The sequence below is a fragment of the Thalassospira profundimaris genome, from assembly GCF_003326795.1.
Classification (GTDB): domain Bacteria; phylum Pseudomonadota; class Alphaproteobacteria; order Rhodospirillales; family Thalassospiraceae; genus Thalassospira; species Thalassospira profundimaris_C.
In genome coordinates this window covers 57,672-168,931 of sequence record NZ_JPWI01000011.1, presented here as the reverse complement: position 1 = coordinate 168,931, position 111,260 = coordinate 57,672, and the positions used below count along the sequence as shown (strand labels likewise).

The window sequence follows — 111,260 nt, the reverse complement described above, 5'->3', positions numbered from 1 at the left end:
GTTATAGGCCCCGCTCCCGGAACTGTCAAACCCTTTTTTGGAAAAAACTGCACGAAAAATGCAAAAAGTTCAAAAGCCCCGAATTTGCCCGAAATTGGCGGAAACGGGCCACTCCCGCACTGGTTGATCAGCTCACACTACTGTTAAATCCATCTTGCACTGAACCATCAGAGCTTAAAGCTCCTGCACCCTTTTTGACCCAGCAAAATGGCAGCCTTCACCAGTCACATATATATGTGTACGCCTATACGGAGCCGATGCGGGCAACAGCCCTGCCGGACAAGCAAACATTACCTGTGAGCTTGCAAAGCCGAAAACAGGCAAATTCATTGCCCTAATGGTCTGCCTTGTTGTTGCCATGGTCAGCTGCCATTTCAGCGCCGCCCATCATGATTAATGGCGCGCAATGCCTTCAACGGTTCGTAAAGGAAATCGCGCCATTATAGCCCAATGGGAGCAGATACGACCGGTGCGAATTGGCGTTTCACATCGCTTGAACTTTTATGTATAAGGTTTGAGCCGATGTTGCCGCAAAGAGTAACGGGTTGAGCAAACTGATTATTGGTTATTAGGGGAGTTCTACGGCAATGGCCGGAAGAGACTTGGTATCTATTGCAAGTGTGATGGCAATTCTGGGGGGAACAGCCGGATATCTGTTATCCGATCATTATTCCAACGCTGCAGATACTGCCCTTTCTGCAAGTGCCGCCGAGAGCCACCTGATCGAGAATCCCGTCAGTGGCGTTACAGAAACGGCAAGCATTCCCGACATCGAACCGCGCCGCGAGACAGTCGTCCTTGAAAAAGGATCGAACCTGATGGCGACCCTGACAGAAACCGGCCTTGAACGCACGGTGGCCTATAATGCCATCGAAGCGCTGCGCGATGTTTATAACCCGCGCAAGCTACGCGCCGGTCAGGAGTTTGATCTTGTCTATTCAGCCCCGATGGAAGACAGCATCGAGCTTCTTGACGAACTGAGTTTCCAGCCCGACGCCGAAACCATTGTTTCGGTCTCGCGCACCGATAACGGTTTTGAAGCATCGTCAGACAAGATCGAACTGACCACCAAAAAGAATGTCGCTTCTGGCACCATCGAACAGAGCCTGTTTCTGGCGGCCGAGCGCAATGGCGTTCCGATCCCTGTTCTGATGAATCTGATCGAACTGTATTCCTATGAAGTCGACTTCCAGCGCGACATCCAGCCAGGTGACAGTTTCGAAGTCATGTATCAGGAGCTTGAGAACGACAAGGGCGAACGCGTACGCTATGGTGATGTGCTTTATGCCAGCATGACCCTGAGCGGCAATGAAGTACGTCTTTATTCCTATACCGACAGCAACGGTGAAACCGACTTCTATAATCAGAAGGGTGAATCCTATCGCCGCGCACTGATGCGAACCCCGATCAATGGTGCGCGCCTGTCATCAGGATTCGGCCAGCGCAAGCATCCGATTCTCGGCTATACCAAGATGCATAAGGGCATTGACTTTGCCGCCCCGCGCGGCACCCCGATCTTTGCCGCCGGCAATGGCACGATTGCCAAAATTGGCCGCAATGGCGGTTATGGCAATTACATCCGCATCCGTCACAATGATTCCTATGAAACAGCCTATGCCCATATGAAGGGGTTTGCCAAAGGCCTCAAACAGGGATCCCGCGTCAAACAGGGTGACGTGATCGGCTATGTCGGAAGCACAGGCGCATCAACCGGCCCGCATCTGCATTACGAGATCCTGAAAAACAATGCGCAGGTCAACCCGATCCGCGTCAAGATGCCAAGTGGCAAAAAGCTTAAAGGTGACGAGCTGAAGACCTTCCTTGCGGATGCCGACATCCTGCGCAAGCAATATGCCGAGCTATCCCTTGATAACCGCAAGATTGCCAGCGCCGAATAGCCCAAAGCCGGACCAGATAAAAAAAGCCTGCCCACGTCATGTCGGGCAGGCTTTTTTTTTGAAACCGCTTCAGGTGATCATCATGAGACGGGCGATGCTACCCAGCATAGCCTCAATTGATCGAAACCATTCTTGCGATTAACGCTGAACAAACCTGCGACCCTGATCAGGCCGCATCACGATCAAATTGCAGCTTGGCCAGGCGGCCATAAAGCGGGGATGTTTCAAGTAATTCCTGATGGGTGCCGATCGCAACCAGCTTGCCATCATCAATCACCGCAATCCGGTCGGCATGCAGCACTGTGGCCAGGCGATGGGCAATCACAAGTGTCGTCCGCTCTGCCATGATGGTTTCAAGCGCCTTTTGCACCACCTGTTCGCTTTCCGCATCCAGCGCACTGGTGGCTTCATCAAGCAGCAGGATCGACGGATTGCGCAAGATCGCACGTGCGATTGCAATACGCTGACGCTGACCACCAGACAACCGGACACCTTTTTCACCAAGATAGGTGTTAAAGCCATCGGGCAGACGGTCAAGGAACTCACTGGCATGCGCGGCTTCGGCTGCGGCACGGACATCAGCATCACTGGCACCCGGCCGCCCATAGCGAATATTGTCCCAGGCATTGGCAGCAAAGATCACCGGATCCTGTGCAACCAGACCAATGCGTTCACGCACATCGACCGGATCGGCTTCCCGGATATCGACACCATCCACCCGAATTGCACCTTTGTCAGGATCATAGAAACGCAGCAGCAACTGGAAGACTGTGGTTTTCCCCGCCCCTGATGGCCCGACCAGCGCAACCGTTTCACCCGGCCTGACCGAAAGGGTCAGACCTTCGAGTGCGGATCGATCCGGACGGGCCGGATAATGGAACGTGACATCTTCAAAACTGACATGCCCCTGATGCGGGACCGGCAAAGCCACCGGATTTTCGGGTGCCGCAATCTTTGGTTCGGTTTCCAGCAAGGCAACAAGACGCTCGGCCGCCCCGGCTGCACGTTGCAAATCACCGATTACTTCACTGATAGCACCGACCGATCCGGCGACAACCACCGCATAAAATACAAAGGCAGAAAGCTCGCCCGCTGAAATCACGCCATCAAGGACGTCATGCCCCCCAATCCAGAGGATCGTGCCAACTGCCCCGAACACCATGACAATGACAATAGCAGTCAGAAGGGCACGGGCCGAGATACGGGCGACAGCCGTTTTGAATGCCCCCTCGACATGGCCGTTAAAGCGCGTGCTTTCGATTTCTTCGTGGGTATAGGCCTGAACCGTGCGCAACGCATTCAGCGTTTCCTCGGAAAAGGCACTGACATCCGCAATCCGGTCCTGGGATTCGCGCGACAGGCGGCGCACCCGGCGGCCATAGCCGACAATCGGGATCACAACCAGTGGCACGACCAGAAGAACAAGGGCGGTCAGTTTCGGACTGGTGATGGCAAGCATCGTCAGACCACCGACAAACATCAACGCATTGCGCAAGGCGATCGAAACACTCGATCCGATGACAGATTGTAAAAGTGTGGTGTCCGTCGTCAGACGCGAAAGAACCTCACCGGTCCGGGTCACTTCGAAAAATGCGGAATCAAGACGGATGATATGGCGATACACGGCTGAGCGGATATCGGCGACAACCCGTTCCCCGATCCAGGAGACCAGGAAAAAGCGCATATAGCTTGCCCCCGCCAGAAGCAGGGTCACGGCAAACAGAACGAACAGTGCCCGGTCAAGCAGACCGCCATCACCGTCAGCGAAGCCTTCATCGACCAGCATGCGCAAACCGTTGCCAAGGGCAAGAACGGTTCCCGATGCCGTCACCAGCGCAAGCAAGGCCCCGACCAGCTGCAACCGGTATTTCAGAACAAAGGGAACGATCGCCCTCAGTGACGACAGGTTCCGGCTGGTTTCACGATCAATCAGTTTTGCAGAAGCAGAAGGTGTACGCGCCAAGGCACTTTATCCCGTATGCATTGGGAACGACAAAGCCGCTCAGAGATCAGCCAAGATCAAGTTTGTTTCCGGTTTTCACCGCAATATCCGTCGCAAGCTGATCATGAAGCGTGGTCGAACCACGCGTTGATGTCCAGGTCTCGTTATCTTCGTCAAAGTCATAGTGACTTGCACCACTGACCGGTGAAGAGAGCCAGACCTGACGGTTCGGACCATGCTTGTTGATAATGAATTGCTCACCCGAATCGAGTTCGATTGTCAGGATGCCAGATTGCAAATCGACTTCAAGCTCATCGCCCAGCGCGTCATCAATGACATCAGAGAGGGTCTCGATTGTTTCATCTGCAATCTGATGGAAGCGGGTTTCCTCAAGGGCCACAGTCTTGTTCTCCGTCTGTCGCCGGAAGCGCGTTTGGCCCCGGCAAGGCGATAATCAATTGTTGGCGCACCATACTATATAAAGTGTGCTGTGCAAGTATGCATAAGATGCACCTTGCGAGAAAAGCTTGAAACCTGTGTCTGCGGCTGCTACATGACCGCGAGATCGTTACTGCACTCCCCTCATTTGGCGTTAATTGGATAAAACCGGTTACAGGGGTTGCGCGAGCCGATTTTTTACACTATACACCGCGCTTCAAATTCCGGAGTGATTAGGCGATGAAAAAAGATATCCATCCCGATTACCATGAGATCACCGTTCAGATGACTGACGGCACCACCTTCACCACGCAGTCGACCTGGGGCAATCCGGGCGACGTGATGAAGCTTGACATCGATCCGAAAAGCCATCCGGCTTGGACTGGTGTTCACCGTCTTCTGGACAGCGGCGGGCAGCTTGCTAAGTTCAAAAAGCGCTTCGCTGGTTTCAATATCGGCAACTAAGCAAAGAACACATTTCTGTGTTCTGTGGGATCAGCGCCCGTTGCATCTGATTGATGCTGCGGGCGTTTTTCTTTGTCTGAACCATTGATTGATGGAGCAGACCACACAAAAAACTGCCAATGACGACAAATCTGGTCTGCTATGCAGCATATCTGATGGTTATCCCGGCTTTTTTTTGCCATAATTCCATTTGTCAGGACAGGGTGGCATTTAATTCGCCGCCCTCTTTGGCTTGTCAAAACGACCAGGTTTATAGATGAACCAAGTGGCGGCGCGTAATCAGGTAAGCTATGAGGTCTATGTAAAAGACCGCTCAGGCCGTTGGCAGATCCACGGCCACTTTACTGGTGCGCAAAAAAAACAGGCTGAAGAAGAAGCGAAGAATATTGAACGCGCGAACCATGTTTCGGGCGTCAAAGTGATTCGCGAAGTCTATAATCACGCGACCAACAGTTCGGACGAATATGTCGTCTACGAAACGCGTGGTCAGGGCCGCCTGGAAAACAGTAACGTCCAAAGCAAGCCAAAGGCATCCCGCCCGCAAGCACAGGCCAAGGCACCTGCCTCGCGTCCGGCACCATCCCCGGCCCCCGCCGAGGCAGCTTCTGACAGTACGGAAAGCAGTACTGCAACAGCTGAACCTGTCAAACGACGCCCTGCTCGTGCCGTTGCAGAGGAAGGCCAAAGCATTTTTGGTCTTGCTCTCAAGATGATGATTGCCTTTTGCATCGCGATTGCGATCGGGCTGGCAACGATGCTTGTAGCGGCCAAGGGGCTTGAATATCTGCCAAGTATGGGCATGCATATCAGTCAGGGCTTTTATGACAAAGCCAACTTCATGTCCTTTACGATTGGCTTCCTTGCCAGCGTCGTGCCGATGCTGATGGCTGTGACCAAGAAATTCAAAGGACGCAGCCGAACCAAAGCATCAACAAGCCGGTCGCCCAGACAGGCGCGCGACAAGGTATCCCGCGCAAGTCTGTCCGGCAGCGCCACAGCAGCACAAACTTCTGTGACGCGAAAAACAGCCGCCGAGATGGCAGCAGAACTGGCCCAAGAGGATGACGATGCTGATACGGACGCATCGGTTGAAAGCACGGATGACGCATCGAAGGACGAGGCAAAAGACGCCCCGATTGATGATACGCCTGATCGACCACTGGTCGAGACCAGGGAAATGCGAGCCACCCGCGATCAGATGAAAAACTTCATCTCCGGGTCGATGCAGGCGATCAAACGCACTGTGCCGGTTCTTGATGCCTATCATAAATTTGGCGTCAATCTGTATGTCGCGGGTGCCTGTGATGCCTGCAGCGAAAAGAACGCCCTGGAGCAAAGAGACGGGCGCGCGGTTTTGCGTGACTGTATCTCGGCCCTTGGCGCGAACAAAAGCATGGCCGATACATTCTGCAAAAATGTAGACAGTTACATCCTTGAGCCGAAATACAAGGATATGTACGGCGCTGGTCGCGAATCGATGGATGCCTACCTTAGAGACGAGAAAAGCATCATGACGTCAGTTTCGCGCGCCATCGCGAACTGGAGCGAAAAGCCCGCCGCAGGTCCGCAAGGGGCAGCAGGCAAGAAGCTTCATGCGCTGATGTTTACCGACATTGTCAATTCGACAGCCAAAACCCAGGAACTGGGCGATCATGGCGCCCAGCAAATGGTCCATATTCATAACCAGATCGTTCGCACGGCCCTGATCAATAACTATGGCAAGGAAGTCAAGCATATGGGCGACGGCATTATGGCCGTGTTCCCGTCTTCTGCCAGCTCTGTCGAAGCAGCGATTGAAATTCAGAAGAATATGGCAATCCACAATGCCTCACAGGATATGAAATTCCAGATTCGCATCGGCATTAATGCCGGCGAGGCGATTGCCGAAGAAAATGACCTGTTTGGCACCGTTGTTCAGCTTGCCGCACGCGTATGTGCACAGGCAGGCGGTGACGAAACGCTGGTATCAGCCAACGTCAAAGACACCTATAGTGGTAGCCGCGCTGCTTTTGTCTCGATGGGAACACGTCAGATGAAAGGCTTTGCTGAACCGGTCGAAGTATTCCAGGTTCAATCCCGCGCCTGACATCCCCCGATATTGATCACTTCAATCATCGTCAGAACCCGACTGCCCGGGGCCTTTGCCCAAGCGGGGGTATGTTCTCTGCTTGATTTCGGGATTCTCAGGCAATCAGTTGGCACAACGCGCGGCGACCTGAAGTTCCATTCGGGCCGTTCGCATATAAAGCGCCTGTGCACGATGCATCAGATCGACCAGTCCTGGTGACAGAAACTCGTAAGTCTCGTTGCGCTCTTCAAGACAGACCCGAAGGTCAACCATCAGGTTGTCGACATCAACCGCCTCTTCCCACTGGATTTCCCCCTCTTCGACCGCACGTACAGCAAGCAACCAGGCCATGGCCCGGATCAGACGGGTGGTCATGCGCATTTCTTCGACACACCGTGCAATCGCTTCACCGCTATTTTGCTTTTTGCCGCGCTGGCTTCTGTGAGCAGAAAGGTAATTGCGCGCCTCTACGAGCAGCGTAAAGGCTTCGTCATATGTTCGCGAGAAGTGAATGACCGCGAAGTTGCTCTGATATGACGCCTTCTGCGACGCCGGGGGATGCTCATATGTCATCCATATAATATTGGAAAGGCCCCGGGTGGCTTCAAGACACAGAAGCCCCAAATAGAAAGACCGCCCACTTTCGGGGCGGTCTCACCTCAACCTGCTAAACTTGCCGGACTTTTTTGGTTTTGTTTTTCTTGTGGCCGAACTTTAGCCAGCGGTTCATAAGCGGTCAAGGCTATTCATGGCACAAATGTGACAATACGTATTAACCCGTACCCTTTTACGTATTTTGCGCACACAATCTGCGGCAATCCCGTGCAATCCGGGCCATACAAGTATTTGAAGATACAAGACAAAGAAAAAGAACCGCCCGAAAAGGGCGGCTCAGTTTAACAGGGAGGCATCGAAACATCACGTTCGACAAGGGGGTCAACAGATGACCCTCTATTCCACATATAAGACGATAAGTTTAAATTTCAATTAACCTCAGGTTTAAAATCTTTATCCTCACGTCTAGTGTTTGGAGAGACTTCAAACCGCCTCTCCAACTCTTGTCGATACTTTGCCCTAACTCTTGAACAATGCCTCTGCGCCGGCATGCGCGCCCTTGCGATGCTCAAGTGCGGCATCGACCCGTTTGACTTCCTGTTCAAGAGCGACGCGATACTCCTTCAGGCTATCCACCGACATGCCTTCAAGGCTGCGCGGCAGACCAAAAGCCCCCTTCATGAAATTGCCGAGTTCTTCTTCGTCCACGCTTGTCCTCCATATCCTGCAATCAAACCTTTGCCGAACGGTTCCGTGCACCATTTGGGCAATTGAATTCGGCACCGACCCTAGATAGGTATTAAACTAACTTTTCGCCACGGAGGTCACCATGCCCAATCATCAATTGCCATCGAAAATGCAAGCCGTCGAAATTCGCAAGGATGCCGATGCGCCCTATCTGGCACTGAGCGAGATTGATGTTCCGGTATTTGGCGATGATGATGTTCTGGTTCGGGTTCGTGCCGCGGGTGTGAACCGCCCTGATCTGATGCAGGTCGCGGGCATGTACCCGCCGCCGCCCGGTGCATCGGATATTCCAGGATTGGAACTGGCGGGTGAGATTGTGGCACTTGGCGCCAATGTAACCGGCTGGAATGTTGGTGATCATGTGTGCGCACTGGTAACCGGTGGCGGCTATGCCCAGTATACCACCGTGCCAGCCGCGCAGTGCCTTCCTGTTCCCAGGGGTCTTTCAATGATTGAGGCTGCGGGCCTTCCCGAGACCTTCTTTACTGTCTGGCACAATGTTTTTGACAAGGCCGGACTTGCAAACGGGGAAACATTCCTTGTGCATGGCGGGACTTCGGGCATCGGGACAACCGCCATCCAGCTTGCCAAGGCGTTTGGCGCCAAGGTCATCGCCACCGCGGGCAGCGACGAGAAATGCGAGGCTTGCCTTAATCTTGGCGCGGATATTGCCATCAATTACAAGACCCGGGATTTCGTCGAAGACGTGATGGCAGCGACCGATGGCAAGGGGGCGAATGTCATTCTTGATATGGTGGCGGGGGACTATGTCAGCCGCAATTTCAAGGCCGCAGCCGTCGAGGGGCGGATATTGATCATTGCCTTCTTGCGCGGCCCCAAGGCCGAAACCAATTTCGCCCCGCTGTTGCTTAAACGTCTGACACTGATGGGATCGACTTTGCGTGCGCAACCTGTCGCCAGCAAGGCCGCAATCGCCGATGCCCTGCGCAACCGGGTCTGGCCGATGATCGAAGACGGTAAAATTGGCCCGGTGATCTATAAAACTGTCCCGTTTGCCGATGCACAGGACGCGCATGCCATATTGAAGGGTGGCGCACACATCGGAAAAGTGATACTGGAAGTCGATTGATCGTTGATGGATGCTGGTCTGAACAGTTTATCTGACCGTTCCATCGCAACATGACTATGATTGCGGATCGAAAAGAAATATTCTTTTCACAAGTCCGCAACAGATTGTTGCATTTACCCGCACATTGATCGAAAAGAACGCAATGGCGGCTCCGACGATGCGCGGCAACCCTGGATCACCCCTTGGTTGCCTTTGCAGCATTGCCGGACCACCAAAAGAGATTATATTCTGGGGCAAAGATTCCCGCGCTTTTTGGGCTCATACCCAACGCCGGTCTCCAGAGAGAAAGAAGGAAACAGGAGGAATTATGGCACAGCCCCTCATGCCCAAAGCAACCGCTGTATGGCTTATCGACAATACCGGCTTGTCGTTCCGGCAGATTGCCGCCTTTACCGAGCTTCACGAGCTTGAAATTCAGGCAATCGCTGATGGTGACGTCAGTCAGGGTATCGTCGGACTTGATCCGGTTGCCAATGGTCAGCTGACCAAGGATGAAATTGCGCGCTGTGAAAAAGATCCGCGTGAATTCCTGAAAATGGCAAAAACCGATCTGCCACGCCCGCGTGCGCAGTCCAAAGGTGCCCGTTACACCCCGGTTTCCAAGCGCCAGGATCGCCCGAATGCGATTGCGTGGCTGCTGAAGCATCACCCGGAGCTGTCTGACGCGCAGGTTTGCAAACTGATCGGCACCACCAAGGATACCATTGGCAAGATCCGCGACCGGACCCATTGGAATTCCGCCAACCTGACCCCGCGCAACCCGGTTACCATGGGCCTTTGCACCGAACTTGACCTTGAAAAGCAGGTCGTGATCGCACGTTCGAAGAACCCGGAAAAAATCGCCCGCGATGTCGAGCCGGATCCGTTGCCCGAAGAATTGCAGATCAATCCGGAACCGGATTATCCGGGCAAAAAAGCTGCCGAGAAGAAGGACGAGCCGAAAACTTCCGACTACATGGAAGCGGCTGAAAATCTCTTCCGCTCCTGATCAAAACAAAAGGTCGCCCGACGGGCGGCCTTTTTTCTTTGGGTTATCCGGCTCTTATTGCATAAAGTTTGTTTCACATGATTGCCGCTAAACCGTAACGCAACCGACATATGCGCGACATACCATTCGCCTGCTTTCGAACGAACAACACCGAAGAAACGTTTCCATGCAAAAACGTCCAACTGAACGCCAGGCTGGCATTGTCGAACTTGTACGCGCCGACGGTTTTCGCACCATCGATCAACTTGCCGAACGCTTTGACGTCACACCTCAGACCATCCGCCGCGATGTGAACGCCCTTTGTGATGAAGGGTTGCTGCGTCGTCGCCACGGGGGTGTAGAACCCGCGCTTGAACATGAAAACATTGCCTACCGGGCCCGCAAGGTTCTGAACGTCAATGAAAAACGCAAGATCGCTGCCCTTGTTGCACGCGAAATTCCCAATGGAGCTTCGTTGTTCTTTTCAATCGGCACCACGCCTGAACTGGTGGCGAGTGCGCTTTTGCAGCATCGCGATTTGCGGATTTTCACCAACAATCTGAATGTTGCCTATGTGGCCGCAACCAATGACAGCTTTGATGTAACCCTGATTGGTGGTCGTTTGCGCAACCGTGACCGGGACGTTCTGGGACCAGAGGTCGAGGCATTCTTTAACAGCTACAAGGTTGATTATGGCATCTTCGGTGTCGGTGGTATCGACCCGGATGGCAGTCTTCTTGATTTCGATGAACAGGAAGTTCGTGCGCGATCAGCAATCCTGAAAAATGCGCGCAAATCATATCTGGTTGCCGATCACACCAAGTTTGGCCGAAATGCCGTGGTTCGGGGTGGATCTATCACCGATGTCAGCGCATTTTTCACAGATTGCACGCCGCCTGATCACATCCTGCAAATGATCACCCGTGCGGGTGTAACGATGTTCATGCCCGAACCCAACGCCGAATTTCCGACATTTTACGTGCCCGAAGAAGACTGATCTGCCGATAGCGCTGCACGTCTTTGTGCTTCGCGGGTTTCCGCAGCGGCCATCAGACTTTTGCGGACTTCGCGCAGGGCCGGGGTTAATGTCTTGTCCCGGCGCATGACAATTGCAAGTTCGCGCGACAGGGCTGGCATCAAAGGGCGGGTCTTGATCGGGAATTGTGTCCGGCCCGGACGTGCCCCCATCTCAGGCAGGATCGTTGCACCGATCCCCGCACCGACCAGTTCCTTGATCGCCTCGACAGAGCCAAGCTCCATCACCGAATGCCCGGCGATACCGGCATCGCGTAACCAGTCATCGACAAGTGTGCGGGTAAGGCCACCGCGTTCATAAAGAACCAATGGCTGCGTTTCGAGATCACCGGGATGAATGACGTCTGGCACATCTGCGTCATCGGCAAAGATCGCCACAAAAGGATCGGTCATCACCGGCGTGATCGACAGGCTCCGACCACTGCAGGGCATGGTAATCAGACCAAGATCAAGCTGGTTATCTTCAATCGCGCGAATGATATCGCTTGTGTTGCCGGTCCTCACCATAATTTCAAGTTTCGGAAAGGCCCGTTGCAGCTGTTCAAGAATGGCAGGCAGGAAATAGATGCAGGCCGTCGCCCCGGTTCCGATCCGGACCTGTCCGGCAAGCCCGTCGGCAAAAACCGAAACGGCATCAAGTGCAGAGCGGATTGATGCATCAATACCGCCAATATGAGCAAGCAACGCCTGCCCTGCTGCGGTCGGCTCCGCCCGCTTGCCAACCCGTTCAATCAACTTCACCCCCAGCCTGTCTTCAAGCTGGCGCACCTGCTGGCTCACAGCCGGTTGGCTAAGATTGAGCTTCGCCGCTGCGGCGGAAAAACTGCCAAGGGTCACAACATCGGCAAAGGTATGAAGCTGATCAAGGTTAAGTGCCCGCATATCAAACTTTTCCTTATGACATGCATAATATTTCAAAACTTCCGTTATGATATGGTTCGACTTACTGTCTGGTCAAACAAATCAACACCGGACAACATTATGTGCCTGACGACCCGCGAAACCATCCCTGCAAACAGCCTGACAATCCGCAATGCAACCGATACCGATATGGATCAGGTGACCGCGATTTATCGCCATCATGTCCTGACCGGCACGGCCTCCTTTGAAGAGATCCCGCCGGGCATTGATGAAATCACCAACCGGTTTCAGGCAATCCGCGACAAGGGCATGCCCTATCTGGTTGCCATCCGGGGTGATGTCATTGTTGGCTATTGCTATGCCAGTTCCTATCGACCACGCACCGCCTATCGCCATACTGTTGAAAACTCGATCTATGTTGCACCCGATTGCACCGGTCAGGGTATCGGAAGTCTTTTGATGGAACATCTGATTGCCCGATGTGAAGCAGGCCCCTGGCGCCAGATGATCGCGGCAATTGGCGACAGCGCCAATCACGCCTCGATTGCCCTTCATCGCAAACATGGTTTTGAGCCTACCGGCGTTTTTCATAAAGTCGGCTTCAAGTTTGACCGGTGGCTTGACTCGGTTCTGATGCAGCGCCCCCTTGGGGAGGACAAACCATCCCTGCCCGGTCCGACAGGCCAATGATCCGGCCGCGCACGATTATTGCCCTTGGTCTTGCCCAGCTGATCAGCTGGGGAACGGCCTATTACCTGATCGGGAATTTCGGTACAGCCCTTGCCGCGCGCAATGGCTGGGACAGTGCGGTGATTTATGGTGGCTTTTCATGCGCCCTTCTGGTCATGGGGATATGTTCATCAACCTGTGGCCGACTGATTGACCTATATGGGGGTCGCCCGGTTCTTTTGGCCGGTTCCCTTCTTAATGCCCTTGGGTGTCTGATCCTTGCCTTTGGCGATCAGATCGTCCTTCATTTTATCGGCTGGATCATCTTGGGCATTGGGATGCGCGCGACCCTGTATGATGCAGCCTTTGCCACACTGGCCCGGATCGGTGGCCCGAACGCGGGACGGGCGATGGGGCAAATCACCCTGTTTGGCGGATTGGCTTCGACTGTATTCTGGCCATTGGGGCATCTGATCGAAGGCCAGTTTGGCATCACCACAGCCCTTGCAAGCTATGCGGGCTTTGCCCTTTTGACCGTGCCCCTGCATTTGATGATGCCATCCGTTGACCGTGAAACACATCCTGAAGTGCCTTTCCAGAATGAAAAGCATAGCGGCACAGGTACTTCATCTGTGCTGCAAAGTGTTCCTGCCCCACTGCCCCGACAAGGTTTATGCGGCATCCTGTATGCCGTCATTGTTACGGTTCTGAATGTTGTGAATGCGGCAATGTCGGCACATATGATTGCGGTTCTGATCGGGATCGGGCTTGGCACCATGCTGGCTATTGAAACCGCCAGCCTGCGCGGCATCGGTCAATCCGTTGCCCGTGCAGCAGAAGTCCTGTTTGGCAAACGCCTTGCGCCAACCAAACTGACCGTCATCGCAACCGCCGTGCTCCCGGTTTCCTTCCTGCTTGTTCTGATTGGTGATCCTTACGTCATTGCGGCCATGAGTTTTACATTGCTCTATGGGGCTGCCAACGGCGTTTTGACGATTACGCGCGGTACATTGCCGCTGATGATTTTTGGCAAGCGCGGCTATGGGCAGCAGGTCGGGCGCTTGCTGGTGCCCGGATTTTTCCTGTCTGCGATTGCCCCCAGTCTTTATGACCAGCTGATTTCGCGTTTTGGTCCGCAATCTGCAATCTGGGCATCCAGCGGTTTGTTGCTGATTGCCTTTGTTTGCGCGGTGATCCTTTTTCGAATGCTGCCCCCAGGATTGGCAAAAATGCCCGCAACAGAACCTTTATGAAATCCGCAACAAGGGCCTCAAAAAAGAACGCCTGCCAATCGGGGATGGCAGGCGCAAGGTGTGCTCTGCGATGAAAGAGCTGGGAGTATCCGTGCTTACGGGATCTCGGGTGTTATTTTGCGTATCCGATTTCTTTCAGGGCCTCGGCAATTTCCGGAAGGATCGCCGGGTCATCAATGGTGGCCGGTGTGTTGTAGCTTTCGCCATCGGCAATTGATCGCATGGTCTTGCGCAGGATTTTGCCAGACCGGGTTTTTGGAAGACGATCCACCACAGTTGCCTGCTTGAAAGCCGCGACCGGACCAATCTGATCGCGGACCATCGCAACCACTTCGGCAAGGATCGCTTCATGCGGGCGGGTCACACCGGCCTTCAGAACCACAAAGCCAAGTGGCAATTGCCCCTTAAGGTCGTCATGAACGCCAATCACAGCACATTCGGCAACGTCCTTATGCCCGGAAAGGACTTCTTCCATTGCCCCGGTCGAGAGGCGGTGTCCGGCAACATTGATGATGTCATCCGTACGCGACATGACATAGATATAGCCGTCTTCATCAATGAAGCCCGCATCACCCGTAGCGTAATAGCCCGGGAATTCTTCAAGATAGGATGACTTGAAACGGTCGTCATTCTGCCAAAGGGTCGGCAAAGTTCCCGGTGGCAGCGGAAGTTTGGCGGCCAATGCTCCGATCTGTCCGCGTGGAAGCGGCTTGCCTGCTTCATCCAGAACCTGGACATCCCAGCCACAGGCAGCAACCGTCGGCGATCCGTATTTGATCGGCAGAAGTTCAATCCCGCGCGGGTTCGCACAGATCGACCAGCCGGTTTCGGTTTGCCACCAGTGATCAATGACGGGCACACCAAGGCTGCTTTCCGCCCATTGCAGGGTATCGGGATCGGACCGTTCGCCTGCAAGATAAAGTGCCTCAAGACAGCCCAGATCATAATTGGCCATATGGGCGGCCTTGGGATCATCGCGCTTGATCGCCCGAAATGCCGTCGGCGCGGTAAACAGAACCTTGACCTTATGCTGGGAAATCACCCGCCAGAAGGCACCGGCGTCCGGGGTACCAACGGGCTTTCCTTCATACATAACAGTCGTACAGCCCGCCAGTAACGGCGCGTAAACGATATAGGAATGCCCGACCACCCAGCCAACGTCGGACGCGGCCCAGTAAACATCGCCGGCCTCAACGCCATAGATGTTTTTCATCGACCATTGCAGGGCAACCATGTGCCCGCCATTGTCACGCACAACGCCCTTGGGCTGACCAGTGGTGCCTGATGTGTAAAGAACATAAAGCGGATCAGTCGCGGCGACCGGGACGCAATCAGATGGTGCGGCCTTGGCACATTCGACCGTCCAGTCATAATCGCGCCCATCAATCAGTGGCGCATCACATTGCGGGCGCTGGAACAGGATGACGCCTGATGGCTTGTGCGTTGCCATATCAATGGCCCGATCAAGCAGCGGCTTATATTCAATCACCCGTGATCCCTCGATGCCACAGCTTGCACTCAGGATCAGCTTGGGTTTGGCGTCATTGATACGGGTGGCAAGTTCGTTCGAGGCAAAGCCACCAAACACCACAGAATGAATGGCACCGATACGCGCACAGGCCAACATCGCCATCGCAGCCTGCGGGATCATCGGCATATAGATGATCACACGATCACCCTTGGTCACCCCGCGCGCATGCAAAGCCCCGGCAAGGCGGGAAACCTCGTCGCGCAATTGGTGATAGGTGAATTTTTCAACCGTATTGGTGACCGGGCTGTCATAGATCAGGGCTGTTTGATCGCCACGACCATTTTCGATATGGCGGTCCAGCGCATTGTAGCAGGTATTGACTTCGCCACCGGTGAACCAGCGATAAAACGGCGCGTTGCTGTCATCAAGAACGCGGTCCCATTTGCGGTACCATGAAATGTTTTCGGCTGCTTCTGCCCAGAAACCTTCCTTGTCGGCGATCGAGCGATCATAGGCTTCCTGATAACGACCAGTCATTGGCGAAATTTCCTCCCGCGGTGATGAGTCTTGTGCTCATGCAGAACGCGTATTTGTGACGTGCGAATAAATCGGCATCATAATACCTATTTAATTCACACTTACCCCTTAGACATTGGTAGAGCGTCGGTAAGGCGCAGTTTTCTGCGGATTACAATTACTCAAAACTGACAGGCGCGTGATCGGAATTTCACGATCATGCGTATCTGTTCGGGCATATGAATGTATCTGGGGGTGCCACCAAAGAATTTGAAGCGCAGACATAAAGTTGCCGCCTCACGCGTGGGCGACAATCGGAGGCGGCAAAAGCAAGAGTTAGGAAATCTGTGAGGTCGTCAAACCGTCTTCATGGTTAGTCGCATGTTTTTCATCACGCGTTTGGCCATGACCGGACGGCTAATGGGTTATTCGGCGTATCTCGTCCTTGATTTCAAGCTTGCGACGTTTAATGTCTGCGACAAGGGAATCATCGGGCGCCGGACGGCGCGTCTCGAGGTGGAGTTCCTGCTCAAGTGCAGCATGTTTGGCAGTAAGAGCTTCGATATGGCTTTGAACGCTCATTCGCCTACTCCTTATATCTGACATTGCCCACAAGAAGATGGTATTAATTTCGTAACATGATTTCCAGTGTTTCGATCATCACCGTGAACTCGAACACAGTCCAGCAAGGATCGGCATGACACAAAAAGATCGACTTATCATCGGCATAACCGGTGCATCCGGGGTGATTTATGGCATACGATTTTTACAGTTGCTGAAAAACACGCCGATCGAGACTCATCTGGTTCTTTCGAAGGCAGCCGAGCGCACCATCGCCTATGAGACCGACTTTAAAATTCGCGAAATCAAGGAGATGGCAGACGTCCTCCATGATAATTCCGACATCGGCGCGTCGATTGCGTCAGGATCGTTTCGCACACGCGGTATGGTCATTGCACCTTGCTCGATGAAGTCTCTGGCCGAGGTCGCAAGCGGAGTCGCGGACAATCTGATTGCGCGCGCTGCCGATGTGATGCTCAAGGAACGTCGCCGCCTTGTTCTGATGGTGCGTGAAACACCGCTTCATGCCGGGCATATCCGCAACATGGCACAGGCCACGGAAAACGGCGCAATCATTGCCCCGCCGGTCCCGGCATTCTACGCCCGTCCACAGTCACTTGATGAAATGGTCACGCAAAGCTGTGGCCGGGTTCTCGACCTGTTTGATATCGATTTGCCCGAAACGGCACGTTGGGGCGATGAAGATGCCGCCAATCACATCCCCGTAACCGGCAAACCCAGAAACCGGGATTAAGAATTCCACGTCAGACCATTCTGTCCTATGGCGCGGATAAAAGCCCCATCATTGCGATCAGACGACTAACCGCCTGGTCGCAATCATCCTGTTCAAGGTCAAACCGGTTGGGGGACAAATAGGCCCGCGCGGCAGAAAACGGGTCCTCTGACGGGATCGGTTGTACTGCGTCGCACAGAATATGCTGTTCGATCTGCTCTGCCTGCAATTCATCAGATTTGACCTTTTGGCGCAACTCCTGCGCATCGGGACGCGGATCATCGCGCATGAAGCGGCGCGTCTGGCGAAGCGGGATGATCACATTGTCCCGCCAGTCGCGTACGGCTTCTTCAAGCGAACAAACACTGTGCGGTGCCAGTCCCTTCTGACCAAGAAAGAACATGAACAGCAGCATGTTCACATCAAGTCCGCAGCGTTCCTGCAATTCCAGACACAGTTTTGCCACGCCGTCGCGACCATACATCGCGACTGTAAAGCGCCATACTTCGTCCTGATCAATCACCAAACTGCTCGTATCCTGCGGGTTTCTTTTTGTATCACACGGTCTTTGCCGTACGCGCCACCTTTGGCGGATGACCAAGATAGGCACCAAGCCCCTTGGCCGTCGACACCATGGTCCCGGCCGTATCCACAAGCCGGGGACCAACAATAACATCTTCCATCGCGACATCGACCACTTTGCGTTTTGACCAGGCGACGACACGGTCGAATTTCTGTTCGGCAACCAGATCAACCGCATGCACACCAAAAGCCGATGCAATTACCCGGTCACGCGGTGATGGTATCCCGCCACGCTGCACGTGCCCCAAGACCGTCACACGGGTTTCCCAGCCGGTCCTTGCGCCAAGCTCGTCAGCCAGCCAATGACCAATACCGCCATAACGGACTTTCTGACCATCATCTCCCTGCGTCACTGCGGCCCCGTCATCGCGCTTGACCGCCTCGGCCACAATGACAAGAGCATGATTGCGTCCGCGCTTGCGAATATTCAGGCAATGTTCGGTCAGGGCATCAAGATCATAGTCCATTTCCGGGATCAGAATAGCATCAGCGCCACCTGCAACACCGGCAAACAGGGCGATATGCCCGGCATCGCGCCCCATGACCTCAAGGATCATGATGCGATCATGCGACGCCGCAGTCGGCTGCAACCGGTCAAGGGCCTCGACCGCGACATTCACCGCCGTGGTAAAGCCGACCGAATATTCGGTCTGGGCCAGATCGTTATCGATGGTTTTGGGAATACCCACCAGATTGATGCCCCCCATCCGGGCCAGACGGTGAAGGATGGCCATGCTGCCATCGCCTCCAACCCCGATCAGCGCATCAAGACCAAGCTTGTGATAGCCATCAATCACTTCCCGGGAACGGTCGGCAAAGCTGCCATCGGGCATGGGATAGTGGAACGGATCACCCTTGTTGATCGTACCAAGGATCGTCCCGCCAAGCCGCAGCATACCGTCATTATTGACCTGATCATTAAGGTCAATGGCCTGCGGAGGATCCTGCATCAGGCCATGCGTGCCCTGACGGATACCCACGACATCCCAGCCATATCCAAGTACCGCACGTCGGACGACAGCCAGAATGACCGCATTCAATCCGGCGCAATCGCCCCCACTGGTCAAAATCCCGATCCGCATGCGTTTCCTTCCCATTGTCGTCATCATTGTTTAAAGGGTGATACAAATCATATGGGTTGCCCATCTGATATCTGTTAATATCACTTCCCCTTCGCGTTGATTATTAAGCTGGATCAAAAATGGACGAAATCAATCAGATCGAGATTGAAAAGAGACTTCTTTCGTTGCGCGAGGAACACCGTGATCTTGATATCGCCATCGAACAGATGGTGCAGGCCCCCCATCATGATCAGTTGCGTCTCGGGCGCATGAAAAAGCGTAAACTCGCCCTTAAAGACGAAATTCGTTATGTCGAGTCGCAGCTTGTTCCCGACATTATCGCCTGATCACACCGGTCAGACTCCTGTTTGACGGATCACCCAACCAGAAAACTTGTTCTCTTGCCATAAGCCTCGTGCCTGGTTCGGACATACCAAATCCCCCGTTCTTATTGTTCGGGGGATAATCGTTTGGACATGACAACAAGAAAATCTGAACGCAGGCGCAATGTCGGGCATCTCATTACGAGAACCGGTATCAAATCCCGTACGGGATACGATCAAGCTTGGCCAGAAGCATTTCCTTTTGCGCCCGCAAAGCCGCATCGGCACCACGAAGGATTGAATCGACCGTATCACCGCTGGCGGACTGATAAAAGCCGAACACCGGAACAATCGGGATGAACTTGTCTTTGTGGGGATAGGGATTCTGATGCAGCCAGCGCGTGATCGCATCAACACGCTGCAAAACATCGTCCTGATCAACATTATACATCAGGGCAACAAAGTCATTGCAGCCAAGATAGCCCAGATGATGCGGTGCCATGACAAAATCGGCAATGATCCTGCGGACATAGTTAAACAGACCGTCTTTGCATTCCTGACCGTAGCGCTGCAAAATATCTTCGATATTAAACAGTTCACAAATCAGAACGATCCTGTTGGTGCGATCCGTCCCGATCAGGGAAACTTCGTTTTCAAGAATCTGCATGAAGGTCGGACGACCAAGCGCGCCGGTAAACGGGTCGCGCCCTTCAAGCCGCGCCAGTCGGGCATGGCGTCTCTTGAGATCATTGAGGTTTTCGGTCAGGCCATTGATGCGCACCATCAAACGACCGATTGCCTGTTCAACCGCCGGTGTCACCTGATTATCCGGGATGCCCAGAACATTGGCGATGTCAGATGTGTGAAACGGAACTTCTTCCTCGACCGTATCGGGAAGATTATCCGTATCTATATCGATCTGATGGTCGCGATTGGGCGCACGCCGTTTTCCGGCGTCCCTGCCATAGGCATGAATTCCGTATGGATTTGATGGAAATCTTCCATCCCCTCCCCCCATAGAGGGTGTAATTGAACCGGGCCTTGTGACCTTCATGTCTGACCTTCCCGTGCTACCTGCACAGTTATATGAGTTATTTGTAAATAATAAATCAAAGGTACTGTCAATTTCCACATAAATTCAATCGACAGTAAGGGTAGGAAATCTACACCATCGTATAGCATGGAATTTTTGACCGTAAATAAGAAAAATTTAAAGAAAGATGCAAGTCCGGCAAGGCGCAAGCAGGCTTGCATGATGGCCCGCGCTGCATATAATGCGGCCCTTCACGAAACAGCCCGTATACGGAGCCGCTATCATGAGCGATCAAACGCCGGTCATCGGCATTATCATGGGAAGCCAGTCTGACTGGGAAACCATGAAAAACGCCGCAGATGTCCTCGATGCGCTGAATGTGCCTTATGAGACCAAAATCGTCTCGGCTCACCGCACCCCTGATCGCCTCTATGATTATGCCAAAACGGCAAAATCGCGTGGTCTTAAGGTCATTATCGCCGGTGCTGGCGGTGCGGCCCATCTTCCGGGCATGGCGGCGGCGATGACCCCGCTTCCGGTTCTTGGTGTTCCGGTTCAGAGCCGCACGCTTAAGGGTCTTGATAGCCTTCTTTCCATCGTCCAGATGCCGGGCGGCGTTCCGGTCGGAACCCTTGCCATCGGCTCGGCCGGGGCAAAGAACGCCGGCCTGATGGCAGCTGAAATCATGGCTCTGATGGATGACGGGCTTGCCACGCGCCTTGATGACTGGCGCGCAGCCCAGACCGCATCGGTCGCAGACGAGCCGGTTGATCCGGCACTGTGATTGCAATACAGGCGCGCCCAACCGGGCGCGTTTTTATTTTGCGCAAACCAGATTTGATGATTGTCTGATTGCAGGCAATCTTTTCCCTATGGGGAAGATTTTTGATCGAGGAATACATGACGCAGGATTTCGACACGCGCGTAATCGCACCGGGGAGCACAATCGGTATCATGGGCAACGGCCAGCTGGGCCGCATGGCTGCCTTCTGTGCCGCCGAGCTCGGCTATAAGGTCCATGTTTTCGGCCCGGGTGCTGACAGCCCGACCGAGCAGGTCTGTGCCAAGGCGACAATTGCCGATTACACCGATCTTGATGCACTGCGTGCCTTTGCCGAAGATGTCGATGTTGTCACTTTCGAGTTTGAAAATGTCCCCCATGACAGCGTCAAATTACTGTCCGAACTGGTTCCGGTCCGCCCGGGCTGGAAATGCCTGCATCTCTCCCAGAACCGTCTGCGCGAAAAGACCTTTTGCAATGAACACGGCATCCGCACCGCACCGTTTGAGGCCGTCCGCTCGCTTGCCGATCTTGAAGCCGCCGTTGCCAAACTTGGCCGCCCGTCGGTTCTGAAAACGACCGAGCTTGGCTATGACGGCAAAGGTCAGGTCAAGATCAGTGCCGATACCGATCTGGCACAGGCGTGGGACGAGATGAAAGGTGCCGAGGCCATCCTTGAGGGCTTCATTTCCTTTGAACGCGAGATTTCCGTCATTGTCGCCCGCGGTGTTCAGGGCGATACCGCCTGCTTCTGCCCGGTTGAGAATGTGCATACCAACCACATCCTTGATGTGACCGTCGCCCCGGCTGAAATTGCCGACAGCCTGTCGAAGAAGGCTGAAGACATCGCGATCAAGCTGGTTACGGCGATGGAGTTTGTCGGTCTTCTGGCGGTAGAGATGTTTGTCACCACCGATGGCGACATTCTGGTCAATGAAGTCGCACCGCGCCCGCACAATTCCGGTCACTGGACCATTGATGCCTGCATCACCAGCCAGTTCGAGCAATTCATCCGTGCTGTGTGCGGCCTGCCTCTTGGCGATCCGGCCCATCATTCCAAAGCGCGCATGAAAAACCTTCTGGGCGACGACATTAATGACTGGCAGGCAATTTTGACCGAGCCGAACGCCAAACTGCACCTTTATGGCAAGGCCGAAGCAAAGCCGGGCCGTAAAATGGGTCATGTCACCTGGGTTCTGCCGAAATAACCCGGACGAACACGACCGACCAGTCATCTTTCGGGCCCCGGATACCCTAAGTATCCGGGGCTTTTTCATATGTGTTTCATCACGTTACCCCATCAAATACCGATCTGGCATTTTGTGCCGGGCAGATTGGCATCGGGTTTGCTCCTGATCGGGACAGGAAACTCTTTACGGATGGAACGTGATGAAGAAACTTCTGATCATTCTTTCAATGATCATTGGCCTTGGTGCCATGGAAAGCCGCATCAACGCAGCACTTGCCGCCCCGGGCGCCGCTGGATTCCCGCAGGTCATCGAAGGTGACAAGCTGCGTTTTGGCAATCTGGTTGTCGAACTGTTTGGTATTCGCGCCCCGAAACCGGGCATGATTTGCCGTGCCGGTGCGGTTGAATTTCAGTGCGGGGCAGCCGCCTCACAGGCACTGGGCCGCATCATCGACAATTACGCCATCAAATGTCAGCAGGTATCGGATGTGCAACTGTTCCCGATGCTGACGGAATGCACCATCGGGCGCAATGACCTGAACCGTTTGATCCTGCGCGCGGGCTGGGCCATGGTTGATATGGTCACCTGCGACAGTCATCCGAGCTGTGCGACCTATTTGCGTGATCAGGAATTTGCCAAGGAAAACCGCAAAGGCATCTGGATGGGCACCCCACCATCGGAACTGGTTGCCCTTGCTGCCAAGCCGACGGCCGAAGATATTCAGTCCAGCAACAACAAGGCAAAGCGCAAAGCCACTGGCGATGCCCCGCGTCATCTGTTCGGGTCGCCCTTCACGGTTGATCTTGCCGGTGACATGAAACGCGCCAACGCGCCGGATAAAACTCTTTTGAGCTTCCTTGAAAACACCTTCTAGATCACGCGATCTCTGAGTTTCCCAAACCCGTCAAAACAAAACGCCACCGCATTTGTGCCGGTGGCGTTTTGTTATTTTCGATCCGTAAATACGTTATCCACCAAACTGGCGACGAACCCGTCCGGGTGTCGGCACGCAGTTGGCAAATTTAGCTCCAAGCTTGAAGGGTGCTGCGGCACATTTGCCGATCTTGCCAAGCTTGGCGGTGATTTTCGGGATTTGCAGAACATTGCCGATACGGCGATCAAGAAATGCCCAGCTATCGGCATGACCATCCGAGGTGTCATCAAGCCAGAATGCCAGAGTTGATCCATAAACACCGGCAAGCAACATGCGCTTGGTGTACCAGTTATGATCGGTTGATGTGTCGCCCGCAGCCACCCACATTGCATCGACCGTCCCGTGCGTAAGCTTAAGCCCAAGAGCCGCATTCTGCGGCAAAGCCATAAAGGCAAGGGCTGCGCGAACGGCATCTTTCTGATTTTCGACCAGATCAAGACGGGTTTTGACTGCCGTCGCAATGCGTTCGCGAATTTTCATGTTCTCAAGGCCCTTTTCATCAAGGGCAGCAACCATCTTGCGATCGGTCAGCTCGACATAGGTCACAATCGCCTGGCGAATGCCATTGGGTAGCAAACGATCAACCTCGCCCGGCGCAAGATCAAGATCCATGGCCCCGGCCAGCAGGGACTGTTTGGTCCAGCCATCAAACGGCACATGTTCAAGGGCTGCCTCAACCAGTGCTTCGCGCTGGGCTTGTAGACGGCTCATGCTTTCGGACACGGTCATTTAGGACTCCTTGTCACTTGATCGGGCGTCTTCGGCGTCATCAGCGTTTTCTGATGCGGCAGACTGCCTGAATGTAGTCTCGGGCGGGTATTCGCGCAATTCCTCGTTAAATCCGAGAAGGGTCATGTCTTCCATACGTTCAGGATACATCACGCCGATCAGGTGATCATATTCATGCTGTACCACACGCGCATGGAACCCGCCCGCAATGCGCTCGATCTCCTCGCCCTGTTCATTTAACCCGCGATAACGAATTTTGTTCCAGCGCGGTACGACGCCCTGAAGACCGGGGATCGAAAGACAGCCCTCCCAGCCATCAACGATTTCTTCGCCAACCGGCTCGATTTCCGGATTGATCAGAACCGACAGCGGAATGGCTCCGTCATCGGGATCGTCGCTTTGGCGCATCGCCGGCACGTAATAGACCATGATCGCCTTGGACTCGAACACCTGTGGTGCCGCAAGGCCAACGCCCCCGGCATCTTTCATGGTATCCTTCATATCAGCAATCAGTCGCTGAATTTCGGGATCAAGCGGGTTTTCGACCCGATCAGCAACCTTGCGCAAAACCGGGTGGCCCATCCGGGCAATCTTGAGGATCGACATAGCCTTATATCCAACCAAAATTGCCCGGCTGTAAAGCCCCTAAGCATGCAATTCCGTCTAGTGACCGGTCAGAACCAGCGTCTGGATCGGAAGCAGCAATGCCTGAACACGCAAAAGCAGGGCATGCACAACACCGACGGTCTGAACCATATGCAGGAACAGCCATTCCCCCATGCCAATATCAGGGCTTTCAAGTTTCTCGTGAGTACTGGTATAGGCGTTGCCCGCGCATTTGCTGCCAAGCGGCACATTTGCAATCGTTTCCGGATAAAGCGGCATCATCTTGACAAGGAATGTGCCCGGTTTGGCGCGTTCGGTAATATCAAGCAACTGGTCGCTTGGTCGGAACTGCCCCGCTGCAATCACCGGCTGAACATCCGTAATGACCATCGGAATGATTTCGAATGGCAGGGACGCACAGGATACCTCGGTAATCACACCGCGTTTCACCACCTGTGTCGATATCTGGTTAAAGCCAGCAAGAAACACCGTTTCCGCATCTTTTTCCGGGATCAGAATTCCGGCCGGACGCAAGATCGGGCTGACAAAGTCACCGACCTGAAGGGCGAATTGCTGGATATTGCCCTTAACCCCGGCACGGACCACGGTTTTGGACAGATCGGCCTCGGCAGATCGAAGGGATGCCTGCGCATTGGCAAGCTGGGCTGGCAACAGGCTATCAAGCTTGGTCTTGATGACATTCAGGCTGGCCTCGGCCGCATTCAACCCGCCCTGTCTTGTGGTCAGGGAGACTTCAAGACGTTCGACCTCGCGCCGGGATACCGCATTGGTCCCGCGCGCCAGCAGGTCTGCCTTGACCTTTAATTCATCGCGGACCTGATTATAGGCACCGCGTGCCTGTTCGACATTGCCCTCTGCCACGGCAATATCGGCCCGTGCGACATCCATCTGGGCGCGGATTTCGGCAATCCGCTGTTCGGCCATCGCAACCGCTTCGCGTTCAACACGGTTATCAAGCCGGAATAACGGATCCCCCGCATTCACATTGTCGTCGTTCTTGACATAGACCTCGACCACACGACCGCCCTTTTCCGGCAGAATCGTGACGGTCCGGAAGAACGATGTGACATTGGTCGTTGACGGGTGAAAATAGAAAATCACCGTAATCAGGCTCAGCGTCAGGATCGCACAGGCCGTAATGCCATAGCGCAGCTCATACCAGACAGAAAACAGCGTGATTTCCTTGCCAATACGTTTGCCCTGCACGTAACGGCGGACCAGATAATCAGGCAGGATGGTAAAGATCGAACACAGAAGAAGCTCAAACATCTTTTTGGTTCTCCTGCTTGGTGCTCTCATCCGTTGCGACCGGCGTGCTTGCGGCTACTGGTTCGGAAGAAGCAGGCTGCGGCTGTACCGGTGCAGAAGCTGTGGACTCGGCCTGCCCGGTCCTGGCTTGGGCCATACTTTTTAGTGCGTTTGCCATTGTCTGAACCGGGGAAACGAAGTCCGGGAACTGAATAACCGCCAGAACAAGGGCCGCGACCCAGAAGATATTATTGTGGGTAAACAGGGCCAGAAGGGTCAGAACACCAATCAGTTGTAACTGTGTGTGATTGGCATGATGGGCCAGCCTTTCGGGCAAGGCATGAAGATTGAGATAGAATGCGCCAATCAAAAAGACCGCAATAACGACAAACCAGACAACACCGACAAACAGAATGTCCGTTTCCCCCGGGGCGGTAATAAAAAATGGTGCATGGGCCAATGCCGCATCGCGCAGATTGCTTTCCATAACTATATCCTACCCGTTTCCCAACCGGTTTTGCCCGGTTTGTTCCAGATATCCGGCCCGAGAAAACAACAAGGCCCTGCGATAAATTGAATTTAGTCAATTCATCATAGCAACCTTTGATGTCAATTTGATCACATAATTCCCGCAATTGGTTGGCCCGTAAAACCGGCAGGCCGAAACAACCACATGCCTTGGCGTTTTGCGATGCAGGCATGTATAAACGTCAGAGGCGAATATCCCCTTCCCTCTTTTCTTTTTGGCCTGTTTGCACTATATACAGGTCCACGGTCAGCTTGACCGTAAATCCAACCGGGGGGCATTCCGCACTCCGGGTGTTTTTGTTTTTTTGAAAGGAGCGTGGTTTCCGTGCAGGTAATCGTTCGCGACAACAATGTCGATCAGGCTCTGAAAGCGCTTAAGAAAAAGATGCAGCGCGAGGGCATTTTCCGTGAGATGAAACTCCGTCGCCACTTTGAAAAGCCGTCGGAGAAGAAAGCTCGCGAAGGGGCGGAAGCAATCCGTCGTGCCCGCAAGCTGGAGCGTAAGCGCATCGAGCGCGAAGGCTTCTAGTCTTTTTCACTTTCGGGGTATCTCGAACGTGACTGTACGATCGAATTTGGCTTGCCAAGTTCGGACCCGTGCGCCAAGCCCGCCTCGGAGCAATCCGGGCGGGTTTGGTTTTTCCGAATTTCAGTCAGAGCCCACCTTATCTGAAAGCAGCATTGCGTTGACGCTTGTTGCGCCCGCGATGAGTAACGATACTGTTTGGTACGCCAAACATGCCTCACCACCGACCGGCCCCGCTGAAAGAAGCAACATGAACCGCGCGTTTCCCGACACCAAACAGGTTGCGCCAGATGCCAACCTCGAAGAGGCACAACCGCGCAAGCGCGGATCAGGTGTCCAGCTGGTCTATCGTGAACTGCGTCAGGGCATTCTCGAACTGTCGATCAAGCCGGGCACGATCCTTGATGAATCCCAGCTTTCTGCGCGCTTCAAGATGTCGCGCACCCCGATCCGAGAAGCCTTGGTCAGACTGGCCGCAGAAAACCTGATTACGACACTGCCCAACAGAACCAGCATGGTTCCACCGATCGACTTTTCCAATCTGCCCGCCTATTTCGACGCCCTGACATTGATGTACCGGATTTCGACACGTTCTGCAGCCGAGCTTCACAACGAAAGTGATCTGGTAGAAATCAGACGGCTGGAACAGGAATTTGCCCAAGCTGTTGGCAGACGCGATGCATTGGCGATGATTTCGCGGAATCGTGACTTCCATGTCGCCATCGCGCGGGCCGGAAAGAACACCTATTACGAAGAATTTTTCGCCCGTCTACTTGATGAAGGGCGGCGTATTTTGCGTCTTTATTACGAGTCCTATGATGATGCGCTGCCGCGCCAATATGTTCAGGAACATGAACAACTGGTCGATGCCATTGCAACCCGGAATGTCGATCTTGCCGATGATCTGGCCAAACAACATGCAGCCCAGATTGTTCGCCAAATTCAGAGTTATCTGGCGACCCGCTATCAAAGTGACCTGCCCCTCTGACACCGGGCAAACATGACGTGATAAAAAAGCGGGGAGAAAAATCTCCCCGCTTTGTCATTTAAGTCCAGCTGCGTATCTGGATATCACAGCCTAGAAGCCGACGATTTTTGACGGCAACCAGGTCGCCGTGACCGGAAACGCCACCACCAGCAGCAAGGTCAATATTTGCAGCAGGATGAACGGGATCACGCCGCGGCACATCTGCCCATAGGTCATGTTGGGCGGGGCAATGGATTTCAGATAGAAAATCGACGATGCCATTGGCGGTGTCAGATATCCGGTCTGAATAACGATGATCACCAGCGTCGCAAACCAGACCGGGTCAACACCGGCACTGCGAATGAACGGCGTAAAAAGCGGCACACAAATCAACACATTGGCCGTCCAGTCCAGAACAAAGCCGAGAATGAACACGACGATCAGGAAGAATATGATCATTCCGGTCGTGCCAAGGCCCGATCCTTCAAGGAAGCCACGGATAAGCTGCGCCCCGCCATTGGCGGCAAACACCCCCATAAACATCGTGCCAGCAGCAACAATCAGAAGGATCATCGCCGAAATACGCACCGTGATCGCCAATGACTCGCGCATCACCGACATGCTGAACCGGCCGTAGGCAATACACAGGATAAGCGCACCAACCGCACCAACAGCCGCAGCCTCGGTCGGCGATGCTATCCCCGCCAGCAAAGATCCAAGCACGGCAAAGATCAGGGCAATGACTGGAAGAAGCGTTGAACATGTCAGCCTAAGCTTTTCGCCAAGCGGCATATCGTCTTCTTCTTCAAGTTCCGGCACTTTTTCGGGCGGGCGGATCATCCCGTGGATCAATAGATAACCGATAAACAGCGCAATCATGATCAAGCCGGGGAACATCATTCCGGCAAGGACTTCACCCACCGAAAGCTGTGCCAGTGACGCATACATCACCGCAATCACCGATGGCGGGATCATGGTACCAAGCGAACCACCCGCACAAATCGTCCCGGCAATCAGGCGATTGTCATAGCGGTATTTCTGCATGGCAGGGATGGCCATCATCCCGATCATGACTTCGACCGCACCAACAACCCCCGCTGCTGCGGCAAAAACCGCGCCCATTGCAATGGTCGCCACGGCAAGTCCGCCCGGAAGCCCTTTCAGCCAGATCTGCATGGTTTTGAACAGGCGTTCCGCAATTCCGGACCGCTCAAGGATTGCCCCCATAAGGATGAACATGGGGATGGCCGACAGAATGAAGTTGGTCGCCGCAGTATAGAAACTGCCATAGAGCTGATTGAAAATATGCGGACCAAAGGCGAATGCGCCAGCTGATACCGCGACAATTGCCAATGAAAAGGCAATCGGAATGCCTGCAAGAACCAGGACAAAAAGCCCCGGAAACATCAAAGCGGAAACAAGCATTTCAGGCGTCCCCTTCTTTTACCTGGGTGACACCTTTGGCTGCGCCGAATGCGCGCAAACCTTCGACAAGCAATTGCAGGCTCAAAGCCAGAAGTCCCAGGGCAAGGAGCGTATAGAACGGCCACATGAGCGGTGCCCACGGACTGACCATTTCAACTTCCCCGGAAACATAGGCATGCCATGCCTTGCCAATTGCGACTTTCGACAACATCGCAAAAATCGGGAACAGCAAGAAGACATAGATGAAGCCATTAAACCCGTCCCGGAACTTGGCGGGAAAGCGCGAGGACAAGAAGTCGATCCGCACATGGGCGTCTTCACGAAGTGCCTGTGCAGCGCCCAGGACAAACAAGGTTCCCGTAGCCATATAGGCGATATCAAAGGCCCAAAGTGTTGGCGCGTTAAACAGATAACGCGCCAGCACTTCGTAAATCATCGAGACGACCAGGCCCAATGCAACGATGTTGGCCACTTTTGAAAAAACGATCGACAAGCAGTCAATACCGCGAAACAGATATGAAAACATGGTCGCCTCCACGCAATCAGTCCTGGTTCCGGATCAGATAGCTGCTTTCTGCCGACCAGCGCGCCTTATAGGCATTATAGTCTGCAAGAATGTCTGCCATGGCCGGTTTGCCTGCTTCTTTCTGGGCATCCGCCTTTTTGGAAATCCAGTCGCTACCCGCCGAAGAAAGCTGTTCGATGAAAGCCGGGTCCAGGGTGATGATCTCGTTCTTGCCACCACGGAAGGTTTCCATCGCCTTCATGTCCTTGTCATAGAAGCTGACAACACTTTCGAGCGTGGTGAGTTCGGCTGCGGCCTCAAGCAACGGCTTGAGATCATCATCAAGCGCATCCCAGGTTTCCTGTTTGACGACAACTTCCCAAAGGAAGGTCGGCTGATGCACGCCCGGAACGATGATATAGGGGGCTGCTTCGTGGAAACCTTCCGGCAGGTTGCCCGACGGCGGGCCCCACTCGATGGCATCAACGCCTTTACGCTGCAGAAGGGTGTAAATTTCCCCCGGCGGCACAACGGTCGGAACCGCACCAAAATATTCGCGCATTACTTCGGCCCATGGGCCCGACGTACGATATTTAAGGCCTTTAAGGTCTTCGGCACTGCGGATCGGCTTGTTGGCATGTGCCATGATTTCAGACGAACCGATGCCGACGATCAGGTTCTTGAACCCTTCGGAAGCACGAATTTCAGACAGCTTTTCCTTTCCGCCGCCTTCATAAATCCAGGTCACGAATGCTTCCGGGCCCATACCGCCCGGGAAACCGGCAAAGATCGCGTTGATCGGATCTTTGTTTACCAGATAGCTCGGGGTTGAGTGACCGGCCTCGACAATACCGTCGCGCACGCCGTCATAAACCTGCAGGGCCGGAACCAGAACACCGGCACCGAACGGCTGGATTTCAACACGGTCACCGGTCAGAAGCGCTGCGTTATCGGCAAAGCGCTCAAGAAAATTGACATAGAACGGCGAACCTTCCGGCACAGAGGTCGGAACACGCCAGGTCACATCAGCCGCAAGAGCGGGCAGTGCGACAAGGCCAATGCCCATCGCCAGCGCGCCCTTCTTCACGAAATTGAACATGTTTTGCTTCCCTGAATTTTTACTAGCCAGAACATTTTGTCCTGCTCGATGGGTAGCTAAACATAATTGCATACTTAAAGTCGACAAAAAATTTATACAATATACAAAGGCACGCACTTATCTCCGCCTGACACAGGCAATCCACCTCGCGCATAGCGGGCATACATCTTCCAATAAGCCGTTGACGTTACGGCGCTTTCAGTTAAACCGTCCCTGACCGGGCATTTTGCCCATGCGCCCCACACGGTCGATCACGGTTCCCGTCAAAAGGTATGCCCACAGGGCGGGATGCCGTTTGACCTGTTTGCGCAAGACCAACCAGTCAAACGGGGAGACCTGACTGTGAGTTCGCCTGCCACCAATCCGGCTGTATCCGCCGGTGATTTCAACGGACGTTATCGTCTGACACGTGTTTTGCCCGCAATCGCCCTTGCCGGTGCGATCTATGGCATTGCCGCGCTTGCCGATTACCATATCAACGCGGTTCTTCTGACCATTGCGGTCATGATTGCGCTTTGTCTTCTGCGCGTGCCCGTGCCCATCGCCCTGATTTCCGCAGCCCTTCTGGGCGGCCTGCATGCAGGGATGGATACCGGGACTGCGATTGCCGCCCTTAACGACAATCTTCTGGTCGGCGCACAGGTTGGCATGACCTATGTAATGATCGGTGCCTTTGCCGTGGCGATTGCGCGTTCGGGTCTACTTGATCTGTTTGCGCAAAAGATTGCTGCCCGTGTCGGTACCGACAAACAGGCAACCTCCAAGGGCATGAAATGGATGCTGTTTGCCATTTTTATTGCCTGTTCGCTGATGTCACAGAACCTTGTGCCGGTGCATATCGCCTTTATCCCGGTGATGATCCCGCCGCTTCTGGCGGTCTTTAACCGCCTGCGTGTGGATCGCCGTGCCATTGCCTGTATTCTGGCCTGCTCGATCAGCTTTTCCTATTTGCTGCTGCCGACCGGATTTGGCGCGATTTACCTCAATGAAATCCTGATGGCCAATGTCAACGAAGTCGGCAGTGCCTATGACCTTTCCATGACCGCTGATATGGCGCCCAAGGCCATGTTCCTGCCGGTGATGGGCATTGTTGCCGGGATGCTGGTTGCGGTTTTCATCACCTATCGCAAGCCCCGTGATTACGTCGCCACTGAACTGACCGAGGACGCGGGCAGCAATGCCAAACAGGTCGAAGTCAAACCGCTTCAGCTGATCGCAACCCTTGCTGCCCTTGCCGTCGCCCTGATTTGCCAGTTGCAGTTTGACAGCCTTCTGGTTGGCGCAATGATCGGCTTTGTCATTCTTGCCGCTGCCGGTGTATTCCGCTGGCGCGCACAGGATGATGTCTTTACCGAAGGCATGCGGATGATGGCCCAGATCGCTGTCATCATCACCATTGCATCGGGCTTTGCCGGGGTGCTTGATGCCACGGGCGAAATCGCCCCGCTGGTCGAGGCATCTGCAAACCTGATCGGGGAAAACAGGGCGCTTGGTGCCCTGATCATGTTGCTGGTCGGTCTTTTCATCACCATCGGTTTTGGCGACAGCTTTGCCAGCGTTCCGATCCTTGCCCCGATCTATATCCCGCTGGCCCTTGCCCTTGGCTTCTCGCCCATGGCAACCATCGCCCTTCTGGGCGCATCAGCGGCCCTTGGTGATGCCGGATCGCCTGCATCGACCATTACCCTTGGTGCAACATCGGGCCTTAATGCCGATGGACAGCATGATCATGTGAAGGATTCCGTGATCCCGACCTTCATCCACGCCAATTTCGGCATGGTCCTGTTTGCCTGGGTCGCAGCAATGGTTCTCTAACCGGAACCTGATACCCAACAGCGAAACGACAAGGAGCGGCCCCGCAAAGGCCGCTCCTTTTGTATTTATGTGCTCGCTATTTTCCTAGGCCGCTTTGCAGATCGACGTGCCACCATCAACCGCCATCGCCGTTCCGGTCACAAAGCTTGACGCATCGGATGCCAGGAACAAGGCCGCCTTGGTGATTTCCATCGGATCGGCAATCCGGCCCAGCGCATGGAACCCTTCGACCATGGCACGGGTTTCCGGGTCACTGGTAAAACTTGATGCCATCGGCGTATCGGTTCCACCGGGCACCAGCGCATTGACCCGCACATTGGCCGCGCCGTATTCCACTGCCAGACATTGCGCCATACCAAGCAGCCCCATCTTGCTGGCGGCATAGGCGGTCATGCCGGGCATTCCGATGGTATGACCGACAAAGGTCGATGTGAAAATCACTGATCCGCCGCCGCGTTTGGCAATTTCGGGGAGCTGATACTTCGCCCCGAACATCGACGCCGTCAGATTGGTGCGCAGCGTCTGCTCCCAATCCTCAACCGTGATGTCATCAAGCGATCCAAGTATTCCCAAACGCCCGGCATTGTTAAAACCGACATCAAGCCCGCCATATTCACCAACCGCGGCATTGACCAGCGCCTTGGCAAAGGCTTCCTCGCACACATCACCGGCCATGCCAAATGCCTGCCCGCCTGCCCCGGTGATTTCGCCGACCACGGTATCAAGCCGGTCCGCATTGCGCGCCGCAAGGACAAGCTTTGCCCCTTCGGATGCAAACAGCTTGGCCGATGCAGCCCCGATACCGCTGCTGGCACCGGTGATAATCACTACCTTGTTTTCAAGTAACATGATCTTTCCATTCCATCTGGCACCGGAGCCCTGCAACAAACGGCAAACATCCCGGTGCAATTAACGATGGGGAAAGGGTAAGCGCGGCAAATGATCCCTGCTCGCCAGTTTCGGACCTGCAATTCCGAGCCATGATTTCCGCCCCCAAGAACCGGCAGTGTGCCTATGATTTTCCGGAAATCCAGTTGGCGAACTGATCCATCATGGTTGGCTCATAGCCAATCGGATCAGGCATCGGTTCAGACCGGATAATGATCCCTGACTGGGTGCGATAGACCCGGTAAACCGTATCTTCCCTGATATCGGTAAAGGTCGAGCTGCCATAGTCAGCATCAATCAGGAAGTTCCATTCGGCAAGGTAACTGACGATATCAAGCGCGTCCCCGATCCCCAGATCATAGGCCCGAAAGGGTGCGGTATTTTGCCGCGCCACGTCGCGATAGCGGCCTTCAAACCGCACAAGCTGATAGCGCGCATCCATGCCAATGATATTGGCCCATGGCTTTAACTTGATGAACTCCGCATCAATCCGCCACTGATCGCCAAGTATTTCATAAGACCCGCTCACACCGGGATCATCCGACACCAGATGGGCGGTAAACACATCCTCGGACACCGGTTCGAAATAAAGGGCAGCAATCGGGTCTTCGTCGGTCAGGCGCACATAGGTCAGAACATTCAGCCCCATCGATGCGACCAGCGCAATCGACAGAACAATAACCAGAAACAGCGAGACCCTGACTATCCGAAACATATAACCTTCCAACTAGCGTGGGGAAAATCCTCTGACAGCTTGAAGTTATAAGCAACCTCTCGGACGAAAAAAAGGCGGCCCCATCGGAGCCGCCTTCTTCATTTCAAACCAAATGGTTCGATCAGTTATCAAGATGCATGACGATTTCTTCGCACATCTTTTTGGCATCACCAAACAGCATCATGGTGTTGTCCTTGAAGAACAGTTCGTTCTGGATGCCTGCGTAGCCCGCTGACATGCCACGTTTGACGAACAGGACCGTTTTGGCCTTTTCGACTTCAAGGATCGGCATACCAAAGATCGGGCTGGCCGGATCGGTTTTGGCAGCCGGGTTGGTGATGTCATTGGCCCCGATGACAAAGGCAACGTCGGCGGATCCGAAATCACGGTTGATTTCTTCCATCTCCAGAACGTCGTCATAGGGAACGCTGGCCTCGGCCAGAAGCACGTTCATATGACCTGGCATACGACCTGCCACCGGATGGATGGCGTAGCGGACATTGACACCCTCACTTTTGAGGATATCGGCCATTTCACGCAAAGCATGCTGTGCCTGTGCCACGGCCATGCCATAGCCCGGCACGATGATCACGCTTGAGGCGTTCTTCATGATGAAGGCCGCATCATCGGCCGATCCGGATTTGACCGCGCGGTCGCCATCGCCACCGCCGCCTGCTGCTGCTTCGCCTTCGGCCCCAAAGCCACCAAAGATGACATTGAAGATCGAACGGTTCATGCCCTTGCACATGATGTAGGACAGGATCGCACCCGACGCACCAACCAGCGCACCGGTAATGATCAACGCATTATTCTGAAGCGTAAAGCCGATGCCACATGCTGCCCAACCGGAATAGGAGTTCAGCATGGAAACAACAACCGGCATGTCCGCCCCGCCAATCGGAATGATCAGCGTGATGCCCAGAACAAGGGCAAGCGCAACCAGGATCCAGAAGGCTGTGTGGCTTTCGGTTGCGACAAGGATGATGGCAAAGACAACGATGCCAATCCCGATGCAAAGATTGAGCATATGCTGCCCCGGGAAGCGCACCGGCGTCCCCGAAACAATGCCCTGCAACTTGCCAAATGCGACAAGCGAACCGGTAAAGGTGATGGCACCAATCGCAACACCAAGACCCATTTCAATCAGGCTGGCCGCACCGATATTGCCCGCCGTGCCAAGACCATAGGCACCGGGTGAATAAAGGGCTGCACCGGCAACAAACACAGCCGCCAGACCAACGAGCGAGTGGAAGGCCGCAACAAGCTGTGGCAGTGCGGTCATCTGGATCTTGAGCGCGATGACCGTACCGATGGCACCGCCGATCAGGATCCCGACAATGATAGTGGTGTAAGACAGCACCGACGGGGATGCCAGCGTGGTAAAGATGGCAATTGCCATACCCACCATGCCAAGGATGTTCCCGGTCCGGGCTGATTCAGGTGACGACAGGCCGCGCAACGAAAGAATGAAGCAGACCGAGGCCACCAGATACAGGAAAGCCGAAAGGTTTTCCGACATTGTGTGTTCCCCCTACTTCTTTTTCTTGAACATATGCAGCATGCGCTGGGCAACGATGAAGCCGCCAAAGATGTTGATCGACGCCAACACCACCGCGATGAAGCCCATCATCTTGGAGAAGTTCATCTCCACCGGGCCTGCTGCAAGAAGCGCACCGACAATAATCACCGACGAAATGGCGTTGGTAACCGCCATCAGGGGTGAATGAAGGGCCGGGGTGACTTTCCACACGACGTAATAGCCAACAAAGCAGGCCAGTACGAACACGGTCAGGCCAAGGACAGTCGGGCTGACACCCGATCCCTGGACCGCGACCGCGGCGGTGTTTGCCGCGTCGGTCGCACCGCTTGCCAGACTGTCGGCAAGCTTTGCGGCCTTTTCCGCCAGACCAAGGGCGGCATCGCGCAGTTCATTTGCATTCTGGGCTACGGATTGATCAGCCATTTGCGACCTCCTCCCCGCCGAATTTCGGATGTACGACCTTTCCGTCATGGGTCAGACGGGTTTCGGCAATGATCTGGTCTTCGCCGTTAAACACCAGTGCGCCCTTGTCCTTGTCGACAGAAAGGGTGATGAAGTTCAAAAGGTTCTTGGCATACATCGCGGTTGCATCGGTCGCGACCGAGCTTGTGATGTTTGCAGGGCCGATCAGCTTGACACCATTTTCGGTCATAACCGTTTCGCCAAGCTTCACACCGGCAACGTTACCGCCGCGTTCAGCCGCAAGGTCAATGATCACCGAACCCGGCTTCATGCCTGCAACCATGTCGGCTGTGACAATTTCCGGGGCCGGACGACCGGGAATAAGGGCGGTCGTGATCACGATATCGGTTTTGGCCAGAACTTCCTTAAGCTTGGCTGCCTGTTTCTTTTTGTAGTCGTCCGACATTTCCTTGGCATATCCGCCAGAGGTTTCTGCATCAGATGCACTGTCGTCTTCGACTTCGATAAAGGTCCCGCCAAGGGATTGAACCTGTTCCTTGACCGCCGGGCGCACATCAAATGCCGAAACAACGGCACCAAGACGCTTGGCGGTTGCAATGGCCTGAAGCCCTGCAACACCGGCCCCAACCACGACAACACGTGCCGGTGCCAAAGTACCCGCAGCGGTCATCATCATCGGGTAAATGCGGCCAAATTCATGGGCAGCATCCAGAACGGCGCGATATCCGGCAAGGTTGGATTGCGAGGACAGCACATCCATCGACTGCGCACGCGAAATACGCGGCATCAGTTCCATGGAATATCCATCCACACCCGCCTGCGCCATCGCCTCGATCAGCTCCTTGCGATCATATGGCTCCAGCAGGGCGACAACCGCCGCCCCCTTTTTATAGGCCGTCAATTCATTGGTTTTGCCGTCAATGACAGGTGGGCGCACCTTGAAGATGACATCGGCATCCTTCACGGCGGTTTTCATCGTTTTGGCAATAGTTGCACCGGCATCGACAAAGCGATCATCCGGTATGGCGGCGTCAATTCCGGCACCAGCCTCAATTGCAACGTCGAACCCCAAAGACTTCAGCTTCTTGACTGTCTCTGGTGTGACGGCAACGCGCTTCTCTCCGGGCCATATTTCCTTTGGAACGGCCAGTTTCATCGCGTTAGACCTCCTTCCCTAATGTTTTGGTAAGCACGGTAATTCTTGTTTTTATTGCGAAGTAACCGGTTTCGAAATGTCATCACGCATCTCGTTTGATCCCGGCTACCGGCACCCTTGCCCGGAAAGAAAAAAGGCGGTTCTTCCAGCAAATGCAGAAGAAACCGCCCACTTTCCCACCACGCATTCCGAGGCATAAAGCCTTGGTGACATGTCAGGTCCCACCCGCCATTGGTGCTCAGGACAAACAATCAATGACGCCCCGCCATGTCTGCGTTAAAAGCAAGATGCGATTTCCCACCAACAACCTCAATATCAAAAACCAACAAAAAATCAGTTTAACTACATTTCGATTAAAAAATTCAAAAATGATCTATGTGCGGAAGTTCGCACATTTTATTTCCACCACGGAACAGGTCCTTGTCCTGACCGGCAAGTAATAGATCGTTGATTTACGGCAGTTTCCCCTATTTATACCCCACGCAGTAAGTGAACATTATCTTACAAATAAACGCAGAAGTCTGTATTAATCGCCTGCGCGGCACAGATATGGAAACGTATGGAACAGGAAAAAGTTCGCGAAAAAACTTCGCGACTTTTTGGAAATACGATGGTGTTTTTGCCTGAAACGACCGCTACGCACCCTCGAAACAGGTAAAATCAAACCCGATTCCGGTGTCAAAAAAGTCGAATCGCCAGATCAGAATTCCGGTTATCAGGCGTCCGGGCGGTCCAGACCGATCAATTCAAGCGCCTCATTCTGGCGGGTCTCCAGTTCAGAAACATCAAAATCCCCCACCAGATCATGGAACAGGCGATACCAGTTCACATGGGCATCAAGGCGCAGGAACACCGCACCAAGCCCGACGGCGGCACGATCAACCAGAACAAATTCACGCGGCGGTTTGACCCCGCCAACCCGACGAAGTTCCTGATGGACCTTGGCGGCAACTTCTGCGCCGTAGGCAACCGAATTGGTTTCACCCATCTTGCGTTCGCGGTCATCAAGGATCGGGCCATAAACAAAGCTGGCCCAGATATTAAGCACATCAATCAGTTCGCGTGATGGCGCCTCAAAGCCCCAGCTTTCATAAGCACTCACCGCCTTTTCCTCGTCCTTGTCGCGAAGCGCTTCATAAAGCGTGATCACGGCATTGACGAAACCGGGTTTAAAAATGCGGATACAGCCAAAATCAAGAAGATTGACCGAAAGGTCATCGCGCAATGTGTAATTGCCCAGATGCGGATCGCCATGGATCACGCCGTATCGGTAAAACGGCACATACCAGGCCCGGAACATATTAAGGGCAACCGCATTACGCGCATCCTGATCCGGGTCGCTATCAAGGAATTTCTGGAATTTCTGGCCGGTTTGCCAGGTCATGGTCAAAAGCCGGCTGGTGGTTAGCTCGTCCACGGGCTCAGGCACATGCATGGCATTTTCCCCGGCCAGCATGTGGCCATACAGGCGCATGTGCTTGGCTTCGCGGGCATAATCAAGCTCTTCACGCAGACGCGCTGTCAGTTCGTCCTGAATGTTGCCGGCATCAATCGCACTGTCATAGCGCTTATAGATCGCAAAGGCGGCACGCAGCTGTTTCAGATCGGCCTCAACAGTTGCAGACATATCGGGATATTGCAGTTTGCAGGCAACATCGCGACCATCAGGCAAGACGGCCTTATGGACCTGCCCCAATGAGGCGGCTGCGACCGCATCGCGGCTGAATTCGGTGAAGTTTGATTGCCATCCGGCCCCCAGTTCGCTGCGCATCCGGCGTTTGACAAACAGCCAGCCCATGCTGGGCGCGTCTGCCTGAAGAGATGCCAGCGCCTGGCTATATTCACGCGGCAGGGCATCGGGGATGGTCGAGAGGATCTGGGCGACCTTCATCAGCGGCCCCTTAAGCCCGCCGAGCACCGCGGTCAGTTCGGCAGCGTATTTCGCATGATCGATTTCGCCGCCGAAGACCTTTCCGGTGGCAAGGCGCGCGGCCAGCTTGCTGGCCGACGCCCCCACCCTTGCATAACGACGAACCCGCCCGCCAAACCTGTTTTCTTCGGATGGGACGGTAAAATCATCGTCGTTAGCACTCATATCAGGAAAGCTCCTCCAGCTCGTCGATCATACGCTTGATCATGTTCAGACCACGTTGCCAGAAGGCCGGGTCAGATGCATCAAGTCCGAACGGTGCCAGAAGTTCCTTGTGATGCTTGGTGCCGCCAGCTTTGAGCATATCTAGATACTTCTGCTGGAAGCCGTCTTCGGCGTTCTCGTAAACATCGTAAAGCGAGTTCACGAGGCAATCGCCAAAGGCATAGGCATACACATAGAATGGCGAATGAATGAAATGCGGAATGTATGACCAGTAATATTTGTACTCGTCCTCATACCGGATGGCATCGCCCAGACTTTCATGCTGTACGGCAATCCAGATGTCGCAGATCTCATCGACGGTCAATTCACCTTCGCGACGCTTGTCATGAACACGTTTTTCAAACTCGAAGAACGCGATCTGGCGCACGACGGTATTGAGCATATCCTCAACCTTGCCCGCCAGCATGATGCGTTTCATCTTCGGATCGGCTTCCGAACGCAGCATCGACTGGAAGGTCAGCATTTCACCAAAGACCGATGCGGTTTCGGCAAGGGTAAGCGGCGTATCGGACAGGAAATAGCCATGCTCGCCCGCCAGAACCTGATGCACGCCATGGCCCAGCTCATGGGCAAGGGTCATCACGTCACGCGTTTTGCCGTGATAGTTCAACAGCAAATAGGGATGTGCGGACGGAACGGTCGGATGGGCAAAGGCCCCTGATGACTTGCCAGCACGCGGCGGCACATCGATCCAGGGATTATCAAAGAATTTCTGACCAACCTCTGCCAGTTCCGGCGAAAATTCGCCATAGGCCTTAAGGACGGTCGAACGCGCCGTTTCCCATTCGATCTGACGATCATCATCGTCAGGAAGCGGCGCATTGCGGTCCCAGTAATCAAGCTGATCGACACCGAACCATTTCGCCTTCAGGCGATAGTAACGATGCGACAGATCGGCATGGCTGTTTTTAACGGCAGTATTCAGGGCGCTCACAACTTCGTCCTCAACCTGGTTGGACAGGTTGCGCGAGGAAACCGGTGTTGAAAACTTGCGCAGGCGATCATCAATTTCCTTGTCCTTGGCAAGGGTATTGGTGATGTGCGCCAGAAGCTTGATATTCTTGCCCAGAACGTCACCGATTGCCTTGGCGGCCTTTTTGCGGTCTTCCACCCTGGTCGAGGACAGCATGTTCGACGCGTCCGACATGGTCAGGTCATTGCCATCAATCGGGAAGCGCAGATCAGCCATGGTCTGGTCAAACAGACGCACCCATGCGCTTGCCCCGGCAACGCGACGTTCGTGAAGAACCTGCTCGACCTCGTCTGAAAGCTGGTGCGGACGGAACGCACGGTTTTCATTCAGCCACGGACGGTAACGGCGCAGGTCGGCACTCTGATCATATTTGGCATCAAGAACGGCATCCTCGATCCGGTTCAGTTCAAGCCCGAAGAACAGTGACAGGCTTGAAATAGCCGTCATTTCTTCCTGAACGGACTGATAGAACTGGCCGATGGCCGCATCGGCACTGTCACCTGCATAAAGAAGCTGCGCAAAGGAGCCGATCTTGCCGCAAATTTCGCTGATGGCTTCGTATTCGGCAATTGCCGCTGCCAATTCATCACCGGAAAGATCGTTCAGTTTGCCCTGATAGCTTTGCTGAAACGCTTGCGACCGGCCTTTGGCATCATCAAGATCGCGCCGGATTGCGGGGTCTTTTGGATCGTTATAGAGATCCGTCAGATCCCAGGTCGGCAAATTCTTGTTGATCGCGTTCATTTGTCCTCCAGACAGTCTCTAATCTCTTGCTTTCGCCCCGGTTTGCACAAACATGATCCCTCATGTCGCGCAATCAGCTCCCGATACCGATATATAGCTGCTTGATGCCATATCACCAGTCCTGAATGCAGATAGGCTTGCATGCAATGAGTTTGATCATATCGCCACCGCCATACTGAACAACCGCAAACCACGTTAGAGTTGTCGGGTTATTGTGTTCAGAACGCGTCATTGACGGAACGATTGCGTGAAAATTTCGTTAGAAATTCAATATTCTTTGGCAAAAGCAACGCCGCAGGGACCAGAATTGTCATTTTCCGGCTGCGAAATGATGCAATCCCTGATAACAAAATTGTCTTGGAACGTTCATTTAAATTCAGCACGATTGCATCTGATCGGATGTGAACGATTTGAATAGAACACACCAGATCAGGGCAACACCAAGATTGTCCGACCACGGGAAAAGATAACCAGGCAAGGAAATGTCATGACGAGCTTGCAGGATTATGCCGACTGGCAAAACTTGCCCTCGATGTTTTTCGCTCAGGCCAAAAAATACGGTGACGCACCGTTCCTTTGGACCAAAAGCAGCGAAACCGGTGAATTTGCGCCCACCACCTGGCTTGAGGCCGCCGATCAGGTCCGCGCCCTTGCCCGCGCGCTTTATGATATTGGCGTGCGTGCCGGTGACCGGGTGTTGCTTGTGTCCGAGAACCGCACAGAATGGGGTATTGCCGACCTTGCCATCATGTGCGTCGGTGCGATGACAGTCCCGGCCTATACCACCAATACCGAGCGCGACCATCTGCACGCGATCGAAGACAGTGGTGCGGCCATTGCCATCATCTCGACCAAGAAACTGGCCCAGCCCTTCCTGCATGCTGCCCTTGATAGCGGGCGCTGCCGTCATGCCATCATGATGGAAGAATGGGGGCAAAGCTTTGTCGGTGATATCTCCATTTCGCGCTGGGATGACCTGATTGCCAAGGGCCGTGGCCTTTCCGATGATATTGATGGCTGGGTTTCGGGCATCAAGCGCGATGATCTTGCCTGCCTGATTTATACATCGGGCACCGGTGGATCACCCAAGGGCGTGATGCTCAGCCACGGGGCGATCATTTCAAACTGCATGGGTGCCTTTGACATTATCGAAACCCTTGGCATCGACAACGAAATCTTCCTGTCCTTCCTGCCGCTGTCGCATTCCTATGAGCATACAGCCGGGCTTTATTTCCCGATCAGTATTGGTGCCCAGATCTATTACGCCGAAAGCCTTGACAAGCTTGCAGCCAACCTTGCCGAAGTCCGCCCGACCATCATGACCGCTGTGCCGCGTCTTTACGAGATGCTTTATCAGCGTATGAGCCGCATGGTCGAAAAGGAAGGCGGCTTCAAACAGAAACTGTTTGAACTTACATTGCGCCTTGGCCGCAAGAACTATGAAAAGCAGCGCCTGACCCTTATCGAGAAGTTCCAGAATCTCGCATGTGAGTTGCTGTTGCGCCGCAAATTGCGTCAACGTTTCGGTGGTCGCATCAAGGCGATGGTTTCAGGCGGAGGGCCGCTGAACTATGAGCTGGGCGTTCTGTTTGTATCGTGCGGCATTCGTATTCTTCAGGGCTATGGCCAGACGGAATTTGCGCCGGTGGTTTCGTGTAACCGTGCAGAAAACAACAAGCTGCGTACTGTTGGCCCGCCCATGGTTGGTGCCGAAGTCAAGATTGCCGAAGATGGCGAAATCCTGATGCGCGGCGAAAGCATGATGAAGGGCTACTGGAACCTGCCCGAAGTCACCGCAGCCACCATCATTGACGGATGGCTTCATACAGGCGACATCGGCACGTTTGACGAAGAAGGCAGCCTGATGATCACCGACCGCAAGAAGGACATCATTGTCAATTCCGGCGGCGACAACATCTCGCCGCAGCGGATCGAAGGCCTGATGACTCTGGAAACCGAAATTTCACAGGCCATGGTATATGGCGATGCCTTGCCTTATCTGGTTGCTGTGATCTGGCCAGAAGAAGACTTCATGCGCGAATTTGCCCGCGACAATTCGATTACCAACACCATCGAAGAATTGTCTAAAAATGATGACTTCCGCAAAGTCTTCCGCGAGGCAATTGATCGGGTCAATACGCGCCTGTCGACGATTGAAAAGGTCCGAAGCTTCATGTTTGCCGAGGCCCCGTTTACCATCGATAACGAGATGCTTACGCCATCCATGAAAATCCGTCGGCATAAAATCCGCGAGGCGTATGGCAAGCAACTTGACGGACTCTATCAGCGCAAGCGCCAGGGGCAGTAACCGACCAAATGCCCAAGACTAAAGAACACCAACATAACCAGACTCTGACCCTGATCCGTGGGTTACCCGGATCAGGGAAATCAACATTGGCAAGGAATCTGGCATCGGCAACAGGTGCTGTTCATCTTGAAGCCGATATGTTCATGGTAGATCGGCAGGGTTTCTACGAGTTCGATATCCGTCGACTCACAAAAACCCACGCCAAATGCGAAGCCAAATGCCAGGAAGCCCTTAAGGAAGGCAAGAATGTCGTCGTATCGAACACCTTCACCCGTTTCTGGGAAATGAAGGCCTATATCGATATGGCCGAACATCTTGGCGTTCCTCTTCAAATCGTTGAATGCCATGGCCGGTTTGGCAGCATCCATCAGGTTCCTGACGAAACGTTTGCCGATATGCGTGATCGCTGGGAAGACCTTCCCGCCGCATATCGCTAGTTTGCCGCCGAAAAGACCCTTTTGAGGATATCAGTTGTCCAGCGGGCCGGATCAGAGCGGATATCTGCCTCTTGCAGGGCGATGTAATGGAACAATCCGTCCATCGCCTTTTCCGTCGCATGATCGGTTAGCGACGCTTTCAGATCCGGTACAAACGGCAATGTGTCATATTGCCCGACCATCTGGTCATACAGCGACAGCGCCCCGGTATCAGAAAGTGCATCGGTAATCACCGGACGCAAACGGCCTTCAATATCCGATCCCCCCACACGGCGCAGATAACTGGTCGCCGCATCATCTGGCCCCTCAAGGATACCCTTTGCATCGGCAACCGTCATCTGGCTGATCGCCTTGACCAGAATGTCACCAGCATCGGTCATGGTTTGCTCAGCCGCGCGGTTCATACGCAATTCAATCTCGTCGGCATAGCTGCCAAGACCGGCAGCGCTCAGAAGTTTCTGCGCACTTTTGACACTTTCAGGAAGCGGAATATGGGCGACCGGATCGGCATTAAACCCGTCTGTGGCACCAAGCTGCTCGGTCACCAGTTCCACCCCCATATCAAGCGCCTGCTTAAGCCCCTGCTCGACCGTGTCTGACGAAAGAGCCGATATCGCAGAACTGCTGCTGCCTGAGGAACTCGTAGCTCCGGATGAATTTAGCGCCTCGCCAAGGGTCTGCTTTGCCTTATCAAAAAAGGACTGGGCATTGGCCAAAGAGGCCATACCGACGACCATACAAACGACTGCAGAGACTGCAGGTATCCTGAATTTTTTAGCCAACATTCGTTCGTCCCAACCTGTGTTACCCTCAAGAAACCAGATGGTGACAACAAATAGTGACTTGAACAAGACAACCAATGTCCCTGAAAATCATTTCCCGTCAGAAAAATCGCATCTCTGATGTTTTAGCCGTCAGACAAGGCGGTTCCATGTTCTGCAATTATCCGGTCAATTTCGCGCCTTGCGAATAGCGCTATTTGGGACTGCGCTTCACGTTGCGCATCCGATTGCGGGTCAAATGCACCAATGACGATAATGTTTTCATCATTCAGCTGGTTGGCTGGACCGGTGTAATTAAAGGAACCGGCAATCACGACCTGATCATCAAGCACCATCAGCTTGTGATGCAGCTTGCCGAGTGTACTGCTTTTTTTTACGCCATATAAGTCACCACCTGCGGCGACCAGATCCTTTGTTGGTGCCCAGGCATTCACCCCCTGACTGTAATCAAGCGCACCGCGGATCGGCATCCCCATCTCAATGAGACGCAGCATCGTGTCATCAATACCCGATGATTTCGAAAACGTGAAAATGGCAAAATCGATCCGTGATCGTGCCTTCATCATCTGTTTCATGATTTCCATTTCCGGATTGTGGTCCGGTGCGAAGGCGATCTTTATCGGAATGCCTGAAACAGTTTCATAGGTTGGCTTGGCGTCATGCCCTTCATTCCGCTTGCCAAAATGCCCTTGCTGAATTTCCCGAAATTCCCGGGCATAGGTTGAAGCGATTTTCTTGTCATGCAGGATCACAACATGATTAAGGTTCTTGTGCGTTCCTGTCGGTGTAAAATTCGTACTGCCGGTCAAAACAGATTGGCCATCACGAATGATAAATTTTTGATGAAAAATGCTGGAATTGAAGTCAACCTTTACGTCGATATTTGACCGTAATATTGCATCGTGAATGACACGGTTCGGCTCATTCTTTCCGCCAGGTTCAAATGGCTCGGGCTTGATCGTCGAGCTGCGCAGATAGCTTTGCTCAACAACCAGTTTTACCCGAACCCGATTTTGTCGCGCTCTAATGATCGCCTCGGCAATAGGCCGACTTTCAAGTTCCTGGACGGCGATTTCCAGACGTTTTGTCGCTCCATTGATGAATTCGACAATGACATCTTCCAGATTGTCCGGCGCACCCAGCGTATGAGGGCCATTGTAGAATTCCACATTTCCGACTTTCATCGCCATATCTGTCCCTCTCACTGCACAACCAAAACAAATATACGATAAGATAAATTCAACCCAGAGAATATTACATATCCATGATCCAGTCAGCAATCCAGCGACCAGCGTGAATTTCATCAAAATGTCCGAATTCCGGCAGCCCGGGACAATGCAAAAGAAAACCCCGGTTTTCTCAACCGGGGTTCTCGTTTTGGCTATTGTGATGCTTTCGATTTTTAATCGACAATCTCGACCTTTTTGCCATTCAGCAAAAGATCATTTCCCTCTGTCGAGACCGGAACGGTATCCCCGTCCTTGATCCCGCCTTCAAGGATCTGCATTGCCAGCGGGTTCTGCAGGTAGCGTTGAATAACGCGTTTGAGCGGACGCGCCCCATAGACCGGATCATAACCCTTTTCGGCCAGCCAGTCCTTGGCGGCATCATCAAGCTTGAGCTCGATCTTGCGATCAAACAGAAGCTTCTCAAGACGGCCCAGCTGAATATCCACAATCTTGCCCATCTGCTCACGGGCCAGACGATGGAACAGAATGGTTTCGTCCAGACGGTTCAGGAATTCCGGACGGAATGATGCCCGGACGATTTCCATGACCTGATTGCGGACTTCGCCGCTGTCATGCCCCGGCTGCTGATTGGCAAGAATCTCGCCGCCCAAGTTGGAGGTCAGAATGATCAGGGTATTGCGGAAATCGACAACCCGGCCCTGTCCGTCGGTCAGACGACCTTCATCAAGAACCTGAAGCAGGACGTTGAACACATCCGGGTGTGCCTTTTCGACTTCGTCAAACAGCACAACCTGATATGGACGACGACGAACTGCCTCGGTCAGCGAACCACCTTCTTCATAGCCGACATATCCCGGAGGCGCACCGATCAGACGGGCGACTGCATGTTTCTCCATGAATTCGGACATATCAATCCGCACCATGGCCTGTTCATCATCAAACAGGAACTGTGCAAGCGCCTTTGTAAGCTCGGTCTTGCCAACGCCAGTCGGACCAAGAAACAGGAACGAACCAATCGGTCGGTTTGGATCCTGAAGCCCCGCACGGGCACGACGAACCGCGTTCGAGATCGAACGAACAGCTTCATCCTGTCCGACAACCCGCTTGCGCAGGGTGTCTTCCATTTCCAGAAGCTTTTCGCGTTCACCTTCAAGCATCTTGTCGACCGGGATACCCGTCCAGCGCGACACGATGGATGCGATGTGCTTTTCCGTAACCGCCTCTTCCTTCATGCCGTCAGCCTGATCTTCCTCGGCCTTTTCAAGCAGGCGCTCAAGAGCCGGGATTTCTTCATACTGAAGCTGACCGGCGCGTTCGAGCTTGCCATCACGCATGGCGCGTTCAAGTTCGCTGCGTGCCTGATCAAGCTGTTCCTTGATCTGGGTTGATGCCGCCAGTTCGGTTTTTTGCGCTTCCCATTTCGCGGTCAGAAGGGTCGATTTGCCTTCAAGCTCGGTCAGTTCCTTTTCCAGACGGCCAAGACGATCTTTCGACGCACTGTCGTCTTCTTTCTTCAGTGCTTCGCGTTCAATCTTGAGCTGGATGATCCGGCGATCAAGTTCATCAATTTCTTCGGGTTTGGAATCAAGTTCCATCCGCAGACGCGATGATGCCTCATCCATCAGGTCAATCGCCTTGTCAGGAAGGAAGCGATCCGTGATGTAGCGGTTTGAAAGCGTTGCTGCGGCCACCAGTGCCGCATCGGCAATGCGAACCCCGTGATGAAGTTCGTATTTGTCCTTGATCCCGCGCAGGATCGATACCGTGTCGCTTACCGACGGTTCCGAGACAAAGACCGGCTGGAAACGCCGGGCCAGTGCCGCATCCTTTTCGATATGCTGACGATATTCGTCCAAAGTGGTCGCACCGACGCAATGCAGCTCGCCTCGTGCCAGTGCCGGTTTAAGAAGGTTTGATGCATCCATCGACCCTTCGGCCTTGCCGGCCCCCACAAGCGTATGCAGCTCGTCAATGAACAGAATGACCTGACCTGCTTCGGATTCAATTTCGCTCAGAACGGCTTTAAGACGTTCTTCAAACTCGCCACGGAACTTGGCACCGGCAATCAGCGCACCAAGGTCAAGCGACAAAAGTTTCTTGTCCTTGAGCGTTTCGGGTACGTCACCCTTGACGATGCGCAATGCCAGACCTTCGGCAATGGCGGTTTTACCAACGCCGGGTTCACCGATCATCACCGGGTTGTTCTTGGTCCGGCGCGACAGGACCTGAATCGCGCGACGGATTTCCTCGTCACGGCCAATCACCGGATCAAGTTTGCCTTCACGCGCGGCCTCGGTCAGGTCACGGGCATATTTCTTAAGCGCGTCATATTGGCTTTCCGCACCGGCACTATCAGCTGTCCGGCCCTTGCGAATGTCATTGATCGCCCCATTAAGGCTTTGCGCCGTGACACCGGCATCAGCCAGAACCTTGCCCGCGGTTGATTTCGGATCAAGGGCAATGGTCAGCAGCAGCCGTTCAGCCGAGACATAACTGTCACCGGCTTTTTTGGCGACTTCCTGAGCCTGATCAATCAGTCGGGCAAATTCCGACGAGAGATAAATCTGACCATTGCCACCGGAAACCTTTGGCAATTTCGCCAGTTCCTGTGCGCAACGCTCCTGGGCAAGCTTGGGCTTGCCGCCGGCTGCCTTGATCAGATTGGCTGCCAGACCTTCTTCGTCATCAAGCAGCACTTTCAGAAGATGGATCGGGACAAATTGCTGATGATTTTCGCGCAGCGCAAGCGATTGCGCGGACTGCAAAAACCCTTTGGACCGGTCCGTAAACTTTTCAAATTCCATTCCTGTCACTCCTTGAGCCAACAGTATTTAAACGATGTGGACCTTCTTGGAAGCATCCACGGCCTTGGCGTCATTGCCGAATTCTAAAATTATAGATTATTTCAACAGCGACAACATTGATATGTATCACCCTTGCACGTTTGCAACCATATACCCCTACAAAAGTTGCAAGAATTAATTGTGCGCCGCAGCACTGAAATCTGACATTATTCCAGCAATCATCGAACCACCCTGAAAGATACATGATTGTCCGGGGTTGCTCTTGGCAAAACAACGAATTAACGTCACCGTTTATGGCATGCATCACGCCCCCGACTTACCCGCATGTCAAAGCGCCAGACAGGAACAAAGAACATGACGGTCGAGCTCAAAGCCATCAAACGTTACCCGGTAAAGGGACTGCGCGGCATTGATATGCCAAGCGCAACAATTACGGCTCATAAAATGATTACCGATGACCGTCGGTTCGTCATTGGCACCCAGTCATCTCTGGGGCAGGACGGCGTGCAGGAATGGGCCCGCAAAAGCAACTTCCTGCAGCTGGTCAATACGCCCAAGCTTACCGAGCTTGGCACCGAATATGATGAACGCACCTGCACCCTGACCATTCTTCGCAATGGCCGTGCGATCTGCAAGGGCAAGCTTGATGATACCATGGGACGCACCGTGATTGAGGATTTCCTCAAGGCGTTCCTGAAAAATGACGTCGCGGGCACCCCGAAAATCTATTCAGCGCCCGACACCCAGTTCGGTGACATGAAGGAACCCTATATTTCGATCCTCAATCTTGCATCGATCCGTGATTTCGGTACCCGCATCGTGCAGGCAGATGTCGATCCGATGCGGTTTCGTGGCAACCTTCTGATTGACGGGCTTGACCCATGGAAAGAACTGGAGTGGGAAGAAGGCCAGATCATCAAGATCAATGGCGCGTCCTTCCGCTTCATTCATCCGATCACGCGATGCAAGGCTACAAGCGTCAATCCCGACACAGCAGTTTCCGACATCAATGTCCCGCTGATGCTGCGTAAAGGTGTGAACCATCTGCATATGGGCGTTTATGTCGAAGCCCTGGAAGACGTTACCCTGACACCTGGCAACATAATCACCATCGACTGAGCCGCTTGACCATATTGACATCATGCTTGCCGGGTCACGCCCCTCGACGGGGCATATCCGGCAAGATGATCTTTAGGTCTGCTCGAAATCAGTTATCCGCATCGAAGGTTGGTGCATGTACCGCCAGCCCGGCAAACATGTCATCATGATACCAGTCAATCCGATAGGCACGAATGGGCGGGCATCCCTTACGGAATAAAATCTGTTCTTCCTTGGGGAAACGCGCGACCTCGGCAGATTTCAGAATGGGTTGATTATCCTGTGGACGCAGATGAACAGGACGCGTCGTATCGGCCCCGCCACCGGTATCATCAAAGCGCGACATCGCCGTCAGACCGGAAACCCAATCAAGGTTAAAGGCCCCTTCCTGACTCAGCACCGAAATGGCGTCAACCCGCCCAACAACATTCTCCCAGTTCAGACACACATCCATCAGGCCGCTGACACCGCTAAAGCCCGGCCAGACAACCATTCCATCACCATATCCGCCCCCCAGAAGGCGTTCGAACAACGGCATACGGCCAACCCGCTCAACCCCGTCAAGCAGGACAAGGAACTCCGGGTCACCGGATTTCCATCCCCGCTGATTGATCATATTCATCAACCCCGCGAGCATTACACGGCTAAAGGATGGCTGCACGTCCGGGTTTTCCCCGCCCAATTGCCCGATCACATAGATTGATACAGCACCGGAAGTGATGTCTTCTGTTGTAAAGCTGCTGGCACTGAGCAGTCGGGAGATTTGCGGATGATCAAACTCGGCAGTTGCATTCCGGCACGCCTCGATGATTTTCATCCGCTGGTCTTCGGTCATATCAAGAATATTAAGCGCGACCTCGGATATCCGGCCATCTGCGGAATCAATCCCCATCAGTTCTTCAAGAATTTTATAGAACCGGTGCGATGGCATGATCAGGTTCCGGCGCACCTCGCCCAGATTGCGGTCTTCTTTCAGGCTTTTCTGGATCGTATAGACGATAAAGCCCTGCAACAGGGTGCGGGCAATCCTGACTTCCTGTTCATCAAGTTCCTGTACAAACATCGGCGCCAGAAGCGTATCGGCGATCAATCCGGTATCGGTGATCATACCCTCGCCCTGCTGGCGGATGAAATCGAACGGATTGAACTGGTGTGTTTTCGTCCCGCTTTGCCCATGAGGATCAAGCACAATGAGTTTTTGCCCCATCTTGCTGCGACGATCATGTGTCGCGCGATAGATGCTGCCGAAACGCTCATATACAAACAGATTGCCTGTATGCAAAAGCGCATTGGGTTCTGCCGATGCGCGGTAATATTCATCGGGTGTGGTTGAAAATGTCAAAACGCGCTTTAAACCGGCTGCACCAATCAACCGTTTCTCGTCACCCCAGCGCCCCAGAACAAAAGGCGGGTTGTTTTCAAGAAGTTTGCGCGCGGTAAGGTCTTCGCGCTTGGCCCATTGCCCCTCGGCCTTGATCTTAGCAGCCTGGGCCGGAGAAAGCGATTTCTTGGACTTTGGCGACGGGTGACTTGCCCGGTTAACCGCCATGATAACCAGTGGCAGGAACATCGGGATAATGAAACAAACACCCCCAAGCAGGGCTAACTCATAGTCGCCGTTAAACAGTCCCAGAGCGATGATCATCCCGCCCAGCGCCCATAACAGCACCATGACGACCCGAAATAGCCCAGCCCCCATCAAAAACTCCCCGATTAAACGCGTTTTCCGATGGTCATGATCAAACACGACAAGCTGACAACAACCTTACGGAATTATTTGTGATTTTCATAAACTGATATCAACATTAATCAGCGGTTGCACGTTATATTCCGCTTTATTGTTTTACAGGTTTGACCGGTAAAACCGCCCGTCGATCTGGCAAAATGCACCTGAAACGACAACACCCCTGCAAGTCATTGACCTGCAGAGGTGTTTGTCATGTTGAGACGGGCGATATGACGCGATCAGGCCGATACCGGCTCCGATCCCTCGTCCGAAGAAACGGCTTCTTCATCATCACGACCGGCAGCACGGCTGCGTCCGCGGCGTGCGGTCGGATGACGACCACGCGTACGCGAAGTTGCACTTGATGCGCGACGCGGTTTCTTTTCACCGTCGTCACCCTGCTCTGCCGTGTCGGCATCAGCAGGTGCATCATCACCAGCGGCATCTGCCGCCGGAGCCGGGGCCGGGGTGCTGTCGGCAGCAACCGCATCACCGCTTTCGGATTTGCGCGGGCGACCACGACCGGTTGCGCGACCATCGGTACGGCGTGTACGCGGGTTGCGTCTCGGCTTGTCTTCACCATCATCTGCGGATGCAGTGTCAGTGTTTTCGCTTGCCGTGGTTTCGCCGTCAGACTGGTCTACACCGTTATCATCAGACATGTTGTCTGCACTCTCGGTGTTTTCAGTCTGCGCATCGTCACTCTGACCGGACTGGTCATCTGTACGATCATCGCGGTTTCCGCGGTTATTGCGCGGGCGGTTATCGCCGCCACGCTCTTCGCGACGCTGGTTTTCCCATTCCTGAGCCGCCTGAAGAATGCGGTGGTAATGTTCAGCGTGCTGATAGAAGTTTTCCGCAAGTACAGGATCGTCGGTGCAATCCTTGGCGAGCGAAATGTATTTTTCATAGACCTGCTGCGCGTTCCCGCGAACACGACCATCCGGTCCATTACTGTCAAAATTCTGGAATTTTGGATTAACTGGACGTTTGTTAGACTGTTGCCGTCCGCGCGGACGTTTATTGTTATTTCTCATATCAACATGACTTTGGTGTTGAAGGACAATCCGGTGGCATCATCGGCCCCGGAACCACTCCGTCTGAAAAACATATTTCCCGCTAAACAGCACCGGTCAAACGGCAACTACACAAACCTGCCGAGAACCATCAAAGGAACGGAGATTGTTGACTGTTTACTGGGGAACACGGCGCTTTCATAAGCGCGTCGGGCACCCGGCCCGTTAAAACCAACCTATATGGCTTGATCTGTTATTCCAACTGTTTTTTTCATTGCCAATCGCTTTTTTTACATCACAGCGACGCAAAACTCAGATTACGCACCGCCCGACGGAACAACGGGTTTTCTTTGCTGCTACGCAGCGAACAATTCCGCCAAGGTCTTCACGATATTCGACGCCAACAAATCCGGCCTCGACCAGCAGCTGGCCGACGTCTTTTTCCTGCCCGCGTCCGATTTCGAAGATCACAAATCCACCGGGCCTGGCCAGATCGAATGCCACCTGTGACAACACCCGATAGGCCGCCAATCCGTCACCTTCGTCCGTCAGTGCGCGACGTGGATCAAACTTCCGAACTTCGGGTGACAGCGTTTCCATTTCCGCCTGTGTGATATAGGGCGGATTGGACATCACAAGATCAAATCCCTCGGCGCGCTCGCAGTCATCAAGGGCACTATCCCAATCCGAGACCCGAAATACGACCTGGCTGTCCAGATCAAGGGCTTTGGCATTTTCCTGCGCACAGGCAACCGCCCCTTCGCTGATATCAAGCCCGATCCCGGTTGCCCCGGGAAGATCACCAATAGCGGACAACAACAAACATCCTGTCCCGGTCCCGAAATCAACGATCCGTGGCGCGTCGTTATCTTCAAGGAAATCAATTGCCCATTCGACAAGCGTTTCGCTATCGGGCCGCGGTTCAAGTGTATCAGGCGCGAGTTTAAAGGTATGCCGCCAGAAATCACGTTCACCCAAAATCCGCCCGACCGGTTCATGACCGATGCGACGCGCAATCATATCGCGAAAGATCGCGGCTTTTGAGTCCGATACTTCGTCTTCGGGCCATGCCGAAATGCGACCACCATCAACACCGGCGGCACGTGCAAGCAAAATGCGCGCATCCATCCGGGCATTCTCGATCCCCGCAGCATCAAGAGCTGCAACGCCCTCAGCCATCAGACCACCAAGTGTTGATGCAGTTTGCACTGACATGCTTACCCTTCGATCTCGGCCAGTTTCTGGGCCTGTTCTTCGGCAATCAGGGCATCAATCATTTCATCCACCGACGGACCACCCGCAATGAAGTCATCAAGACGATAAAGTGTGAGGTTAATACGATGATCCGAAACACGACCCTGCGGGAAGTTATAGGTGCGGATACGTTCCGAACGATCCCCCGAACCGACCTGTGATTTACGGTCAGCCGCACGCGCGCTGTCCTTGCTTTCACGTTCCTGATCATACAGGCGCGAAAGCAGCATCTTCATCGCCTTTTCCTTGTTCTTGTGCTGCGATTTTGCTTCCTGGCTGGCCGCGACAACACCGGTCGGAATGTGGGTGATGCGCACCGCACTATCGGTGGTGTTAACGTGCTGACCACCAGCCCCCTGGGATCGATAGGTATCAATACGCAGATCTTTTGGATCGATGCGGATATCAACTTCCTCGGCCTCGGGCAGAACAGCAACGGTGGCGGCAGATGTGTGGATACGCCCGCCGCCCTCGGTTACCGGAACACGCTGAACGCGATGCACACCACTTTCGAACTTCAAACGCGCAAAAACGTCGGTGCCCGATACGTTGACGATGACTTCCTTAAAGCCGCCAAGATCATTTTCGCTGGCATCCATCTGTTCGAACTTCCAGCCGCGGTTTTCGGCATAACGCTGATACATGCGGTAAAGATCGGCGGCAAACAGGGCTGCTTCCTCGCCGCCCGTCCCCGCACGAATTTCAAGAATGGCGTTTTTGGTGTCTGCGCTGTCTTTCGGGATCAGCATCAGCTTCATCTGACGTTCGGCATCAGGAAGCTTTTCGAGAATTTCATATTTCTCGACTTCGGCCATTTCGCGCATCTCGCGATCACCGGACGTATCGGCCAGAATTTCCTCGGCCTCTTCAAGATTGCTTAAAAGACGCTTATAGGCGTCAATCGCCTCGACCACCGGCGCCAGTTCCGCATGTTCACGCGACATTTTGGCAAAGCCGTCGCCATCCAGTTCGCCACTGGAAAGAAGCGCATTGAGTTCGTCGAACCGGCGTACAACGCCTTCAAGTTTACCAAGGTCCAAACTCACTCTTTATTCTCCTGTTCGGGATCGCCCGGGTCGGTATGACCGGCAAGCGGTTTATCATCAAGTTCAAACAGACGCGCCAACAGTTTCTGGGCTTTCACCCATTCCACGGTGCCTGCACCGTCTGTTGTCGTCGCCAAATCTTTCAGGGCCTGGGTCGGTGTATGCAAAAGACGATTGATCAGCAATCGGGTCGCCTTTTCTGCATCACCATGACTTTCGCGCAGCGCATCTTCGCGCACGGCTTCGAACCGCCTGCGCAAATCGGCAATCGCTGGCACTGCCGCACGCTGGGCCCGGTCGCGGACAAAACCGTCAAGTTCGGCTTCAATCAGCCTCCAGGCTTCATCAGCCTTTTCCTCGCGTCCGCCACGGCCCTCGGCCGCGATCTTTTCCAGATCCTCGATCCGGTAAAAGAACACTTCATCAATTTCATCAACCTGCGGATCGATATCGCCGGGAACGGCGGTATCAATCATCAGCACCGGACGGAACCGACGGCGTTTGACCGCCGCATGCGCCCGTTCCTTGTCGATCATGTAGCGCCGCGACCCGCCAGCGGTCAGAACCAGATCAGCCTCGGCCAGAAGCCGGTCAAGATCATCCATTTCCGACCAGTGGCAATCAAGCCTGCGCGCCACCAAACGTGCCCTTGCGGTCAGGCGGTCTGTCACAAGAATGCGACCAATACCGCGCTCGGCAAGCGATGCGGCGATCAGTTCGCCCATATCCCCGGCCCCGGCGAGCAACAGCGTGCAATCCCTAAGATCACCATGCAGATCCCGGGCTACAGATTGCGCTGCTGCGGCGATGGATACCGCTCCCTGCCCGATACCGGTCTGGCTTCTGACCTTTTTGGCAATCGCATAGGCGGTCTGATAGACCAGTTCCAGCTCACGCCCGACAAGTTCATGCTTGCGCGCAATGCGGTGCGCATCCTTGACCTGCCCGAAGACTTCGGGCTCACCAATCACCAGACTGTCAAGCGACGCCGCCACAGCAAACATGTGGCGAAGCGCATCACGACCGGACCGGATATAAAGTTCGCTTGCCAGCTGGTCCCGGTCGATATCGCCCCAAAGCGACATCAGATCAATCAGACGTTCACGCCCCCGCTCGGCCTCGGACGCCAGAAGATGAACCTCGGTGCGGTTGCAGGTTGAAACGACAACGGCCTGCCCCAGTCGGGCTTGCTCGATTGCGGCAAGAAACTGTGGCAGGCGGGCTTCGTCAATGAACAGACGGTCTCTGGTATCCTCGCTTGAGCGCCGATGATTGGTGCCGATCACCATCAGGCGATCAAGCGGCCAATCTCCGGCATCCTCATGCGTTGGTCCGTCTGTCACACCGCTCTCACTTTTTGCCGATCACATCTGCAAGCTGATCAAGCGCAACTTCCTGCTGCTCGCCGCTATCAAGATCACGCAACTGGGCGACACCCTTGGCCAGTTCATCATCACCAAGGATGACAGCACGGCTGGCATTTGCCTTGTCGGCGCGCTTCATGCGTTTCTTCATATTTCCGGAATAGCCAAGCTCGACCGCAATACCTGCTTCACGCAGGGTCTGGGCCAGCGTGCGACATTTTGCCTCGGCGGCATCCCCCATCGGGATCAGGGCAACCGGGCGTGCGCCCGCCGGTGCTTCACCGACCATAAGGGCAAGACGTTCAACACCCGCGGCCCAGCCAACACCGGCAGTCTGCGGACCGCCCATGGTCGAAATCAGACCGTCATAACGGCCACCGGCCATCACCGTGCCCTGTGCGCCAAGGGTGTTGGTGGTGAATTCAAAGCAGGTGTGGCAATAGTAATCCAGACCACGCACCAGACGCGGGTTCAGCTCATAGCCGATCCCGATGTCACCCAGACCACCGGTCAGGCCCTTGAAGAATTCCTTGCTGTGCTCATTCAGATACTCCGAGAACAACGGCGCATTTGCCACCAGTTCACGGTCGCCTTCATCCTTGGAATCAAGAATACGCAGCGGGTTCTTTTCAAGACGCGCCCGGCTGTCTTCGGACAGCTTGTCAAAATGGCCCTTGAAATATTCGACCAGCACATCGCGATAGGCCGCACGGCTTTCGGGATCACCAAGGGTATTGAGTTCAAGCGTGATATCGTCCCACAGACCAAGGCGCTTCAGGATATGCGCACCATAGCCAATCATCTCGATATCGCCGGCAACCTGTTCAACGCCAAGAAGCTCGGCACCGATCTGGTGGAACTGGCGCTGACGGCCTTTCTGCGGGCGTTCATAGCGGAACATGGGGCCATAATAGCTGACCTTGACCGGCGACATCTGCTGCATGCCGTTTGAGATATAGGCACGTGCAATGCCTGCTGTTCCTTCGGGACGCAAGGTGATCTGTTCGCCGCCGCGATCTTCAAAGGTGTACATTTCCTTGGTCACAACGTCGGACGTATCGCCAAGGGTACGGGCAAAGACCTCGGTAAATTCAAAGATCGGCGTGGTCATGCGATAGTAGCCATACAACTCGCCGATTTCGCGTGCAGTATTCGCGATGTAATCTTGCAGACGGTTCTGTTCTGGCAGAAGGTCGTGCGTACCACGGACGGGTTGAAGCGATGCCACTTTGGGTCTCCGATCTAACTTGAATTCCAGATATTTGCGCTAAAAATCCAGCATGCGCAAATTCATGTGAACATGAAAATAGCTTTCCGCCGATGTAGCGGAAAGCCAAAATTGATCAATACAGCGTTGCTATTCCGCTGCGGTCTGTTTTGCAGCTTCTTCGGCTTCGATCTTGGCAGCACGTTCCTCGACCAGTTCGACGATGTGGTCGACCATCTTTTCGGTGCTGATATTATGATCGGGACGGCCTGAGATATACATCTTGTGATTTCCACCACCACCGCCGGTCAGACCGATATCGGTCTCGCGGGCTTCGCCCGGACCATTGACGATACAGCCAATGATAGATAGCGAAATCGGGGTCGAGATATGGGCAAGACGCTTTTCAAGCTCGGCCACGGTATCAACCACGTTAAAGCCCTGTCGTGCACATGACGGACAGGAAATGATCTGAACGCCACGGGTCCGCAGACCAAGCGATTTCAGAATATCAAACCCGACATGGATTTCCTCAACCGGATCAGCCGAAAGCGATACACGCAGCGTATCGCCAATCCCCGCCCAAAGAAGGTTCCCCATGCCGATGGATGATTTGACCGTACCACCACGCAGACCACCGGCCTCGGTAATGCCAAGATGCAGCGGATAGTCACATGCCTCGGCAAGGCCGTAATAGGCGGCAACCGCCAGGAACACATCCGATGCCTTGACAGAAATCTTGAATTCGCGGAAATCCTGATCTTCAAGAATTTTGGCGTGATTAAGCGCGCTTTCGACCATGGCTTCCGGGCATGGTTCGCCATAGCGTTCCAGAAGTTCCTTCTCAAGCGACCCGGCATTCACACCAATACGCATCGAACAGCCATGATCCTTGGCGGCCTTGACGACTTCGCGCACACGCTCGGTCGATCCGATATTACCCGGATTGATACGAAGACAGGCCGCGCCGGCTTCTGCAGCCTCGATGGCACGTTTGTAATGGAAATGGATATCGGCAACGATCGGGACATGCACCTGTTTGATGATGTCTTTCAGGGCCGCCGTTGACTCCTGATCCGGGCAGGATACACGAACGATATCCGCACCGGCTTCTTCCAGACGAAGGATCTGCGCGACTGTCGCGTTCACATCGGTGGTCAGGGTATTGGTCATCGACTGCACAGAGATCGGTGCATCTCCACCAACTTCCACATTACCAACACGGATTTTGCGGCTTTGGCGGCGTTCAATATCGCGATATGGGCGGACGCTCATTTCCGGTTCCAAAATGTTCAAGATGTCTTGGGGGTGTATATAGCTTATCAGACACAGATTAGAAACCGTTGCCTGACAGATTTTCAGCCAGATTTCGCATATCTGACACGAAAAAGGCGACCCGTGGGGCCGCCTTTTGCATTTATTCGGTTCCGAGTGCCGTCTTGCTGGCGAAAAACCTACTGAACGGTTGTCTGTCCAATGGCCGACAGATCGTCAACATCAAGCGAGAAATCAGAGATCACTGCGCCATAATTGCCGACCGGTTTGGCCTCGGCACCGTCGATGCTGTATGTCAGCGCACCGGCATTCCCGACTTCAAGTTTCAAACCGTCACGATTCGGCACCTTGTAGGTGTCTCCAGCTGTCAGCATCCGGGTCAGAAGAACATTTCCATCTGCTTCGCGGATACGGACCCAGCTGGTTTCAACCGCTGAAATCGTCACCCGGCTATCAACATTGACAGCACCAAACACACGGGCACCACCGGCATCATCAACGTCCGGCGCGGCCGGAACCGATGCAACTTCGGCACTTGGTGCCGCAGGTGCCGGTGCTGGCGTTGCAGCGGGTGCTGTCTGGGTTGCAACCGGTGCTGGTGTTGCTTCCGGTGCCTCGGCGGTTTCCGTCACAACCGGCTCGGCTGCGGTGGGTTCCTCGGCAACGACCGGTGCAGGTGCCTCGTTCGTTTCGGCAAGTTCAGCAGCAGGAGCAGCTTGCGGCTCGACAACCGGTTCCTGAGCAACGGTTTCTTCGGTCGCGGCCACCGGCGCATCAGATGCCCCCGTCACCGCAGTCTCCGAAGCAGCCGGTGAAGTTACAGGAACCTCGGCCTCGGCAGCCCTTGCTTCTGCCGCATTTTCAAGATTACGCGGTTCGGACTGTTCATTTGCCATTGTCGAATAGCTTGCCAGACGTTCTGGCAGCGGATCGACAAGATCGGCAATGGTTTTGCCCTGGCTCGACAGATAGTACCATCCACCATAGGCACCAAGACCCAGCATCACCGCAATCAGCAGCACGGCCCCACCGGGCACACGGCTTTCCTGAACCGGTTTCGGGAAGGACAACTCGCTGCGGACCGCGGGCGCATTGCTTTCTTCACGGAAACGACGGATCATTTCGGCCCCGTCAAGGCCAAGATGCTCGGCATATGCCTTTACGAAGCCAAGACCATAGGGACCATTTGGCAAAACCGAATAGTCACCATTCTCGATGGCTTCGATGTAAATTTTACGAATACGCAGCATCTGGCAAACGTCTTCGACAGATTGCCCTAATCCTGTACGGGTCGCCCTAAGCAGGCTTCCGACGTCGGCGGATCCACCACCGAACTGATTATTCTCTGCGTCCATCACGACATCATTTGATGGTATATCCCCTGAAAGAGGCCTGAAACGCAGGCGTTCACGGGATTCATCATCCAAATGATCTTCCTTTCGCTTTTTGATCGCCAACTCCGCACCCCCACGTTACGATCTAGCAATAAAAATAGCAGACTACCCCACCAAAAGCGATATTTTTTAAAGTTTTACACCATGATCTATTGCGAAAGCCTTAAGACGCGAACGCAACGATCTGGTGGAACTGCCCATTATCGACAGAACATATTGTTCAACTTCAGCCTTGCACATACTTCTGACCATTTCCTTGATAGGACCGACAGAGGCAGGTGCCATCGACAATCGTTTGATTCCCAAACCGATAAGAGCCATCGCTTCGAGCGGGCGCCCGGCCATTTCACCACAAATGGTCAGGCGGACATTCCGCTGGTCACACAATGTCACCAATTGCCGCATAAAAGCAAATACACTTGGTGAAAGCGTATCATATCGCCCTTCAATCCGCGGATTGCCACGATCTGCGGCAAACATGAACTGCAACAGGTCGTTGGTCCCGACAGACAGGAAATCCACCCGGTCAAGCAACGCAGGCGCCTGCCAGATAAGAGCCGGGACTTCAAGCATCGCACCGACTTCGACCTTACGCGGCACAAAGCCGCGCGCAGCTTCACGCCTGAGCTGATGATCAAGAAGCTCTTTGGCCTGATCAAATTCGGCCACTTCGGCGATCATCGGGAACATGATGTAAAGATCACGGTCATGCCCTGCACGGATCAATGCGCGCAACTGATGAACCAGCACTGCGGGACGATCAAGGGTAATACGGATCGACCGCCACCCCATTGCCGGATTTTCCTCTGTCATATCCTCCCAATACGGCAGCAATTTGTCACCGCCGACATCAAGGGTTCGAAATACGACAGGACGACCTTCGGCCTGTTCGAATATCCGGTCATAAAGGCGCGTCTGATCGGTGATGTCTGGCATGGCCGAGCGCACCATGAACGGAATTTCCGTCCGGTACAGCCCGATCCCGTCCGCACCGCTTTCCACAACATGGGGAACATCGATCAAAAGACCCGCATTCACATTCAGCGAGATATCGGCTCCGTCTGTCGTGCGCGCGGGCATGTCACGCATCTGGGCATAAAGTGCCTTGCGTTCCGCACGCGCCCGTAATGCCCCGTCAATCACGGCACGCACATCTTCGGACGGGCGCACAAACAACTGGGCATTATCGGCATCGACAATCAGCGGATCACCGCCTTCGACCTTGTCGAGAACGCCCTTGACCCCGCCCAGAACCGGAATATCAAGCGCACGCGCAACAATCGCCACATGCGAGGTATGCGACCCTTCTTCAAGGGCAAGACCACGCAGACGGGTATGGTCATAATCAAGAAGCTCTGCCGGACCGATATTGCGCGCAACCAGAATGATATCATCCGGAAGATCGCCAAATGCCGGGGACTGATATTGTCCCGAAAGGTGCTGCAACAAACGGTTGGCCAGATCTTCAAGATCATGCAAGCGCTCGCGCAAATACGGATCTGAAACCTGCGCCATGCGCGCCCGGGTATCGTCATGAACTTTTTGAACCGCCGCCTCGGCGGTCAGGCCGGTATGCACAGCTTCGGTAATACGGTTCAGCCAGCCGGTATCCTGGGCAATCATCCGGTAGGCTTCAAGGATGTCACCCGGATCATCGGCCTCATCAATGCCGTCAATGCCCGATACGGCTTCAAGCATCTTGTCGAGATGGTTCTGAAGTCCGCGCATTGCTTCGCGCAGACGCGTCAGTTCCTCTTCGGGGTCTTCGGCAACCATGCGATCAATGACGATACGTGGTTCGTGAAGAACGGCAATCCCCTTGCCAATCCCCGGTGCCAGACGCGCACCGCCAAGACGCAGTGGCAAAAGCGCAATCCCGTCGGTCGGTATCAGTTCCTCACGGCTGACCAGCTCACCACCGGCGACCATTTCGGCCAGCACCATGGCAACGTTTTCAAGCGCTTCCTGCTCGTCCTCGGAATAAAGGCGTTCTGTGCGGTTCTGAACGGCCAGAACGCCTATGATCCGACCACCGCGCAAGATCGGCACGCCGATCATGGAATGATAGATTTCCTCGCCCGTTTCCGGGCGATAGGCAAAGTTGGGATGGCCTTGCGCGTCCTTAAGGTTCAGCGGGCGGGCATGGGCGGCAACAAAACCGACAATCCCCTCGCCGACGCGAAGACGCGTCATGTGGACGGCCTCTTTGGACAGACCACATGTCGCAAACAGCTCAAGCACCTCGCCCGCACGCATGACATAGACCGAGCAAACCTCTGCCACCATATCAGCAGCAATGATCGTCACGATCTGTCCCAGGCGTTCCTCAGCAGTCCCCGGACCAGCCATGACGTCGCGGACGCGCTTTAAAAGGCGTCGCGGACCTGAGACTGCGGCGGACGGAATGCTCATTTGGCTTAGCTGTCTCTCTTAATCAGGGATTGCACGGCCTGTTCGACCAACTCTTGCAGAATTTCTGTAACCGGTTGTTCTTTCTTTACCATACCAACCGACTGCCCTGCCATAACCGATCCGCTTTCAACGTCACCATCGATCACCGCACGGCGCAATGCACCGGCCCAGAAATGTTCGATTTCAAGCTGGGCGGCACCTTGGTCAAGTTCACCGGAACGGAATTTTTCGATGACCTTGCGCTGGGTTTCACGGAACTCGTCCGTTCCCTTGTTGGCAAGGGCACGCACCGGAATAACCGGGAAACGATCGTCAAGCTGCACGGTGGTTACCGCATCGCGCGCACTTGCACGGATGAAGGCCTTTTTGAAATCAGGATGGGCAATGCATTCTTCGGCACAAACCAGACGGGTTCCGATCTGAACACCGGCGGCACCCTGCTCAAGAAGACCGGTGATGGCTTCGCCACGTCCGATACCACCGGCACAGAAAACCGGGATGTCGGAAATCTCGGGCAGGATTTCCTGCACCAGAACGGTCAGCGACACCGGGCCAATATGACCGCCTGCTTCGCTGCCTTCGATGACCAGCGCATCAGCACCCGAACGGATCAGCTTCTTGGCCAGAACCAGTGCCGGGGCAAAACAGACAACCTTGGCAAATTCCTTGGCCTGCTTGATTGATGCCGAAGACGGCAAACCACCTGCCAGAACCACGTGACCGACGTTATGTTCGCGGCAGACTTCAATCAAATCATCAAGCTGCGGATGCATGGTGATCAGATTGACGCCAAACGGCTTCTTGGTCATTTCCTTGGTGGCGGCAATTTCAGCCGACAGCAAATCCGGGGTCATGGACCCGCAGGCAATCACACCAAAGCCGCCTGCATTCGAGACTGCCGAAACCAGGTGACGTTCAGACACCCACGACATTGCGCCAGCCATGATGGCATAGTCGGTTCCAAGGAATTCCTTGCCCGCTGCCCACAGCTTTTCAAGGCGCGCGTGTGCTGCGTCAAATTTCGGATCGCTCATATTGTCAGTACCCCAAAGCAGAAATGCAGGGAACGCGAGGTTCCCTGCCATTTCATTACAAAGGCCGAAACACATCGTTCCAGCTAGTATGTAGTATTACACGTAATTTAACAGTGGCTTAATCGCGCAAAAGCGATCGTTCTGTCGAAATTATTCGTCATCAAGACCGTAGGCAGTGTGCAGGGCACGGACTGCAAGTTCGGTATATTCCTCGGCGATCAGCACGCTGACCTTGATTTCCGAGGTCGAGATGACCTGAATGTTGATGCCCTTTTCAGCAAGGGTTTCAAACATTTTGCGCGCAACGCCAACATGGGATCGCATACCGACACCGATGATCGACACTTTGGTCACATCAGAGGTGCTCAGGAGTTCCTGATAGGCGATCTTGTCTTTGTTTTTTTCGATAACCTGAAGCGCACGCTGGAATTCACCCCGCGGAACGGTAAAGGTCATGTCCGTGCTTTTGCCGTCTTCGGAGACGTTCTGCACGATCATATCGACGTTGATATTCGCATCAGCCAGCGGGCTGAAGATAGAAGCGGCAATACCCGGTTTATCTGCGACTTTAACCAAGGTGATCTTGGCTTCGTCACGGCTATAGGCAATTCCGCTGACGACTTCCTGTTCCACGATTTCGTCCTCGTCTACAACAAGTGTTCCTTCTGCTTCACTAAAGGTCGAACGGACCTGTACCCGGACGCGATGGTTCATGGCCATCTCAACCGAACGGGTCTGCAGGACCTTCGCACCCAGCGAAGCCAGTTCCAGCATTTCTTCGTAGGTAATCTTTTCGATCTTCTTGGCCTTGGGCACAATGCGCGGATCGGTGGTGTAAACACCCTCGACATCGGTATAGATGTCGCAACGATCAGCATTCAGTGCAGCCGCAAGCGCCACAGCAGATGTATCGGAACCACCACGACCAAGTGTTGTGATCCGGTTATCCGGGGCAATCCCCTGGAAACCCGCCACGCAAACGACTTCGCCGCCATTCATGCGCTTGTCGAGTTCGGTGGTGTCGATTTCCTTGATACGGGCCTTGGCATGTGCGCCATCAGTCTTGATCGGGATCTGCCATCCGAGCCAGGAACGTGCAGGCACATCCATGCTCTGCAGTGCCATGGCCAGAAGACCGACAGTCACCTGTTCACCCGACGATACGATGACGTCATATTCACGTGCATCATACATCGGCGAGACTTCCTGCGCCCAGCCGACCAGTTCGTTGGTCTTGCCTGACATGGCGGAAACGACAACAGCTACCTGATTGCCAGCGTCCACCTCGGCCTTGACCCGACGTGCTACGTTTTTGATTTTATCAACATCAGCGACCGAAGTGCCGCCAAATTTCATGACAATACGGGCCATGAAGTATCCCCGCTATGCTCTCCGTCCATCGGCGATCCGAGAATGACGGTATGTGATCCGGTCCCATATCAGGGGTGCAATGCCATTAACTCGGCGCTTCTCCTGATCCGGGCGGCGTTATCAATACTTCCATAATCATCGCGAAACAAGCATCAACGCAGCCGATAAATTGCGTCGATGCAATTTTTATAAGGCAAATATGTCTGGAAAGGCTCGGAGACCGCAAATTCAGAGAAATATCGTGCGAATTTTACCCAGAAACCCTGACAAACCATTCCACCCTTGCAAGGCACCTGACACCGGACACATCGCGGCTGCTGCTTATGGAAGATCGCGCTTTTGACAGCTGAGTATTGCCTTGCCGTTCCGGCCCGCGTAAACAGGGCACAGCATAACAGATTTGATTTCATGCCTTTGGAGCCACGTCATGTCGGAAGCATCCGCCAAAACCAGCCGTACCGCCAATGCAGAGGAAATTGCACGTTTTTCTGCAATGGCCGAAAAATGGTGGGATCCGAATGGCGTGATGAAGCCCCTGCACCGCTTCAATCCGGTCCGCTTGCAGCTTCTGCGAGACAATATCTGCGCCCATCTCGGTCGTGATCCCAACCAGATCGAACCGCTAAAGGATATCGAGATCATCGATATTGGCTGTGGTGCCGGTTTGCTTTCCGAACCATTGGCGCGGATGGGGGCAAAAATGACCTCGATTGATGCAGCCGAAAACAACATCGAAGTCGCCAAGGTCCATGCTGCACAATCAGGCCTTGAGATCGATTACCGTTGCTGCACGCCCGAAATGCTGGCCGATGAAGGCAAACAGTTTGATATCGTGCTGAATATGGAAGTCATCGAGCATGTCGATGATCCGCAATTCTTCATGCAGGCCTGTGCATCGGTGCTGAAACCCGGCGGATTGATGTTTGTCGCGACCCTGAACCGCACCATCAAGTCACTGGCACTGGCCAAGATCGGTGCGGAATATATTCTGCGCTGGCTTCCGGCTGGCACGCATGACTGGCGAAAATTCGTCAAACCGTCTGAAATGTCGGGCTATTTGCGCGGGGCCGGTCTTGAGCTGACCGATATCACCGGGGTTGCCTATAACCCGATCAATGACAAATGGTATCCCGCGCCGCGTGATCTTGATGTCAATTACATGGTGATTGCGCGCAAGCCTGATGCGGCTTAACGCGCGACCACACGGTTACGACCGTTTTCCTTGGCTTCATACATTGCCCGGTCAGCTTCATTCAAAAGAGTATCGATCCTGATCGGCTGATCGGGTTGGCGATATAGAAGTCCGATACTGACCGTCGTATGGATCGGCACATCGTTCGCGGCCACGATGCTTGCCTGTTCGACCGCCTTGCGAATCCGTTGCGCCAATCCCTGGGCATCGACTTTGGCGATATCAGGAACAAGAATTGCGAATTCTTCGCCGCCAAGACGAGCAAACAGATCGGTTCCCCGCAAGTTGCGCTGAATGACACGGGCCACTTCGATCAGGATTCTGTCACCGGTCGCATGTCCATGGCTGTCATTGATTTCCTTGAAGAGATCAAGATCCATCACCATGACCGTCAGGCGGCCTTTTTGCGCGGCAATCCGGTCAACCATTTCCTGCCCCAACGGCATGAAAGCCCCGCGGGTAAGAAGACCGGTAAGATAATCATGATTGGCCGCATGATCGAGCCGCTCGACAAGGGCTGACCTTGCACGATCAATTGACGCAACCGTCAAAGGACCAAGGGCAAGCATGGCAATCCCCAGCCGAGTGGATATGACACCATAATAGGGGTCAGCCCCTTCTGGCAGATTAGCAAGCAGATCAAGCTCCAACACAATCATAAGCCAGAGCGAAAGCAACGTAATCAGAACCGATACAACACTGAGCCGATAACTCAGCGCACACCACAAAAGTGCCGGGACCGGAAAAACGATTGCGCCCGGCCCGCCGACAAACGAAACCATAACCAGACTGAAAGCCAGTGAAAGCGCGGGCATCCCGCCCAGCAGCACTTTCCAGTCCTGTCTAACGCGCCCTGCAAGCCGCTGCCAACCATTCAGGAAATCGGGCAATCGCGACACTGTCATCGCAAAGGGAAGGATGATGACATAATTGGCGAACTCGGTGCTCGACCAGAACACGAATGCCATAACCGGATCGGAATGGAAGACAATCAGGGCGACGGCAATGCCCATCAATCCGGACCCGGTCGCGGCTGCCGCACTTGTCAGGCAAAGATAAAGAACCCCCGACGGCCTGCGCAAGTTCCGGTCTTCCGGATCGAGTTTGCTGATCAGCGCCAACCCGACGGCAACGCCGGACATATTGGCCACGGTCAACCAGGCAGCCTTGCTGACATCACTGCCGGTCAGGATATCGGCAAGCATAAACCCGCCGAATGCCGCCAGCCATCCGATCGGCGTATTCATGGATGGCACTCGCACAAATGCCGCCAGCAACAACGCATTGGCTGGCCACAGAACGGCAAGCAGCCCTTCGGGTCGCGTCAGGATACCAAAAAGTGAAGCACCAAAAACCAGTATCCCCGCACCGATTGCACCGACCAGATATGGCACGTAATCAACAATTGCAGTCCGTGACGTCACGTTTCTCCCCCGACTTTCGTCACAGCCTCAGCTCAACCGGGCACGGAACAAAGTCCTTAATGTCTCGGTGGTCATCATGAGACGGTGAAACCCGCACATGGCCAAAGCCAGTCGCACGGGACCTTTACCAAATCGCCCAACCACCACTTTTGTATAGTCTTTGCGTTTTAAAGTAATCACGGCCCGATGTTTTTCAACATGTCCAGCCGCAATAAGAGCCCATGGACCATGTTCTCCCTGCAAATTTTCCGCCGTCACCCCGTGCTGAACAGCTCGGCTCCGGCTCTTCAAAAAGTTCGTTAGGAGATATGTTCCGCAGACCCTATAGACCCACAGACTGTCGCGATCAATTTTTCTTGTGTGCGTCGTCCCAGGGCAAGGCATGAACATCAATGCCTTCCTCGACCAGTTCGGCGGTTTCCTTAAGGGATGCCTCGCCGTAGATACCGCGCTTTTTGGCTTCGCCATAATGGATCTTGCGGGCTTCTTCAGCAAATTTGCTGCCGACATGCTCGCAATTGGTTTCGACCTGTTTACGGATTTCGGCGATGGCAGCCTTGGCGGCTTCGGCAACGGCTTTCTGATGCTGCTTCTCGGCGGCCTGTTCTTTCTGGCGTGAGGTCCGCAAACGCGGCGCCATCAGGGCCTTGCCCACATTTGACGTGCCGCATACCGGACAGGACAGGTCGCCATCGGCGGCCTGCGCGTCATAGGTCGCGCCGTCTTTGAACCAACCTTCAAATTCGTGATCATGTTCGCATTTAAGCTGGAAAAGAATCATGATGGTACTTGTGGAAACCGAATATGTCGCAGAACATTAAGTTATCTGTAATATGGCCCGGACGGAGGCATTCCGCCAGTCACATGCGAAACCTTCAATAAACAAGATTTACAAAAATGTCATCCCAATTGCCGTCCAACTGGATCACACAGCACTGCCCCGCCCCGTCTGCCGGGCAAAACCATGCGCTTGATCTGGCTTGTGGTGCCGGACGTCACAGTTTCTGGCTTGCGCAGCAGGGATGGGATGTCACCGCCCTTGATCGCGATCTTTCACGTGTCGATCACTTGGCCCATCAACTGGCCGATCAATCCATTAACTGGCAGCAGGCCGATCTGGAAACCGGACATTGGCCGCCGGGAAATCAGCAATTCGATCTGATTGTTGTCGTCAATTATCTGCACAGGCCGCTATTTGATCATCTGCGCAATGCCACGCGATCTGGTGGCACAATAGTCTACGAGACTTTCATGACCGGGAATGAAAAGATCGGGCGCCCCCGTTCACCTGATTTTTTGTTAGAAAAAGACGAACTGAAGAACATCTTTGCCGACTGGGACATCGTTGCATTCCAACAAGGGCCCGTCAGACATGGCGATTCTGGGATTACAGCCATCAAACAGGCAATCGTCGCCCAAAGACCCCTGACATCCTGATATGCACACGACATCAGCACCTGAAATACTGCTTGGTGCCCGCGCTTGCTTCCGCAGATTTCCTTGTGGTTTCCGATCCGCCCGTCTCGCCGTTACAACATAACAAAAACATCACAATTACATTTCGAATCTTCTGGCATTTTCTCCGCGCTGTATCAGGCACTGCACAGAGAGAGAAAAGCCATGAGCGAACAATTCGAAATTATTGAAGATCGCGACGACATTCCTTCCAATCCAACCCGTAACCCGCGCATCTCGGACCTGATCGACGCACGCTTCTCGCGGCGTGGTTTCTTCAAGGGCCTGATGGCAACTTCGGCCGTGGTCGGCGCAGGCATTGCGACCCGCGGTGTTGCCAAAGCGCAGTCAGCATCCACGCTGACCTTCAAATCGATCCCGCAGAAAATTACCGAAACCCATGCGGTCGCAGAAGGCTACGACGCCGACGTGCTGATCCGCTGGGGTGACAAGGTTGTCGCCGATGCACCGGAATTCGTTCCCGGTCAGGTCGACGCAACCGCACAGAACAAGCAGTTTGGCTATAACTGTGACTATGTCGGCTATATGCCGCTTCCGGTTGGCTCAAACAGCTCGGATCATGGCCTGCTGTGCATCAGCCATGAATACACCAACGCCGAATTGATGTGGCCAGGCCTGAAAGACTCGATGGGCGCATCACAGGAACAGGCACTTCATGAAATTGCTGCTCATGGTCACTCGATTGTCGAGATCAAAAAGACCAATGGCAAATGGCAGGTCATTGACGGCTCGAAATATGCCCGCCGTATTTCCGCCCTTGATACCGAAATGCAAATCACCGGTCCGGCAGCAGGCCATGACCGCCTTAAAACCAGCTCGGACAATACCGGTACCCGCGTTATTGGCACCCTGAATAACTGTGCTGGTGGCAAGACCCCATGGGGCACCATTCTGATTTCCGAAGAAAACTTCAATGGCTACTTTGGCGGCGACATTGCCAAGACAAGCGAAGAACGCAATTACAAGCGTCTCGGCATCAGCCCCGAGAGCTGGTACTCATGGATTAAATATTTCGACCGTTTCAATGTCGAAAAAGAACCCAATGAACCGAACAAGTTTGGCTGGATGGTCGAGATTGACCCGTATGACCCGACTTCCATGCCCAAGAAACGTACTGCACTGGGCCGTTTCAAGCATGAAGGGGCAACGGTTGTTCTGAACAAGGACAACTCGATTGTTGCTTATTCCGGCGACGATCAGCGTTTTGACTATCTCTATAAATTCGTTGCTGCAAACAAGTACAACCCGAACGACCGCGCTGCCAACATGGACCTTCTGAATGAAGGCACCCTGTATGTAGCAAAGTTCAACGATGATGGCTCACTTGACTGGATGCCTTTGATCTTTGGCGAAGGTCCGCTGACCGCAGAAAACGACTTCAACAGTCAGGCAGACGTCCTGATCGAAACCCGTCGCGCGGCTGACCTTCTGGGCGCAACCCAGATGGACCGCCCGGAAGATGTTGAACCGAACCCGGTCAACGGCAAGGTCTATGTCATGCTGACCAACAACTCCAAGCGCAAGGAAGGCAATGCGCCGAACCCGCGCGCTGCCAACCCGCATGGTCACGTGCTTGAACTCACTCCTCCGGGTGGCCGTGGCAAGGATGCCGATCATACCGCCAACCGGTTCACCTGGGACATCATGCTCGCTGCCGGCAATCCGTCCAACCCGGACGACAAGGCTGTCTATCATCCGGCTGCTGAATCCTGGCTGTCCTGCCCGGACAACATGGCGATCGACCATCGTGGCCGCCTGTGGATTTCTTCTGACGGCGCACAGGGTTCGGACATTCCGGACGGTATGTGGGCAACCGATGTTGACGGTCCGGGCCGCGCCCTGACCAAGTTCTTCTTTGCCTGCCCGGTTGGTGCCGAAATGTGCGGTCCGGAATTCACCCCGGATGGAACCACCCTGTTCCTTGCAGTGCAGCATCCGGCGGATGGTTCGAGCTATGAAGCCCCGAGCACACGCTGGCCGGACTTTGCCGATGGCATTCCCCCGCGCCCGTCAGTTGTCGCGGTTACCAAACAGGATGGCGGCGAAATCGCAGGCTGATAACGCTCGCGCACACTGATCGCAACCGCATCATCTGTGTGCCAACCACATACCAAAACACCCCGGCCACAATATGTGCCGGGGTGTTTTGCTTTGCGCGAGCCCGCCTACTTGATCGGGGCGGTCATATCATATGTGCCATCATTGTCACCGATCTCCATCCAGCTGTCATTTGAAGCCGATTTGGGCTCAAGGTCCGACCATTCATCATTGGCATCCATGATGTAGTCGGCAATATCGCTGTTCCATGTTTCGGCAACTTCGGGCGTGATGTTAAGATACAGCTCGCCATCCACGATCCGCCAAAGGTTCGGGTTGGCAGGAACCTTTGCCCCCTTTGCAACACCATAGGCGCAATGCCCGTCATATTTCGGGGCATATTTCGCCGGGTCAGCCAAAAACATGTCGCGATTTTCGGCCGTTGCAAAGGCCCATTTGGCACCGTTGTAATCCGCCGTAATATCCGCACGCCCAGGCACAGCATGAGGCTGCATCATGCCATCATCTTTTTGGGTCAGGTTGAAATATGCCACCGCATCATAGCCGCTGATGGCAAAGCCGGTTTCATCGACATATTGCTCCCCCGCCACAGCGGCACTCGAAAGGGCAAGAAGGATAGCCGTCCCGGCCAGAAATTGTTTGAACATCTTTGCATCATCTCCGCTTGGGTTTCCGTGATGGCCAATCGTGCCCCGAACTGCCCGAAATTCGAAATGACGTTGCGACACTGTTTCGTGAAAACCTGTGAACTGCCCGAGAAGAAAAATCAGAAATCCATATATTTCAGTACAAATTATTGCTTGACCTGAACTTAACTTGAGGAATTACCAACAAGGAACAAGATCAATGTAACCCGCAAAAATGAAGGGGAAATGCCATGAGTGAAGCATATCTGGAACACGTGAACTTTACCGTTTCCGACCCAGCCAAAACCGCACAGCACCTGCATGACTGGTTCGGATGGGAAGTACGCTGGAAAGGACCATCAATCAATGATGGCGAAACCTATCATGTCGGCAACAGTTCAAGCTATGTCGCCCTCTATTCGCCGGGCAATGCCGACGGCAAGAGCGGCACAGCCGAGCCCAATGACAATTCCTATCACACCCGGGGTGGCATGAACCATATTGCTGTGGTGGTTGAAGACCTTGATGCGACCGAGGAAAAGATCAAGGCATCAGGTTTCAGCACCCATAACCACGCAGATTACGAACCCGGTCGCCGCTTCTATTTCCGCGACGGCGATGACATCGAATTTGAAGTGGTCAGTTACGCCTGACCACTTCAAACCGGCAATCTGCACTGTGCGTTATCAGCACGGTTTATAGGTCTGGCCGTTTTGCAGGGATGGCACCATGCGCCGGATTTCATCCACCCGATCCAGATCGATCTCGGCTGTAATAAAGCCGGGATCGGTCCCGCCATCTGCCAGAACCTCGCCCCAGGGATCAAGGATCAGGGAATGGCCGAATGTCTGACGCCCACCCGGATGATCCCCGCACTGGGCCGCGGCAATCACAAAGCAGCCATTTTCAATAGCCCGCGCTTTCAAAAGTGTATGCCAGTGCGCCTGCCCGGTCGTCCGGGTAAAGGCCGCCGGGATGCTAAGAATCCGTGCCCCCGCCTTGGCGTAATCACGAAACAGATGGGGAAACCGCACGTCATAACAGATCGAGACACCGACCTTGCCAAATTCGGTATCAGCCAGTTTTGCACTGTCGCCGGGGCGGAATGTTTTGCTTTCGCGGTAACTCTCACCATTGGCCAGATCGACGTCAAACATATGGATCTTGTCATAGGACGTGATCACCTTGCCATCCGGGCCAACGACAAAGCACCGGTTTGCCACCCGGTCTTCACCCGCGACCTTCACATGCAGCGATCCGACAATCAGGGTTGATTGCAGTTCTTCGGCCAGATCACAAAAGAATGTCAGGCCGGGATGCTCACTTTCCGGAAAGGCCGCTGCACGGACATTCTCGCCACCAAATGACATCATTGATACGTTTTCGGGAAATGCGATCAACCGCGCACCCGCCGCATGGGCATCGCGCGCATAGGTCGCGGCACGCGCAAGGTTGTCTGACATGACGTCACGGGAATTGACCTGAACGCAGGCAGCTATGAAACGGGTCATGATGCATTCTCCTTTTTATCGTTATCGCAATCATGATGACCCTGTCTGGGTCAGGCGACAATACGCAATTGGATGAGCGCCCCTGTGAACACGATCACGCCTGTCATTTTCCCCGGATTTCCAAGAGAAACCGCACAAACCTGTCATGGACATCAGCCAGACGTGCAATCCTGAAGACTGATAGCCCGAACTTGCATCTTCCCTTGGTTGAAATTAGTGTATACAGTATTCCGCATACCCAAGAAGGATCGAAGATGGAACCTCTTTCCGGTCGAAAAAGTCTGACTGACGAAGTGCATGACCGTCTGGTTGATGCCTTGTGTTCCGGTGCACTCCCTCCCGGGACACCCTTGCGTCAGGAAGCATTGGCTGAGGAACTCAACGTCTCGCGGCAACCAGTGTTGCAAGCTCTGGGGTTGTTGCGTCGTGACGGACTGGTCGAACCGATGGGACGACGTGGATATCGCGTTGCTGCCGTTGATGCCGATCTGGTCCGTCACGTTTATGACCTGCGAGAAGCCTTTGACGGGCTCGCCGCCCGTCTTGCGGCACACTCCCTGGCTTCGGATCGGGAATCGGCTCTGCGGGCTGCGATAACACAGGGGAACCACGCCCTGGGCAGCGGCGACACCGCAGAACTTGTTGCAGCCGACGTCGCATTTCATCAAACGATCTATCGTCTTTCGGGCAACCCCCTGTTGCCCGAGGCATCCGCAGCCGTATGGTTGCAAATTCGGCGCGTGATGCATGCTGACCTGCAGACCGGATCATCCCGAGACCCGGTCTGGACGGAACACGGAGCCATCGCCGACGCGATCTGTGCCGGCGATGGTGACCGTGCCCAAATGCTGGCCATCACACACACGCGCAATGCCAAGCATCGCCTGATCTCGAAAATGAAGGATACCGATCACCAAACCAACTAACCGCCCGAACGGGCATCAGCCGCAACAGAACAAACAATAATGTGCGGCGCGGAGGAAACGTCATGAAACTGAGTGAGACGGAGCTCGCGAAATTTCGCGAAGATGGCTTTGTGTTTTTGCCGGAACTGTTTTCGCGCGAAGAAGCCACCCTTTTGCTGACCGAAGCCAAGCAGATCTATGCCTCTGACCGTGAAGAGGTCTGGCGCGAAACATCCGGTGTCGCCCGCACGGCCTTTGCCGCACATACCTATAACGAAGCCCATCGCCGCCTTGGGGCCCATCCCCGCCTGATTGAACCGGTTGTTCAGTATCTTGAAGAACAGGTTTACATGCATCAGTACAAGATCAACGCCAAGGCAGCCTTTGATGGTGCTGTCTGGCAGTGGCATCAGGATTACGGAACATGGCAGCGCGACGATGAAATGCCCGAACCGCGTGCCTTTAATATCGCCCTGTTCCTTGAAGACGTGACACCGGCCAACGGTCCGCTCCTGTTCATTCCCAAAAGCCATAAGGCAGGCGTTCTCAAGGCCGGACACGATCTTGAAACCACATCCTATCCGCTTTGGACACTTGATCGCGAAACCGTCAGCAAACTCGCCGCTGAAGGTGGCTGCGAAGCCCCAATTGGTCCGGCAGGATCGGTTGTGATGTTCCATGGCAATCTGGTGCACGCGAGCCCACCCAATATCAGCCCGTTTGATCGCACGATTGTCTATCTCAGCCTGTGCGCGGTCTCGAACCATATCCGGGCCTTCAATCGCAAACCGTGGATTGCGCATCGCGATTTTACCCCGATCAGCCCGCTCGCTGATAACTGCCTTGAAGAGCTGGTCGCCAAGCGATCGGCTGCGTAACGTCCTGCCGGAGAAGTGAATTTAAATGAATCTCGATGCAAAACTGCGCAAGCGCGCCGATGAAGGCAATCCCGTGCGGGTTGGCATCATCGGTGCCGGTAAATTCGGATCGATGTTTTTAAGTCAGGCCGGACACCATCCGGGCTATCACGTTCTGGGCATCGCTGATCTCAGCATCGACCGGGCCAAGGCGGCATTACGCCGCGTTGGCTGGTCCGATGACCGGTTTTCGGCAACCGATCCGGCCACTGCATACAAAAACCGCACCACCTGGATCACAGAGGATGCCGATGCCCTGATTGCCGCAGACGGACTTGAAGTCATCATTGATGCCACGGGAAGTCCATCGGCGGGTATTCGCTTTGCACTCAAGGCCATAGAACATGGCCGCCATATCGTCATGGTCAATGTCGAGGCCGATGTTCTTGCAGGGCCGCTTCTGGCCAAACGGGCCGAGGCTGCTGGCCTTGTCTATTCCATGGCCTATGGCGATCAACCGGCCCTGATTTCCGAAATGGTCGATTGGGCGCGGGCCATTGGCTTGCCGGTTACGTGCGCAGGCAAAGGCACCAAGTATCTGCCGATCTATCATCATGTGACGCCCGATGATGTCTGGCATCACTATGGCCTGACACCGGAACAGGCGCAGGCAGGCGGCATGAACCCGCAGATTTTCAACAGTTTCCTTGATGGCACCAAATCCGCCATTGAAATGGCGGCTGTGTCGAATGCCTGTGATCTTGTGCCGCAGGAATGCGGGTTGCAATTCCCGGCCTGCGGGGTGGATGATTTGCCAAGATTGCTTTGCCCGCGTGAAAGTGGCGGCATTCTTGATCGCAAGGGGACGGTCGAGGTGGTTTCAAGCCTTGAACGTGATACCCGTCCGGTATTTCGTGATCTGCGCTGGGGTGTTTATGTCACCTTCGAAGCACCAAGCGATTATGTCGCGCGCTGCTTTAACGAATATGGTCTTCTGACCGATCCAAGCGGACAATATTCCACCATGTACAAGCCCTATCACCTGATCGGGCTGGAACTTGGTATTTCGGTGGCGTCTGCGGCCCTGCGCCATGAGGCAACGGGCACGTCACGTGCATGGTCGGGTGATGCGGTTGCCACCGCCAAGCGCGACCTTAAAGCGGGCGAAATGCTTGATGGTGAAGGTGGCTATACAGTCTATGGCAAGCTTGCCCCGGCCAGCACATCGCGCGCGCGCAATGCCCTTCCGATTGGCCTTGCCCATCACCTGAAAATCAAACGTCCGGTCAACATGGATCAGACCCTGACATGGGATGATGTCGAATTTGACGCCAAGGACCCGGCGATTGCATTCCGCAAGGAAATGGAAGCAACCTTCGGCTAGACGACCAATTATCAGACCAAATAAAAACCCCGGCTAGTTTGGCCGGGGTTTTGTATGACAAATGTCTTTGACCCTGTCGGAACGCGATCAGGCAGACAGTTTTGCTTCGAGTTTGCTGGCAGCTTCAAGCGCCATCAGATCGTCGCAACCGCCGATATGTTCGTCATTGATGAAGATCTGCGGCACGGTATGACGACCATTGGCACGGTCCATCATTTCCTTTTTGCGCTTCGGCTCCATCATCACGTCGATCAGCTGGTATTTCGCACCTTTTTCTTCCAGAAGCTTGCGGGCGCGCTTGCAATACGGGCACCATTCGGTGGCGTAAACTTCAACTTTTGCCATGTAGCAATCATCCTTCTTCAAGCAGCCGATCATGCCAAAGGACCCGCTTTACGGGGCTTTCAGCGTTTGATACGGCGCGGAAAACAGTTCAGATGAGCGCTATATAACAGATTTCTTGCACTGCGTCATCGTACGACGCGTGCAACTGTGATCACAGATACGTGCATGGCCCCTGACTGCTTTAAAACCCGGGCACAGGCATTGGCAGTGGCCCCGGTTGTCAGCACATCATCAATCAAAACCACCCGAGCCCCGTCGAGCCCGCATCTGCCAGCCCGATCTTCATCAATGGAAAAAGCCCCGCCGACTTCGCGTTTGCGCGAAGATGGCCCAAGCCCGCCCAGACTGCGTGTATTGCGCTTGCGCCCCAGGATCAGCCCATCCCACGGCACACCGGTCATGCGCGACAAACTGGCTGCGAGCAAACCCGACTGGTTATAGCGGCGATTTAACAGTCGCCGCCGGTGAAGTGGCACCGGCACAATCACATCCGCCTGATCCCATATCCCGTGTCCGCATTGAAACAACCAGCGCGCAAGAAGCGGTGTCAGATCGGTACGATCCGCATGTTTGAACCGCAACAGGTAATCGCGGCTGTGATCATCGTAAACCAGTGCTGCCCGCGCACGGTCAAAAACCGGTTTCTTTTGCAGGCAATTGCCACACAGGGCCTGCCCGTCCACTGCTTCGCCGCCGGGGATATTCGCGCTATCATCAAGTTCAAACGGATAACCGCAACAGGCACAATGCGGGGCAGATATGAAACGCAAGCCCGCCCAGCAATCAGCACAGACCGCATGGGTTGTGTCGGTAATAATACCGCATCCGCCACAGCGCGGCGGCAGGATGGCATCCATCCCGATCCGCCCAACTGTGCGCAGCAATGCCATTACCATACCCACGCCCCCGATCACATCAGCAACGGGGACACGATATCACAATCAATGATTGAATTAATCGGAATTCAAAACCGGATTGGATCGCAAGGTTTCGGTGGCAAGATCAATAAAGCTTCGAACCTTTGCCGGGGCATGACGGCCTTCGGGATGGACCAGATGGACCGGCACCGGATCGGGTCTGTAATCATCAAGCACCGTAATTAGCTTGCCTTCAGCAATGAATGGCGCCGCCTGATAGGACAACAGGCGCACAATGCCCCACCCGTCCATTGCGGCCTTGCGGGCGGCTTCGATGGAGTTGGTTTGCCATTTTGCATCTGGCGACAGATGGATATTTCGTCCATTGGTCGGTGATTTGAAATTCCAGTCAAGGCGCGCGGATGAGCCGGTTGATGCAACGATCCGGTACGATGCCAGATCGGCTGGCGTTTGAGGAGTGCCGGTGCGTTCGAAATATTCCGGCGCACCACAGACGACTTGCCGCACCTGCCCCAGCCGCACGGCACTCAGTGATGAATCCGCGAGATGCCCGATGCGCACGGCAAGATCAATACCCTCCTCGACGATATTGACGATGCGGTCAAACAGCAAAAGCTGGGCGCGCATATCGGGATATTGATCAAGATAGCGACCGACAATTGGCGCGACATGCATCTGGCCGAACTGCACCGGGGCCGTTATGCGCAAAACGCCGCTTGGCTTGGCATAGGCACCACCTGCGGCGGCTTCGACTTCGTGCAGATCGGCCAGCAGCCGTTTGCAATCGGCCAGATACCGCGTCCCCGCCTCGGTCATGGTGACCGTACGGGTCGTTCGGGTCAGGAGCCGTGCCCCGATGATTTCTTCAAGCTGGGCAATGGTTCGGGTGACAGCAGCCGGGCTCATATTAAGGGCACGGGCAGCAGCAGCAAAGCCCTGTTCCTCGGCCACGCGGACAAAGACTTTCATGGCGTTAAAACGATCCATCGGCATCCCCGGGACAGCATTTCACTATTTCAATAAACGGAACAATAAATTGCAAAATACGTTTATTCCATAATTTTTATGAAACATCGATGATGCAGCATCATTCACGCAGCAAATACAGGGAAACCTGCCATGAAGCTTTATCATCATCCCATTTCCGGTCACGCCCATCGTGCGCGCCTGATGCTCGGTCTTTTGGGACTGGATCATGAACTGATCGAACTGGACTTGTCCAAAGGCGCCCATAAGAAACCGGAATTTCTGGCGATCAACCCGTTTGGGCAGGTCCCGGTCTTGCAGAATGGCGACACGGTCATTTCCGATTCAAACGCCATTCTGGTCTATCTTGCCAAAAAACAGGGTGCGACCGACTGGCTGCCTGAAGACCCGGCAGGTGCGGCAAAGGTTCAGCGCTGGCTCTCGGTTGCAGCGGGCCAGATTGCCTTTGGCCCGGCGGCTGCCCGCCTTGTGACCCTGTTTGGTGCACCATTTAACGCTGACGAAGTCATTAACCGCGCCCATGCCATTCTTGGTCTGATGGAAGCCCATCTGAAAACACAGGACTGGCTTGCTGCCGATCATCCAACCATCGCCGATATATCGCTTTATAGCTATGTGGCCCGCGCGCCCGAGGGCAATGTGGATCTTGCGCCCTATGGCAAGGTACGTGACTGGCTTTCCCGCATTGAAGAATTGCCGGGTTTTGTGCCCTTCATGCATGCCCCGGCCGAGATGCTGGCATCGGCATAGGTAACTTTCCGACCTTCCTCGCACCATCAGCCTGAAAGACGCCCCATGCCTGATCGCATCGACACACGGAACGGCCATTCTCCCCAACCGCCAATGCCAACGGATGCCCCCTCACCGTGGCATGCTGGAGAAATCCGTCTTCAGCAAGTTCTGGGTGTCGATGCGCGCATGGATGAAGTCGGGCGCAAGGTGTTGCGCGATCATTTGATCGAACAACACCGGCTGTTTTACCCGCAACTGCCCTTTGTCGTGCTGGGCAGTGTCGATAGGAATGGCAAACCCTGGGCAACGCTTCGCGCCAACAGGCCGGGATTTTTATTTGCGACCGACATCTATCATCTGGCGGTATCACTGCCCCGCGATGAGGATGACCCGGCCGATGCCGGGATGGAAGACGGCGATGCCATCGGATTGCTGGGGATCGAGCTTCATACACGCCGACGCAATCGTCTGAATGGGACAATCAGTCGCACAAATGAGACATCGTTTGAGATTGCCGTCGGGCACAGCTTTGGCAATTGCCCGAAATATATCACGCCGCGCGATCTCGAACCTGCAGAGACCGCTGTTGCCAAAGGTTCCACTATTGAACGCGGAACAGATGCCCTGTCCGATGCCGCCCGTGCACTGATTGCGCGCAGTGACACATTTTTCATCGCATCCTTTATCGAACACGAAGATCAGAAACGTGATATCGATGTCTCCCATCGCGGCGGAGAAGCGGGCTTTGTCCATATCGAGGATGACGGGCCCCTGATCATTCCCGACTATGCGGGAAACCGGTTTTTCAACACGCTGGGCAATCTTTTGATCAATCCGCGTGCGGGGCTGGTATTTGTTGATTTCAGCAATGGCGACATGCTGCAAATCACCGGCACGGCTGAAATCATCATGGGCGGAGCGATGGTTGCAAACTTTGATCGCGCCGAACGTCTTGTATCCTTCAGGCCAACCGAATGGATATACCGCCCGGCAGTATTTCCGTTGCGCATGAGGCCTGCGAATGGCTGATTGGCTTGATGGTTGATTGCACCGCAGTGCAAGACGCTCTATCTAGGTCGTAACATCTATAACGACTTTTGCCGGAGCATCCCGCCCGATGGCCGATCCGATCACTGTCTTTGATCGACAGATTCTGAAACTGCGCCGTGATCGCGCAGCAACAAAGGCACAGGATTACAACTTCCTGTTTGCCGAAACCGCCGAACGGCTTGCCGACCGGCTTGACGATACCACCCGCAAATTCCCGCTGGCTGTTGACCTTGGATGTCACAGTGGCGAACTTGGCCGGATCATTGGCAAGCGCGGCGGCATCGAAACCTTTTACCAGTCCGATATCTCGGCTCGTTACGCCCAAAGTGCGCACGCCAGCAACGGCAAAGCCACCCTTGTCGCAGACGAGGAATTCTTGCCCTTTGCCGAGGGTTCGCTTGATCTGATCCTGTCCAACTTGTCGCTTCACTGGGTCAACGACCTTCCGGGTATGCTACTGCAGGCCCGCCGCGCGCTTAAACCCGACGGGCTGCTTTTGGCCTGCATGCTGGGCGGCGATACTTTGCGTGATCTGCGCGAAGCCTTGATGACCGCCGAGGCCGAGGAAGAAGGTGGCGTATCACCGCGTGTTTCACCGTTTGTCGATGTGAAAGATGCCGGTGCGTTGCTTCAGCGCAGTGGTTTTGCCCTGCCCGTCGTCGATGCCGATGACATCACCATTGATTATCCCGATGCGCTTAAACTGATGCGCGATCTGTCGGGGATGGGTGAAAGCAACCTGATTGCCAAGCGATCAAAGAAATTCACCAAACGCAGCACCCTTGCCCGCGCAGCGGCGATCTATCACGAACGCCATGCGCGCGCTGATGGCCGCATCCATGCCAAGTTTCAGGTGATCTATCTGACCGCCTGGGCCCCTGACGAAAGCCAGCCCAAACCGCTCCGCCGTGGATCGGGTCAGGTCAGTCTGGTTGATTTCCTTGGCGATGACGCCAAAAAACAATAGGGCCTGTTTGGCGGGCTATTTGCCCGCCAGTACCATCTCGCGGATTTTGGTCGCCTTTTCGAAATGATCAAGCTGGTGGGTTGCGATCCACCAGGTTGCGGCCTCCATCAAAAGCCCCGGATCATCATTACGATTGGCAAAGAACGCATAGAATGACAGGCCGACATCCGGTCCCTTTTGCGTGATTTTTCGATCACAAACGGCAATGATTTTGTCGCGCAGGCTTTGACGCATGATGGCTCCGATAAAAACCGATTGGGTGCAAGGGGTTGATATATGACCGGTTTGTCGCAAAATTGGCACCCTGATCGCGATCATCACATGACAGTTTCTGTCAGGACAGAATTCCGAAAGGCTCGACATGCAACTTCCCCAGCCCCTGATCCATGGCAGACTGATCAAGCGTTACAAGCGTTTTCTGGCGGATATCGAACTTGATAATGGCGAGATGATCACAGCCCATTGCGCCAATCCGGGCGGGATGATCGGCCTTAAGGAACCGGGCATTGATGTCTGGCTGTCAAAATCGGACAACCCCAAACGCAAACTCAAATACAGTTGGGAGCTGTGCCAGATTGGTGATGCATGGATCGGGATCAATACCGCCCATCCCAATGCCATCGTCGAGGAAGCGATCCTTGCGGGCAAGGTGCCGGAACTGTCGGGTTATGAAAACCTGAAACGCGAAGTCAAATATGGCAAGAATTCGCGGATCGATATTCTGCTCTCTGATCCCGAGCGCGGACTTTGCTATGTCGAGGTCAAAAACGTGCATCTGAAACGCGATGAAGATGTACCCGGCCTTGCCGAATTCCCTGATGCCGTCACCGCACGCGGGGCCAAACATCTTGATGAAATGGCAGATATGGTTGCCGAGGGGCATCGGGCGGTGATGTTTTACCTGATCCAGCGGACCGATTGTGACCGCTTTACGCTTTCGACCGATATCGACCCGCATTATGGCGAACGGTTCAGGGCCGCACGTGCCCACGGGGTCGAGGCAATTGCCTATGACTGTTCGATTGATACCAGTGCGGTGACCGTGCGGTCGGCCTTGCCGATCACCGGTCTTTAGAATTCAGGTCCCAAATCCCCGCATATCAGCCAATCCTTGCCAATCCCGGCGTCTGGCTTTATGTCATTGGGCTATAAAACACAGATATACCTCGCTGAGATTAAGGAGATTTCGGGTGGCGAACGGAACAGTCAAACTTCACGGCCCCGAAGCATTTGAAGGCATGCGCGCCGCCGGACGGCTGGCAGCGGAAGTGCTTGATATGATTACCCCACATGTGGTGCCGGGTGTGACCACGGGTGAACTTGATCGCCTGTGTGATGAATATATTCGTGATCACAATGCGATTTCAGCCTGCCTTGGCTATCGCGGATTTCCGAAATCCATCTGTACGTCGATCAACCATGTGGTCTGTCACGGTATTCCCGGTGACAAGAAACTGGCCAATGGCGACATCATGAATATCGATGTCACGGTCATTCTTGATGGCTGGTACGGCGATACATCACGCATGTATATCGCAGGCACGCCCAAAGTCATGGCGCAGCGTCTTGTCGATGTGACCTATGAGTCGCTTTGGCGCGGGATCAATGCGGTCAAGCCGGGCGCGACCCTTGGCGATATTGGTCATGCCATCCAGTCCTATGCCGAGAGCGAGCGTTTTTCGGTCGTGCGTGATTTCTGTGGTCACGGTCTTGGTCAGGTGTTCCATGATGCCCCGAATATCCTGCATTACGGCAAGCCGGGCGAAGGTCTGGTTCTTGAACCGGGCATGATTTTTACGATTGAACCGATGATCAATCAGGGAACCTATGCGTGTAAAATTTTGCCAGATGGCTGGACAGCCGTAACGCGAGACCGCAAACTGTCTGCACAGTTTGAACATTCGCTCGGCGTGACGGATGACGGGTTTGAAATCTTTACCCGCTCGCCCGCCGGTCTGGACAAGCCGCCCTATAACCTGCCCGCCGCGGCAGAATAAACAAGGGCCAAACGGGGGAAGCAGAATTGAGCGAAACCGAAGATCGCAAACCTGCTTCCGCCCCGAACAACCCCACTCCATCTGAAATTGATGACGGCACGCGGGTCTTTTTTGATCAGACCCGCGACCATCTGGCATCGGGCACATCGCCCATCGCAGACACCCGAAGCGCGCCAAAGGGTGGCGATGCCCCATCAACATCGTCCAAGACGGCAAAACCCCACTATCACGGCCATCGTCAACGCCTGCGCGAACGCTTTATCAAGGGTGGATCGGATGCATTGGCCGATTACGAACTTCTGGAACTGATGCTGTGCATGGCAATGCCACGCGGTGACGTCAAACCGCTGGCGAAATCGCTGATTGCGCAATTCGGAAGCTTTGCCAACGTTCTGGCCGCCCGCCCCGAAGACCTGCAAAGCGCCAAAGGGCTTGGTGACGCAGGGATAGCTGCGATCAAGATCGCCGAGGCCAGCGCACGGCATTTATCGCGCGAACGGGCAATGGAATTACCGGTAATTGCCAGCTGGGAACAGCTGATTGATTACTGCCGGGTTCGGATCGGGCACCTTAAGACCGAAGAACTGCATTTGCTGTTTCTTGATCGCAAGAACCGGTTGATCGCCGATGAATGCCATCAACGCGGCACCGTCGACCATACGCCGGTTTATCCGCGCGAAGTCATCAAGCGCGCCCTTGAACTTCATGCCTCTGCCCTGATTCTGGTGCATAACCATCCAAGTGGCGATGCCACGCCATCCAAGGGCGATATCGACATGACCCGCAAGATTGTAGATGCCGCAAAGGCGATGGAAATCACGGTGCATGATCACATCATCATCAGTCATGCAGGATATAATTCGTTCAAGACGCTTGGATTGATATAACCCGCCCCTCCATTTCATCATTTGCCGGAAAACACCATGCCCCATATCGGTTTGTTCACGCTGGTCGTGCGCGACTATGACGAAGCCATCGCTTTTTACACGGACAAGGTCGGATTTGATCTGATTGAAGACAGCGACATGGGCGGCGGCAAACGCTGGGTCGTTATTGCCCCAAAAGGGGCGATTGAAACCCGCATTTTGCTTGCTCAGGCAAGCAATGAGGATCAAACCAAGGCCGTTGGTAATCAAACCGGAGGGCGGGTTGGCTTTTTCCTGAACACCGATGATTTTGCGCGCGATCATGCCCGCATGACAGCCGCTGGCGTGATGTTTCTGGAACAACCACGATATGAACCATATGGCACGGTCGCAGTGTTTGAAGACCTGTACGGTAACAAGTGGGATCTGCTTGAACAGGCAACCCGCCAGGAAACCAAAAAGATACGTGGGCCCGTCGACGAATAGGATGAGACAAGCCCACGCCGATGCAACTACGGCACATCGGAAAGTGTGGGGTTAGATGAAAGAGACCTTGTTAGTCCCTAGAAGCTGTAGACAAGACCGATACCGGCACTGAAAACATAGTCTTCATCAATGATCGGGCTATCGGTGTACTGGTCTGGCAGATACTGGAAACCATGCGTTCCAATCAGCATGATTTGTTCTGTCAGCGGATAGGTAACCGTAAAGTCGATATGCGGGATGAAAGCAGCATCGGGCGCATAATAAGCCCGGTCGCTGCGGACTTCCTTGCGGCGGACACCAACCATGTAATCAACAAGTTTGTCACTTTGCCAGGTGACACCTCCGCCCCAGCTGAAACCTACGTCCCCCCATTGTTCCGGCACAACATAAGACATATCGACCTGATGACCATCATGGGCATCGTTCACATCTGTGAGATAGTTGGTAATCAACGAACCGCGCCAGATATCGGCCGAAAAACCAATACCGGCCTCAAACGCCATGTCCCGTTCTTCCATCCCGCGCAAATAATTGCCATCGCCATTATCAAACGGTTCCATCCGCAGCGCCCCGATCACCGATGCGCTAAAGACGTCGTTTTTAAAGAATTTGATGTCGATCCCGTCCACACCGATATGCATACGTTCAGAATCATATGCGACAATCGGCAACAGCCCCAATTCAACATCATCGGTCCCGCGATACGGATTGTTTGATACGCCACCAAATGCACCGACCTGCCAGTTTCCACCAAACCACGGATCAAGAGCATCGCCGGTTTTCGGATTGACCTGATCACGGAGAGTTTCTTTTTTAGCCTGCTGAGCCTGCGCAGGAGACATAAACAAAATCAGGAGTGCGGTCAGGCATAACGTCACGCCCGCAAACAGCATACTGTTCCCGGCACGATGCAAAACGTAATTCTCAGACATCTATTTAAACACCATGAAATGAAAAGGTGCACATAACCTGCCTGAATACGAATTACCTGGCGTCCGGCTCTATAACATCGAACCGGACAGAGCGGCGACCATGGTACGAATGATCATTCGTACCATTCAATCATCTGATTTATTTGAGTTTTCGGCGCGATAGGCGCTTGGTGTCTTGCCAGTAATTTTCTTGAAGGCAAGATTGAAAGTCGACTTGGAATTAAAGCCAACACTGGTTGCGATATCGAGAATAGTGCGATCCGGCTCATCAATCAGAAGCTTTGATGCCTCGTTGGTGCGCGCTTCATTGATAAAGTCAAAGAAGCTTTTGCCTAGGTGCTGATTAAGCACATAGGACAACTGATTGGGTGTGACTGCAATTGCGCTGGCCAGTTTCGGCATTGATAACAATGGATCAAACAACATGTCGGTTTCGGTCACGACCCTACTCAATCGATCCCGAATACGTAAAACATCCTCGTCTTCCAACAGTGATTTCGCATTGTTGCCATCTTCCGACGCCTGTCCCCTGCTTTCCGAACTTCCAGAATGCAGGCCATTTTCCTCAAAGCTGATAGCCTCCTGCCATTCAGCTTGGACAAACAATGCAGGCGAAGATGCCATCAAATGGCACATGCGGAAGAATACCGCCGCAAAGCTACCCTGAACGATTGTTGTCAGCCAGGTACCGTCGGCAATGAATATGTCGATGATTGATGTCACAACAAAGATGACAAAAATTGCGGTAATTCCGATCAGGATTTCTTGCGTCCAGCGGCGCAAGGCCGCTTGATCCGCGCCAAGCTGTTCGCTGGCTTGGCGCAAGTATACCAGCGCCACTTTCCAGATCTTGGGCATATAGAAAAAAAGCTGAATGAAGAGTGAGGCAAACACAGCCAAAAGCGGGATCGACAGCCAAAGGTCGTCTTCGATCGCAATGTCTACTTCGACATCGTTGTCATGAAAGATTTCCGGCATATAGTCCCGGAACAAAATCCAAACAACCATGGTTGCCGCAAACAGAACCGGCACAACAATCAGAAAATGATAGATCGGCTTGCGGACCGGACGATCAGCGATTTCACAAAAATAAAGATAGATTGACGGCACAAAGATAAAGGTCGCCGCCATAAAGACCGGAGCCATAGCAAGAAGCAGCTTTGCATCAAGCAGGACATCGGTGATGTCTTCGATAAAGCTCAGGCACGCAGTGAGGGCAAAAACCATCAGCCAGCGGTTCGCGCGAAATGCTCTTTTGCCCTCTTGACGCAAAAGCGAAATCAAAAAACCGGCCTGTGCCAACCCGACAACGGCAATCACCATCAAAACAAGTTTGGGGTTTTCGGTCACCATTCTGACAGGTCCAGTTTCGAGATCATGGGGCGGAAGTACCGGTTGTTACAACCGTCTGGAGATTTGCACCATCCGCCGGGCAGCTGTTTTTCCGGTCGGAAGAATTATGCACGCGATAGGTACTGGGTGTCATACCCGTTACACGCTTAAAGGCAAGATTGAAAGTCGATTTGGAGTTAAAGCCGACCTCGGTTGCAATATCAAGAATTGTCCGATCAGGCTCGGAACATAAAAGCCGGGCAGCTTTGTGAACACGCACGGAGTTCACATATTCAAAGAATGATTGCCCAAGTACGTTATTGAGCGTGTACGACAACTGGTTCGGCGTCACGCCAATCCGGACGGCGAGTTTTGGCATTGTCAGTAGCGGATCAAACAATAGCAGCCCTTCTGTTTCTACCTGCTTGAGCTTTTTACAAATCAGCGCGGTCTGGTCATCATCGGTCACTTGGCGTCGACCTGCGTGCGCTTTGCCGGGGAGGGTTTCGCTTCGCGCCTGACCTTTACGGAACGGCTGACTGGCCAACAGGAAATTCAGACGTAACAACACCAGAACAAAACCCAGATTGATCAGGATATTGGACCAATGCATATCGCGTGACGCCATTTGCAAAAGCTGCGACAGGGCGAAAGCAATCAATGCGACATGCAAGCACAGCACAACACCATTGGCCCAACGCCTTCGTGACAGGCTTTCCGGATCGCCATTATTCTTAAGCGTCCGGGCATAACGATGGGCCGTACGGCTCAGCGCAATGTGATAGATGCTGACAAAAACAAACAGCCCGACAAGCAATCCGTTCGCCAGCAAACTTAGTCCGAAGTCGGTCTCAAACGTGATTTGGAGGGGAGCCCCCTCAATCAGTTCTTCACCATAGCGGACAAATACCATCGCGATCAGAACACCAACCACAAGGCAGGCAGCCGTCACTGGAAGGAAATGGCGCCAGGGACGGTCTGGCACATCCCCCGACATTTCGCGGAAATAAAGATAAACCGCCGGTGCGAGCGCGAAATAGGCACTAAACAGAAATGGTTCGAGCAACAGTGCAGCCGCAGTACCGCCAAGCTGCAAAATCACCCCGCGCGCAAAGGACAGGGACAGAGCCAAAAGGAAAATTCCCATCCAGCGATTGGTGTGCCAGGCACTCGCACCTTCGTTGCGCAGAACCATGAACAGAAATCCCGCCTGCACCACCCCGGTCACGGAAATCACGAATGACAGGATATCAATGGTTTCAGACATCTTGGACGGTGCCGTTCCACAGTTGGACTTACCAATACGCAGTAACCCGTATCGTGTGGCGGTTTGTTTCTCAATGGATATTTGCCGCCATCACGGTTTATTCATGGTGCCAAGGATCGATTTCGGCATTGGATTTTGATGAAGATCCCGACTTATTCGAATCGCGTCAATGTCCGAAAAACCCTTAAATGTGAAATACTTCACAGGAAACCTGCAACCATTAGGCGCAGTATGGTCGCTGAAACGGCAAGTAGGTCAAAAATCTGCGCGCGTATCGCAACGCAACAAAACCGTAGAAAATTGGTCTATTTTGCGATCACTTGCAAATTTACACCTAAAAACCATCAAAACAACGCAAATATCGACCAATTGCGACAATTTCGCGAAATCCTACTTGAAGTTGACGGAATGCGGCCTCAGTATTTTTGCGTACGTACTTTCAGGGAGTAGGTACGAACAAATCATAACCAACAAGGGAGACATCACACATGTCAGACAACACGAAGACCAAAAAGGGTCTCGTGAACGGGTTGCTGAAATCCTCACGCGCCTTTGTTCTTGGTACTGCCTTGATCGCCGGTTCCATGACCATGCTGTCGAGCACCCATGCGCAAGCAGAGAAAATCCTGCGCATCGGCAATGACGGCGAACCGCAATCCATGGATCCGCATTTCATTTCCACGGTTCAGACCAGCCGTATCTCCGATGATATGTCGCTTGGCCTTCTGACCTATGGCCCGGATGGACAGCCGGTGCCAGGTGCGGCAGAAAGCTGGACAGTTTCCGAAGACGGCAAGACCTATACGTTCAAAATCCGTAACCATAACTGGTCGGACGGAACACCGGTTACAGCACAGGATTTCATCGCGGGCTGGGAACGCCTGCTTGATCCGGAACTTGGTGCAGAATACGCATCACTTCTTTACATCATCGAAGGTGCCGAGGCCGTTAACACCGGCAAGGAAGGTGCAAAAATTGGTGCACGTGCGATTGACGACCATACCCTTGAAGTCAAACTGACAGCACCCGCCCCCTATTTCCTTGCACAGCTGACCCACCAGACCGCATTTGCCATTCCCCGTCATGTCGTTGAAAAATACGGCAAGGACTGGGTAAAGCCGGAAAACATCGTGGTTAACGGCGCTTACAAACTGGTCGAATGGCTGCCGAACGTTCACACCAAACTGGTCAAGAACGAAGAATTCTATGATGCCGCAAATGTTCCGATCGACGAGGTGGTCTATTACACCTACGAAGATCGCACCGCGATGCAGAACCGTTTCCGCGCCAGTGAACTTGATGTTGCGCGTGACATCGCATCCGAACAGATTTCATGGCTGCGCGACAATCTGGCTGACAGCCTGCGCATCGCACCATATGCCGGCATCTATTACTATGCCATCCGCACCGATAAGGACAAATTCAAGGATGTCCGTGTTCGCAAGGCACTGTCACTTGCGCTGAACCGTGAAGCCATCACCGATGCTGTCCTTAAGACCGGCGAACTTCCGGCCTATTCCTTTGTTCCGCCGGGAACCGGCAACTACACCGAACCGGCTTACGTTTCGTGGAAAGACCTGCCTTATGCAGAAAAGCTTGCTGATGCCAAAAAACTGATGGCAGAGGCCGGTTATGGTCCGGACAATCCCCTGAAATTCACGCTGCGTTACAATACCTCGGAAAACCATAAACGTATCGCGATTGCGGCACAGAACATGTGGAAACAGATCGGCGTTGAGGCAGAATTGTTCAACTCCGAAGGCAAAATCCACTATGCCGACCTGAAAGTAGGTGACTTCGAAGTTGCCCGCGCAGGCTGGATTGCTGACTATAACGATGCGCAGAACTTCCTTTTCCTTGGTGAAGAGCGCACCGGTCCGCTGAACTATGCTTCCTTTGACAACCCGCGTTACAACGAGTTGATGCTGGCTGCTGAAAACGAGGGCGACCTGAAAAAACGCGCTGATCTGATGCATCAGGCAGAAGCCATCATGATGGAAGCCCAGCCCTACATCCCCATTTACTACTATGTCTCGAAACAGCTCGTCTCTCCGAAGATCAAGGGCTGGATCGATAATGCCCCGGATCGTCACCTGACCCGCTGGCTCGACATTGCTGAGTAAACCCTGATGTCGTGTCGCAGGCTGCGCGGTTTTCCTCCCACCCGCAGCCTGTGACCACCCCGGGGATGAGAGAGAATTATGTTATCTTATGCCATTCGGCGCCTGTTGATCGCGATACCGACCTTGTTCATCGTGATCACGGTGGCCTTTTTCATGATGCGCATTGCACCAGGCGGACCGTTCGACCAGGAACGCGCACTTCCGCCGGAAATCGAAAAAAACATCAAGGCGGCCTATGATCTTGATAAGCCGCTGATCGAACAATACGCCATCTATATCGGCAAACTGTTTCAGGGTGACTTTGGCCCGTCAATCAAGATACGCGACTTTTCGGTTGCAGAACTGATCATGGCCGGTGCGCCCGCATCCATGCAGCTTGGCCTGACGGCAATCGCCATTGCGCTTGTTTTCGGGGTCGGATTTGGCACCTATGCTGCCCTTCGACAAAATAGCGCAGTTGATTTCGCCGTCATGGGCATTGCCATGATCGGCATCGCCATTCCGAACTTTGTCATGGCACCGCTTTTGTCGCTGGTGTTCGGATTGTATCTTTCGATCCTGCCGACGGCCGGATGGGGGGATGGTGAAATCCAGTACAAGATCCTGCCGATCATTGCCCTTGCCCTGCCGCAGATCGCCTATATCGCACGTCTTACACGCGGATCAATGGTCGAGGTTCTGCATTCCAACTATATCCGCACTGCACGCGCCAAGGGATTGCGTGAAAAGCTTGTGGTCAACCGACATGCCATCAAGGGTGCGCTTTTGCCTGTTGTTTCCTATCTTGGACCGGCTACAGCAGCTGTCATGACCGGTTCGGTCGTGATCGAGAGCATCTTTGGTGTCCCCGGCATTGGCACCTATTTCATCAAGGCAGCATTGAACCGCGACTACCCGCTCGTCATGGGTGTGGTCATCGTCTATGCGGTGATGATCATCATGCTGAATTTCCTGGTCGATATGGTTTACGGCCTTCTTGATCCAAAATTGAAGTCAAACTGATGATGAATAAATCTGAAAAGACAGCAATGCTGGAAGCTGCGGGCGCGCCTGTGGAAATCGAGGGCCGCAGCCTGTGGCGCGATGCCCGCATTCGCCTGTTTCGAAACAAGGCCGCCGTCGGATCGATGATCATTCTGGGCATCATCACGCTTCTGGCTGTTTTTGCACCGCTTTTGAGCCCCTATGCCTATGACCAGATCGACTGGGGCTATATTCAGGAAGGCCCGAACTGGGAAAACGGCCATATCTTTGGAACGGACGGCAATGGCCGTGACCTGTTTATCCGTGTTCTTTTTGGCGCACGCGTATCGCTTGCGGTCGGGTTACTTGCAACATCGGTCTCGCTGGTCATCGGCGTGACCTATGGGGCGGTCGCCGGTTTCTTTGGCGGCAAAATCGACAACATCATGATGCGCTTTGTCGATGTGCTTTATTCCCTGCCCTTCATGTTCTTTGTGATCATGTTGATGGTGGTATTTGGCCGAAACATCTTTCTGATCTTTGTTGCACTTGGTGCAGTTGAATGGCTGACCATGGCGCGTATTGTACGCGGCCAGACCCTTTCACTGCGCAGACGTGAATTTATCGAGGCAGCCCACGCAACCGGCGTGTCGAACTTCAAGATTATTTTCCGCCATATCATCCCCAACGTGCTTGGCCCGGTCATTGTCTATATGACGCTGACCATCCCGCAGGTCATCCTGACTGAAAGCTTCCTGTCCTTCCTTGGGCTGGGCGTTCAGGAGCCACTGACCAGTTGGGGCGTTCTGATTTCCGAAGGGGCCAAGGTGATCGAGGCATCCACATGGATGCTGATTTACCCGGCTGTGTTCCTGGCACTCACCCTGTTCTGTTTCAACTTCATCGGTGACGGTCTGCGCGACGCGCTTGATCCGAAGGACAGGTAAGGCAGCAAGGACAATATCATGACAACCAATCACATTCTGACTGTCGAGAACCTGACAACCCGCTTCCAGACACCCGATGGCGAGGTCGAGGCAGTGAACAATGTCAATTTCCATATTGATCCGGGCGAAACACTGGGCGTGGTCGGTGAATCCGGTTCCGGCAAAACGCAAATTTTCCTGTCCCTGATGGGGCTTCTGGCCAAGAACGGATCGTCAAGCGGATCGGTGCGCTACAAGGATACGGAAATCCTGAATTTGCCCGCGCGCGAGCTGAATAAAATTCGCGGTGTTTCGATGTCGATGATCTTTCAGGATCCGATGACATCACTGAACCCGTATCTGAAAATCTCGAAACAGATGACCGAGGTTCTGGTCGAACACCGCGGCATGTCCGAGGCCGAGGCACTCAAACGAGCCATTGCCATGCTTGATCGTGTAGGCATTCCCGGCGCGGCCCAGCGCGTTCACATGTACCCACATGAATTTTCTGGCGGCATGCGTCAGCGCGTCATGATTGCCATGGCACTGTTGTGCGATCCGGAAGTTCTGATTGCCGATGAACCGACCACCGCCCTTGATGTTACTGTTCAGGCGCAAATTCTTGACCTGCTCCGTGATCTTCAAAAGGATTTCAACACCGCCACCGTCATGATCACCCATGATCTGGGCGTGGTAGCCGGATTGTGTGACCGGGTGATGGTGATGTATGGCGGGCGCGTCGTCGAAACCGGGGCGGTGCGCGACATCTATTACGACAGTCATCATCCCTATACCGAGGGGCTTTTGAAATCGATGCCACGCATCGATCATGCCAACGAAGAAAACCTGTTTGCCATTCCGGGACAACCGCCCAACTTGCAGAACCTTCCGACCGGGTGCGCCTATCAGGAACGCTGTGGCTATGTGATGGAACGTTGCAGCAAGGAACGTCCGCCGCTGAAGGCATTTGATCAGGACCGAGCAAGTGCCTGTTTCCGGGAGGACGGACAATGACCGTAATGACACCAAAATCCGGAACACAGGATACCAGTCCGATCCTTTCGGTCCGTGACCTGAAGGTTCATTTCGCCATTCCCGGCAAGGGTCTGTTTGCACCGGACCGGCAGCTTAAAGCTGTCGACGGGGTGAATTTTGATCTTTATCCGGGAGAGACACTTGGCGTTGTCGGTGAATCAGGTTGTGGTAAATCGACCCTTGGCCGTGCGATCCTGCAACTGATCGCACCTTCTGGCGGACAGGTTGCATGGCTTGGCAAAAACATTGTCGGCTCGCCCCACCGGGAGATGCAGCCATTACGCCGTGATCTTCAGATCATCTTCCAGGACCCGCTTGCCAGCCTTAATCCCCGCATGACCATTGGCGAAATTATCGCCGAACCGCTGGTCACTCACAAACCGGAACTCGGCAAGGAAGAAATCAAGGCACGGGTCAAACGCATGATGGCGCGCGTTGGGCTTTTGCCACAGATGATCAACCGCTATCCGCACGAGTTTTCCGGCGGGCAGTGTCAGCGCATCGGTATTGCACGCGCCATGATCCTTGAACCGAAACTGATTGTCTGTGACGAACCGGTATCGGCCCTTGATGTTTCCATTCAGGCGCAAATCGTCAATCTGTTGCAGGAATTGCAGAGGGAATTTGACCTGTCGCTGATTTTCATCAGCCATGATTTGTCGATTGTGCGCCATATCTGCCACCGCATCATGGTGCTGTATCTTGGCAATGTCATGGAGCTGGCTGATCGCGACAACATTTATGCCAATCCAAGACACCCCTATACCAAGGCACTGATTTCAGCGGTTCCGATCCCGGACCCCGAGATCGAACGCAACAAGGAACGCATTGTCCTGACCGGTGATCTGCCAAGCCCGATATCGCCGCCATCGGGTTGCGTTTTTCGGACCCGCTGTCCTTTTGCAAAAGACAAATGTGCATCCGAAGTCCCGAAACTTGACCGGGTGTCCGACACCCAGGAAGTCGCCTGTCATTTTCATGACAGCCTTTAGATAAAAGCCACCATAACATTGCACCCTGAACTTGCCGGACCGTCCCTGTGACGGTCCTTTTTTTTGCGTATAAACTTGCGAACTGGTTCAGTTAGAGATGATGAATTGTTCGATATCGACTTCATCGCACTGTTCGGGACGCAGATATTTCAGGCCATATTCGACATAGGTGCCACTGATCAGAAACAGTTCGAACAGATCGTTATCAATCTGCCCCTTGTCGCGCATATCGGAAAGGATTGCGATACATTCGGACAGAAGCTTGGGACGTTTATAGGGTCGGTCAACGGCGGTCAGGGCCTCGAAAATATCGGCAATGACCATCACCTTTTCGAGGATTCCCATGTCATCCCCGGTCAGGCCGCGCGGATAGCCCGACCCGTCCATTTTTTCATGATGGTTGCCGGCAATTTCCGGAATGCGTTGCAGTTCGCGCGGATAGGGCAATTGTGCAAGCATATCCTGTGTGATCACGACATGATCATTAATCACCTGCCGTTCCTCGGATGTCAGGGTGCCATGCGGAACCGAAAGATTATAAAGCTCGCCACGGTTAAAGCCCTGATAGATATGATCTTCGCGGTCCATCAGAACATTTTCGACACCCGGTTCGCGCAATGATGCCAGATCAGCATCACTAAGCCGTTCGTTTTCAGCCCAGGACAATCCCAGTGTCCGGTCGAAATGGCGGGTCCATGTCAGCTCGGCAATATCATGCAGGGCATAGATTGCATCTGTATCAATCTCGGCATCCCCGATATTGGCATCGGCCACCAGCGCGAACCGGGCTTCAAGTTCTGCCACCCTGGTATTGAAATCGGCTTCGCAGACCTCCGCGTCCTCGCCCGCGAGTTTGCGTTTAAGCATGTCAATTTCGGCATCGCGCCTGAGAACTTCAAACCGGGTGCGGATTTCATGGATACGGTTATGGATGGTTTCAAGCTTGGTCGCCTTTTCGATCACATGATCAGGAGTAACGATCTTGCCGCAATCATGAAGCCATGCCGCCAGATCAAGCTCGTACCATTCCATATCGGTGAGATAGAAGTTCGAAAAGGGTCCCAGTTTGTCGTCAACGGCTGCCTGTGCCAGCATGCGGGCGATCACGGGCACGCGCGAACAATGGTCTGCGGTATGGGGCGACTTGGCGTCGATCGCATGACCAAGAACACGCACGAAACTTTCCATCAGGTCACGCTGGGCAACCAGCAGGCGACTGTTTTCAATTGCCACTGCCGCCTGACTTGCCAGCGCATTGATGATCGGCTCGATTGCCTTGTCAAAGGGAATGACATTGCCCGAATGATCCCGGGCATTGATCAATTGCAGAACACCGATCACCGTCCCGCGCGTATTTTTCAGCGGCACGGTAAGAAAGGATTTTGATCGATATCCGGTTTTGGCGTCAAAGGCGCGCGTCCCTGAAAAATCAAACCCCTTGGCGTAATAGGCATCTTCGATATTGATCGATTTACCGCTGAGCGCGACATAGGTCGCAATATTGCGATAGTTCGGACGGCCTTCACTGTCATAAAGCGGCAATGGCGGAAAGGGTTTTTCGGCTTCGCGGCCACTGACGAAAAAGGTGTTGAGCGTATCATTCATCAGAATGCGGAAATGCAGTTCGCTTTCTTCGCGATTGACAAGATAAAGCGATCCACCATCGGCATTGGTGAAGTCACGCGCAGCCATGAGAATTTTCTGGTTAAGCTCTTCACGCCCCTGTTCGGCAGAAAGTGCAATCCCCAGATCCACAAGCTTTGCCAGATGGCTCTCGTCTGTCTTGTGGCGGTCGGTCACTTCTTTATGGTGACCCTTCGCCCCGTTGGCTTCACGCGCCATGAATTTTCCGCCCACTCAACAATCAGATTGTCAGCTTACGCGTGCTGACGCGGTATCGAATAACACTGCATATATTACCTAAGTTGCTATATTTCTAACAGATCACAAGTTTTTGCCGATAAATTAGCCCTGACATCCCTGCCATACCGTCTGCAGGGTTGCCAATTGGCCCGGAATGGACTATCCGACCCGGTGAAAGCGTGCCGGCCCTATGATCGTGCAATTGATCACGCATTCCGATCATTCGCATCATCCCCCGGCGCCCAACCATTATGCCCGGAGGCGACCGCATGATCCCCCGTTATTCCCGTCCGCAGATGACCTCCATCTGGGAACCGGCGAACAAATTCCGTATCTGGTTCGAAATCGAAGCACACGCTGCTGACAAACTGGCTGAACTGGGTGTTATCCCGACTGAGTCCGCCAAGCTCGTCTGGGAAAAAGGCGACAAGCCCTATACCCAGGATCGTATTGATCGCATCGACACCGTCGAAGCCGAAGTCAAACATGACGTCATCGCGTTTCTGACCGAACTGGCCGAACAGGTCGGTGAAGAAGCACGCTTTGTTCATCAGGGCATGACCAGCTCGGACGTACTTGATACCTGCTTTAACGTGCAGCTCGTTCAGGCAACCGACATCCTGCTTGAAGATATGGACAAGCTTCTGGCCGCGCTTAAAAAGCGCGCCTATGAAACCAAAGACGTCCCCTGCATGGGTCGTTCGCACGGCATCCACGCAGAACCGGTGACCTTTGGCCTGAAGCTTGCGACCTTCTACGCTGAATTCAAACGTAACCGTGATCGTCTGGTTGTGGCGCGTGAAGAAATCGCGACCTGCGCCATTTCGGGTGCGGTTGGCACATTCGCCAATATCGATCCGAGCGTTGAAGAACATGTCGCCGCCAAGCTTGGCCTGAAACCGGAACCGGTTTCGACCCAGGTCATCCCGCGCGACCGTCATGCGGCCTATTTCGCAGCCCTTGGGGTTATCGCATCCTCGATCGAACATCTGGCAACCGAAATTCGTCACCTGCAGCGCACCGAAGTTCGCGAAGTTGAGGAATTCTTCTCCAAGGGGCAGAAAGGCTCCTCGGCGATGCCACACAAGCGTAACCCGGTTCTGACCGAAAACCTGACCGGTCTTGCCCGTCTGGTACGTTCGATGGCCATTCCGGCAATGGAAAACGTTGCCCTTTGGCATGAGCGCGATATTTCGCACAGCTCGGTTGAACGTAACATCGGTCCGGATGCGACCGTAACGCTTGATTTCGCCCTGATGCGCCTGACCAACGTTGTTGAAAACCTGGTCATCTATCCGGAACGCATGGACGAAATCCTCAACCAGATGGGTGGTCTGGTCTTCTCGCAGCGCGTGCTGCTGACCCTGACCCAATATGGTGTTTCGCGCGAAGATTCGTACCGTATCGTTCAGCGCAACGCGATGAAGGTCTGGAACCGCGAAGGCGATCTTCTGTCGCTTCTGAAAACCGACGAAGACGTCACCGCACGCATTCCGATGGACAAGCTCGAAGCCCTGTTCGACCTTGGTTACCACACCAAGCATGTCGACACGATCTTTGCCCGCGTGTTTGCCGACTAACGGCAACCCGGTTCAAAAAATCAAAGCCCCGGTCTTCTGGCCGGGGCTTTTTTTGTTGCAACAATCAATGTTTCTGACTGGTCACAAGATCGCGGGCTTCATCAAGCAACCAGTCCCTAAACAGCCGAACATGACTGCGCAATTCGCGCTTTTTGGGGTGCACCAGATAATAGCCAAGGGGCACCGTCATGACCTGATCAGGAAACAGATGGATTAGTTTTCCTTCCATCACATCTTCCTCGGTCAGAAGCGGGTTGGCAATCACCACCCCCTGATGATGAATGGCGGCTTCGATCACCATAGCGGTTTGATCAATATCGATATGCTTGATCTGTCGGCTTTGTTCCGGCGGCATATCGGCGAACGTCGCCAGCCAGTCGGCCCACCAGTGATGCTTGGTATCATTGATCAGGGTTGCACGAACCAGATCAGTCGGTGTTTCCAGCCCCAGTTCATCGCGGTAAGATGGCGCGCAATAAACTGCCGCCTGCCCGCGATACAGCAACACAGCCTCAAGACTGTCGTCATTGCCATCAAAATAGCGCACGGCAATATCAAGCCCGTCCTGATCAAAGTTTGGCTTTTCCTCGGTCGAGCCGACATGAAGGGCTGTCGTCGGATGCTTGATCAGAAACCGCGCCATGCGGGGTGAAAACCATTTGGCCGCAAAACTGGGCGGCATGGCGAAATGAACGGAATGATCCTGACGGCGGCGTAAATGGGCACTGGCGTCCGATATCTGCTGCAAGGCCGGCGCAATACGGGCGGCATAGGCCAGACCATCCTGCGTCGGCGTCACTTGCCGGACGGATCGGATGAACAGCTCAACCCCCAGCCATTCCTCAAGCTTGCGGATTTGCTGCCCGACGGCACCGGGCGTGACATTAAGTTCACTTGCCGCCAAAGCAAAGCTGTTCCGACGCAAGGCGGCCTCGAAAGCAGGCAATGATTTCAAGGGTGGATAAGACGTCATAATGCAGTTTTTCTATATCATGATGAAAATAGCATGATTTGTATAATACACTCAAAACCAGTAAATGTCGTGAAAGATCGCAATTCGGATTTTTCGGCATGAAGAAGAATGGCTATATCGTTTTCGGATTTCTCGCCCTTGTCTGGGGGCTGACCTATCTGTTTAACAAAACGGCCAGCCACTATATCACCCCGACTCAGATCGTTATGATCCGGGTGAGTATGGGCTTTCTTCCGCTGTTCCTGACTGCCTTGCTACACGGCAAGCTGAAATGGAGCCATCTGCGCCATACACATCACTTCGTGGTCATGTCGTTACTGGCTGCATCGGTTTATTATTACGCCTTCGCCAAAGGCATCGCGATATTACCATCAAGTATCGCAAGCATTCTGGCCGGAGCCATTCCATTTTTCACCTTCATTGCCGCCTTGCTGTTTCTCAAGGGTGAACCGATCAATCTGCGTTCGGTTGGTGGTCTGTTGTTGGGTTTTACCGGTATTGTAACGATTGCCCGCCCCTGGGAAGGCGTTGGCGGCGGCATTGATCTTGCGGGTGTTGTTTATATCGCGCTCGGTTCGGCCTGTGTCGGGCTGTCTTTTGTCTATGCCCGAAAGTTCATAAGCCCGCTTGGTATTTCCCCGATTGCACTATGCACTTATCAGCTTGGCTTTGCATCTGCGACCATGCTGGTGGTGGGTGACTTTGACGGGATTGATGCCATCTTTGTCAATCCGCTGGCAACGGCTGGTTTGTTTATCGGCCTTGGCCTGTTTGGCACCGGGATTGCCTATGTTTGCTATTATTATGTGGTTGAAAAGCTGGGCGCGGTCAAAGCAGCCAGTTCGACCTATATCCCCCCTGTCATCGGACTTGCCACCGGTACACTGATCCTTGGAGAGACGGTCACACTGACCGATTTGTTCGCAACATCGGTTATTCTGGTTGGCGTGATCATCATGCAGTCGGGCAGAACACCCCCTGCAACCTCCCCTGCGACTTTACAAGATGTACGGGTCCACAGCCGGCCCGAACATGCCTGAGAGCTCCCTGTTCTCAAGGCTGCGCCCCCGTATTCCGGGGGCGCTTTTTTATCTGCGTTTGGTGGTTATGACCTGTTCTGTGCAGCAGCACGAACAAAAGCCGTAATCAGCGGATGGTTCTCTCCGCGCAAGGCGGATCGTTCGGGCTGGAACGCTGTTCCGATAAAGAACGGATGATCGCGAAGCTCCACCGCGCGCGGATCGCCATCCTGATCCCAGGCAGACACACACAGCGGATGCCCGTCAAACAATCCGACATAGTCGCGATTAAATCCGTAACTGCATCGATAGGTTTCCTGTATCTGGTCGAGGCCATAATGGGAACGGATCAGACTGTCTTTGACAAGCTCAATCCCGCCATCCTGATCAATCAGCGCACAAACCAGCGGGGCGATCAGCGGAAGTTCCGCATCCGGGTCAATTTCGGCATTTGCCGCATTGCCCAGCCCCAGCACATTTCGGGCATATTCCAGCACCGCATGCTGATACCCGCCACATGTTCCAAGAAACGGCACATTATGCGTCCGGGCATGGGAAATGGCCGAAAGCGCCCCTTCAAGACTTTGATAGGGGCTGGCAGGTACGCACCATACACCGTCATACCGGCCAAGAACCTGATCTGGTTCAATGCCATCAAGTGCGGTTGTCGATACCCAGTCAAATCCTGCGGGCAGACCGATCTGGTTACCTGCAATTTCAAGGGCCTTGGGAATGGCCTGATGGGCGGTTACGTCGGGATTAAAATCGCCAACCAGTGCAAATCGGATCGTCATGTTTTATTCCTCGTTTCAGGTGACATTACGAGGGAAAGCAATTCAGATGCGGCAACAAAAAACGGCCCGTGAAATCACGAGCCGGGATTTGCGCCGCAAACAGAGCTGCCTTTGACGAACTTACTACAAACTTCCGGTACGCGCCATATCTTCCAGTGCCATTTTCACGGCCTGTGCGCGGTTGGAAACGTTCAGTTTGCGATAGATGTTTTTCAGATGGTATTTCACCGTGATCTCGCGCAGGTCGAGATGACGGGCGATGTCCTTGTTCGGACGCCCTTCTGACAACAAGGCGAGAACTTCACGTTCGCGCGGTGTCAGACGGGCAAAATCCCCCTCATTGCCAAAGCCGCCGGCAAGACGGCCTTCGCCATCACCACCGCCAACCATACCGTCACTCAGATCATTGAGGATGGATGACGGCAGATATTTTTCCCCGGCCAGGACAAGCTGCACGGCATTCGCCAGCGCCTGACCACGCAGGGTTTTGGGGATAAAGCCATGTGCGCCTGCCTCGATGGCATTGCGCACATCTTCGCTGCGATAAGCCCCCGACAGAAGAACAACAAAGGTCGATGGCGCAACTTTTTCAAGCGCGCGTTTAAGACCCTCAAGGCCATTCATGCCGGGCATCCGCAGATCAAGCAGGACAAGATCAAACGAATTGTTTTCAGCGATCAGGTCCAAAGCCGGGTCCAACGCACCGGCCTCTGCAACCTCGCAATCCTCGAAATATTGCTGGAACAGAAGTGATATTGCCTCACGAACCAGATCGTGATCGTCCGCCAAAAGGATACGCAAAGCCTTTGCCCTTCTTCTACCTGATTAGCACCCTTCACCCCTGGTGAAAGATCTCACACCAAAAGGTTGCGCTCACTCATCTTTTGCATCAGCAAGCAGGATACGAAACCGCCTAGATGTTTGCAAACTAGAAGTTTTTGGCAAAGGCCTGCGTCATGGCTTTCAGCTCAGAACTTCTGCTCGCGCTACCGGACGTAGCTCTTCAAGTTTTGAATTGAGCTCGGACGCCGTCATGTCGATATTCTTGCGTCCGAAATCTGCCAGAAGGGATACCACAACACTGTTGTCGCGCGGGTTTGCAACCACTTCGCCCACTGTTTTGACAGCATAGGCCTGACATTCATCGGGTGACATTCCCATCTGTTCACCAGCCCAAACGATCAGCATTTTATAAAGATGCGTTTCAACGCGAAAATCCTGTTCCAAATCAAAGCTGTACTTCGCCTCAAAACCACGTTCACGATCATTAAAGCTGTTCATACTGTTCCCTCCTTGAAGATTTTCCGGCCTCAGGACAAAGACTGGAAGTCGCATTCTGACTATATATTTGAGAACAAAGGAGCCCGTTTTCACCCCTTTGCTCCATACTTTTGAATTTGACAAATGATCTGTCATCACGCTTTGATCTGGCTCATGTGCACAGTCATAATTTTACGCCGCCCCGACCATGACTGGCCGGTGATCATTGGCGCCAATCGAGACGAAATGAACAATCGCCCCTGGAAGGCCCCGGCACGCCACTGGGATGACCGCCCGGATGTGATTGCCGGACTTGATGAAACGGCCGGGGGCACCTGGCTTGGTGTCAACGAGGATGGTGTTGTTGCCGCAGTCCTCAATCGCTTTGGCACCCTTGGTCCGGCCAAAGACAAACGATCACGTGGCGAATTGCCCCTTGAAGCCCTTGATCATGCAGATGCGATTGATGCGGCCCAGTCACTGGCCGCACTCGATGGGACGGCCTATCGTCCGTTCAACATGGTGATTGCCGATAACCGGGATGCCTATTGGCTGGCCAATCGCGGGACGGGCAAGATCGAGATTACCGAGATCCCCGAAGGCCTTTCGATCCTGACGGCCCATGACCTGAATGACACGGCAAACAGCGCGCGCACCAGACGTAACCTTCCACGGTTCCGGGCGGCCCCCTCGCCCAACCCGGAAGCCGATGACTGGTTTGCCTGGCAGGCGCTTTTGGCTGATACCGGCATCGAGGCCCCCGACCCCGATCATTACGACATGCGTGCGGACGCAATGCTGGTGCGCAGCAATATGGGATTTGAGACCGTCAGTTCGTCGCTGATCGGATTACCGGCGATTCCCACCAGCGAGCATGAATTGCCCCGTCGCCCGGTCTGGTTATTTGCCGACGGACAACCTGACAGTGTTCCGTTTCTGCCCGTCGCACTTTGAGACGGCCAAAGCGACAAAACGTTGCTTTGCCAACTGGTTGCAGTGCAGAATAAGCAGTCCCTTGTCAGATGGCGCGACGGTTGCAAAATTTGATTATCAAGTTTGCGTAAATAGAGCTTAAGCGACAATTGAGTTTCTCGCCAAGCACTGCTATACGGGGGGCGCGAATTTCAGGGTGCCTGCGCAGTTGCCGTGCGGGCCTAGATGTGAAAGATCCCGCCAATGTCCAGAAAGCAGCCCATCTACGAGGGTAAAGCCAAGGTTCTTTACGAAGGTACTGAGCCCGGTACGATCATTCAGTATTTCAAGGATGACGCCACTGCGTTTAACGCTCAGAAGCGCGGCACGATTGCCGGCAAGGGCGTCCTGAACAACATGATCACCGAATTCGTCATGACCCGTCTGGCAGAAATCGGAATCCCGACCCACTTCATTCGCCGCCTTAACATGCGCGAACAGCTTTGCAAGAAATGCGAAATTGTTCCGATCGAAGTTGTGGTTCGTAACATCGTTGCCGGTTCCATGGCAAAGCGTCTTGGCCTTGAAGAAGGCGAACGTCTTCCGCGTCCGATCGTCGAGTTCTACTACAAGGACGACGATCTTGGTGACCCGCTGGTTTCTGACGAACATATCCTCGCACTTGGCTGGGCAAGCCCGGATGAGCTTGAGGAAATCGTTGGCATGACCTTGCGCGTCAATGACTATCTGTGCGGCCTGATGCGCGGCATCGGTATCAAACTGGTCGATTTCAAACTTGAATTCGGTCGTGTTTGGGAAGGCGATTTTGCACAGCTGGTTCTGGCCGATGAATTCAGCCCGGACAATTGCCGTCTGTGGGACGCCGTTACCAACGAAAAGATGGACAAGGACCGCTTCCGTCGCGATCTCGGCGGCGTCGAAGAGGCCTATCAGGAAGTCGCGCGCCGTCTTGGTGTGCTCCCTGAGTCCGCCGAAATAGAGTCGCTGAACAAAGACGCGACCAAATAACACCCCAAGGCCGCGCTCGCGCGGCCTTTTCTTATGGCTGGCCGGAACAAATTTCCGGACAGCGTTTTGTTTGCAAACAGAGTCGCGCGAGCCCCGCGCCTGCGAACTTAAAGGAGCTTCTCGTGAAAGCACGTGTTCATGTCACCCTGAAGAACGGCGTTCTTGACCCCCAGGGCAAAGCCGTTCACCACGCCCTTCAGGGCCTGGGTTTTGATGGCGTCAATGACGTCCGTCAGGGCAAATTCATCGAACTCGAACTGGATGGCACCGATGCCGCCAAGGCCGAAGCCGAGGTCAAGGAAATGTGCGAGAAGCTTCTCGCCAATACCGTGATCGAAGATTACAGCATCGAGCTGGCCTAACGGCACGGGCGGGGCCTTGTCATTGCACGGCCCCTGTCTATCGCGATCAAGTAACGGACATTAATCGAGAGACGGTATTTCATGAAATCCGCTGTCATCCTCTTCCCCGGCATCAACCGGGAGAATGACGCCATCGCAGCACTCGAACAGGCCACCGGCACCAAACCGGTCGTGGTCTGGCATGGCGAGACCGAGCTGCCAAAGACCGACATCATCATGGTCCCGGGTGGTTTTTCCTATGGCGACTATCTGCGTTGCGGCGCCATGGCTGCCAAGTCCCCGATCATGCGCGCTGTTGCTGAACGCGCCAAAGCCGGTGTGACCATCCTTGGCGTTTGTAACGGTTTCCAGATTCTGACAGAAGCAGGCCTGCTGCCCGGTGCGCTGATGCGCAATGCCAGCCTGAAATTCATCTGCAAGAACACGCATCTGAAGATCGAAAACGCTGATACCCGCTTCACCAACCAGTACAAGGCTGGCGATTTCGTCGACTATCCGGTCGCCCATCATGACGGCAACTTCTTTGCCGATAGCGAAACGCTTGACCGCCTCGAAGGCGAAGGTCGCGTCATCCTGCGCTATTGCGATGCGAATGGTGTTGTCGATCCGGCAACCAATCTGAACGGTTCCCAGCGCAACATTGCCGGCATCATCAACGAGGCGGGCAACGTCCTTGGCATGATGCCGCACCCGGAAAATGCGATTGATCCGCTCCATGGTGGCACCGATGGCCGCAATCTGTTCAAAAGCTTGGTGGAGGCAGCATCGTGAGTGCTAACGATTTCAACACCCCGATCACGCCGGAACTGGTCAAGGAACACGGCCTGAACGAGGAAGAGTACAAACTCGTTCTCGAAATCATGGGTCGCGAACCCAACATCAATGAACTGGGCATTTTCTCGGTTATGTGGTCTGAGCATTGCTCCTACAAGTCCTCGAAAAAATGGCTCAAGACTCTTCCGACCAAGGCTGACTGGGTCATTCAGGGTCCGGGTGAAAACGCCGGTGTGATTGATATCGGTGATGGTCAGGCTGCTGTCTTCAAGATGGAAAGCCACAACCACCCGTCCTTTATCGAACCCTATCAGGGTGCGGCTACCGGTGTTGGCGGCATCATGCGTGACGTCTTCACCATGGGCGCACGTCCGATTGCCAACCTCAATGCCCTGCGCTTTGGCGAGGCCGATCATCCGAAAACCCGTCATCTTCTGAGTGGTGTTGTCGAAGGTATCGGCGGGTATGGCAACTGCATGGGTGTTCCGACCATCGGTGGCGAAACCAACTTCCATGCATCCTATAACGGCAACATCCTGGTCAATGCGATGACCGTGGGTCTGGCCGATGCGGATAACATCTTCTATTCGGCTGCAGCCGGCATCGGTAACCCGGTTGTCTATGTCGGCTCGAAAACCGGCCGTGACGGTATCCATGGTGCAACCATGGCCTCAGCCGAGTTCGATGACGACAGCGAAGAAAAGCGTCCCACCGTTCAGGTCGGCGATCCGTTCACTGAAAAGCTTCTGCTTGAAGCCTGCCTTGAACTGATGGCAACCGACATGATCGTCGCGATTCAGGATATGGGTGCAGCTGGTCTGACCTCGTCCTCGTTCGAGATGGCCTCCAAGGGCGGTGTCGGTGTCGAGCTGTGGCTTGATAAAGTCCCGATGCGCGAAGAAGGCATGACGCCCTATGAGCTGATGCTTTCTGAATCGCAGGAACGCATGCTGATGGTTCTGAGACCCGGTTGCGAAGATGCCGCCAAGGCAATCTTTGACAAATGGGAACTCGACTTTGCGGTTATAGGTATTCTGACCGACACCAAGCGCATGGTTCTGAAATGGCATGGCGACGTTGCCGGTGATCTTCCGATTGATCCGCTGGCCGAAGCATCGCCGGAATATGACCGTCCGTGGGAACCGACCCCAAAACAGGACCGTATTGATCCCGAAAGCATTTCGGCCAAGGTCAGCCATGTTGAGGCGCTCAAAACCCTGATTGCGTCGCCCGACCTTGCGTCACGTCGCTGGATCTGGGAACAGTATGACCATCTGGTCATGGGCAACACCATTGTCCGTCCGGGTGGCGATGCCGGTGTCGTGCGCGTTCAGGGCACGAACAAGGGCATTGCAGCCACCACCGACTGTACCCCGCGCTATGTCATGGCCGATCCGGTCGAAGGCGGCAAACAGGCCGTTGCCGAAGCATACCGTAACCTGGTTGCAACCGGCGCCAAGCCGCTTGCCATCACCGACAATATGAACTTCGGCAACCCGGAACGTCCGCGTATCATGGGCCAGTTTGTTGGCGCATGTCAGGGCATCGGCGAAGCCTGTATCGCACTGGAATTCCCGGTCGTTTCGGGCAACGTGTCGCTTTACAACGAAACCAACGGCGTTGGCATCATGCCGACCCCGGCAATTGGTGGCGTTGGTGTGATTTCCGATCTGGGTCACCATGCAACGATTGGCATCAAGCGTGATGACAGTGCGCTGATCATGATCGGTGCTGCGACCGGTGAACTGGGTCAGTCGCTGTATCTCAAGACCATCGAAGGTCGCGAAGAAGGTGCACCGCCGCCGGTTGACCTCAATGCAGAAAAACGCGCCGGTACGCTGGTGCGTGAACTGATTGAACTGGGTCTGGTTCGTACCTGCCACGATATTGCTGATGGTGGCCTTCTGGTCACGGTTGCCGAGATGTGCCTTGCTGGCAATATCGGTGCCGACCTGCATCTGCCGGAAGCTGGTAGCGAAATCGCATGGCTGTTTGGTGAAGATCAGGGTCGCTACGTGATCGCAACCCGCGATCCGGACAAGGTTCTCAACGCAGCAAGCAGCTCGAACGTTGCTGCGGTGATCATCGGCCAGGCTGGCGGCGATGCCGTCTCCATTGACGGTGGCGAGAAAGTGTCCCTTTCCGAACTGCGCAACCTGAATGAAGGCTGGATGCCGAACTTCATGGCAGAAGCTGTTCAGTAAGTATTACCGATTTACAGAAAAACCCCGTCAGAGCGATCTGACGGGGTTTTTCTTTATCAACACGGAGATATGCCGTTCCGTTGTCGAGGCATGCGATTGTTCCCATATGACGAATATCAGATATCGTTGGGGGTGAGATGGCGCGGCATTACAGACCAGTTGTCTGGACTATTCTGTGGTTCATCGTCTGCAGCATGGCGGCTTTGTTGCCCGTAAGACATGCTCATGCCCTGACCATCTATGTTGATGAAGCCAATCCACCGTTTATGTATCGCAGTGACGATCAGGCAGAGGGCATCTATCCGGACATCGTTCGGGCAGTTTTCGCGCGGGCTGGCATATCGGTAAAAATTATCGCAGTTCCCTGGCGTCGCGCGCTCATGCATCTTGAAAACGGTGACGGCGGGATTGCCGGAATATACAAAAATCTTGAACGTCAAAAGAGATATGCCTTTAGCGACCCGATCCACCGCGAAGGGTTAATGATCTATCGCCCCAAAACTGACTTCGCTGGCGAAAGTGACCTTGATGATCTTGAAGGCATGAGTGTCGGAGTCATTCGTGGCTGGAGTTATGGCGATGCCTTTGACAGTGCGCGCAGAGCAGGATTGTTTTCCGCATCCGAAGCAACCGGCGATGATCAGAATTTTTCGATGCTGATCAGCAAACGGATTGATGCCGTAATTGCGGTGCGCGAAGCAGGTGATATCTGGATCAAAAAGCTCCGACTTGAAGACCAGATCGTGCGCGCTGAAAGTGCCCTTTTTGAAAATCAGACCTTCATCGCCTTGAACAGACGGTCCAAAGACCTGTCAAAGATTGCACTGATCAATCGCGCTATCGCTGAAATGGTCGAAGATGGCACCTTTGACTCCATCGTCACCAATGCCCTGCGTCAGGCTATCGGGTCTGCATTTCACTAGACAAGACACCAATTCACCTGACAATTCCACCGCCTATAGTGTTGAGGAAAGTTGTTTCAAGGCATTGCTTGTGACGTCATCAGCCGGAAGCAGTGTTTCAATTGCGAGCTCAGATAACGTTACCTCGACCGGGGTTCCAAAAACTGTTGTCGTGCTGACAAAGTGCAACACACCGGCATCCGTTTTGAGGATCAGCGGAACAATCAGGCCCTTGATTGCGTCTGCACCGGCATCATCGCCAACAGGTTCTTCCATATTATCGTGATCAACAGGCATAGCGTAGCGACCGGCTTCATCATGAAGTCCGATCAATTCGGGATCACCGGTCACGTCGATCTGGCGGCGGAGACGATCGAGCAGATGCGTTCGCCACTGTGCGAAATTCACCACCCGTGATGCCAAGCCGTCCGGATGGAGACTAAGGCGCAACAAATTTACCGGCGGGCGCAGAAATTCAGGATCAAGCCCCGACAGCAATAGCGGCACAATCCGGTTTGCTGCCACCATATTCCAGTGCCGATCCATCGCCAGCGCCGGATAGGGTTCATGGGCGCACAAGATCCGATCAACCGCATCTCGAATGGCAGTCCCTGCATCCCCATCAAAATCATGTTCTGCATAAATTGGCGCAAACCCGGCAGAAACCAGCAACCTGTTTCTTTCGCGTAAAGGTACATCAAGGCAGTCGGCAAGATGCAGGATCATATCCCGGCTTGGCTTCGATCGTCCTGTTTCGAGAAAGCTGAGATGCCGGGTCGAAATATCAGCATCCCCGGCCAGATCAAGCTGGCTCAGCCGGCGCTGCTTCCGCCATGCCTTAAGACTATTTCCAAACGCGTCATGGGTCATTGGATCGGCTGTTCTGTTTCAAAGTTTTCGCAGCCTACCACCAAAGAAAAGGATTAAACATTACCTCTGAGGTAATCGTAATCATTCCCTGATCACGGCAAGGTGTCGCCATCACCCGCAACCCGAAAGGTTTGAATGATGGCTGCACTTTCTTCCACCAAACTTCTGAAAACTGTCTTGATGATTGATGCTGCAACCTGCCTTGGCTTTGGGCTTTTGCTGACGGCTGGTTCCGGATGGCTTGGTCAATGGCTGGGGCTACCGGTCGACCTTCTGTTCTATGCCGGATTGATCCTGTTTCCCTGTGCGGCCCTGATGACCTTCACCGGTCGTCAACCGACACCGGGTAACGCGCTGGTTTTACTCATTATCTTGGGCAATCTGGGATGGGTAGCAGCCAGCCTTGGTGTTCTGATGATGTCGTTCATTACACCGACCGTACCCGGATACGGCTTTGTAATCCTTCAAGCAATTGCAGTTGGCATGCTGGCCGTGATTGAACACCGGATGCTTGGGGCGTCCAACCAGATGGCGTCGGCCTGATTGCCCCACAAATAAACGAAAGGGCCGCAACGTTGCGGCCCTTTTATGTGCTTATTTGAAGCTTATCTTGGGGAACAATCCCTTTTTCTTGGGAGCCTCGGCCGGACCAACGCGTTCCTCAATCGCCGCAGCGATTTTCCCTGCAATGGCACCATAGGCCTTGGCATGTTCACCGTCGGCTTCTGTATGAACAATCGGTGTGCCTTCATCCGCACCCAGACGGATTTTAAGATCCAGCGGGATTTCGCCAAGGAATGGAACGCCCAGCTCATCAGCGGCCTTGCGCGCCCCGCCGTGATCGAAGACATGATCAACATGGCCGCATTCCGGGCATTTGTAATAGGACATGTTTTCGATCAGACCGAACACCGGCACATTGACCTTGCGGAACATGTTCAGGCCCTTTTTGGCATCCAGAAGCGCGATGTCCTGCGGGGTCGAAACAATTACGGCCCCGGTGACCGGAACACGCTGCGCCATGGACAGCTGAATGTCACCCGTACCCGGTGGCATATCAACCACCAGAACATCAAGATCACCCCAGTCGGTATCGCGCAGAAGCTGTTCAAGTGCCCCCATCGCCATCGGGCCACGCCAGATCACCGGCTGTTCTTCGTCAACCATAAAGCCGATCGACATGATTCGGATACCAAAGGCCGAAGGCGGGATCATTTTACCCTGATGTTCGGAGGACGGCACCGGCTTCGCCTCACGAAGCCCCATCATACGCGGCAGACTCGGCCCGTAAATATCTGCATCAAGCAGGCCAACCTTAAGTCCCTTGGCAACCAGCGACAAGGCAAGGTTGACCGAGGTCGTGGATTTACCCACCCCACCCTTGCCCGAGGCAACGGTGATAATGCTGCGTACAGAGGGCAATTCGAGCGGTTTTTGTCCCGCCCCTTGCGGACGCTGTCCGGGTTGGGCCGGTCTTTCAGCTGCTGGTTGGTGCGCGGCAGACTGACTTGCAGCCGTTGGTCGTTCTGCGGTCAGGGCGACACGGGCTGTTGTGACCCCGTTCACAGAAGCAACAGCCTTTTCAGCAGCTTGGCGCAAATCTTCGAGTGCCGGTCCGCGCTTGGGATCAACCGCAATCATGACATTGACGACTTCATTATTTATATCAATGCCTTGCACCATATCCTTGGCTGTGATTGATTTGCCGTCGACCGGGTCGATGACGCTGTCGAGTGCGGCGACAATCTGTTCACGGTTGGGCGAAGTCATATTGCGGTCTCCAAATTTTGGCTTAAGTCCGTGATCACACAGAACTTGCAGGCGCGTAACATTGTTTTGCAGGGCAAGCTGTCATATAAGGCCAGAGGGTCTGGGCTCATAAATATGATTGTAATGGCAATCGCAAGATTTGCGAAACACAAGGAAAAGCCCTTAGAGCGGGTCGGTATCCCGGTCAAGGGATTTGACGCAGGAGTTCGCAAATCTTGCGATTGTCCCTCGGATTGATCGGATAGGCACGGGCAACGTTGTCGCAAGGCATTGCAAGATAAAAATCTTCCTGTTGCCTCGCTCCGCGTATCTGCACCTGTCCAATCAACCATTGCAAACATATTTATGAGTCCAGACCCTGGTACTCGGTAAGCAAAGATAAACACCGAACGGCAAGAAGAGGAAAACACTCGATGCCTTGGAATTCACAAGGGGGCGGCGGCCCCTGGGGCGGCGGCGGAAATAACGGTGGCAGCCAGAATCCGTGGGGACAGCGTCCTTCCGGTGGTGGCGGCGGCGGAAATACGCCCCCCGATTTTGATGAAATGATTCGTAAAGGCCAGGAACGCCTGAAACGGCTGTTCCCCGGTGGTGGCGGTTACAAGGGCTTTGTCCTGATCGGTATCGCTGTGATCGGGTTGTGGCTTTTGACCGGTTTTTACCGTGTCCAGCCGGGCGAACAG

105 protein-coding genes (1 of these 105 only partly in view) are annotated in these 111,260 nt (G+C 54.1%); 49 read left to right on the top strand and 56 right to left on the bottom strand.

The window, feature by feature from the left end; all coding sequences use genetic code 11:
- A partial coding sequence (locus TH30_RS22475; RefSeq protein ID WP_220150332.1) for a hypothetical protein occupies window positions 1-338 on the top strand: 338 nt, incomplete at its 5' end.
- A 249-nt stretch (window positions 339-587) separates the two neighbouring features.
- The gene (locus TH30_RS16555) at window positions 588-1,898 is read left to right on the top strand and encodes a M23 family metallopeptidase (protein WP_258548764.1); all 1,311 of its coding nucleotides are present in this window, start codon (window positions 588-590) and stop codon (window positions 1,896-1,898) included.
- Between the two features lie 166 nt (window positions 1,899-2,064).
- On the opposite strand, the gene TH30_RS16550 is transcribed toward TH30_RS16555, so the two are convergent.
- On the bottom strand, window positions 2,065-3,861 hold the full coding sequence (locus tag TH30_RS16550) for an ABC transporter transmembrane domain-containing protein (RefSeq protein ID WP_114099198.1): 1,797 nt from the start codon (window positions 3,859-3,861) through the stop codon (window positions 2,065-2,067).
- A 46-nt stretch (window positions 3,862-3,907) separates the two neighbouring features.
- Entirely contained in the window at window positions 3,908-4,240 is a 333-nt protein-coding gene (gene cyaY / locus TH30_RS16545; RefSeq protein WP_114099197.1) for an iron donor protein CyaY, read from the bottom strand.
- 278 nt (window positions 4,241-4,518) lie between these two features.
- Here cyaY and rpmE point away from each other — a divergent pair, with 278 nt between their 5' ends.
- Both rpmE and TH30_RS16535 read left to right on the top strand, forming a co-directional pair.
- Complete coding sequence (gene rpmE, locus TH30_RS16540) at window positions 4,519-4,743, top strand: 50S ribosomal protein L31 (RefSeq protein ID WP_114099196.1); 225 nt, start codon at window positions 4,519-4,521, stop codon at window positions 4,741-4,743.
- A gap of 256 nt (window positions 4,744-4,999) precedes the next feature.
- A complete protein-coding gene (locus tag TH30_RS16535; RefSeq protein ID WP_114099195.1) occupies window positions 5,000-6,829 on the top strand; it encodes an adenylate/guanylate cyclase domain-containing protein in 1,830 nt (609 codons plus the stop codon).
- Window positions 6,830-6,934: 105 nt separating this feature from the next.
- Here the strand turns inward: TH30_RS16535 and TH30_RS16530 are convergent, their stop codons facing one another.
- Both TH30_RS16530 and TH30_RS16525 read right to left on the bottom strand, forming a co-directional pair.
- Complete coding sequence (locus tag TH30_RS16530; RefSeq protein ID WP_114099194.1) at window positions 6,935-7,384, bottom strand: DUF1465 family protein; 450 nt, start codon at window positions 7,382-7,384, stop codon at window positions 6,935-6,937.
- A 501-nt stretch (window positions 7,385-7,885) separates the two neighbouring features.
- The gene (locus TH30_RS16525; protein WP_258548763.1) at window positions 7,886-8,074 is read right to left on the bottom strand and encodes a DUF1192 domain-containing protein; all 189 of its coding nucleotides are present in this window, start codon (window positions 8,072-8,074) and stop codon (window positions 7,886-7,888) included.
- A gap of 121 nt (window positions 8,075-8,195) precedes the next feature.
- Between TH30_RS16525 and TH30_RS16520 the strand changes: the two genes are divergently transcribed.
- From TH30_RS16520 to TH30_RS16510, 3 genes are all read left to right on the top strand, one after another.
- Entirely contained in the window at window positions 8,196-9,203 is a 1,008-nt protein-coding gene (locus tag TH30_RS16520) for an NAD(P)H-quinone oxidoreductase (protein ID WP_258548762.1), read from the top strand.
- A 307-nt stretch (window positions 9,204-9,510) separates the two neighbouring features.
- A complete protein-coding gene (locus TH30_RS16515; RefSeq protein ID WP_114099193.1) occupies window positions 9,511-10,191 on the top strand; it encodes a DUF1013 domain-containing protein in 681 nt (226 codons plus the stop codon).
- 166 nt (window positions 10,192-10,357) lie between these two features.
- A complete protein-coding gene (locus TH30_RS16510) occupies window positions 10,358-11,167 on the top strand; it encodes a DeoR/GlpR family DNA-binding transcription regulator (RefSeq protein ID WP_114099192.1) in 810 nt (269 codons plus the stop codon).
- On the opposite strand, the gene TH30_RS16505 is transcribed toward TH30_RS16510, so the two are convergent.
- A complete protein-coding gene (locus TH30_RS16505; protein ID WP_114099191.1) occupies window positions 11,146-12,087 on the bottom strand; it encodes a LysR family transcriptional regulator in 942 nt (313 codons plus the stop codon). The genes TH30_RS16510 and TH30_RS16505 overlap by 22 nt on opposite strands.
- 99 nt (window positions 12,088-12,186) lie before the next feature.
- On the opposite strand from TH30_RS16505, the gene TH30_RS16500 reads away from it, so the two are divergent.
- Both TH30_RS16500 and TH30_RS16495 read left to right on the top strand, forming a co-directional pair.
- Window positions 12,187-12,756 (top strand): GNAT family N-acetyltransferase, encoded by a 570-nt coding sequence (locus TH30_RS16500; RefSeq protein ID WP_114099215.1) that lies wholly within the window; start codon window positions 12,187-12,189, stop codon window positions 12,754-12,756.
- Window positions 12,753-13,988: an MFS transporter gene (locus TH30_RS16495; protein WP_114099190.1), complete on the top strand. Its 1,236-nt coding sequence runs from the start codon at window positions 12,753-12,755 to the stop codon at window positions 13,986-13,988. The genes TH30_RS16500 and TH30_RS16495 overlap by 4 nt, the downstream gene beginning before the upstream one ends.
- A gap of 112 nt (window positions 13,989-14,100) precedes the next feature.
- Here the strand turns inward: TH30_RS16495 and TH30_RS16490 are convergent, their stop codons facing one another.
- Window positions 14,101-15,996 carry a propionyl-CoA synthetase gene (locus tag TH30_RS16490; RefSeq protein ID WP_114099189.1) on the bottom strand — a complete coding sequence of 632 codons (1,896 nt, stop codon included), beginning with the start codon at window positions 15,994-15,996 and terminating at the stop codon, window positions 14,101-14,103.
- Window positions 15,997-16,392: 396 nt separating this feature from the next.
- Window positions 16,393-16,557: a YdcH family protein gene (locus TH30_RS16485; protein WP_114099188.1), complete on the bottom strand. Its 165-nt coding sequence runs from the start codon at window positions 16,555-16,557 to the stop codon at window positions 16,393-16,395.
- Window positions 16,558-16,672: 115 nt separating this feature from the next.
- On the opposite strand from TH30_RS16485, the gene TH30_RS16480 reads away from it, so the two are divergent.
- On the top strand, window positions 16,673-17,290 hold the full coding sequence (locus tag TH30_RS16480; protein ID WP_114099187.1) for a UbiX family flavin prenyltransferase: 618 nt from the start codon (window positions 16,673-16,675) through the stop codon (window positions 17,288-17,290).
- Between the two features lie 25 nt (window positions 17,291-17,315).
- Here the strand turns inward: TH30_RS16480 and TH30_RS16475 are convergent, their stop codons facing one another.
- Window positions 17,316-17,792 carry a TIGR02444 family protein gene (locus tag TH30_RS16475; protein ID WP_258548761.1) on the bottom strand — a complete coding sequence of 159 codons (477 nt, stop codon included), beginning with the start codon at window positions 17,790-17,792 and terminating at the stop codon, window positions 17,316-17,318.
- A 34-nt stretch (window positions 17,793-17,826) separates the two neighbouring features.
- A complete protein-coding gene (locus TH30_RS16470) occupies window positions 17,827-18,933 on the bottom strand; it encodes an ATP-dependent 6-phosphofructokinase (RefSeq protein ID WP_114099186.1) in 1,107 nt (368 codons plus the stop codon).
- 119 nt (window positions 18,934-19,052) lie between these two features.
- Here TH30_RS16470 and TH30_RS16465 point away from each other — a divergent pair, with 119 nt between their 5' ends.
- On the top strand, window positions 19,053-19,259 hold the full coding sequence (locus tag TH30_RS16465) for a YdcH family protein (protein ID WP_114099185.1): 207 nt from the start codon (window positions 19,053-19,055) through the stop codon (window positions 19,257-19,259).
- A 190-nt stretch (window positions 19,260-19,449) separates the two neighbouring features.
- Here the strand turns inward: TH30_RS16465 and TH30_RS16460 are convergent, their stop codons facing one another.
- Window positions 19,450-20,289 carry a GGDEF domain-containing protein gene (locus TH30_RS16460; protein WP_258548760.1) on the bottom strand — a complete coding sequence of 280 codons (840 nt, stop codon included), beginning with the start codon at window positions 20,287-20,289 and terminating at the stop codon, window positions 19,450-19,452.
- Window positions 20,290-20,551: 262 nt separating this feature from the next.
- On the opposite strand from TH30_RS16460, the gene purE reads away from it, so the two are divergent.
- The 3 genes from purE (at window position 20,552) to TH30_RS16445 (ending at window position 23,113) form a co-directional block, all read left to right on the top strand.
- Complete coding sequence (gene purE / locus TH30_RS16455) at window positions 20,552-21,052, top strand: 5-(carboxyamino)imidazole ribonucleotide mutase (RefSeq protein ID WP_114099183.1); 501 nt, start codon at window positions 20,552-20,554, stop codon at window positions 21,050-21,052.
- A 116-nt stretch (window positions 21,053-21,168) separates the two neighbouring features.
- Entirely contained in the window at window positions 21,169-22,257 is a 1,089-nt protein-coding gene (locus TH30_RS16450; RefSeq protein ID WP_114099182.1) for a 5-(carboxyamino)imidazole ribonucleotide synthase, read from the top strand.
- Window positions 22,258-22,438: 181 nt separating this feature from the next.
- The gene (locus TH30_RS16445; protein ID WP_114099181.1) at window positions 22,439-23,113 is read left to right on the top strand and encodes a thermonuclease family protein; all 675 of its coding nucleotides are present in this window, start codon (window positions 22,439-22,441) and stop codon (window positions 23,111-23,113) included.
- 93 nt (window positions 23,114-23,206) lie between these two features.
- Here TH30_RS16445 and TH30_RS16440 read toward each other — a convergent pair whose 3' ends face one another.
- The 4 genes from TH30_RS16440 to TH30_RS16425 are packed head-to-tail and all read right to left on the bottom strand — an operon-like array spanning window position 23,207 to window position 26,264.
- Window positions 23,207-23,902: a COQ9 family protein gene (locus TH30_RS16440; RefSeq protein WP_114099180.1), complete on the bottom strand. Its 696-nt coding sequence runs from the start codon at window positions 23,900-23,902 to the stop codon at window positions 23,207-23,209.
- The gene (gene def, locus TH30_RS16435) at window positions 23,903-24,508 is read right to left on the bottom strand and encodes a peptide deformylase (protein WP_114099179.1); all 606 of its coding nucleotides are present in this window, start codon (window positions 24,506-24,508) and stop codon (window positions 23,903-23,905) included. It abuts the gene before it with no gap.
- A gap of 57 nt (window positions 24,509-24,565) precedes the next feature.
- Window positions 24,566-25,798: an HlyD family secretion protein gene (locus TH30_RS16430; protein WP_114099178.1), complete on the bottom strand. Its 1,233-nt coding sequence runs from the start codon at window positions 25,796-25,798 to the stop codon at window positions 24,566-24,568.
- Window positions 25,791-26,264 (bottom strand): hypothetical protein, encoded by a 474-nt coding sequence (locus tag TH30_RS16425; protein WP_114099177.1) that lies wholly within the window; start codon window positions 26,262-26,264, stop codon window positions 25,791-25,793. Before TH30_RS16425 ends, TH30_RS16430 begins: the two co-directional genes overlap by 8 nt.
- A 366-nt stretch (window positions 26,265-26,630) precedes the next feature.
- Here TH30_RS16425 and rpsU point away from each other — a divergent pair, with 366 nt between their 5' ends.
- Together rpsU and TH30_RS16415 are read left to right on the top strand one after the other, a co-directional pair.
- Entirely contained in the window at window positions 26,631-26,834 is a 204-nt protein-coding gene (rpsU, locus tag TH30_RS16420) for a 30S ribosomal protein S21 (RefSeq protein WP_008891676.1), read from the top strand.
- A gap of 247 nt (window positions 26,835-27,081) precedes the next feature.
- The gene (locus TH30_RS16415; RefSeq protein ID WP_114099213.1) at window positions 27,082-27,819 is read left to right on the top strand and encodes a GntR family transcriptional regulator; all 738 of its coding nucleotides are present in this window, start codon (window positions 27,082-27,084) and stop codon (window positions 27,817-27,819) included.
- Window positions 27,820-27,909: 90 nt separating this feature from the next.
- Here TH30_RS16415 and TH30_RS16410 read toward each other — a convergent pair whose 3' ends face one another.
- From TH30_RS16410 to dctP, 3 genes are read right to left on the bottom strand one after another with little or no spacing between them, the layout of a single operon-like run.
- The gene (locus TH30_RS16410) at window positions 27,910-29,223 is read right to left on the bottom strand and encodes a TRAP transporter large permease (protein ID WP_114099176.1); all 1,314 of its coding nucleotides are present in this window, start codon (window positions 29,221-29,223) and stop codon (window positions 27,910-27,912) included.
- Between the two features lies 1 nt (window position 29,224).
- Window positions 29,225-29,749: a TRAP transporter small permease subunit gene (locus TH30_RS16405; protein ID WP_114099175.1), complete on the bottom strand. Its 525-nt coding sequence runs from the start codon at window positions 29,747-29,749 to the stop codon at window positions 29,225-29,227.
- Window positions 29,750-29,765: 16 nt separating this feature from the next.
- Window positions 29,766-30,827, bottom strand: a complete 1,062-nt coding sequence (gene dctP, locus TH30_RS16400) for a TRAP transporter substrate-binding protein DctP (RefSeq protein ID WP_114099174.1) — start codon at window positions 30,825-30,827, stop codon at window positions 29,766-29,768.
- Window positions 30,828-31,169: 342 nt separating this feature from the next.
- On the opposite strand from dctP, the gene TH30_RS16395 reads away from it, so the two are divergent.
- Window positions 31,170-32,642: a Na+/H+ antiporter family protein gene (locus TH30_RS16395; protein WP_258548759.1), complete on the top strand. Its 1,473-nt coding sequence runs from the start codon at window positions 31,170-31,172 to the stop codon at window positions 32,640-32,642.
- Between the two features lie 84 nt (window positions 32,643-32,726).
- On the opposite strand, the gene TH30_RS16390 is transcribed toward TH30_RS16395, so the two are convergent.
- From TH30_RS16390 to TH30_RS16355, 7 genes are all read right to left on the bottom strand, one after another.
- Complete coding sequence (locus tag TH30_RS16390; protein ID WP_114099173.1) at window positions 32,727-33,491, bottom strand: SDR family oxidoreductase; 765 nt, start codon at window positions 33,489-33,491, stop codon at window positions 32,727-32,729.
- A gap of 163 nt (window positions 33,492-33,654) precedes the next feature.
- Complete coding sequence (locus TH30_RS16385; RefSeq protein ID WP_114099172.1) at window positions 33,655-34,245, bottom strand: hypothetical protein; 591 nt, start codon at window positions 34,243-34,245, stop codon at window positions 33,655-33,657.
- 121 nt (window positions 34,246-34,366) lie between these two features.
- On the bottom strand, window positions 34,367-35,764 hold the full coding sequence (locus tag TH30_RS16380; RefSeq protein ID WP_114099171.1) for an NAD(P)(+) transhydrogenase (Re/Si-specific) subunit beta: 1,398 nt from the start codon (window positions 35,762-35,764) through the stop codon (window positions 34,367-34,369).
- A gap of 12 nt (window positions 35,765-35,776) precedes the next feature.
- The gene (locus tag TH30_RS16375; RefSeq protein ID WP_114099170.1) at window positions 35,777-36,208 is read right to left on the bottom strand and encodes an NAD(P) transhydrogenase subunit alpha part 2; all 432 of its coding nucleotides are present in this window, start codon (window positions 36,206-36,208) and stop codon (window positions 35,777-35,779) included.
- Entirely contained in the window at window positions 36,201-37,364 is a 1,164-nt protein-coding gene (locus TH30_RS16370; RefSeq protein WP_114099169.1) for a Re/Si-specific NAD(P)(+) transhydrogenase subunit alpha, read from the bottom strand. The genes TH30_RS16375 and TH30_RS16370 overlap by 8 nt, the downstream gene beginning before the upstream one ends.
- A 715-nt stretch (window positions 37,365-38,079) precedes the next feature.
- Complete coding sequence (locus tag TH30_RS16360; protein WP_114099167.1) at window positions 38,080-39,459, bottom strand: ABC1 kinase family protein; 1,380 nt, start codon at window positions 39,457-39,459, stop codon at window positions 38,080-38,082.
- A 1-nt stretch (window position 39,460) separates the two neighbouring features.
- A complete protein-coding gene (locus TH30_RS16355; protein ID WP_114099166.1) occupies window positions 39,461-41,236 on the bottom strand; it encodes a M3 family oligoendopeptidase in 1,776 nt (591 codons plus the stop codon).
- 487 nt (window positions 41,237-41,723) lie between these two features.
- On the opposite strand from TH30_RS16355, the gene TH30_RS16350 reads away from it, so the two are divergent.
- Both TH30_RS16350 and TH30_RS16345 read left to right on the top strand, forming a co-directional pair.
- Window positions 41,724-43,544: an AMP-dependent synthetase/ligase gene (locus TH30_RS16350; RefSeq protein ID WP_114099165.1), complete on the top strand. Its 1,821-nt coding sequence runs from the start codon at window positions 41,724-41,726 to the stop codon at window positions 43,542-43,544.
- Between the two features lie 8 nt (window positions 43,545-43,552).
- A complete protein-coding gene (locus TH30_RS16345) occupies window positions 43,553-43,981 on the top strand; it encodes an ATP-binding protein (RefSeq protein WP_114099164.1) in 429 nt (142 codons plus the stop codon).
- Here TH30_RS16345 and TH30_RS16340 read toward each other — a convergent pair.
- The 3 genes from TH30_RS16340 to clpB all read right to left on the bottom strand — a co-directional run bounded on the left by TH30_RS16340 (window position 43,978) and on the right by clpB (window position 48,757).
- The gene (locus tag TH30_RS16340; protein WP_258548758.1) at window positions 43,978-44,718 is read right to left on the bottom strand and encodes a DUF4197 domain-containing protein; all 741 of its coding nucleotides are present in this window, start codon (window positions 44,716-44,718) and stop codon (window positions 43,978-43,980) included. The genes TH30_RS16345 and TH30_RS16340 overlap by 4 nt on opposite strands.
- A 170-nt stretch (window positions 44,719-44,888) precedes the next feature.
- A complete protein-coding gene (locus TH30_RS16335) occupies window positions 44,889-45,953 on the bottom strand; it encodes a phospholipase D-like domain-containing protein (protein WP_114099163.1) in 1,065 nt (354 codons plus the stop codon).
- A gap of 212 nt (window positions 45,954-46,165) precedes the next feature.
- Window positions 46,166-48,757 carry an ATP-dependent chaperone ClpB gene (clpB, locus tag TH30_RS16330; protein ID WP_114099162.1) on the bottom strand — a complete coding sequence of 864 codons (2,592 nt, stop codon included), beginning with the start codon at window positions 48,755-48,757 and terminating at the stop codon, window positions 46,166-46,168.
- Window positions 48,758-49,111: 354 nt separating this feature from the next.
- Between clpB and TH30_RS16325 the strand changes: the two genes are divergently transcribed.
- Window positions 49,112-49,876 (top strand): MOSC domain-containing protein, encoded by a 765-nt coding sequence (locus tag TH30_RS16325; protein WP_114099210.1) that lies wholly within the window; start codon window positions 49,112-49,114, stop codon window positions 49,874-49,876.
- Between the two features lie 88 nt (window positions 49,877-49,964).
- Here TH30_RS16325 and TH30_RS16320 read toward each other — a convergent pair whose 3' ends face one another.
- The 11 genes from TH30_RS16320 to TH30_RS16270 form a co-directional block, all read right to left on the bottom strand.
- Entirely contained in the window at window positions 49,965-51,554 is a 1,590-nt protein-coding gene (locus tag TH30_RS16320) for a type IV secretory system conjugative DNA transfer family protein (protein WP_114099161.1), read from the bottom strand.
- A gap of 266 nt (window positions 51,555-51,820) precedes the next feature.
- On the bottom strand, window positions 51,821-52,618 hold the full coding sequence (locus TH30_RS16315) for a DUF4167 domain-containing protein (RefSeq protein WP_114099160.1): 798 nt from the start codon (window positions 52,616-52,618) through the stop codon (window positions 51,821-51,823).
- A gap of 291 nt (window positions 52,619-52,909) precedes the next feature.
- Window positions 52,910-53,812 (bottom strand): peptide chain release factor N(5)-glutamine methyltransferase, encoded by a 903-nt coding sequence (gene prmC / locus TH30_RS16310; protein ID WP_114099159.1) that lies wholly within the window; start codon window positions 53,810-53,812, stop codon window positions 52,910-52,912.
- A 2-nt stretch (window positions 53,813-53,814) separates the two neighbouring features.
- Window positions 53,815-54,897, bottom strand: coding sequence for a peptide chain release factor 1 (prfA, locus tag TH30_RS16305; RefSeq protein ID WP_114099158.1), 1,083 nt, complete (start codon window positions 54,895-54,897; stop codon window positions 53,815-53,817).
- Window positions 54,894-56,240: a glutamyl-tRNA reductase gene (gene hemA / locus TH30_RS16300; protein ID WP_114099157.1), complete on the bottom strand. Its 1,347-nt coding sequence runs from the start codon at window positions 56,238-56,240 to the stop codon at window positions 54,894-54,896. The genes prfA and hemA overlap by 4 nt, the downstream gene beginning before the upstream one ends.
- A gap of 7 nt (window positions 56,241-56,247) precedes the next feature.
- Complete coding sequence (hisS, locus tag TH30_RS16295; RefSeq protein WP_114099156.1) at window positions 56,248-57,489, bottom strand: histidine--tRNA ligase; 1,242 nt, start codon at window positions 57,487-57,489, stop codon at window positions 56,248-56,250.
- 129 nt (window positions 57,490-57,618) lie between these two features.
- A complete protein-coding gene (gene ispG / locus TH30_RS16290) occupies window positions 57,619-58,743 on the bottom strand; it encodes a flavodoxin-dependent (E)-4-hydroxy-3-methylbut-2-enyl-diphosphate synthase (protein ID WP_114099155.1) in 1,125 nt (374 codons plus the stop codon).
- A gap of 179 nt (window positions 58,744-58,922) precedes the next feature.
- The gene (locus tag TH30_RS16285; RefSeq protein WP_258548757.1) at window positions 58,923-60,170 is read right to left on the bottom strand and encodes a helix-turn-helix domain-containing protein; all 1,248 of its coding nucleotides are present in this window, start codon (window positions 60,168-60,170) and stop codon (window positions 58,923-58,925) included.
- Window positions 60,171-60,266: 96 nt separating this feature from the next.
- Window positions 60,267-62,549 (bottom strand): phosphoenolpyruvate--protein phosphotransferase, encoded by a 2,283-nt coding sequence (ptsP, locus tag TH30_RS16280; protein WP_114099154.1) that lies wholly within the window; start codon window positions 62,547-62,549, stop codon window positions 60,267-60,269.
- Between the two features lie 5 nt (window positions 62,550-62,554).
- Window positions 62,555-63,583: an NAD(P)H-dependent flavin oxidoreductase gene (locus TH30_RS16275; protein ID WP_114099153.1), complete on the bottom strand. Its 1,029-nt coding sequence runs from the start codon at window positions 63,581-63,583 to the stop codon at window positions 62,555-62,557.
- 150 nt (window positions 63,584-63,733) lie between these two features.
- Window positions 63,734-64,954, bottom strand: coding sequence for an aspartate kinase (locus tag TH30_RS16270; protein ID WP_068519662.1), 1,221 nt, complete (start codon window positions 64,952-64,954; stop codon window positions 63,734-63,736).
- Between the two features lie 427 nt (window positions 64,955-65,381).
- On the opposite strand from TH30_RS16270, the gene ubiG reads away from it, so the two are divergent.
- Window positions 65,382-66,146: a bifunctional 2-polyprenyl-6-hydroxyphenol methylase/3-demethylubiquinol 3-O-methyltransferase UbiG gene (gene ubiG, locus TH30_RS16265; protein WP_114099152.1), complete on the top strand. Its 765-nt coding sequence runs from the start codon at window positions 65,382-65,384 to the stop codon at window positions 66,144-66,146.
- Here ubiG and TH30_RS16260 read toward each other — a convergent pair.
- A complete protein-coding gene (locus TH30_RS16260) occupies window positions 66,143-67,570 on the bottom strand; it encodes a GGDEF domain-containing protein (protein WP_147252028.1) in 1,428 nt (475 codons plus the stop codon). The two genes, ubiG and TH30_RS16260, sit on opposite strands and share 4 nt — an antisense overlap.
- 346 nt (window positions 67,571-67,916) lie before the next feature.
- Window positions 67,917-68,351 (bottom strand): DUF1178 family protein, encoded by a 435-nt coding sequence (locus tag TH30_RS16255; protein WP_114099150.1) that lies wholly within the window; start codon window positions 68,349-68,351, stop codon window positions 67,917-67,919.
- Window positions 68,352-68,467: 116 nt separating this feature from the next.
- Between TH30_RS16255 and TH30_RS16250 the strand changes: the two genes are divergently transcribed.
- Both TH30_RS16250 and TH30_RS16245 read left to right on the top strand, forming a co-directional pair.
- Window positions 68,468-69,007, top strand: coding sequence for a class I SAM-dependent methyltransferase (locus TH30_RS16250; RefSeq protein ID WP_114099149.1), 540 nt, complete (start codon window positions 68,468-68,470; stop codon window positions 69,005-69,007).
- A 183-nt stretch (window positions 69,008-69,190) separates the two neighbouring features.
- Complete coding sequence (locus TH30_RS16245; protein ID WP_114099148.1) at window positions 69,191-71,104, top strand: PhoX family protein; 1,914 nt, start codon at window positions 69,191-69,193, stop codon at window positions 71,102-71,104.
- 107 nt (window positions 71,105-71,211) lie between these two features.
- Here TH30_RS16245 and TH30_RS16240 read toward each other — a convergent pair whose 3' ends face one another.
- Window positions 71,212-71,751 carry a YHS domain-containing (seleno)protein gene (locus TH30_RS16240; protein WP_114099208.1) on the bottom strand — a complete coding sequence of 180 codons (540 nt, stop codon included), beginning with the start codon at window positions 71,749-71,751 and terminating at the stop codon, window positions 71,212-71,214.
- A 230-nt stretch (window positions 71,752-71,981) separates the two neighbouring features.
- On the opposite strand from TH30_RS16240, the gene TH30_RS16235 reads away from it, so the two are divergent.
- A complete protein-coding gene (locus tag TH30_RS16235) occupies window positions 71,982-72,383 on the top strand; it encodes a VOC family protein (protein ID WP_114099147.1) in 402 nt (133 codons plus the stop codon).
- Window positions 72,384-72,416: 33 nt separating this feature from the next.
- On the opposite strand, the gene TH30_RS16230 is transcribed toward TH30_RS16235, so the two are convergent.
- Window positions 72,417-73,241 carry a carbon-nitrogen hydrolase family protein gene (locus TH30_RS16230; RefSeq protein ID WP_114099146.1) on the bottom strand — a complete coding sequence of 275 codons (825 nt, stop codon included), beginning with the start codon at window positions 73,239-73,241 and terminating at the stop codon, window positions 72,417-72,419.
- Between the two features lie 254 nt (window positions 73,242-73,495).
- On the opposite strand from TH30_RS16230, the gene TH30_RS16225 reads away from it, so the two are divergent.
- The 3 genes from TH30_RS16225 (at window position 73,496) to TH30_RS16215 (ending at window position 76,387) form a co-directional block, all read left to right on the top strand.
- Entirely contained in the window at window positions 73,496-74,167 is a 672-nt protein-coding gene (locus tag TH30_RS16225) for a GntR family transcriptional regulator (protein WP_114099207.1), read from the top strand.
- A gap of 62 nt (window positions 74,168-74,229) precedes the next feature.
- Window positions 74,230-75,024, top strand: a complete 795-nt coding sequence (locus tag TH30_RS16220; protein WP_114099145.1) for a phytanoyl-CoA dioxygenase family protein — start codon at window positions 74,230-74,232, stop codon at window positions 75,022-75,024.
- A 25-nt stretch (window positions 75,025-75,049) separates the two neighbouring features.
- Window positions 75,050-76,387 carry an NAD(P)H-dependent oxidoreductase gene (locus tag TH30_RS16215; RefSeq protein ID WP_114099144.1) on the top strand — a complete coding sequence of 446 codons (1,338 nt, stop codon included), beginning with the start codon at window positions 75,050-75,052 and terminating at the stop codon, window positions 76,385-76,387.
- 87 nt (window positions 76,388-76,474) lie between these two features.
- On the opposite strand, the gene grxC is transcribed toward TH30_RS16215, so the two are convergent.
- The 3 genes from grxC to TH30_RS16200 form a co-directional block, all read right to left on the bottom strand.
- Window positions 76,475-76,732, bottom strand: a complete 258-nt coding sequence (gene grxC / locus TH30_RS16210) for a glutaredoxin 3 (protein ID WP_114099206.1) — start codon at window positions 76,730-76,732, stop codon at window positions 76,475-76,477.
- Between the two features lie 125 nt (window positions 76,733-76,857).
- A complete protein-coding gene (locus tag TH30_RS16205; RefSeq protein WP_181850342.1) occupies window positions 76,858-77,622 on the bottom strand; it encodes a ComF family protein in 765 nt (254 codons plus the stop codon).
- A 63-nt stretch (window positions 77,623-77,685) separates the two neighbouring features.
- Window positions 77,686-78,597 carry a LysR family transcriptional regulator gene (locus TH30_RS16200; RefSeq protein ID WP_114099205.1) on the bottom strand — a complete coding sequence of 304 codons (912 nt, stop codon included), beginning with the start codon at window positions 78,595-78,597 and terminating at the stop codon, window positions 77,686-77,688.
- Between the two features lie 132 nt (window positions 78,598-78,729).
- Between TH30_RS16200 and TH30_RS16195 the strand changes: the two genes are divergently transcribed.
- The 3 genes from TH30_RS16195 to TH30_RS16185 all read left to right on the top strand — a co-directional run bounded on the left by TH30_RS16195 (window position 78,730) and on the right by TH30_RS16185 (window position 81,346).
- Window positions 78,730-79,347 (top strand): glutathione S-transferase family protein, encoded by a 618-nt coding sequence (locus tag TH30_RS16195; protein WP_114099142.1) that lies wholly within the window; start codon window positions 78,730-78,732, stop codon window positions 79,345-79,347.
- A gap of 45 nt (window positions 79,348-79,392) precedes the next feature.
- Entirely contained in the window at window positions 79,393-80,358 is a 966-nt protein-coding gene (locus tag TH30_RS16190) for a pyridoxamine 5'-phosphate oxidase family protein (RefSeq protein WP_258548756.1), read from the top strand.
- A gap of 88 nt (window positions 80,359-80,446) precedes the next feature.
- Window positions 80,447-81,346 (top strand): methyltransferase domain-containing protein, encoded by a 900-nt coding sequence (locus TH30_RS16185; protein ID WP_114099140.1) that lies wholly within the window; start codon window positions 80,447-80,449, stop codon window positions 81,344-81,346.
- A 15-nt stretch (window positions 81,347-81,361) separates the two neighbouring features.
- Here TH30_RS16185 and TH30_RS16180 read toward each other — a convergent pair whose 3' ends face one another.
- Window positions 81,362-81,580 (bottom strand): DUF6500 family protein, encoded by a 219-nt coding sequence (locus TH30_RS16180; protein WP_114099204.1) that lies wholly within the window; start codon window positions 81,578-81,580, stop codon window positions 81,362-81,364.
- Between the two features lie 127 nt (window positions 81,581-81,707).
- Here TH30_RS16180 and sfsA point away from each other — a divergent pair, with 127 nt between their 5' ends.
- The 4 genes from sfsA (at window position 81,708) to TH30_RS16160 (ending at window position 84,695) form a co-directional block, all read left to right on the top strand.
- Window positions 81,708-82,421 (top strand): DNA/RNA nuclease SfsA, encoded by a 714-nt coding sequence (sfsA, locus tag TH30_RS16175; RefSeq protein WP_114099139.1) that lies wholly within the window; start codon window positions 81,708-81,710, stop codon window positions 82,419-82,421.
- Window positions 82,422-82,536: 115 nt separating this feature from the next.
- Complete coding sequence (gene map, locus TH30_RS16170; RefSeq protein WP_114099138.1) at window positions 82,537-83,343, top strand: type I methionyl aminopeptidase; 807 nt, start codon at window positions 82,537-82,539, stop codon at window positions 83,341-83,343.
- A gap of 26 nt (window positions 83,344-83,369) precedes the next feature.
- A complete protein-coding gene (gene radC / locus TH30_RS16165) occupies window positions 83,370-84,230 on the top strand; it encodes a RadC family protein (RefSeq protein ID WP_114099137.1) in 861 nt (286 codons plus the stop codon).
- A gap of 36 nt (window positions 84,231-84,266) precedes the next feature.
- The gene (locus tag TH30_RS16160; RefSeq protein ID WP_114099136.1) at window positions 84,267-84,695 is read left to right on the top strand and encodes a VOC family protein; all 429 of its coding nucleotides are present in this window, start codon (window positions 84,267-84,269) and stop codon (window positions 84,693-84,695) included.
- Window positions 84,696-84,772: 77 nt separating this feature from the next.
- Here the strand turns inward: TH30_RS16160 and TH30_RS16155 are convergent, their stop codons facing one another.
- The 3 genes from TH30_RS16155 to TH30_RS16145 form a co-directional block, all read right to left on the bottom strand.
- Entirely contained in the window at window positions 84,773-85,627 is an 855-nt protein-coding gene (locus TH30_RS16155) for a MipA/OmpV family protein (protein ID WP_258548755.1), read from the bottom strand.
- A 126-nt stretch (window positions 85,628-85,753) separates the two neighbouring features.
- Window positions 85,754-86,980: an AraC family transcriptional regulator gene (locus tag TH30_RS16150; protein ID WP_114099134.1), complete on the bottom strand. Its 1,227-nt coding sequence runs from the start codon at window positions 86,978-86,980 to the stop codon at window positions 85,754-85,756.
- 22 nt (window positions 86,981-87,002) lie between these two features.
- Complete coding sequence (locus TH30_RS16145) at window positions 87,003-88,226, bottom strand: AraC family transcriptional regulator (RefSeq protein ID WP_114099133.1); 1,224 nt, start codon at window positions 88,224-88,226, stop codon at window positions 87,003-87,005.
- 488 nt (window positions 88,227-88,714) lie between these two features.
- Between TH30_RS16145 and TH30_RS16140 the strand changes: the two genes are divergently transcribed.
- The 5 genes from TH30_RS16140 to TH30_RS16120 all read left to right on the top strand — a co-directional run bounded on the left by TH30_RS16140 (window position 88,715) and on the right by TH30_RS16120 (window position 94,265).
- Window positions 88,715-90,349, top strand: a complete 1,635-nt coding sequence (locus TH30_RS16140; RefSeq protein ID WP_114099132.1) for a peptide ABC transporter substrate-binding protein — start codon at window positions 88,715-88,717, stop codon at window positions 90,347-90,349.
- A 78-nt stretch (window positions 90,350-90,427) separates the two neighbouring features.
- Complete coding sequence (gene oppB / locus TH30_RS16135; RefSeq protein WP_114099131.1) at window positions 90,428-91,351, top strand: oligopeptide ABC transporter permease OppB; 924 nt, start codon at window positions 90,428-90,430, stop codon at window positions 91,349-91,351.
- Entirely contained in the window at window positions 91,351-92,259 is a 909-nt protein-coding gene (locus tag TH30_RS16130) for an ABC transporter permease subunit (protein WP_114099130.1), read from the top strand. Before oppB ends, TH30_RS16130 begins: the two co-directional genes overlap by 1 nt.
- Before the next feature lie 18 nt (window positions 92,260-92,277).
- Window positions 92,278-93,252 carry an ABC transporter ATP-binding protein gene (locus TH30_RS16125; RefSeq protein WP_114099129.1) on the top strand — a complete coding sequence of 325 codons (975 nt, stop codon included), beginning with the start codon at window positions 92,278-92,280 and terminating at the stop codon, window positions 93,250-93,252.
- Window positions 93,249-94,265: an ABC transporter ATP-binding protein gene (locus TH30_RS16120; protein ID WP_309471226.1), complete on the top strand. Its 1,017-nt coding sequence runs from the start codon at window positions 93,249-93,251 to the stop codon at window positions 94,263-94,265. Before TH30_RS16125 ends, TH30_RS16120 begins: the two co-directional genes overlap by 4 nt.
- 87 nt (window positions 94,266-94,352) lie before the next feature.
- Here the strand turns inward: TH30_RS16120 and TH30_RS16115 are convergent, their stop codons facing one another.
- Entirely contained in the window at window positions 94,353-96,107 is a 1,755-nt protein-coding gene (locus TH30_RS16115) for a GAF and HD-GYP domain-containing protein (protein WP_114099128.1), read from the bottom strand.
- 290 nt (window positions 96,108-96,397) lie between these two features.
- Between TH30_RS16115 and purB the strand changes: the two genes are divergently transcribed.
- Window positions 96,398-97,708 (top strand): adenylosuccinate lyase, encoded by a 1,311-nt coding sequence (gene purB / locus TH30_RS16110; protein WP_114099202.1) that lies wholly within the window; start codon window positions 96,398-96,400, stop codon window positions 97,706-97,708.
- A gap of 64 nt (window positions 97,709-97,772) precedes the next feature.
- Here the strand turns inward: purB and TH30_RS16105 are convergent, their stop codons facing one another.
- Window positions 97,773-98,681, bottom strand: coding sequence for a LysR substrate-binding domain-containing protein (locus TH30_RS16105; RefSeq protein WP_114099127.1), 909 nt, complete (start codon window positions 98,679-98,681; stop codon window positions 97,773-97,775).
- Between the two features lie 98 nt (window positions 98,682-98,779).
- Here TH30_RS16105 and TH30_RS16100 point away from each other — a divergent pair, with 98 nt between their 5' ends.
- A complete protein-coding gene (locus tag TH30_RS16100; protein WP_114099126.1) occupies window positions 98,780-99,721 on the top strand; it encodes a DMT family transporter in 942 nt (313 codons plus the stop codon).
- A gap of 65 nt (window positions 99,722-99,786) precedes the next feature.
- On the opposite strand, the gene TH30_RS16095 is transcribed toward TH30_RS16100, so the two are convergent.
- The 3 genes from TH30_RS16095 to TH30_RS16085 form a co-directional block, all read right to left on the bottom strand.
- Complete coding sequence (locus TH30_RS16095) at window positions 99,787-100,494, bottom strand: CTP synthase C-terminal region-related (seleno)protein (protein ID WP_114099125.1); 708 nt, start codon at window positions 100,492-100,494, stop codon at window positions 99,787-99,789.
- A gap of 123 nt (window positions 100,495-100,617) precedes the next feature.
- Window positions 100,618-101,295: a response regulator gene (locus TH30_RS16090; protein WP_114099124.1), complete on the bottom strand. Its 678-nt coding sequence runs from the start codon at window positions 101,293-101,295 to the stop codon at window positions 100,618-100,620.
- A 162-nt stretch (window positions 101,296-101,457) separates the two neighbouring features.
- On the bottom strand, window positions 101,458-101,775 hold the full coding sequence (locus TH30_RS16085) for a DUF1476 domain-containing protein (protein WP_114099123.1): 318 nt from the start codon (window positions 101,773-101,775) through the stop codon (window positions 101,458-101,460).
- A gap of 153 nt (window positions 101,776-101,928) precedes the next feature.
- Between TH30_RS16085 and TH30_RS16080 the strand changes: the two genes are divergently transcribed.
- The 6 genes from TH30_RS16080 (at window position 101,929) to TH30_RS16055 (ending at window position 107,958) form a co-directional block, all read left to right on the top strand.
- Window positions 101,929-102,708 carry an NRDE family protein gene (locus TH30_RS16080; RefSeq protein ID WP_181850340.1) on the top strand — a complete coding sequence of 260 codons (780 nt, stop codon included), beginning with the start codon at window positions 101,929-101,931 and terminating at the stop codon, window positions 102,706-102,708.
- Window positions 102,709-102,930: 222 nt separating this feature from the next.
- Window positions 102,931-103,695, top strand: coding sequence for a phosphoribosylaminoimidazolesuccinocarboxamide synthase (gene purC, locus TH30_RS16075; protein WP_114099121.1), 765 nt, complete (start codon window positions 102,931-102,933; stop codon window positions 103,693-103,695).
- Between the two features lie 122 nt (window positions 103,696-103,817).
- Complete coding sequence (gene purS, locus TH30_RS16070; protein WP_008891731.1) at window positions 103,818-104,057, top strand: phosphoribosylformylglycinamidine synthase subunit PurS; 240 nt, start codon at window positions 103,818-103,820, stop codon at window positions 104,055-104,057.
- An 81-nt stretch (window positions 104,058-104,138) separates the two neighbouring features.
- Window positions 104,139-104,828, top strand: coding sequence for a phosphoribosylformylglycinamidine synthase subunit PurQ (gene purQ / locus TH30_RS16065; protein ID WP_114099120.1), 690 nt, complete (start codon window positions 104,139-104,141; stop codon window positions 104,826-104,828).
- A complete protein-coding gene (purL, locus tag TH30_RS16060) occupies window positions 104,825-107,035 on the top strand; it encodes a phosphoribosylformylglycinamidine synthase subunit PurL (protein WP_114099119.1) in 2,211 nt (736 codons plus the stop codon). The genes purQ and purL overlap by 4 nt, the downstream gene beginning before the upstream one ends.
- 137 nt (window positions 107,036-107,172) lie before the next feature.
- Entirely contained in the window at window positions 107,173-107,958 is a 786-nt protein-coding gene (locus TH30_RS16055) for a substrate-binding periplasmic protein (RefSeq protein ID WP_114099118.1), read from the top strand.
- Window positions 107,959-107,991: 33 nt separating this feature from the next.
- Here TH30_RS16055 and TH30_RS16050 read toward each other — a convergent pair whose 3' ends face one another.
- Window positions 107,992-108,807 carry a helix-turn-helix domain-containing protein gene (locus TH30_RS16050; protein WP_114099117.1) on the bottom strand — a complete coding sequence of 272 codons (816 nt, stop codon included), beginning with the start codon at window positions 108,805-108,807 and terminating at the stop codon, window positions 107,992-107,994.
- Window positions 108,808-108,945: 138 nt separating this feature from the next.
- Here TH30_RS16050 and TH30_RS16045 point away from each other — a divergent pair, with 138 nt between their 5' ends.
- A complete protein-coding gene (locus TH30_RS16045) occupies window positions 108,946-109,350 on the top strand; it encodes a hypothetical protein (protein WP_147252027.1) in 405 nt (134 codons plus the stop codon).
- Window positions 109,351-109,401: 51 nt separating this feature from the next.
- Here the strand turns inward: TH30_RS16045 and TH30_RS16040 are convergent, their stop codons facing one another.
- Entirely contained in the window at window positions 109,402-110,577 is a 1,176-nt protein-coding gene (locus TH30_RS16040) for an Mrp/NBP35 family ATP-binding protein (RefSeq protein WP_114099114.1), read from the bottom strand.
- Window positions 110,578-110,990: 413 nt separating this feature from the next.
- Between TH30_RS16040 and hflK the strand changes: the two genes are divergently transcribed.
- Window positions 110,991-111,260, top strand: partial view of an FtsH protease activity modulator HflK gene (gene hflK, locus TH30_RS16030; RefSeq protein ID WP_114099112.1) — the start only. Its footprint extends 858 nt past the window's final position; 270 of the gene's 1,128 nt are visible here — the first part of the coding sequence; its start codon is at window positions 110,991-110,993; its stop codon lies off the right edge, out of view.

What these genes read in the sequence shown, in the direction of transcription:
- TH30_RS16425 (WP_114099177.1), bottom strand. Translation starts at nt 26,264, where the DNA reads ATGGAAAGCAATCTGCGCGATGCGGCATTGGCCCATGCACCATTTTTT.
- purB (WP_114099202.1), top strand. Translation starts at nt 96,398, where the DNA reads ATGATCCCCCGTTATTCCCGTCCGCAGATGACCTCCATCTGGGAACCG.
- TH30_RS16360 (WP_114099167.1), bottom strand. Translation starts at nt 39,459, where the DNA reads ATGAGTGCTAACGACGATGATTTTACCGTCCCATCCGAAGAAAACAGG.
- TH30_RS16500 (WP_114099215.1), top strand. Translation starts at nt 12,187, where the DNA reads ATGTGCCTGACGACCCGCGAAACCATCCCTGCAAACAGCCTGACAATC.
- TH30_RS16185 (WP_114099140.1), top strand. Translation starts at nt 80,447, where the DNA reads ATGGCCGATCCGATCACTGTCTTTGATCGACAGATTCTGAAACTGCGC.
- oppB (WP_114099131.1), top strand. Translation starts at nt 90,428, where the DNA reads ATGTTATCTTATGCCATTCGGCGCCTGTTGATCGCGATACCGACCTTG.
- TH30_RS16440 (WP_114099180.1), bottom strand. Translation starts at nt 23,902, where the DNA reads ATGACCGTGTCCGAAAGCATGAGCCGTCTACAAGCCCAGCGCGAAGCA.
- TH30_RS16390 (WP_114099173.1), bottom strand. Translation starts at nt 33,491, where the DNA reads ATGTTACTTGAAAACAAGGTAGTGATTATCACCGGTGCCAGCAGCGGT.
- TH30_RS16195 (WP_114099142.1), top strand. Translation starts at nt 78,730, where the DNA reads ATGAAGCTTTATCATCATCCCATTTCCGGTCACGCCCATCGTGCGCGC.
- ispG (WP_114099155.1), bottom strand. Translation starts at nt 58,743, where the DNA reads ATGAGCGTCCGCCCATATCGCGATATTGAACGCCGCCAAAGCCGCAAA.
- TH30_RS16080 (WP_181850340.1), top strand. Translation starts at nt 101,929, where the DNA reads ATGTGCACAGTCATAATTTTACGCCGCCCCGACCATGACTGGCCGGTG.
- purQ (WP_114099120.1), top strand. Translation starts at nt 104,139, where the DNA reads ATGAAATCCGCTGTCATCCTCTTCCCCGGCATCAACCGGGAGAATGAC.
- TH30_RS16415 (WP_114099213.1), top strand. Translation starts at nt 27,082, where the DNA reads ATGAACCGCGCGTTTCCCGACACCAAACAGGTTGCGCCAGATGCCAAC.
- TH30_RS16240 (WP_114099208.1), bottom strand. Translation starts at nt 71,751, where the DNA reads ATGTTCAAACAATTTCTGGCCGGGACGGCTATCCTTCTTGCCCTTTCG.
- TH30_RS16450 (WP_114099182.1), top strand. Translation starts at nt 21,169, where the DNA reads ATGACGCAGGATTTCGACACGCGCGTAATCGCACCGGGGAGCACAATC.
- TH30_RS16375 (WP_114099170.1), bottom strand. Translation starts at nt 36,208, where the DNA reads ATGGCTGATCAATCCGTAGCCCAGAATGCAAATGAACTGCGCGATGCC.
- TH30_RS16325 (WP_114099210.1), top strand. Translation starts at nt 49,112, where the DNA reads ATGACGGTCGAGCTCAAAGCCATCAAACGTTACCCGGTAAAGGGACTG.
- TH30_RS16220 (WP_114099145.1), top strand. Translation starts at nt 74,230, where the DNA reads ATGAAACTGAGTGAGACGGAGCTCGCGAAATTTCGCGAAGATGGCTTT.
- TH30_RS16410 (WP_114099176.1), bottom strand. Translation starts at nt 29,223, where the DNA reads ATGCTTGTTTCCGCTTTGATGTTTCCGGGGCTTTTTGTCCTGGTTCTT.
- TH30_RS16490 (WP_114099189.1), bottom strand. Translation starts at nt 15,996, where the DNA reads ATGACTGGTCGTTATCAGGAAGCCTATGATCGCTCGATCGCCGACAAG.
- dctP (WP_114099174.1), bottom strand. Translation starts at nt 30,827, where the DNA reads ATGTTCAATTTCGTGAAGAAGGGCGCGCTGGCGATGGGCATTGGCCTT.
- TH30_RS16315 (WP_114099160.1), bottom strand. Translation starts at nt 52,618, where the DNA reads ATGAGAAATAACAATAAACGTCCGCGCGGACGGCAACAGTCTAACAAA.
- ubiG (WP_114099152.1), top strand. Translation starts at nt 65,382, where the DNA reads ATGTCGGAAGCATCCGCCAAAACCAGCCGTACCGCCAATGCAGAGGAA.
- TH30_RS16345 (WP_114099164.1), top strand. Translation starts at nt 43,553, where the DNA reads ATGCCCAAGACTAAAGAACACCAACATAACCAGACTCTGACCCTGATC.
- purC (WP_114099121.1), top strand. Translation starts at nt 102,931, where the DNA reads ATGTCCAGAAAGCAGCCCATCTACGAGGGTAAAGCCAAGGTTCTTTAC.
- TH30_RS16465 (WP_114099185.1), top strand. Translation starts at nt 19,053, where the DNA reads ATGGACGAAATCAATCAGATCGAGATTGAAAAGAGACTTCTTTCGTTG.
- TH30_RS16100 (WP_114099126.1), top strand. Translation starts at nt 98,780, where the DNA reads ATGAAGAAGAATGGCTATATCGTTTTCGGATTTCTCGCCCTTGTCTGG.
- TH30_RS16350 (WP_114099165.1), top strand. Translation starts at nt 41,724, where the DNA reads ATGACGAGCTTGCAGGATTATGCCGACTGGCAAAACTTGCCCTCGATG.
- TH30_RS16230 (WP_114099146.1), bottom strand. Translation starts at nt 73,241, where the DNA reads ATGACCCGTTTCATAGCTGCCTGCGTTCAGGTCAATTCCCGTGACGTC.
- TH30_RS16535 (WP_114099195.1), top strand. Translation starts at nt 5,000, where the DNA reads ATGAACCAAGTGGCGGCGCGTAATCAGGTAAGCTATGAGGTCTATGTA.
- TH30_RS16140 (WP_114099132.1), top strand. Translation starts at nt 88,715, where the DNA reads ATGTCAGACAACACGAAGACCAAAAAGGGTCTCGTGAACGGGTTGCTG.
- TH30_RS16180 (WP_114099204.1), bottom strand. Translation starts at nt 81,580, where the DNA reads ATGCGTCAAAGCCTGCGCGACAAAATCATTGCCGTTTGTGATCGAAAA.
- TH30_RS16155 (WP_258548755.1), bottom strand. Translation starts at nt 85,627, where the DNA reads ATGTCTGAGAATTACGTTTTGCATCGTGCCGGGAACAGTATGCTGTTT.
- TH30_RS16255 (WP_114099150.1), bottom strand. Translation starts at nt 68,351, where the DNA reads ATGATTCTTTTCCAGCTTAAATGCGAACATGATCACGAATTTGAAGGT.
- rpmE (WP_114099196.1), top strand. Translation starts at nt 4,519, where the DNA reads ATGAAAAAAGATATCCATCCCGATTACCATGAGATCACCGTTCAGATG.
- grxC (WP_114099206.1), bottom strand. Translation starts at nt 76,732, where the DNA reads ATGGCAAAAGTTGAAGTTTACGCCACCGAATGGTGCCCGTATTGCAAG.
- prmC (WP_114099159.1), bottom strand. Translation starts at nt 53,812, where the DNA reads ATGTCAGTGCAAACTGCATCAACACTTGGTGGTCTGATGGCTGAGGGC.
- TH30_RS16445 (WP_114099181.1), top strand. Translation starts at nt 22,439, where the DNA reads ATGAAGAAACTTCTGATCATTCTTTCAATGATCATTGGCCTTGGTGCC.
- TH30_RS16150 (WP_114099134.1), bottom strand. Translation starts at nt 86,980, where the DNA reads ATGGTGACCGAAAACCCCAAACTTGTTTTGATGGTGATTGCCGTTGTC.
- purE (WP_114099183.1), top strand. Translation starts at nt 20,552, where the DNA reads ATGAGCGATCAAACGCCGGTCATCGGCATTATCATGGGAAGCCAGTCT.
- TH30_RS16405 (WP_114099175.1), bottom strand. Translation starts at nt 29,749, where the DNA reads ATGTTTTCATATCTGTTTCGCGGTATTGACTGCTTGTCGATCGTTTTT.
- TH30_RS16485 (WP_114099188.1), bottom strand. Translation starts at nt 16,557, where the DNA reads ATGAGCGTTCAAAGCCATATCGAAGCTCTTACTGCCAAACATGCTGCA.
- TH30_RS16055 (WP_114099118.1), top strand. Translation starts at nt 107,173, where the DNA reads ATGGCGCGGCATTACAGACCAGTTGTCTGGACTATTCTGTGGTTCATC.
- TH30_RS16205 (WP_181850342.1), bottom strand. Translation starts at nt 77,622, where the DNA reads ATGGCATTGCTGCGCACAGTTGGGCGGATCGGGATGGATGCCATCCTG.
- TH30_RS16215 (WP_114099144.1), top strand. Translation starts at nt 75,050, where the DNA reads ATGAATCTCGATGCAAAACTGCGCAAGCGCGCCGATGAAGGCAATCCC.
- TH30_RS16380 (WP_114099171.1), bottom strand. Translation starts at nt 35,764, where the DNA reads ATGTCGGAAAACCTTTCGGCTTTCCTGTATCTGGTGGCCTCGGTCTGC.
- TH30_RS16555 (WP_258548764.1), top strand. Translation starts at nt 588, where the DNA reads ATGGCCGGAAGAGACTTGGTATCTATTGCAAGTGTGATGGCAATTCTG.
- TH30_RS16355 (WP_114099166.1), bottom strand. Translation starts at nt 41,236, where the DNA reads ATGAACGCGATCAACAAGAATTTGCCGACCTGGGATCTGACGGATCTC.
- def (WP_114099179.1), bottom strand. Translation starts at nt 24,508, where the DNA reads ATGTCGATCCTCAAGATTGCCCGGATGGGCCACCCGGTTTTGCGCAAG.
- TH30_RS16200 (WP_114099205.1), bottom strand. Translation starts at nt 78,597, where the DNA reads ATGGATCGTTTTAACGCCATGAAAGTCTTTGTCCGCGTGGCCGAGGAA.
- TH30_RS16040 (WP_114099114.1), bottom strand. Translation starts at nt 110,577, where the DNA reads ATGACTTCGCCCAACCGTGAACAGATTGTCGCCGCACTCGACAGCGTC.
- TH30_RS16385 (WP_114099172.1), bottom strand. Translation starts at nt 34,245, where the DNA reads ATGTTTCGGATAGTCAGGGTCTCGCTGTTTCTGGTTATTGTTCTGTCG.
- TH30_RS16160 (WP_114099136.1), top strand. Translation starts at nt 84,267, where the DNA reads ATGCCCCATATCGGTTTGTTCACGCTGGTCGTGCGCGACTATGACGAA.
- TH30_RS16340 (WP_258548758.1), bottom strand. Translation starts at nt 44,718, where the DNA reads ATGGTCGTCGGTATGGCCTCTTTGGCCAATGCCCAGTCCTTTTTTGAT.
- TH30_RS16085 (WP_114099123.1), bottom strand. Translation starts at nt 101,775, where the DNA reads ATGAACAGCTTTAATGATCGTGAACGTGGTTTTGAGGCGAAGTACAGC.
- TH30_RS16470 (WP_114099186.1), bottom strand. Translation starts at nt 18,933, where the DNA reads ATGCGGATCGGGATTTTGACCAGTGGGGGCGATTGCGCCGGATTGAAT.
- TH30_RS16370 (WP_114099169.1), bottom strand. Translation starts at nt 37,364, where the DNA reads ATGAAACTGGCCGTTCCAAAGGAAATATGGCCCGGAGAGAAGCGCGTT.
- TH30_RS16095 (WP_114099125.1), bottom strand. Translation starts at nt 100,494, where the DNA reads ATGACGATCCGATTTGCACTGGTTGGCGATTTTAATCCCGACGTAACC.
- TH30_RS16460 (WP_258548760.1), bottom strand. Translation starts at nt 20,289, where the DNA reads ATGAAGGTCACAAGGCCCGGTTCAATTACACCCTCTATGGGGGGAGGG.
- TH30_RS16270 (WP_068519662.1), bottom strand. Translation starts at nt 64,954, where the DNA reads ATGGCCCGTATTGTCATGAAATTTGGCGGCACTTCGGTCGCTGATGTT.
- TH30_RS16050 (WP_114099117.1), bottom strand. Translation starts at nt 108,807, where the DNA reads ATGACCCATGACGCGTTTGGAAATAGTCTTAAGGCATGGCGGAAGCAG.
- TH30_RS16115 (WP_114099128.1), bottom strand. Translation starts at nt 96,107, where the DNA reads ATGGCGCGTGAAGCCAACGGGGCGAAGGGTCACCATAAAGAAGTGACC.
- TH30_RS16495 (WP_114099190.1), top strand. Translation starts at nt 12,753, where the DNA reads ATGATCCGGCCGCGCACGATTATTGCCCTTGGTCTTGCCCAGCTGATC.
- TH30_RS16505 (WP_114099191.1), bottom strand. Translation starts at nt 12,087, where the DNA reads ATGCGGGCACTTAACCTTGATCAGCTTCATACCTTTGCCGATGTTGTG.
- TH30_RS16225 (WP_114099207.1), top strand. Translation starts at nt 73,496, where the DNA reads ATGGAACCTCTTTCCGGTCGAAAAAGTCTGACTGACGAAGTGCATGAC.
- TH30_RS16145 (WP_114099133.1), bottom strand. Translation starts at nt 88,226, where the DNA reads ATGTCTGAAACCATTGATATCCTGTCATTCGTGATTTCCGTGACCGGG.
- sfsA (WP_114099139.1), top strand. Translation starts at nt 81,708, where the DNA reads ATGCAACTTCCCCAGCCCCTGATCCATGGCAGACTGATCAAGCGTTAC.
- TH30_RS16235 (WP_114099147.1), top strand. Translation starts at nt 71,982, where the DNA reads ATGAGTGAAGCATATCTGGAACACGTGAACTTTACCGTTTCCGACCCA.
- TH30_RS16250 (WP_114099149.1), top strand. Translation starts at nt 68,468, where the DNA reads ATGTCATCCCAATTGCCGTCCAACTGGATCACACAGCACTGCCCCGCC.
- clpB (WP_114099162.1), bottom strand. Translation starts at nt 48,757, where the DNA reads ATGGAATTTGAAAAGTTTACGGACCGGTCCAAAGGGTTTTTGCAGTCC.
- ptsP (WP_114099154.1), bottom strand. Translation starts at nt 62,549, where the DNA reads ATGAGCATTCCGTCCGCCGCAGTCTCAGGTCCGCGACGCCTTTTAAAG.
- TH30_RS16120 (WP_309471226.1), top strand. Translation starts at nt 93,249, where the DNA reads ATGACCGTAATGACACCAAAATCCGGAACACAGGATACCAGTCCGATC.
- TH30_RS16510 (WP_114099192.1), top strand. Translation starts at nt 10,358, where the DNA reads ATGCAAAAACGTCCAACTGAACGCCAGGCTGGCATTGTCGAACTTGTA.
- TH30_RS16275 (WP_114099153.1), bottom strand. Translation starts at nt 63,583, where the DNA reads ATGAGCGATCCGAAATTTGACGCAGCACACGCGCGCCTTGAAAAGCTG.
- TH30_RS16130 (WP_114099130.1), top strand. Translation starts at nt 91,351, where the DNA reads ATGATGAATAAATCTGAAAAGACAGCAATGCTGGAAGCTGCGGGCGCG.
- TH30_RS16045 (WP_147252027.1), top strand. Translation starts at nt 108,946, where the DNA reads ATGGCTGCACTTTCTTCCACCAAACTTCTGAAAACTGTCTTGATGATT.
- TH30_RS16245 (WP_114099148.1), top strand. Translation starts at nt 69,191, where the DNA reads ATGAGCGAACAATTCGAAATTATTGAAGATCGCGACGACATTCCTTCC.
- TH30_RS16125 (WP_114099129.1), top strand. Translation starts at nt 92,278, where the DNA reads ATGACAACCAATCACATTCTGACTGTCGAGAACCTGACAACCCGCTTC.
- TH30_RS16480 (WP_114099187.1), top strand. Translation starts at nt 16,673, where the DNA reads ATGACACAAAAAGATCGACTTATCATCGGCATAACCGGTGCATCCGGG.
- TH30_RS16190 (WP_258548756.1), top strand. Translation starts at nt 79,393, where the DNA reads ATGCCTGATCGCATCGACACACGGAACGGCCATTCTCCCCAACCGCCA.
- TH30_RS16530 (WP_114099194.1), bottom strand. Translation starts at nt 7,384, where the DNA reads ATGACATATGAGCATCCCCCGGCGTCGCAGAAGGCGTCATATCAGAGC.
- TH30_RS16430 (WP_114099178.1), bottom strand. Translation starts at nt 25,798, where the DNA reads ATGTTTGAGCTTCTTCTGTGTTCGATCTTTACCATCCTGCCTGATTAT.
- TH30_RS16105 (WP_114099127.1), bottom strand. Translation starts at nt 98,681, where the DNA reads ATGACGTCTTATCCACCCTTGAAATCATTGCCTGCTTTCGAGGCCGCC.
- TH30_RS16335 (WP_114099163.1), bottom strand. Translation starts at nt 45,953, where the DNA reads ATGGCGATGAAAGTCGGAAATGTGGAATTCTACAATGGCCCTCATACG.
- TH30_RS16320 (WP_114099161.1), bottom strand. Translation starts at nt 51,554, where the DNA reads ATGGGGGCTGGGCTATTTCGGGTCGTCATGGTGCTGTTATGGGCGCTG.
- TH30_RS16515 (WP_114099193.1), top strand. Translation starts at nt 9,511, where the DNA reads ATGGCACAGCCCCTCATGCCCAAAGCAACCGCTGTATGGCTTATCGAC.
- TH30_RS16520 (WP_258548762.1), top strand. Translation starts at nt 8,196, where the DNA reads ATGCCCAATCATCAATTGCCATCGAAAATGCAAGCCGTCGAAATTCGC.